The 87,330-nt window shown below is 35.0% G+C and carries 69 protein-coding genes and 3 tRNA genes (1 of these 72 cut by a window edge); 23 read left to right on the top strand and 49 right to left on the bottom strand.

The window, feature by feature from the left end; genetic code table 11:
* A partial coding sequence (locus ACFOUY_RS00745; RefSeq protein WP_378958525.1) for a transposase occupies nucleotides 1–243 on the top strand: 243 nt, incomplete at its 5' end.
* 224 nt (nucleotides 244–467) lie between these two features.
* Nucleotides 468–3,194 carry an Ig-like domain-containing protein gene (locus ACFOUY_RS00740; RefSeq protein WP_378958524.1) on the top strand — a complete coding sequence of 909 codons (2,727 nt, stop codon included), beginning with the start codon at nucleotides 468–470 and terminating at the stop codon, nucleotides 3,192–3,194.
* A gap of 228 nt (nucleotides 3,195–3,422) precedes the next feature.
* Here ACFOUY_RS00740 and ACFOUY_RS00735 read toward each other — a convergent pair whose 3' ends face one another.
* The 10 genes from ACFOUY_RS00735 to ACFOUY_RS00690 form a co-directional block, all read right to left on the bottom strand.
* Nucleotides 3,423–4,379 (bottom strand): 2-hydroxyacid dehydrogenase, encoded by a 957-nt coding sequence (locus tag ACFOUY_RS00735; RefSeq protein ID WP_378958523.1) that lies wholly within the window; start codon nucleotides 4,377–4,379, stop codon nucleotides 3,423–3,425.
* A 40-nt stretch (nucleotides 4,380–4,419) separates the two neighbouring features.
* Nucleotides 4,420–5,223 carry a DUF4249 domain-containing protein gene (locus ACFOUY_RS00730; protein ID WP_378958522.1) on the bottom strand — a complete coding sequence of 268 codons (804 nt, stop codon included), beginning with the start codon at nucleotides 5,221–5,223 and terminating at the stop codon, nucleotides 4,420–4,422.
* Between the two features lies 1 nt (nucleotide 5,224).
* Nucleotides 5,225–7,549, bottom strand: coding sequence for a TonB-dependent receptor (locus tag ACFOUY_RS00725; protein ID WP_378958521.1), 2,325 nt, complete (start codon nucleotides 7,547–7,549; stop codon nucleotides 5,225–5,227).
* Between the two features lie 73 nt (nucleotides 7,550–7,622).
* Nucleotides 7,623–8,741, bottom strand: coding sequence for a multiheme c-type cytochrome (locus ACFOUY_RS00720; protein ID WP_378958520.1), 1,119 nt, complete (start codon nucleotides 8,739–8,741; stop codon nucleotides 7,623–7,625).
* Nucleotides 8,742–8,832: 91 nt separating this feature from the next.
* A complete protein-coding gene (locus tag ACFOUY_RS00715) occupies nucleotides 8,833–10,614 on the bottom strand; it encodes a cellulase family glycosylhydrolase (protein WP_378958519.1) in 1,782 nt (593 codons plus the stop codon).
* A 77-nt stretch (nucleotides 10,615–10,691) separates the two neighbouring features.
* Nucleotides 10,692–12,095: a glycoside hydrolase family 30 protein gene (locus ACFOUY_RS00710; protein ID WP_378958518.1), complete on the bottom strand. Its 1,404-nt coding sequence runs from the start codon at nucleotides 12,093–12,095 to the stop codon at nucleotides 10,692–10,694.
* Between the two features lie 141 nt (nucleotides 12,096–12,236).
* A complete protein-coding gene (locus ACFOUY_RS00705) occupies nucleotides 12,237–13,769 on the bottom strand; it encodes a RagB/SusD family nutrient uptake outer membrane protein (RefSeq protein WP_378958517.1) in 1,533 nt (510 codons plus the stop codon).
* A 9-nt stretch (nucleotides 13,770–13,778) separates the two neighbouring features.
* Nucleotides 13,779–16,919, bottom strand: a complete 3,141-nt coding sequence (locus ACFOUY_RS00700; RefSeq protein WP_378958516.1) for a SusC/RagA family TonB-linked outer membrane protein — start codon at nucleotides 16,917–16,919, stop codon at nucleotides 13,779–13,781.
* A gap of 247 nt (nucleotides 16,920–17,166) precedes the next feature.
* Nucleotides 17,167–20,091: a ligand-binding sensor domain-containing protein gene (locus tag ACFOUY_RS00695; RefSeq protein WP_378958515.1), complete on the bottom strand. Its 2,925-nt coding sequence runs from the start codon at nucleotides 20,089–20,091 to the stop codon at nucleotides 17,167–17,169.
* Nucleotides 20,092–20,165: 74 nt separating this feature from the next.
* Complete coding sequence (locus tag ACFOUY_RS00690) at nucleotides 20,166–20,822, bottom strand: GDSL-type esterase/lipase family protein (protein ID WP_378958514.1); 657 nt, start codon at nucleotides 20,820–20,822, stop codon at nucleotides 20,166–20,168.
* A gap of 222 nt (nucleotides 20,823–21,044) precedes the next feature.
* Between ACFOUY_RS00690 and ACFOUY_RS00685 the strand changes: the two genes are divergently transcribed.
* A complete protein-coding gene (locus ACFOUY_RS00685; RefSeq protein WP_378958513.1) occupies nucleotides 21,045–21,254 on the top strand; it encodes a hypothetical protein in 210 nt (69 codons plus the stop codon).
* Between the two features lie 16 nt (nucleotides 21,255–21,270).
* Here ACFOUY_RS00685 and ACFOUY_RS00680 read toward each other — a convergent pair.
* From ACFOUY_RS00680 to ACFOUY_RS00660, 5 genes are all read right to left on the bottom strand, one after another.
* A tRNA-Lys gene (locus ACFOUY_RS00680) sits at nucleotides 21,271–21,343 on the bottom strand.
* 84 nt (nucleotides 21,344–21,427) lie between these two features.
* Entirely contained in the window at nucleotides 21,428–21,784 is a 357-nt protein-coding gene (locus tag ACFOUY_RS00675; RefSeq protein ID WP_378958512.1) for a hypothetical protein, read from the bottom strand.
* Between the two features lie 73 nt (nucleotides 21,785–21,857).
* Nucleotides 21,858–24,305 carry a TonB-dependent receptor domain-containing protein gene (locus tag ACFOUY_RS00670; protein ID WP_378958511.1) on the bottom strand — a complete coding sequence of 816 codons (2,448 nt, stop codon included), beginning with the start codon at nucleotides 24,303–24,305 and terminating at the stop codon, nucleotides 21,858–21,860.
* 93 nt (nucleotides 24,306–24,398) lie between these two features.
* On the bottom strand, nucleotides 24,399–26,153 hold the full coding sequence (locus ACFOUY_RS00665) for a PspC domain-containing protein (protein ID WP_378958510.1): 1,755 nt from the start codon (nucleotides 26,151–26,153) through the stop codon (nucleotides 24,399–24,401).
* A gap of 21 nt (nucleotides 26,154–26,174) precedes the next feature.
* Nucleotides 26,175–26,510 (bottom strand): PadR family transcriptional regulator, encoded by a 336-nt coding sequence (locus tag ACFOUY_RS00660; protein ID WP_316756162.1) that lies wholly within the window; start codon nucleotides 26,508–26,510, stop codon nucleotides 26,175–26,177.
* 546 nt (nucleotides 26,511–27,056) lie between these two features.
* On the opposite strand from ACFOUY_RS00660, the gene ACFOUY_RS00655 reads away from it, so the two are divergent.
* Entirely contained in the window at nucleotides 27,057–28,520 is a 1,464-nt protein-coding gene (locus ACFOUY_RS00655; protein ID WP_378958509.1) for an amino acid permease, read from the top strand.
* A gap of 195 nt (nucleotides 28,521–28,715) precedes the next feature.
* Nucleotides 28,716–28,880, top strand: a complete 165-nt coding sequence (locus ACFOUY_RS00650) for a hypothetical protein (RefSeq protein WP_378958508.1) — start codon at nucleotides 28,716–28,718, stop codon at nucleotides 28,878–28,880.
* A gap of 12 nt (nucleotides 28,881–28,892) precedes the next feature.
* Here the strand turns inward: ACFOUY_RS00650 and ACFOUY_RS00645 are convergent, their stop codons facing one another.
* The 6 genes from ACFOUY_RS00645 to recO all read right to left on the bottom strand — a co-directional run bounded on the left by ACFOUY_RS00645 (nucleotide 28,893) and on the right by recO (nucleotide 32,554).
* A complete protein-coding gene (locus ACFOUY_RS00645; RefSeq protein ID WP_378958507.1) occupies nucleotides 28,893–29,789 on the bottom strand; it encodes an NAD(P)/FAD-dependent oxidoreductase in 897 nt (298 codons plus the stop codon).
* A gap of 76 nt (nucleotides 29,790–29,865) precedes the next feature.
* Nucleotides 29,866–30,492: a class I SAM-dependent methyltransferase gene (locus ACFOUY_RS00640; RefSeq protein WP_378958506.1), complete on the bottom strand. Its 627-nt coding sequence runs from the start codon at nucleotides 30,490–30,492 to the stop codon at nucleotides 29,866–29,868.
* 33 nt (nucleotides 30,493–30,525) lie between these two features.
* Nucleotides 30,526–31,437: a UbiA prenyltransferase family protein gene (locus ACFOUY_RS00635; protein WP_378958505.1), complete on the bottom strand. Its 912-nt coding sequence runs from the start codon at nucleotides 31,435–31,437 to the stop codon at nucleotides 30,526–30,528.
* A gap of 121 nt (nucleotides 31,438–31,558) precedes the next feature.
* A tRNA-Val gene (locus ACFOUY_RS00630) sits at nucleotides 31,559–31,633 on the bottom strand.
* A 57-nt stretch (nucleotides 31,634–31,690) separates the two neighbouring features.
* A tRNA-Val gene (locus ACFOUY_RS00625) sits at nucleotides 31,691–31,765 on the bottom strand.
* A 63-nt stretch (nucleotides 31,766–31,828) separates the two neighbouring features.
* Entirely contained in the window at nucleotides 31,829–32,554 is a 726-nt protein-coding gene (gene recO, locus ACFOUY_RS00620) for a DNA repair protein RecO (protein WP_378958504.1), read from the bottom strand.
* A 122-nt stretch (nucleotides 32,555–32,676) separates the two neighbouring features.
* Here recO and ACFOUY_RS00615 point away from each other — a divergent pair, with 122 nt between their 5' ends.
* Nucleotides 32,677–35,028, top strand: coding sequence for an efflux RND transporter permease subunit (locus ACFOUY_RS00615; protein ID WP_378958503.1), 2,352 nt, complete (start codon nucleotides 32,677–32,679; stop codon nucleotides 35,026–35,028).
* Nucleotides 35,029–35,118: 90 nt separating this feature from the next.
* On the opposite strand, the gene ACFOUY_RS00610 is transcribed toward ACFOUY_RS00615, so the two are convergent.
* A complete protein-coding gene (locus ACFOUY_RS00610; protein WP_378958502.1) occupies nucleotides 35,119–35,391 on the bottom strand; it encodes an isoleucyl-tRNA synthetase in 273 nt (90 codons plus the stop codon).
* Between the two features lie 269 nt (nucleotides 35,392–35,660).
* On the opposite strand from ACFOUY_RS00610, the gene ileS reads away from it, so the two are divergent.
* The 4 genes from ileS to ACFOUY_RS00590 all read left to right on the top strand — a co-directional run bounded on the left by ileS (nucleotide 35,661) and on the right by ACFOUY_RS00590 (nucleotide 40,855).
* Complete coding sequence (gene ileS / locus ACFOUY_RS00605) at nucleotides 35,661–39,095, top strand: isoleucine--tRNA ligase (RefSeq protein ID WP_378958501.1); 3,435 nt, start codon at nucleotides 35,661–35,663, stop codon at nucleotides 39,093–39,095.
* A 30-nt stretch (nucleotides 39,096–39,125) separates the two neighbouring features.
* Complete coding sequence (locus tag ACFOUY_RS00600) at nucleotides 39,126–39,509, top strand: TraR/DksA family transcriptional regulator (protein WP_029286865.1); 384 nt, start codon at nucleotides 39,126–39,128, stop codon at nucleotides 39,507–39,509.
* A complete protein-coding gene (locus tag ACFOUY_RS00595; RefSeq protein WP_378958500.1) occupies nucleotides 39,509–40,111 on the top strand; it encodes a lipoprotein signal peptidase in 603 nt (200 codons plus the stop codon). The genes ACFOUY_RS00600 and ACFOUY_RS00595 overlap by 1 nt, the downstream gene beginning before the upstream one ends.
* 225 nt (nucleotides 40,112–40,336) lie before the next feature.
* Nucleotides 40,337–40,855, top strand: a complete 519-nt coding sequence (locus ACFOUY_RS00590; RefSeq protein ID WP_378958499.1) for a DUF4269 domain-containing protein — start codon at nucleotides 40,337–40,339, stop codon at nucleotides 40,853–40,855.
* A gap of 147 nt (nucleotides 40,856–41,002) precedes the next feature.
* On the opposite strand, the gene ACFOUY_RS00585 is transcribed toward ACFOUY_RS00590, so the two are convergent.
* The 4 genes from ACFOUY_RS00585 to ACFOUY_RS00570 all read right to left on the bottom strand — a co-directional run bounded on the left by ACFOUY_RS00585 (nucleotide 41,003) and on the right by ACFOUY_RS00570 (nucleotide 47,184).
* A complete protein-coding gene (locus tag ACFOUY_RS00585) occupies nucleotides 41,003–41,362 on the bottom strand; it encodes a ribosomal maturation YjgA family protein (protein ID WP_378958498.1) in 360 nt (119 codons plus the stop codon).
* 218 nt (nucleotides 41,363–41,580) lie between these two features.
* The gene (gene odhB / locus ACFOUY_RS00580) at nucleotides 41,581–42,804 is read right to left on the bottom strand and encodes a 2-oxoglutarate dehydrogenase complex dihydrolipoyllysine-residue succinyltransferase (protein ID WP_378958497.1); all 1,224 of its coding nucleotides are present in this window, start codon (nucleotides 42,802–42,804) and stop codon (nucleotides 41,581–41,583) included.
* Between the two features lie 108 nt (nucleotides 42,805–42,912).
* On the bottom strand, nucleotides 42,913–45,711 hold the full coding sequence (locus ACFOUY_RS00575; RefSeq protein WP_378958496.1) for a 2-oxoglutarate dehydrogenase E1 component: 2,799 nt from the start codon (nucleotides 45,709–45,711) through the stop codon (nucleotides 42,913–42,915).
* 198 nt (nucleotides 45,712–45,909) lie between these two features.
* Complete coding sequence (locus tag ACFOUY_RS00570) at nucleotides 45,910–47,184, bottom strand: DASH family cryptochrome (protein WP_378958495.1); 1,275 nt, start codon at nucleotides 47,182–47,184, stop codon at nucleotides 45,910–45,912.
* 177 nt (nucleotides 47,185–47,361) lie between these two features.
* Between ACFOUY_RS00570 and ACFOUY_RS00565 the strand changes: the two genes are divergently transcribed.
* From ACFOUY_RS00565 to ACFOUY_RS00555, 3 genes are all read left to right on the top strand, one after another.
* Nucleotides 47,362–48,972 (top strand): DUF4139 domain-containing protein, encoded by a 1,611-nt coding sequence (locus tag ACFOUY_RS00565; protein ID WP_378958494.1) that lies wholly within the window; start codon nucleotides 47,362–47,364, stop codon nucleotides 48,970–48,972.
* Between the two features lie 165 nt (nucleotides 48,973–49,137).
* Nucleotides 49,138–50,049, top strand: coding sequence for a TIGR01777 family oxidoreductase (locus ACFOUY_RS00560; protein ID WP_378958493.1), 912 nt, complete (start codon nucleotides 49,138–49,140; stop codon nucleotides 50,047–50,049).
* A gap of 118 nt (nucleotides 50,050–50,167) precedes the next feature.
* The gene (locus tag ACFOUY_RS00555; RefSeq protein ID WP_378958492.1) at nucleotides 50,168–51,541 is read left to right on the top strand and encodes a cryptochrome/photolyase family protein; all 1,374 of its coding nucleotides are present in this window, start codon (nucleotides 50,168–50,170) and stop codon (nucleotides 51,539–51,541) included.
* On the opposite strand, the gene ACFOUY_RS00550 is transcribed toward ACFOUY_RS00555, so the two are convergent.
* The 7 genes from ACFOUY_RS00550 to ACFOUY_RS00520 form a co-directional block, all read right to left on the bottom strand.
* Nucleotides 51,531–52,397, bottom strand: a complete 867-nt coding sequence (locus ACFOUY_RS00550; RefSeq protein WP_378958491.1) for an FKBP-type peptidyl-prolyl cis-trans isomerase — start codon at nucleotides 52,395–52,397, stop codon at nucleotides 51,531–51,533. The two genes, ACFOUY_RS00555 and ACFOUY_RS00550, sit on opposite strands and share 11 nt — an antisense overlap.
* 3 nt (nucleotides 52,398–52,400) lie before the next feature.
* Nucleotides 52,401–52,886 (bottom strand): FKBP-type peptidyl-prolyl cis-trans isomerase, encoded by a 486-nt coding sequence (locus ACFOUY_RS00545; protein WP_378958490.1) that lies wholly within the window; start codon nucleotides 52,884–52,886, stop codon nucleotides 52,401–52,403.
* A 187-nt stretch (nucleotides 52,887–53,073) separates the two neighbouring features.
* Entirely contained in the window at nucleotides 53,074–54,867 is a 1,794-nt protein-coding gene (locus ACFOUY_RS00540) for an acyl-CoA dehydrogenase family protein (RefSeq protein WP_378958489.1), read from the bottom strand.
* A 179-nt stretch (nucleotides 54,868–55,046) separates the two neighbouring features.
* Nucleotides 55,047–56,222, bottom strand: coding sequence for an acetyl-CoA C-acyltransferase (locus ACFOUY_RS00535; RefSeq protein ID WP_378958488.1), 1,176 nt, complete (start codon nucleotides 56,220–56,222; stop codon nucleotides 55,047–55,049).
* A 60-nt stretch (nucleotides 56,223–56,282) separates the two neighbouring features.
* Nucleotides 56,283–56,606: a four helix bundle protein gene (locus tag ACFOUY_RS00530; protein ID WP_378958487.1), complete on the bottom strand. Its 324-nt coding sequence runs from the start codon at nucleotides 56,604–56,606 to the stop codon at nucleotides 56,283–56,285.
* 82 nt (nucleotides 56,607–56,688) lie between these two features.
* Complete coding sequence (locus ACFOUY_RS00525; RefSeq protein ID WP_378958486.1) at nucleotides 56,689–59,094, bottom strand: 3-hydroxyacyl-CoA dehydrogenase/enoyl-CoA hydratase family protein; 2,406 nt, start codon at nucleotides 59,092–59,094, stop codon at nucleotides 56,689–56,691.
* A gap of 1 nt (nucleotide 59,095) precedes the next feature.
* Nucleotides 59,096–59,530, bottom strand: coding sequence for a MarR family winged helix-turn-helix transcriptional regulator (locus tag ACFOUY_RS00520; protein ID WP_378958485.1), 435 nt, complete (start codon nucleotides 59,528–59,530; stop codon nucleotides 59,096–59,098).
* A 125-nt stretch (nucleotides 59,531–59,655) separates the two neighbouring features.
* On the opposite strand from ACFOUY_RS00520, the gene ACFOUY_RS00515 reads away from it, so the two are divergent.
* Nucleotides 59,656–60,633: a hypothetical protein gene (locus ACFOUY_RS00515; RefSeq protein WP_378958484.1), complete on the top strand. Its 978-nt coding sequence runs from the start codon at nucleotides 59,656–59,658 to the stop codon at nucleotides 60,631–60,633.
* Between the two features lie 47 nt (nucleotides 60,634–60,680).
* Here the strand turns inward: ACFOUY_RS00515 and ACFOUY_RS00510 are convergent, their stop codons facing one another.
* The 3 genes from ACFOUY_RS00510 to ACFOUY_RS00500 form a co-directional block, all read right to left on the bottom strand.
* Entirely contained in the window at nucleotides 60,681–62,000 is a 1,320-nt protein-coding gene (locus ACFOUY_RS00510) for a DUF6089 family protein (RefSeq protein ID WP_378958526.1), read from the bottom strand.
* 96 nt (nucleotides 62,001–62,096) lie between these two features.
* Nucleotides 62,097–63,815, bottom strand: a complete 1,719-nt coding sequence (gene ggt / locus ACFOUY_RS00505) for a gamma-glutamyltransferase (RefSeq protein ID WP_378958483.1) — start codon at nucleotides 63,813–63,815, stop codon at nucleotides 62,097–62,099.
* A complete protein-coding gene (locus tag ACFOUY_RS00500) occupies nucleotides 63,787–65,562 on the bottom strand; it encodes an AMP-dependent synthetase/ligase (RefSeq protein WP_378958482.1) in 1,776 nt (591 codons plus the stop codon). Before ACFOUY_RS00500 ends, ggt begins: the two co-directional genes overlap by 29 nt.
* Nucleotides 65,563–65,827: 265 nt before the next feature.
* On the opposite strand from ACFOUY_RS00500, the gene ACFOUY_RS00495 reads away from it, so the two are divergent.
* Nucleotides 65,828–66,295 carry a hypothetical protein gene (locus tag ACFOUY_RS00495; RefSeq protein WP_378958481.1) on the top strand — a complete coding sequence of 156 codons (468 nt, stop codon included), beginning with the start codon at nucleotides 65,828–65,830 and terminating at the stop codon, nucleotides 66,293–66,295.
* 95 nt (nucleotides 66,296–66,390) lie between these two features.
* Here the strand turns inward: ACFOUY_RS00495 and ACFOUY_RS00490 are convergent, their stop codons facing one another.
* Complete coding sequence (locus ACFOUY_RS00490) at nucleotides 66,391–68,220, bottom strand: M61 family metallopeptidase (protein ID WP_378958480.1); 1,830 nt, start codon at nucleotides 68,218–68,220, stop codon at nucleotides 66,391–66,393.
* Nucleotides 68,221–68,754: 534 nt separating this feature from the next.
* On the opposite strand from ACFOUY_RS00490, the gene ACFOUY_RS00485 reads away from it, so the two are divergent.
* The 6 genes from ACFOUY_RS00485 to htpG all read left to right on the top strand — a co-directional run bounded on the left by ACFOUY_RS00485 (nucleotide 68,755) and on the right by htpG (nucleotide 77,692).
* Complete coding sequence (locus ACFOUY_RS00485) at nucleotides 68,755–69,846, top strand: efflux RND transporter periplasmic adaptor subunit (protein ID WP_378958479.1); 1,092 nt, start codon at nucleotides 68,755–68,757, stop codon at nucleotides 69,844–69,846.
* Between the two features lie 2 nt (nucleotides 69,847–69,848).
* On the top strand, nucleotides 69,849–72,962 hold the full coding sequence (locus ACFOUY_RS00480) for an efflux RND transporter permease subunit (protein ID WP_378958478.1): 3,114 nt from the start codon (nucleotides 69,849–69,851) through the stop codon (nucleotides 72,960–72,962).
* 1 nt (nucleotide 72,963) lies between these two features.
* On the top strand, nucleotides 72,964–74,277 hold the full coding sequence (locus ACFOUY_RS00475) for a TolC family protein (protein ID WP_378958477.1): 1,314 nt from the start codon (nucleotides 72,964–72,966) through the stop codon (nucleotides 74,275–74,277).
* Nucleotides 74,278–74,293: 16 nt separating this feature from the next.
* Nucleotides 74,294–75,157, top strand: coding sequence for an N-acetylglucosamine kinase (locus ACFOUY_RS00470; RefSeq protein ID WP_378958476.1), 864 nt, complete (start codon nucleotides 74,294–74,296; stop codon nucleotides 75,155–75,157).
* 104 nt (nucleotides 75,158–75,261) lie between these two features.
* Nucleotides 75,262–75,651, top strand: a complete 390-nt coding sequence (locus tag ACFOUY_RS00465) for a response regulator (RefSeq protein ID WP_378958475.1) — start codon at nucleotides 75,262–75,264, stop codon at nucleotides 75,649–75,651.
* 154 nt (nucleotides 75,652–75,805) lie between these two features.
* A complete protein-coding gene (gene htpG / locus ACFOUY_RS00460) occupies nucleotides 75,806–77,692 on the top strand; it encodes a molecular chaperone HtpG (RefSeq protein WP_378958474.1) in 1,887 nt (628 codons plus the stop codon).
* A 124-nt stretch (nucleotides 77,693–77,816) separates the two neighbouring features.
* Here htpG and ACFOUY_RS00455 read toward each other — a convergent pair whose 3' ends face one another.
* Nucleotides 77,817–78,311 (bottom strand): type I restriction endonuclease, encoded by a 495-nt coding sequence (locus ACFOUY_RS00455; RefSeq protein WP_378958473.1) that lies wholly within the window; start codon nucleotides 78,309–78,311, stop codon nucleotides 77,817–77,819.
* Between the two features lie 395 nt (nucleotides 78,312–78,706).
* Between ACFOUY_RS00455 and ACFOUY_RS00450 the strand changes: the two genes are divergently transcribed.
* The gene (locus ACFOUY_RS00450) at nucleotides 78,707–79,447 is read left to right on the top strand and encodes a LytR/AlgR family response regulator transcription factor (protein WP_269417051.1); all 741 of its coding nucleotides are present in this window, start codon (nucleotides 78,707–78,709) and stop codon (nucleotides 79,445–79,447) included.
* A gap of 200 nt (nucleotides 79,448–79,647) precedes the next feature.
* On the opposite strand, the gene ACFOUY_RS00445 is transcribed toward ACFOUY_RS00450, so the two are convergent.
* The 5 genes from ACFOUY_RS00445 to ACFOUY_RS00425 are packed head-to-tail and all read right to left on the bottom strand — an operon-like array spanning nucleotide 79,648 to nucleotide 80,402.
* Nucleotides 79,648–79,794, bottom strand: a complete 147-nt coding sequence (locus ACFOUY_RS00445) for a hypothetical protein (protein ID WP_378958472.1) — start codon at nucleotides 79,792–79,794, stop codon at nucleotides 79,648–79,650.
* Nucleotides 79,795–79,799: 5 nt separating this feature from the next.
* Entirely contained in the window at nucleotides 79,800–79,946 is a 147-nt protein-coding gene (locus ACFOUY_RS00440; protein ID WP_378958472.1) for a hypothetical protein, read from the bottom strand.
* Between the two features lie 5 nt (nucleotides 79,947–79,951).
* Nucleotides 79,952–80,098, bottom strand: a complete 147-nt coding sequence (locus ACFOUY_RS00435; RefSeq protein WP_378958472.1) for a hypothetical protein — start codon at nucleotides 80,096–80,098, stop codon at nucleotides 79,952–79,954.
* Nucleotides 80,099–80,103: 5 nt separating this feature from the next.
* Nucleotides 80,104–80,250 carry a hypothetical protein gene (locus tag ACFOUY_RS00430; protein WP_378958472.1) on the bottom strand — a complete coding sequence of 49 codons (147 nt, stop codon included), beginning with the start codon at nucleotides 80,248–80,250 and terminating at the stop codon, nucleotides 80,104–80,106.
* 5 nt (nucleotides 80,251–80,255) lie between these two features.
* Nucleotides 80,256–80,402, bottom strand: a complete 147-nt coding sequence (locus ACFOUY_RS00425; RefSeq protein WP_378958472.1) for a hypothetical protein — start codon at nucleotides 80,400–80,402, stop codon at nucleotides 80,256–80,258.
* A gap of 134 nt (nucleotides 80,403–80,536) precedes the next feature.
* On the opposite strand from ACFOUY_RS00425, the gene ACFOUY_RS00420 reads away from it, so the two are divergent.
* The gene (locus ACFOUY_RS00420; RefSeq protein ID WP_378958471.1) at nucleotides 80,537–81,649 is read left to right on the top strand and encodes a sensor histidine kinase; all 1,113 of its coding nucleotides are present in this window, start codon (nucleotides 80,537–80,539) and stop codon (nucleotides 81,647–81,649) included.
* A 22-nt stretch (nucleotides 81,650–81,671) separates the two neighbouring features.
* On the opposite strand, the gene ACFOUY_RS00415 is transcribed toward ACFOUY_RS00420, so the two are convergent.
* From ACFOUY_RS00415 to ACFOUY_RS00390, 6 genes are all read right to left on the bottom strand, one after another.
* Complete coding sequence (locus tag ACFOUY_RS00415) at nucleotides 81,672–84,464, bottom strand: lantibiotic dehydratase (RefSeq protein ID WP_378958470.1); 2,793 nt, start codon at nucleotides 84,462–84,464, stop codon at nucleotides 81,672–81,674.
* 144 nt (nucleotides 84,465–84,608) lie between these two features.
* The gene (locus ACFOUY_RS00410) at nucleotides 84,609–85,448 is read right to left on the bottom strand and encodes an OmpA/MotB family protein (RefSeq protein WP_378958469.1); all 840 of its coding nucleotides are present in this window, start codon (nucleotides 85,446–85,448) and stop codon (nucleotides 84,609–84,611) included.
* Between the two features lie 54 nt (nucleotides 85,449–85,502).
* The gene (locus ACFOUY_RS00405) at nucleotides 85,503–86,165 is read right to left on the bottom strand and encodes a DUF2461 domain-containing protein (RefSeq protein WP_378958468.1); all 663 of its coding nucleotides are present in this window, start codon (nucleotides 86,163–86,165) and stop codon (nucleotides 85,503–85,505) included.
* 46 nt (nucleotides 86,166–86,211) lie between these two features.
* Nucleotides 86,212–86,610: a DUF983 domain-containing protein gene (locus ACFOUY_RS00400; RefSeq protein WP_378958467.1), complete on the bottom strand. Its 399-nt coding sequence runs from the start codon at nucleotides 86,608–86,610 to the stop codon at nucleotides 86,212–86,214.
* Between the two features lie 4 nt (nucleotides 86,611–86,614).
* Nucleotides 86,615–86,887, bottom strand: coding sequence for a hypothetical protein (locus tag ACFOUY_RS00395; RefSeq protein ID WP_378958466.1), 273 nt, complete (start codon nucleotides 86,885–86,887; stop codon nucleotides 86,615–86,617).
* Nucleotides 86,888–86,976: 89 nt separating this feature from the next.
* Nucleotides 86,977–87,330: the 3' portion of a DUF420 domain-containing protein gene (locus tag ACFOUY_RS00390; protein WP_378958465.1), read on the bottom strand. 189 nt of this gene lie beyond the right edge of the window; the window shows 354 of its 543 coding nt (coding positions 190–543); its start codon lies off the right edge, out of view; it ends in the stop codon at nucleotides 86,977–86,979.

Below are 87,330 nucleotides of genomic sequence, written 5' to 3'. Positions count from 1 at the left end.
GGTAACCGGATTATAGAGGTAAATATGGAACTAAACCGGCTCAAGGCAAAAGCATATTCACTCTTGAACAGCGAGGAGGGAAAAATGAGGAGAAAAATACGCTGCAATGATGTGGAGACAGTCTTTGGAAATATTAAGCAGAACCACGGGTTCCGCCGCTTTATGCTCAGAGGTAAGGAAAAAGCAGCTATTGAATGGGGTTTATTGGCAATTGCACATAACATAAGGAAAAAAGTAGCCTAAAAAGGCCCTTTTCTTCATCTTTTAGAAAATATCGATTGCTGAAACCGAAATAGCCAAGGGACAAAGACGTAAAATACAAAGCAAAAAAAAAGGGGGCCGTATCATAAAATTAAATTATGATACGGCCCCCTTTTTTATGTAAAAAAATGTTAAAGATAAGCACAAGCTATGCGCTCTATTTATAATTAGATATATTTACAACCTTAGTAATTAATTTCCTTTTCATGAAGATTTTTAGATTTTTATTAATATTAGTTTCATTATTAGCCACGTTAAATTTCACGGCTTCAGCCCAAACTGATACAGTTAGTATTAATACTATAATTAGTAAAACAAATAAGGTTTTAACCGATTATCCTGCAGAGAAAATATACCTTCATTTTGATAAACCATATTATGCTGTTGCAGATACGATTTGGTTTAAGGCTTATGTTACTGAAAATCAGAATTTTCTTTCTGGCATTAGTAAAATCGTATATGTTGATGTAATCAATCAACGCGATTCTTTAATGCAAACACTTAAATTACAGTTAAATGGCGGTATGGCAGAAGGAAATATTCCTTTATCAATGGAACATTATAGCCAAGGGAATTATCATTTCAGGGCTTACACCATGTGGATGCTAAATTCGGATGATCCTGCATATTTTAATAAAACATTTTACATTGGCGAAGCTATTGATAAAGAATTAAAGACACATATCAGCTATAAAAACACATCAACTGATAAACAAGAAAAAATTGATGCAAGGGTACAGTTTAAAGATGCAAACAATAAACCTTACGCTAACAGAAATGTAAACTGGCAAGTAGTTACAAGTTATACGGTTATTGCAAAAGGGAGAGGCACAACAGATGCAAACGGTTTCCTAACTATTAGCATGACAGCCAATCAAAAAGCAGAATATCAATTACAAAAAGGCGAACTGATTACAAGTATAAATACAACTGATAAAGACATTATTAATAGCACTTTTCAGCTCAAAAATGCAATCATTAACAAAGATTTTCAATTCTTCCCCGAGGGCGGAAATCTTGTTGCTGGCTTGGCCAATAAGGTTGCATTTAAAGGGATTAAAAGCGATGGCTTGGGTATAAATGCCAAAGGAACTGTGAGCGATAGCGATGGAAAGCAAGTTGCAACATTTAGTGCCCAGCATTTAGGAATGGGTACTTTTACCATAACTCCTGAGGCTGGTAAAACCTATAAGGCTTCTATTACTTTTTCTGATGGTTCAACTCAATCTGTAAAGCTACCAGCTGTTGCAGATTCGGGTGTATCAATAGTTATTGATAACACAGATGCAGAAAATTTAGCAATAAAAATTGCTTCCAATGAGGCGTTTTTTCAAAAAAACCAAGGTAAAAAATTCTATCTCATTGCACAGAGTAAAGGGGTAATTTGCTATGGCGCTCAAACGGCATTAGCCAACAAAGAATATAGTACAACTGTACCTAAAAATAAATTCCCATTGGGTATTGCCCAGTTCACCTTATTTACCGAGAGCGGCAAACCATTAAGCGAGCGAATCGTTTTTGTTCAGCACAATAATAATTTGGCTTTAACTTTAACAAGTCCCGTGGCAAGTTACGGTGCAAAGAAAAAGGTTAAAATAAACCTAAGTGCTAAAAAGGATGGTGCCCCAGTTGAAGGTAATTTTTCGGTATCTGTTATAGATGAAACTAAAGTTCCTTTTAATGAGGACGGTGCCACAACAATATTAACTGGCCTACTTTTGAATAGTGATGTTAAAGGATATATAGAAAAACCAAATTATTATTTCAGTACTAATGATGCAAAAAAAGCATCAGATTTAGATGTCCTTTTACTAACGCAAGGATACAGACATTATGCTTACGATGACATTATTCACGATAAAAAGCCTGCAATAACTTTTCTACCAGAACAGGGCATTGAGTTTTCGGGTATTTTAAGGATGAGCAATGGCATACCAGTTAGAAAAGGCGCATTACTTTTAACTATTCCGGATAAAAGAATTAACATTGAAGGAACAACCGATCCGGTTGGGAATTTTAAATTTTCAAATTTAGTTTTTACTGATTCTTCAAAAGTAACCATAACAGCCAAGTACAATGTAAATTATAAAAACATGACATTGAGTTTAAATGGCTCTCCAGCGCCCATTGTAAGCAGAAATTTCAGTGCGGCAGATGAAGTATTAAATATCGACAGTACGTTAACAACCTACCTCGACAACAGCAAGAAACAATATTCGTACTTGCATACGCTTAAAGAAGTAACGGTTAAAGCCGCAGCCATTCCTAAAGTTAGCCATAAAGATTACCCTGCATTAACTGGATTAAGTCAAATGGCAGACCACGAGGTTTCTGGCGACAGGCTGACGGGCTGTTCTTTGTTAGTTAGTTGTTTACAAACAATGGCAATGGGAACTACTTTTGTCGACAATAATTTTTACGTAACCAGAGACTACAATCAAGGAAAAAAAATACCTATGGGTATTTTCATAAACGGGATGCTAATGGATGTGAACCAATTAAATACAATCGATCCATCTAATATTGAATCCGTAGAAATCTTCTTAAGAGATGAGCTTGGGATGGTTAATAGAAACAATAATATTAATGGAGTAATCGTAATTAATCAAAAGAAAGCACCTAAAGGAACTAAAATATCTAAAACCGAGTTAATGGATATGCTACCTAAATATTACGAACTCACATTTACACCCCAGGGCTACAGCAAAGCAAGACAATTTTATATGCCTAAATATGATGTACCGGCTAATTTGAACCGCAATGATTTACGTACAACAATTTATTGGAATCCTAAAGTTGTAACAGATAATACCGGATTAACTTCTTTCGATTTTTATAATGCCGATGGCAAGGGCCAGTATAAGGTAGTTGTAGAGGGTATTGATGCTAATGGTAATGTTGGAAGATCTGTTTTTAGATATACGGTTAAATAATAACAAAAAGAGGTATTACAATAAAAAATTCAGCTATTGTAAAAAGAATTTAATTTGGCGGCATCATCATGACCAGCTTGATTGGGTATTGTAATGCTTTAATATGCTTTTATTTCATAACCTTTCTATCGCTTTACGACTCCCGTTTTCACAGGAATGACGACCGCTCAAAATATTATTCCGCTAACAGCACTTCAAAATCAATTTTGTTACAGTCTCTTTTTGTTGTTAAATCTGATGTGGTAAGGTTTCACCATTTAAACCGGCAATAATATTTTTAGCGACAAGGTTTGCCATCGCACTTCGGGTTTCTTCAGTTGCCGAGCCAATATGTGGTAAAACGGCAACGCTTTCCATATTTAATAGCGGGTTATTTGCTTGCATAGGTTCCGGATTGGTAACATCTAACCCTGCACCCCAAATTATTTTTTCTTGTAAAGCTTTAATTAAATCAGCTTCGTTATGAATTCCGCCACGGGCTGTATTAATAAAAATAGCATCCGATTTCATTTGTTTGAAATTCTCCAGGTTAAATTTACCCTTTGTTTCGTTAGTTAAGGCGGCATGTACTGATATTACATCGCTTTGAGATAATAAATCTTCAAACGAAACATACCTTGCACCTATCTCTTTTTCTGCTTCTAAATTTTGCGATCTATTATGATAAATTACTGGCATTTGATAGGCGCCAATACATTTTTTAGCCATTTCCAAACCAATTTTACCCATTCCAAAAATCCCTAAAGTTTTTCCGTTTAGCTCAATACCTAATTCTGGTGTGGGTTCGTAATTTTGCCAAGCTCCTTTTATAATTTTTTTGTGTAAATAAAAAGCTTTTCTTGATACTACCAGCATTAGTAGAAAAGCAGTATCGGCAGTTGCACCACTTAAAACACCTGGCGTATTGCCTATCGGAATATTTAGTTTGTTTGCCTCTGTTATATCAACATTATCAAAACCAACAGAATGCAAAGCAATAACTTTTAAATGGCTGCAAGCATTTAAAAATGTAGCATCGATTTTATTTGGCCCAACACTTATCAAAGCATCGAAATCCTGACAAGCAGAAATTAACTCTTCTGCTGTAATTTGTCTTGATTCTGTCCATTTAGTAACAGATATGCCATTTTCTTCCAATAAATTGAGTCCGCTTTGGGCAATATTGCCGCTTATAAAAACTTTCATTTAGTTATAACAGCTAAGATTTTACTATGTTTAGTATTTATCAAGGAACTACAATATTTAATCTTTGAGTTGTGTGTGCACTGAAATATCCAAGAGCTCCGTTTGAAATATTTGAAGTTGGATTGGCAGGCGTAGTACCTTGATTTGGCCCTCTCCCGGCTTGTTGACTCAATGCGTACCAGTAATCGAAAATATTAGCATCAATACACTCCATGTCTATATCTACTTTATCGCCCGTAATTAAACCTTCATCATCGTCATCATTTTTCTCGTAGAATAACTGCAGGCGTAGTTTATTTCCATTAGTAAGTCTATCATCGTTTACATAAACCCGGTTAGACTGAAGGCCATTAACATACATATTAAAATGATAAAAATTAGCCTCTCCGGCAGGATCTGATACATACGCAGCAGCTGTTTTTCTTTCGCTGTTGAAAAAAGTATTAACTATAATTCCAATCGAATCTAATTTAACTGCTGATGGCATTTTTGAAACCGCCGTGTAAGTTTTACCTTCAACCTGAACGTTCATTGTGTAGGTAACTCCTGGTATTCCACGCAATCCAAAAGTATATAAACCCGGTTGACTTTCGGCAAAAGTGTAATTATTCCCTCTGGAGTCGCTTACCGTAACAACAGCCCCAGAAACAGCTGGAAAGTTATTTTGGCCATCGTAAGATACAGACTTACTTATTTTTATCTGCTGAGCAACAAATTGGTTTATTATATTTCCTTCTATTACCAATTGTGGTTCTGCGTTATTGGTATCAATTTCAATAATTTTCTTGCAAGATGTAAAAACCAAACATGCAAGCAAACAAAATATCATCAGTTTTTTCATCATTTTAAAATTTAAAATTCCAGGTTACCGATGGTATTAAACCAAATAAAGAGGTTTGTTCTGCAACGGTTTTACTTGGGTCGTTCGGATCGTTAATAAATTCAATTGAGTAAGGGTTTTTTCTGGCGAGCGCATTGTAAATCCCAAAGTTCCAGCTAGATTGGAACCGACCTGTTTTTTTTCCTTCTAAGGTTGCGCTCAAATCCAATCGCATATTATAAGGCATTCTACCTGCATTTCTCTCTGTATAGTAGTAAACCGTTTGGTTATTAATTCTATACTTGCCTGCCGGAAAAGTTACCGCATTACCCGTACTGTAAATAAAACTCGAAGAGAAAGTCCAGCGCTTATTTAAATTATAAATTCCCACTAGTGAAACATCGTGTGTTCTATCCTGTCTGGCGGGGAAATAATTCCCGTTATTTAATTCGGCAAATTTTCTTTCAGTACGAGATAAGGTATAACCAACCCAACCATTAAACTTGCCAAATTTCTTTTTAAAGAACAATTCCAAACCATACGCTCTTCCTGTACCATAAAGCAGTTCTGATTCTACGTTAGAATTTGCCAATAATTGAGCAGCATTTTTATAATCAATTTGATTTTGCATCCATTTGTAATAAACCTCTCCCGATAGCTCGTAATTATTATCCTGAAGGTTTTTAAAATAACCTAATGATACCTGATCAGCAATTTCTGGTTTAATATTATTACTGCTTAACACATATTGATCTGTTGGCGAGCTCGAGGTCGCATTTGTCAAAATATGGATATTTTGCGTGTTTCTATTATAGGATGCTTTTACAGAATTTTCATCATTAAAAAGATAGCTCAACGAAAAACGAGGTTCGAGGTTGAAATAGTTTTTATAAAAATTTCCGCTTTCAGCTTTATCCGTAGACGTTATGTTACCAGCTGCATCATAAGTACTAAAATTACCTGGCCCTAATAATGAAAAGGCAGCCAATCTTACTCCATAGAGAAAGTTAAGCTTCTCTGTTACAGCCCACTCATCAGAAACATAGGCAGCTGTTTCCAGGCCGTATCTTTTCTCTTGAGTTAAAGGATTAACCTGCGATTCTTGCGTTGTCGAAATATCGATAGGAGAAATTCGATGATGTGTGGCGTTTAAACCAAAACGTAAAGTATGCTTATTGCTAAAATACTGAAAATCTTGTTTCAAGTTAAAATCACGAACCAATGATGTGGCCTTGAAATTTGTAACATCATTTAATAATCGAACCGTGTAGTTGTAATTGTTATAAATCAATGAAGTATTTGAGAAAAGTCTATCGCTAAAAATATGATTTAGGCGTAAAGTGGTGGTAACATTTCCCCAGTTATTCTCAAACAAATCTTTAACTCCAATATTATCTTTTCCAAAATAGCCAGAAAGATAAATAGTATTTTTATCATCAATTTTATAATTGGCTTTTGCATTGATATCGTAGAAGTTGAGGGTACTTCCGTTAATTGATGAATCTGGCGAAAGTCTTAAAAACAAATCGATGTAAGTTCTACGAAAACTTACCATAAAAGAACCTCTATCTTTTACAATCGGTCCTTCTGCTTTAAATCTTGATGCAATTAAACCTATTCCGCCTTGAAATTTAAATTCTTTATTGTTTCCATCATCCATTTTAACATCTAAAACAGATGATAATCGGCCTCCATATTGCGCTGGCATTCCACCTTTGTATAAACTTACATCTTTAATGGCATCGGCATTGAAAGTAGAAAAGAAGCCAAGCAAATGCGAAGAATTGTAAACTACCGCTTCATCTAAAATAATTAGATTTTGATCTGCTGCTCCCCCTCTAACATAAAAACCTGTATTTCCTTCTCCTCCAGATTTAACTCCAGGCAATAACTGAATCGTTTTCAAAACGTCTTTTTCTCCTAAAAGCACTGGGATTGAGTTTAGAGATTTCATATCAACTCTTTCTAATCCCATTTGGGCACTTTTTACATTCTCGTTTTTCCTGTTGGTTGCACTTACGGTAACTTCAGCTAAATCGTTTGCTGATTTAAGTTCCTCGTTAAGTTTTGTATCCTTATTTAAACTGATGCTTTTTGCTACGGAAAGATAACCTGCGTAACTAATCACAAGGTTATAATCGCCCTCTGGCTGAGTTAAAGCATAATAACCATAAGCATTAGTTTGCGTTGCGGCAGATGTTTTACCAGATAGTTTAACGGTCGCACCGATTAGTGTTTCGCCAGTTGCTGCATCGCGAATAGTACCACTTAAATTAAATTTACTTTGGGCTAAAACAACTGTGCTGCAGAAAAATAAAAGCAATAGAGGAAAGTAAAATTTTACGGGCATACTGGCTAAATCTTTTAAATTATTGAAGCCAAATGTACGAAATACAAGTTAATTAGGTTTTTAATGAAATAATCTATTTTCCAGGATAAACACCAATGTGGTGAGAACGCAATAAATAAGGATTCACATTTTTATTACCCGCGGTTTGAAATGAAATTAATTTAGATGCTTGCATTGGCATGTGGCAATCTATACAATTTGTTTTTAAAACCCCTTTTGCTAATGTTAATTCGGTATGTTTTTGATTTTGATGACAGCTGATACAACGTTGTGAATATATCGCCATATTTCCTTTTACTGTTTCGTGCGAATTATGGCAAGACTGGCAGGTCATTTCGCTTTTCCGATAGCACATACTTCCTTTCAGCATAGCCGTTTGATTGCCATGAACATCTGGATTTGCCCCGCCAAACGAAACAAAATCCTGAGCGTAAAAACTATCCAAATCATCGCCAGGTTGAAAGTTAAAAACTGATTGAATAGTGGTTAGTGTGTTTCCTGAATGACAAACGCCACAAGCATCCATCTTTTGCTTTCGAGTAAGCGTTTCAAAAATAGTTATAAATTTAGCTGTTTTCTCTTCGGGGTTTTCCAAATGAAAAACAGCATGTTGTTTTCCGGGTCCATGGCAGCGTTCGCAGTCTATTCCATAAATTAAGGAACCTTTTTCCATTTCTTCATCCATGGCTAATGCTGCAACCTGCTTTTTCTCTGTTTTAACAAAAGAACTGTGACATTCTAAACATCTGCTGGTTATTGGTCTATCAAAATACATTACCTTAATAGGAAAACCCGGACTATTAGCCCAGGTTTTTATAGCAGAAAAATGAGATAAGGGCAATTGAAATAATTTTTTCCCCTTCCAATATGCATAGGTAAATGCTTTTTCGCCAGAGCCAAAAGCAACGTCGAAACGTTGCGCTCGGGTTTGCTTTCCATTTATATAGGCAACCTGATAAATACCGCTGTCTCTTTTCTCTATCTTCACTTTCATATTTGCATCAAAGGCAAATGAATTTGAGTCAGTTTCGAGACACTTCGATACATCTTTATTTGCAACCATGCTCGAACTTAAACCATGTGCATTATGGACAAATGACTTTCCAATATCTGTATGGCATTTTATGCAAGTTGCAGCGCCCGTATAATTTATCCCTCTTGCATCAGATGGTATTTTATCAGCAGTATTCATGCATCTGGAAAGAATTAATATTACTACAGCAATGCAGCAAAGAATTAAAAATATGCGTTTAGAGCCCTTTAACACAAGAAATTTTTGTTAGTTATTTTACGAATTGAATATAACTAAAATTATAACCACCTGTATCTGCAATAATTTTTAAAACCTGCTTACCAGCATTTAAAGCAATATTTTTCACTTCGAACGAAATAAACTTTTTAGCACCACCAGAATTAGGAACGCTGATACCTTTGGCTACAATTTTACCATTTATAGCGACTGATATTTTCCCTTCATGCTGTGCGGATGCGGTATTTAATTTTAAAGTATAAGTGCCCTTTTTTGCAACTTGCAAAGTATATTGCAGCCATTCCTTGTCTTCAATATTCGTTACAAAATACTTTTCATACTGAGTGGAATCCTTTTGAATATCTACACCGTCATTCCTATATGTACGCCCACGATTGCCTGCCGTTCTTTTATTGGTAACGGTATGATAATCGGCAGTATCTAAATCGAAATATGCATGATTATTTTTACCTAAATCGTAATCAACAGCATAAATTATAGAGCCATCTTTTACAGCATTTGCTTTGAAAGGTTTTGTTTCATTTGTATGTGGCTGGCGAATCATTGCATCAATCACATCTTTATGGATAATTGTATTTTCTAATTTTGTATAAATTGCGAGTTCCATTAAACCGCTGTAAACATTACTTTCTTTAGGTTTATTGCCGCCGTTATTCATATAATTTACCACACTGTTGTAATTTGGATTTGATTTTATCTCCATTGGATTATTAAATCCAATCTTTTTTAGTGGCCACCAAGCCCAACCAATGTTATTTTTCTCTAAAAGACTAATGGCATCGGTAAACCAAGTATTAGAATTCTCACCCGTTTCACCAAGCCAAATTGGCGCATTTTGTTCATCTCTTGCTTTAAGCATGTTCGCAATCGAAGCCTGATCGTTGTAGTTCCAATATTTATGAAAACTCAAAGCCATATTTTTGTCCCATAGTGGAAAAATACCATTGTAATTATTCCCCCAACCATTTCCTTCGATAATAATTAAGTGTTTTTGATCAACGTTTCGAATCGCTTTAGTTATATCAACCATTAATTTTCTTAATGGTGCATTTACTTTCTCTTGCGTTCCATTTTTATCTACAGATGGATTAGAGAAACCATAATTAGGCTCATTTATAATATCATAAGCGCCAATCCATTCTTCGTTTTTATAACGCTCGGCTAATTTTGCCCAAAGCGCTACTGTTTTTTGCTGATTACCTTCGCTTTCCCAAAGCATGGGTTTGGATGCATCTCTGTCAGAAATATTTGTATCATTTCCTTGTCCGCCGGGAGCCGCGTGCAAATCTAAAATTAAATACATTTTATTCGCCTTGCACCAGGAAAGCAAGCTATCGGTTAAAGCAAAACCTTTTTCTAGCCAGGTATTTTGTCCTGCAGCTGTTTCTTTTTCAATTGGTAAAGTGTACAAGTTATAATGCATTGGCAAACGAACAGAGTTAAAACCCCATGCTTTTAAAGAATCGATATCTATTTTTCGGGTATGGTTATTTAACCACGCATCATAAAATTCCTGTGTTTGCATTACGCCCATCAAATCCTCTAAACGCTCTCTAATTTTATATTGCTGGCCATCCTTATTAATCTTAAGCATATATCCTTCCTGCAACATCCAACCGCCTAAACCAAAGCCTCTAAGCAAAACATTCTCGCCTTTATCATTTACGATTTTCTTTCCATCGGCCTTTAAAAACCCTTGAGCAGAGGAATTTAAACTAAGCATCGCAAGGCTAAGAATGAACAATATTGATTTACATTTAATTAGAGATAATGGTTTCTGTATTCTTTTAGACATAATAAATAGGTTTTCTGTTAAAAAATTTACCCTTAAAAGCAATTTCAATAACGATTTTAAATTTTTAGATGAGATTATTACCAAACATAAGTACCAACAGACCCCTTTTCTAAAGTTGCAGCAAGTATTTTACCATTAAAGTTTATATTGAAATTTGCGGTTTCTTTACCCGTATTTGCCACAATAAGAACCTTTTTACCTTCGGGCGTTTTAAAAGCTACGTTAGACAAATCAGTTAACTCATTTGAAGCAATACGAACAGAACCAGGACGAACGAATTTAGAGGCATGGGCAACGGAGTAATAAGCTATATTTCTACTTACAGCATCTTTATTAATAGTAACAGCGCCTTGGCATGTTGGGCAACCACCTCTATCGGTAAAAGGTTTATTCTCAGGGTCGGCAGCTAAATTCCATTCTAAAACATTTCTACTCCAGTTACGTGTAGCGCCAATAATTAATCGCCTTACTGGGCCGGTAATATTAATTCCTGTAGAGTTTGGTCTTTCGACAACCATTTGTTCTGTGAAATAAATATTTTTATCAGGATGTGCATCATGTACATCAGTTAAAGCCTCTATTTTACCTCCATAAAGATGAAAAGCAGAACCGTCGATGTATTTTCTGGCCTCCTTATCATTTAATATTGTAATGGGGTAATCTGGCCGATCGGCATTATGATCGTAAATAATAATTTTAGTTTTAATGCCTGCCTTTTCGAATGAAGGCCCAAGATTTTGCTTAACAAACAGAGCTTGATCTGGAGCAACCATTAAAAGACTTGGGTTATTGCCTGGATGTAGTGGTTCGTTCTGAACGGTAATAGCATCAATTGTAATGCCTTGCTTTTTCATCTCTTGAACATATTTAACCAGATATTTTGCATAAGCATCGTAATATTCTAGCTTTAACATCCCTCCGCGAGCATTGTAAGTTGTTTTCATCCATAATGGAGGGGACCAGGGCGAACCCAAAACTTTAATTTTAGGATTTATAGCAAGAATCTCCTTCATTACCGGAATTACATCAACTTTATCAAGTCCCAAATCAAATTTATCTTGATTTAAATCTGTTTGACCTTCAGGTAAATCGTTATAAGAAAATACTTTTTCGTTCAAATCGGAAGCGCCAATACCTAAGCGTATGTAACTTACGCCGATATTATTAGCATCAGTTGCGAATAACTCTTTAAGCAAAGCAGCTCTTGCAGGTGCAGACATTTGGATAATATGTTGCGCACTTCCACCAGTTAGCGTATAACCAAATCCATCAATTGGCTGATAGGTATCTTTCTCGTTCACCCAAATCCTAGGATTAGTGTTTTGAACAGAAGAGAATTTCAGTAAATCATTTTGTCGAGCAAATAACACAGAACGATCTGCTTTGGTTAGCCAAAGTTCAGCACTATTTTGGGCAAGAGTTTGTAATGTTGAGGAGCTTAAAATAATAGCAAAACAATAGCTTATCGCCTTTAATTTCATATTGGCAAGTGGTTAGTGGTAGAAAATTTAAGATTATTTAAGAAGTTATGAGCCTTGCTTCTATGTTTTATGGAGATAACATTAATTGCTAAATCCAAAAAGTAATAAAGGGGGCAGATACAAACCACCCCCCGAAAATATTTATTTAGTACCGCCGTACTCTTTATTTTGAAGTATTTTAGTATTGTTTAACTCTGCCTGTGGAATTGGAAAGATTTCATTTTTATTAGCAGTGAAACCTTTATATGCTAATACAGTGGCTGCTTTACCCCAACGAACTAAATCTGGGAAACGATGACCTTCACCCGCAAGCTCCAATCTTCTCTCTTTCATGATATTATCCATAGTAACCGCTACAGGATTTAAGCCAACACGTGCCCTTACTGCGTTTAACAACTGATAAGCCCGACTGCCGGCTCCAACAGCACCGCCGCTTTGCAAAATAGATTCTGCCTCGAGCATATATGTATCTGCCAAGCGAATTTCGTATGCATTTTGAGGAAAATTAAGTTCAGTTTGCCCTGTAGGTGCTTTATCTGCAACTCTACCAATTGTTTTTTCTAAGAAATAACCACTGTTCTGATATCCTTTTTCATAAGTAGCAATTCCATTTTTCTCAAGACTATCTAGATTTGCAACCGTTGCTTTGTTTCTTGGATCAAAGTGAATAAAATCGAAGAATTCTTTAGTAAAAACTAAAAAGCTATAGCCTGAATAATAATCCGGAGCAGAAGCCAAAACTGGTTTGTAACCGCGAGGACCAACTATGATATTTAATAAATTACCTTCAGAAGCTCCTGCATCTCCCCAGCCACCATTTGAGGCATTAGAGTGAACAATTTCAAGAATCGATTCTGAATTAAACTTATTTTTCACTTTAAATAAATCTCCAAAGTTGGCCAGTAACTTATAGCCATAAGTAGTGTTTGCTTGGCCAGGAGTTGTTCCATTTACAATCGCAAATTGCTCTGCTGCTTGGGCATACTTTGCTTGTTGCAAATATACTTTGCCTAAAACAGCTTGCGCAGCACCTTTAGTTAAACGACCACCTTCCGTTGCACCAACCACTGTATTTGGAAGACTTGGGATCGCTTCTGTTAAATCTTTTTCGATAAGCGCATATACATCAGCAGGCGGAACTTGCAATACATCATAAATCTGTTTAGGATCTACTTCTGATGTTAACAATGGGATATTTTTAAAGAAACGAACCAAATCAAAATAAAATATCGCACGTAAAGCTTTAGCTTCACCTGTATATCTAGCTTTCAAAGTAGCATCCATGTTAATACCTCCTATCTTCGACAAAAACACATTAGCACGAAAAATTCCTGCGTAGCCTTTATTCCAAAGATAGCCTTGTGGGCCAGTTTGAGAGTTTAAAGTGAATGTATTTACCACTTGTAGATCATTAATATCTGATGGACCACCACCGCCAGCTACCTGATCATCCGAAGCTGCATCCATTATGGCAACTTTATCATATAAACCTCCAGACTGAAATCCAAATCTATCATAAACGGATACTAATGCAGCAAAAGCATCTTGAGGTGTTGTATAGTAATTATCCAAAAGAACACGTTCTTGAGGATTAATTTCCAAATATTTTTTACAACCTCCAATTAGTTGCAATCCCGCCAGGATTACAACCAAATAAGTAATTTTTCTTTTCATTTTATTTAATTAAAAACTAGCATTTACACCAAAAACAAACGAGCGAGCTTGTGGATATACTCCACGGTCGACCCCAAATACGTTACCACTGTTGTTAGAACCCAATTCAGGATCGTAACCACTATAACCAGTTATTGTAAATAAATTTTCTGATAAAGCATATACACGGAATTTTTGAAGACCAATTTTGCTTGTTATCGATTTAGGAATTGTATAACCAATTTGGAAAGTTCTCAATCTGAAATAATCTCCTTTTTCTAAATATAAGGAAGAGAATTTAGTTAAGTTTTTATTTGGATCTGCATCTGTTAACCTTGGTTGAGTTGTAGAAGGATTAGATGGTGTCCAACGATCTAATCTGGAAGTTAAATAATTTGCGTTAGGAATATCCAATCTTCTTAATCCTTGAAAAATCATATTACCAGCTACTCCACTACCAAAAGCAGTTAAATCCCAGCTTTTATAGGTTAATCCAATCGTTAATCCGTAGGTAAAATTGGGCAAGCCGTTTCCTATAAAATCTCTGTCATTCGCATCTATGTTATTATCGCCATTTAAATTGGCAAACTTAATATCACCTGGTTTTGCTAACGGCTGTAAAGGCAAGCCGTTAGGGCCGGTATAAGCATTTATTTCCGTCTGAGATTGGAATATACCTTGATTAATGTAACCAAAAAACTCATTATACGAATGCCCAATTTGTGTACGGGTAATTGTACCTAAGGTTTGGAAACTAGCCTGGCTATCATCAATAAAGTTAATACCTGGACTTAGTTTATCAATTGTATTTTTTATGAATGAACCATTACCACTAACATTTAAGCCAAATTGACCAATTTGTTTACGGTATGACAATTCGAATTCGAAACCTTTATTGGACATATCGGCAATATTTGCAGCTGGACTACCACTTCCAATATAACCAGGAACTGGTGGGTTTTGAAGGATACCAACTGTCTTCTTTTTGTATATATCAGCCGTTAAAGTGAAGTTCTTGAAAATAGTTGCATCGATACCAATGTTACTGGATCTCGTTTCTTCCCATTTCAAATCTGGGTTTGCAGAAGCATTCGGGCTGTAACCAATGTTTACAATATTTGCATCTCCGAAAGTATAGTTCCTACCACTGCCAACTGTAGGAACGTAAGCAAAATCACCAATACCATCATTACCTGTAACTCCATAACTACCACGAATTTTTAAGAAGTTAATAATGTCGTTTTGTGGGAAGAAATCTTCTTTAGTTGGTACCCATCCAATTTGTGCCGAAGGAAAATAACCATATTTATTGTTGGCGCCAAATCTTGATGAACCATCACGTCTGATTAGTGCAGAAAACAGATATTTCTCCTTGTAATCGTAGGTTAATCTAGAAAATAAAGAGAAGATTTTGTGATCTGTACCTTCACTACCATCAGAAGTTCTGTTAGCTGCAACAGGCTTAAACCTCATCGAGGCAGAATAAAAATCGGTTGCAGGCACATCAAAAAAGGTTGTGCTTACACTACGGCTAAATCCATCGCTATACGAACCCTGCCCTGCTAATAAAGTTAGGTTATGGTTTCCTAAAGATTTAGTATAAGACAAAGTATTTTCTAAATTGTAAGTAATGACGTAGTTAATATTTCTCGAAAACTGGGTTCTTGTATTCGTGGTTGATGAGTTTAAATAATAAATCGGGTTAAAACCATCACTGCCATAAAAAGCTAGTTTAGAACCAATTGATGAGCGGAAACGTAAACCTTTAATAGGCTCTGCTTCTACGAACGCGTTGCCTACAATATTGTGATCCCAGCTATAATTTCCAATTTGCCTTTTAATACTTGCTAAAGGATTGCTTATTTCTTGAGCAACTCTTGTAGAAATACCATAAGGAAAACCATTAGCATCTCTAAATACTGGTTGGTTGCTGTAAGGTGGAGCATTGTAAACTGTCGGGTCTGTAATAATTGCTGGCGTAATTGGGTCTAAGTTAATTGCCGAGCTTAATGGCCCTCCAAATTCACTGTTTGTGTTTCCAATTTGATAATTAACTGAATGACTATAACCTAGGTTTTCGCCAATGGTTAACCATTTATAAAGTTTGTGTGTAGAATTAATACGAATATTTGCACGATTGTACTTCGACACATCGGTAGAAACTATACCATCAATATCAAAATAACCAAATGAGAGGAAAAATGTTGATTTTTCATTACCACCACTTAAACTAAGTTCGTGGTTTTGGCGAGCTGCACTATTATTAAAGATTAATGATTGCCAATCCGTTCCTTCTCCAAGCGAAGCTGCATTTGGATAAGGTAAAACTGGAGTTGTACCTGTGAAATCGTTTAGATAAGATTCATTTCTTAAAGTTGCGTACTCACTTGCATTTAAAAGATCTAATTTCTTTGCTGCACGGGCAACACCATAATACCCATTGTAAGCTAAATTTAAATTTCCGACCTTACCTTTTTTTGTCGTAACTAAAATTACACCGGATGCAGCACGAGTTCCATAAATAGCTGCAGATGCACCATCTTTTAAAACTTCGATGGATTCGATATCTGATTGATTTAAATAGCCAATACCACCATTATCAACCACAACGCCATCAATAACCCAAAGTGGATCATTTTTTCCTCCGAAAGATGTAAAACCTCTTAACCTAACGGTAGATGCAGAACCCGGCTGACCCGATTGTGCTGCAATTGTTAAGCCCGAAGTTCTTCCTTGTAAAGCTTGTTCTAGACGGGTTGTAGTAGGTTGATTTTCCAAATCCGCTGCTTTGACGCTCGAAATTGCACCAGTTACCACACTTTTTTTCTGTGTGCCATATCCTACAACAACAACATCACTCAAATCTTTAGAATCTGTAGCTAATGAAACATTAATTTTTCCACCTGCCGGAACGGTAACTGTTTGAGAAACCATGCCCAATAAGCTAATGGTTAATTTTGCACCTACGCTTGCCTGAATAGAAAATACTCCGTTTGGATCTGTAGAGGCGGCTCGGGATGTGCCATCAACTCTGATTGTAACACCGGGAAGTGGAGTTCCATCTTTCTGGTCTGTTACTTTTCCTGTAACTGCAATGTCCTGCGCAAATAATGCAAGCGGAAATGCCACGATACAGTAAATGAAGAATACGAATGTAAATCTTCTTCTCATAGAAAATAATATTAAGTTAATATTTGGTTAGTTCGAGCGTGGTTTGGTACCACAACTCAATCCAAATCTATGTATGAGTTTTTCTATTGTGCAATTTTCTGATGCTACACAAACCCTACAAAGCTTATTTTCTCTTGATTTAACCCTACTCGAAGCACTACATACACACTACAGATAAAAATTAAAAAACTAATAATCAGCAATTTACAATACAACAGCACATTAGTCGATAAAATATTAAAAAAGGTTAATTTAAAGGCGTTTTTTGCCTGGAGATATCAATTAAAAACTCGTAAAGGTTAGTTTCAGGTTTTAATTGAAGTTTCTTTCTCAATCTATATCTTCCAACTTCTACAGCTTTTATCGTAACATTCATCAATTGTGCCATCTCTTTTGAAGATAAATTCATGCACAAGTATGCGCAGAACTTTAAATCGTTCTGACTTAGTTCTGGATATAAATCCTTAAGCTTATTAAAGAACTCGGTATTTACATGATTAAAGTGAACGCTTAAATGATCGAGCTCCTGATCTTTTTTCTCAACATCTTTAATCAAACGTATTAAATGCCTGAAACTCGGAGAGTTTTCGGTAATGGCATCATCATGATTTTTGATAACCGAAGAAATAACTTCCTTAATCTTCGCCAAAACCTTTCCACGTTGAACCAAATGCATTGTCATTGTAGACAGTTCCTTGTTTTTATAATTTACATCGGCCTCAAGCTTCTCGTTTTGTAAGCGTACAATCTCTTTCTCGCTTCTATCTATCTCTAATTGGTGTAAGTAACTCATTCGTTCCTGCTCCTTTTCATGCTTCTTTTTTTGCCAACGAATTAGTAGCCTTAAAAGCAAAACAAAAATAGCTAAGTAAGCGAGTTGCATCCAGATTGTACTATACCAAGCTGGCAGAATAACGAAGCTATAACTAACAATTTCAGACTCATTTCCATCATCTGTTTTAGCCTTAATATTGAAAATATATTTTCCGGCTGGCAAATTGGTGTAATCCTTTTCGCTCTTTGTACTCCAGGTAGACCATTCACTATCAAAATCGACCAGTTGATAGCTAAATTTTGTGTTTTTCTCGTGTTCAAATAATGTGGAGGAGAATTCGAAATGTATAGAGTTTAAAGATTTTTTGTATTCAGGAATCTTCGATAAATCTTGTTTTGGTGCAATTTGATTTTTTTTCACAAAATAGCCTCCGAAGACAATACTATCTTTCTGCCCCAGCAATTTTACAAGCCCTATTACAACTCTAGGTTTTGTTATATTATCTACATATTTATTGTAATTTATATGATAAGCACCTTTATTAGCGCCAATAAAAACATTTTCGCTATCGAGCGTGTAGATAGATTCAAAACCACCAACAACCTTTCCATCTAATTCTGGTAAATAAATTACTGTAAATGCATTCGAACCAGATGGTTTATGAAAATCGATAACGCCAACTTTTTTATTCGTTACAAACCATATATTTCCTTCATTATCTTCTTTTAAATATTGAATTGAAACACCATTCAAAACATTTCCAAGCATTTTAAATCGCAAGAATTTATTTTGTGTTGGATCGTATTCATATATTCCATTAACAGTTGCAATAACTACCCTGTTTTTTATGCGATAAACATAATTGTACAACTTATTTGGTAAACCGTTTTTATCAGAGAACAGCGTTATTTTTGTAACTTTTTTTCTATCGGGCGATAATTCTATTTTATAAACACCATGATATGGATGAGAACCCCAAATATTATCATTATTATCAACTACAATAAATCTTAAAGTTTCAGAAATCCCTTCAATTTTACCAGCACTAGAAAAAACACCATTTTCATAAGTTATTTTTTGAAGTCCAAGATAAGTTCCAGACAGAATATTTTTAGCTGGAAAAACATTTTCAAGAGGTTGAAACATCCAGGTACCAGGAAGCGAGTAAATTGGCGTGGCAACATTTCCATTAACTACAGATGCACCATCTTCGTGCGCCATAATTAATTGATTATTTACATCATCCAAACCCCAAACTTGCCCCTTAGTATTTTTTACTTCTTCGAAAGCTGAAGTAGATAGACTCAAATCCTGAGATGCGGTATTAATCTTTGAGTAATAAAGGCCATTAGATGTACCAATGTAAATATTCTGATTTATCTTTCTAAAGGCATAGCTGGTAATCTGTTTATTTCTATCGGGAGATATACTTTTAATAGCACTGTTAATGGCTACATAAGAAATTCCATCATCTAGAGCAAGCCACATGTTTTTATCTCGGTCTAATAAAATTCCGCGAACATTATTGTTTTGTAACCCTTCTCGGTAGTTGTATTTTTGAACTAAATCGCCATGTCTATTCATTAAATAAACACCACCCGAAGTAGTTCCAACTGCATAAATATTTTTATTTACCTGATTGGAAAAGAAAATTCTGTCGTTAAAAAATACATTATCAAGCTTGGTTTTTAATGTGCCCAACTGATTATTATGAAGTAGAAAGAAACCTTTTTTTAATGTAGATATCAATAATGTATCTCCGCTGTAGGTAGAGATAGAAGTTATAGAAGATAGTTTTAAAATAGGATCTGTACAAACAGGTTTCCAAACCTCCTTATCGTAAACCAATAAACCTATGCTTTTAGATTGGGCATAAATTTTATTGTTTGCCTTACCCAAAAACGACCAGTTGTCGGAAGGTTTATACGTTTTTATAACATCATCTTTAAAGTGAAGTATAATATTTGTTGAACGAAAAAAAACTTCATCATTAATAATTGAAATATCCCATATATCGGCGATTTTACGGAGTTTTTCCGGAACAAGACTAAGCAGAGAAGTATATTTTAAAATCCCATGATTATCAGGAAAGAAATACCCGAATTCATCTTGTGCGCCAATGTATATCCTGTTTTTAGAATCAATGCCAATTGAACGGACAGAAGTATAATTTGGCAGTCGATAAATGTTCCAAAAGCGACCGTTAAAAGTTAATAATCCTTCATTATTCCCGAAGTATAGAATTCCATTTTTATCCTGCTTAACGTCCCAATTTTGAACGCCTGCATTATATTCTTCATTATTGTAGTTTATAATCTGAGGAATTCCAAGTAAATCTTGGGCATAGGTTGTACAGGCATAACAATAAAATGCTATAAAAAGTAAAAAATACTTCATGGTTAGAGAGGAGGGATTTTATACAATAATAAATATATAAAATTTAATTCTCTAACCTTAAAAGTAGGTTATTGTTATTTTAGCAAATAAGGTTGTATAGCCTTTTTCCAAATTGCATAACCTTGCGCATTCATGTGTAACATATCGCTAACATAAAGTTCTCTTCTTCCTTTTCCATCTTTCAGCATCGAAGGGAAAACATCTACAAACGCTGTGTTTTTTTCGGTGGCAAGAAATTTTCTAATTAATGCGTTTGCACCAATTACTTTATCGCGAAACTTATCGCGACTAGGGCTTGGCTTAATAGATATATATAAAATTGGTGTTGTTGGTAGTTTTGCTCTTATTGCTTTGTAAAGTATTATTGTTCTGTTTAAAACGGTATCTGCAGTTACTTTATCATCAACTACATCATTTTCACCAACATAGAGTACAATTTGACGTGGGTTGTAAGGGAATACAATATCATTTAAATATCGCGTAATATCATTTACAACCGCACCACCAATGCCGCGATTTAGTGGGTTATATTTAGCAAAAACCTGAGTTAAGTCGTCCCATTTTCTAATCGATGAGCTACCAACAAATAAAACCGGATTAACTGGTGGCTTAAACATTTGGTCGTATTTTTTTATCGTTTGAACATCATCCCAAAAAGGGGGCTTGGTTTGAGCAAATGATATTGAAATAAAAAGAAGGGTTAATGCTGCTAAGGAAACGATTTTTTTCATTTGGGAATTATTTATTTATGGAAGATTACAAATTTGAAAAACAATTGCATTTATCTACTATTTTATCTGTAATTAATGTGTTGCTTCTCCGTTAATGCTTAGTTTAAAAAGCAACTCATAATTAATTTCATGAATTGGGTTTTTTAACCTGCCTAAAAAAGGTAAAAACACCTTCTTTTAGATGCATTAATTTGCTTAATTTTGACGCCACAATTTACCTAAATGAAAAGAATATTAATCGCATTAGCTCTTTGCAGTATTTTAGCTTCTGGTTGCAAGAAGAAAATATGCGGAGTGATTTCGGCAATAAGTACCGAAGCATCACCAGCTGATGGGCAACCACTTTACAAAGTTTACCTAGAATCTGGCGAAGTTGTGCCTATGAAATCTAAAGGCGGCTATCAAGTTGGTGAAGCTTACTGCAACGATTAAAATGTTTTTCTTTCAGTGACCCCTCAGGGGTTCGAACCCTGGACCCACAGATTAAGAGTCTGTTGCTCTACCAACTGAGCTAAGGAGTCGATGCTATAACTCAAATATAATGCAAAAAAGGGTGATATAATTAAATTACATCACCCTTTATAATCAATAGAAAATAAATTTTTCTATTTAAGTATCTCACTTATCCCATCTGTTAGTTTTTTAATTTTAACATAACCAGCAATCGAGCTGTTTTTCTTGTCGAATTTTATACTTAAAGTACCTTTTGAAGCTTTTAAATTAAATTTCTCTTCATTTACCAAAGTGACAAATGTATCTATATGCTCGTCAAGTGGTAATTCATTATTTAACTCGCGGTCTAAATAAGCCTCTAACTTATCTGTTTTACTTATTGGATAAACTGCAGTATAAGTATATTCTGAATCCGTATCGTTAACACTAATATTTAAATTTGCGTTGTTGTAACAGCCAAAAGCTAGCATAGCTGCTAAAAGTAGCGTGGCATAAATTATATTTTTCATTTCTTTAATGGTTTATTGGTTCATTAATCATTAGTTAAATAGTTCATTGAAAATTGGTAACTGAAAATTAAAACTATCCTCCCGCTCTTCCTTTAATATCATCAGTTGCAGTATTTCGAGAACGAGCTGATTTTACATTTTGATTTCCAAAACCATAGCTAATACTAAAGTTTGCTCTTCTACTTGTATAACGATTGGTAACCTGAAGATTTACATTTTGATACTCTAATGCACCTTTCCAATAGTTGGTTAATAGGATATCATCCATATTTAAACGCAACTTTAGCTTTTTATTCAACATACTTTTTTGAATGCCAGCGTTTAGCGCATATTGAGCAATTGTTGTTTGCTCTACACCAGAAACTCTTGGCGAATTGTACCAGAAGCTAACCTCGATTGTAAAGTTCTGAGGTAAAATAAAAGATTGATTGGTATTAAAATTATAAGCAACCTTTGAAGCTTTAAATGCTGCGCCTTCTAAATTGCCGTCTTCAAACTTGTTGTAATAAACACTTGCATTATTTTGCATATTCCACCATTTAGCAACCTTTACCGGAAAATAAACCCCAGCCGAATAGTTTTGTGCACGACCTAAATTCTGTCTGATTACGCTAACAATTCGGGTTACTTCATCTTGTTGACTTATTTGAGTAATCATATCACGCGTATCGGCATAGTTTAAAGAAAAAGACAGTTGTTTAAGTCCGTATGAAACCTCAAAATTATCAGTAAACTGTGGTTTCAAATATGGATTTCCCTGATCAACCGCATAAGGATCCATGTAAAATGCAAATGGATTAAGTTGCTGATAATTTGGTCTATCAACCCTGCGACTATATGAATAGCGAATGTTGTTATTTTCGTTTAATTTCTGATTAACAAAAACTGTTGGAAACAATGACAGGTAATTCCTATCAACTTCCTTATTGCTGGTTACCGAATTTCCGTTAGAATGTGTGTGCTCTGCTCTTAAACCTAACTGAATTTGCCATACTTTCCACTCTTTTGAAAAGTTACCATAAACTGCATTTATATTTTCCTTATAAACAAAATTGTTCGATTTACCCAAATCGTTTTGCCAGTTACCCAATAGAAATTGCTCTGAAATAAAATCGTTATTGGTTACCACATAACTACTTTTTAAACCAGCTTCAAACTTCATCGTTTTATTAATCGGGAAGGTTAAATCAGTTTTTGCTGCAAAAATATCGATGTTTGCATCCGTGTTGTTTCTAAGCAAAGTTGCATTAGTTTGTTGTCCGCCCTGGTTTAAATACCTTGCATTAAACTGCTCATCCTTTTTATTGTTAAAATTAGAATAATCTACATCGAAAGAAATGTTTTTACCCGTTTTATCAAAATCGTGTTTAATGTTAAAATTTGCAGTTAAATTATTTGCTGGCGATTTTGAATAAGCATCTTGTAGAACCGAATTTGAACTCGCTACATTCGATTGAATTTCATTTATTAATGTATTACTAAAATTAGTAAGCTTTGTATTTACTGTATTTGCATCTACCATAACACCAAAAACGGTTTTTTCTGATGCATAATAATCTGCACCCAATTTTCCTTGAAAACCAACTCCTTTATTTTTTCTATCAAAATCTTGTGTAAAAGCACTTGATAAACCATTAGCAAAAGTAGTACGGGTTAGAAATGTATTGTTAAAACTAGCTTTTCTAGCAACAGCACCGTTTCCAAAAATATTCCATTTTCCTTCTCTATGATTTAGATTTAGGTTTACACCCGCACGGGCCAAATCTGTTGGCGAATCTGGCATAATACCTTGTCCACCATTTAGAGATACTGTTCCATTTGTACCATAAGCCTTATTTCTTTTTAGCTTAATATTTATAATTCCGGCATTTCCGGCAGCATCATATTTAGATGATGGATTGGTGATTAACTCAATTGTTGCAATCTGATCGCTGCTCATATTGCTAAGTAAAGTCGTTATATCTGCACCAGATAAAAAATTAGTTTTACCATCAATCATTATCGTAACCCCAGATTTATTATTCAACTTAATCTGCTCACTTTGGCGATCTACCTGTACGCCCGGAGCTTTTTCTAAAACCTCTAAAGCTGTACTTCCAGATGATACAATACTGTTTTCTACATTTAAAACGGTTTTATCTATTTGATGTTCGATGTAAGGTTTTCTACCTTGAATACTTACTTCTTTAAGTTGCTTCGCTTCTCCTTCAAGTATAATTGAGGACATTTTCAAATCTGCTGTTAGAGCAAAACTTGCGGTTTTCTTTGGCTTGTGTCCCATCATTGAGATAGATAACTGGTAATTGCCATCTTTTAGTTGGTCGAAAATAAATTCTCCATCTACATTGGTAGAACCGCTTTTAACTATCGCTGTATCAGGAGAATTTAAAACTTTTACAATTGCAAACGGTAAAGCTTGGCCTTTTTCATCAATAACTTTCCCCGAGAGTTTATTGATTTTTTGGGCAAAGGAAGCCCCACATGCGATAAAGCATGCAATTAGCGTAAATAATGTTTTCATGGCTTCTTAATTAAATCATTCTGAAATTTCTACCTTAGGACTTACCCGCAGATAACTTTATCTGGTGGCAGAAATAACGAATACCAATTGTTATTAATTATTTTGATTTTCGTCGAGATTAATCCCCAACTGTTCTTTAACTTCTTTAATTTTATATGATACAGAATCCTGATAAAGCGAATCCGATGGACGGTTTTTCTTCAAAAATTCTAAATCAAGTAACTCTTGTTTCAGTTTTTTCTTTTTTAAATCCTCTGCTTTTAATTGCGCAATGCATCTCAAACCATCGTCAGTCATTATCCAGGTGGTGTAATCATTCGAATCATTTTCTGTATCTGCACAGTCCCACATTCCGTAGTTGTTTATGTAACGGTAAGAATCATTTTTAAGAACCAACTTCGTTCCAACAGGCACTTCTAAGTCTATCCGTACTTCCTGATTTCTCCAGATAGAGCCCTTTCTTAACTGAAAACGTGGATTGAATACCAAAGAAGATTCCTTTGCTACGAAATTGTAACTGATATTTTGGGCGTTTTGCAAAGCACTCGAAAATGTTTTTCCCTGCGATTCGAATTTTTGAATCAATCGCGTAACACCTGCCTCACTCTTATTAATATTTATACGAATATTGTTTGGCGCCACGAATGGTCCATCTTCAAAATCTTCTACAACAATTTGGTTTCTTTTGTTCCCATCTATATGATATGCAATGCTATCTTCTCTACTAAAATATTTACTTCTGTCGATATCGATAATATAAGTTGGCAAAGATTTTAACTCAGTTGTTTGTGTTAGCTCAGCATGCTGCTTAAATTCTGATGATATTTTTGCTGCCTGATAACCTACGGTTGCAACACCTGCCAACCAGATAATCAATAACGCAAAAGAAAGTGTTTTATTAATAGCTTGTTTGCTAAAAGCAACACGAATGGAGAAAAGTACAAGCGCTAAAACCGGGATAAAACAAACAACAAATGCACTTAACAAAATTACACCTCTATTGCCTTCATTAAGGATAGAAAAGGGGAAATATTCGTAAATACTCGAATCCCAGAAGCCTTGAAAAGCTGCTGTACCAATTATCAACGTCAGTAAAAAAAGAACGCCAAAAATCACGATTATAACTGCAATAACTTTAAAGATTACTTTTCCTGTTCCAGCAATAAACCTTCCTAACCATTCAACAAACTCACCTATAAAATTACCGAATCTTGTAATTAACGGTTGAGCATGTTTATTAACTTCCGTTAAACGCTCTTTTACTGCTTGCAATTCTTCATCTAAATTCTTTTGGAAACCCTGAAGATTCGCTGGTTCACCTTTCATCTCCATTTTCTCGATACGAGATTTTGCTTTTGGCATAATAATCCAAAGCAAAGCATAAACCAATATGCCAGAGCCGCCAATAAAAGCCGTTAAAACGGCAGCAATTCTAATCCATCTTGCCTCGAAATTTAAGTAATGGGCAATACCTGCACAAACACCCGCAATTACCCGTTCGTCCATATCACGGTATAATTTCTTTTCAGTAAATTGATTTTGAAAAGAAGCTTGAATTATCGGCTCTTCTTCACCTTCTTCTACACTATCAAAATCTTGCACTCTACCCATTTGGCCAATTACAAAATCAACATTTGCAGCATCTACCACTTGTTTTTTCTGTTCTTCCAATTGCTCAAAAAGCAATTCGGCAATGCGATTTTCTATGTCAGTTACAATTTCCAAATCATCTGCATGATTAGCAAAATGTTGTTTTACTTCGTTTAAATAAGCCTTCAAAAGCTCGTAAGCACTTTCTTCAATATGAATAATTGTGTTACCTATATTTATGATGATGGTCTTTTCCATTTCTTTGCGGTTATAAAAAATTTACGAATTGGCTCCTTTTTGTGAAATACCTACAGCATAAGCCAGCTCCTGCCAGGTTTGGTCTAATTGAGATAAAATGCCTCTACCATCTTCAGTTAAAGTATAATATTTGCGTGGAGGGCCCGAGGTAGATTCTACCCAGTTGTAGCTTAACAAACCATTGTTTTTAAGCCTGGTTAATAATGGGTACAAGGTTCCCTCAACCACCAAAAGCTTCGCCGACCTTAGTTCGGCAATAATATCCGAGGCGTAAATTTCTCCTCTTGCGATGATTGATAAAACACAGTATTCCAGAATTCCCTTCCGCATTTGTGTTTGCGTATTTTCTGCTATCATAAAACAAAGATATATGTTTTATATAATACTATGTATTACATAGTACTAAAATAATTCAAAATTAAATTATAAGTAGCTGATAAACAGCTAAATAATTTTAAACTCAAATTTTTATTTATTTGTAAAATGCAGGAAATTGGATATATTTTGATTTTTTTGGAAAGCAATTTCAGTAATTCTTCGGGTAATTCAGTCCCGCTATCGCCTATAGGCCCGAAGAAAATCGGGCACTATTTTGCTTTATCGGGTTTAGAAAACTTTGGTTTTTGCAAGAAATTTAAAGCCAAGCAAGAGGACATTAAGATTTATTAAGATTCCCGCATATGCGAGAATGATGAGGTGCTGAGTTAGGCGGCTAAACCAAAACGTGTTGTAATAGGCAATTCGTCCCTATTTTATAGGGAATCTTAAAGCATTTAGCTATCGTTATAGCCTTAAGATTCCCGCATACGAGAGAATGACGGGTGTAACAAAAAAACAAATCACTATTAACACCATAGATTTAATATATTTTTTGATAATTTTGCAACTCTTTAACTTATTTTAATGAAAAAATCTATAGCCAGCATTGTTGCAGAGGCTAACCAAAGTGGCGAAGGAACCCTAAAAAGAACCTTAGGGCCAATAAATTTAATTTTAATTGGTGTTGGTTTAACTCTGGGTGCTGGTTTATTTAGCATTACAGGCTTAGCGGCAGCTAATCATTCTGGTCCGGCGGTAACCTTATCTTTTGTTATTGCAGCATTGGGTTGTGGTTTTGCAGCGCTATGTTACGCAGAATTCGCCTCTATGATTCCCGTTGCAGGTAGTGCTTATACCTATTCATACGCTACAATGGGCGAACTTTTTGCATGGATAATCGGCTGGGATTTAGTTTTAGAATATTCAGTTGGCTGTGCAACTGTTGCCATCAGCTGGTCGCAATATTTAACCCGATTTTTAGGCAGTTTGGGTATTTACCTACCGCCACAATTAACCCTCTCCCCTTTCGAAACTGCAAAACTTGCCGATGGTTCCACAGTAAATGGAATTGTAAATATTCCAGCAGCACTAGTTGTGGTATTAATGACGGCAATTTTAATTCGTGGTACTAAAGGTTCTGCAATTGTAAATGGTATTATTGTTTTCTTAAAAGTTGGTGTTGTATTAGTTTTCATCGCTTTGGGCTGGCAATATATCGACCCAGCAAATTATCATCCTTACATTCCTGAAAACACAGGAACTTTCGGCCAATTTGGCTGGAGTGGCGTTTTACGTGGAGCGGGGTTAGTATTCTTTGTATTTATAGGTTTTGATGCGGTTGCAGCATCGGCACAGGAAACTAAAAACCCAGCTAGAGATTTACCAATAGGAATTATTGGCTCTCTTGTAGTTTGTACAGTTCTTTTTGGCTTATTCGGCCACGTGATGACAGGTTTAGCCAACTATAAAGAATTTGCAAACAGTGGAGCGCCTGTTGCCATTGCAATAGAAAAAACACCCTATGCCTGGTTAAGTCAGGCGATAATTTTAGCAATTTTAATTGGATATACTTCTGTTATCCTAATTGACTTAATGGCTCAATCGAGAATGTTTTATTCGATTAGCAAAGATGGTTTGTTACCAAAAATGTTTTCAGATGTTCATGCTAAATTTAAAACTCCTTATAAATCGAACATCATACTTTGCATATTTATAGGCCTGTTTGCCGCATTTGTACCCATGAATGTTGTGGGCGAAATGACGAGCATTGGAACTTTATTGGCATTCTTAATGGTTTGTGTGGGAATTTTAATTCTCAGGAAAACTGATCCTGATGCTAAACGTCCGTTCAGAGTTCCTTTGGTGCCATTAATCCCCATTTTGGGTATTTTCACCTGCGTTGCTATGATGGCTTTTTTACCTTGGGAAACTTGGTTACGACTTGCAGTTTGGCTAATTATCGGACTTGCAATTTATTTCTGGTACGGTAAAAAGAATAGTAAGTTAACTTTGAATGCAGAAGACAAAAATAACTCAACAAACTCATAATCAGACAGATGCAAAATCCGCCTGTTAGATTTCAAAGGCAACCTGATAATCAAACAGATAGCTTAAACGCATAATTATAACTGTATAAATGTCAATTATTTAACAAAAAATATAAGTTTTCCACAATTTAACATTTTACAACTTTTTTGGCTTGGGATTTGCCTTTGTTTTAATAACCTATTAAAAAAATCCCCAATGATCATTAAATTAGACACCTCCGTATTTAGATTAGTAAGACCAAGAGTACAAGCTGTTAAAAAAGTTGTAACACCTTTAACTAAAGCTCAGTGGATTGTAGCAGATAGAATTGTGATGGCTGTAATGTTTGCAGCTATAATTGTTGGCGCAATTTTATTTTAACAATTCATTCAATCAAAAGTCTTCCGAAATCATTTCCCTATTCATCATCACCGCTGCCATTGTACCCGATGCAGTGACCACAGAAAGCCCTCTTGCTGGTGTAACACAATCGCCTGTAGCATAAATTCCTTTTACTGTCGTTTCGTAATGCTCGTTAATTTTTATTAACCCCGTATCTGTAAGCTCATAATTTAGGTCTTTATATAATTCGGAATGCTGTTTCATTTCTGGCCTTGCATAAACTGCTTTAAACGCTAAACACTTTCCACTTTTAAAAACCACATTTTGCAATTGTCCGTTGAGGTGTCGAAATTCCAAAACCTCATCCTCAATTATCTTAATCGATTTCGACCGTAGTTTTTCACGTTGCTCATCGTTAATTTGCGAAATACCGTGAGTTAATATCGTTAAATCCTTATTCCAGTGATGAAGATTCTTTGCCATTTCAAAAGCAATATCGCCATTCATCATTAAGCCAATTCTCTCATCTCTAACTTCGTAACCATGACAATACGGACAATGAATAATAGAAATTGCCCAACAATCGGAAAATCCTTTTATATCCGGCATTACATCTTTTAGTCCCGTTGCTAAAAGTATTTTTCTGGCAGAAATTATTTTACCACCTTCTGTTTTAATTTCTACCCTGTTTTCTAAACTTTTTGCAGAAATAACCAAATCGCTCAAGAAACTAATTGTTGGATATTTTAAAACTTCGGCTTTAGCTTTTGCAGAAATAGAAGCTGGTTTATCTCCATCGTGAGTTAAAAAATTGTGGGCATGTGGCGTTTGCAAATTACACGGCTTGCCAGAATCGATAATTAATACCTTTCTCATCGAACGGCCAAGTGCTAACCCTGCTGATAAACCTGCGTAACTTCCTCCTATAATGATAACATCAAAATCCATAATAATATATTTTAATACAAAAGTATTAAATCAATTTTTAAACGCAACATTATTGCATTTGAAAATTGTCATATTATTATTTTTTAAAAATCGATGCTTTAATAAAGTTGCCGTAGTAAAATCGTTCTTCTATAATTTGATATTTCGCTGCCAAAAAGTAAGATTTCATATCTATCAGATTTGTCGCATCTACGATGTTTATTACCTTAAAAAATAGATACATTGATTTTAAGATAAGCCATTTCCACCATTTACCTCTTTCTGCATTTAAAGAAAAATCGACCAGAAACCATAAGCCTTTTTCTTTTAAAAGGAGATTGAGTTTAATAAAAACTTGTTCTGCTCTGCTTCTAACAAAGTTATCAAATAGAAAAGGTGTTAAAACTACATCGAAAGTTTGATTCGTTTTAAAGTTTTCAATACCAAGATTTATAAATTCAACCGTGTTTTCCAGATAGTTTCTTGCCTTTGAAAGCGTTACCATTTTTGCTGAAATTTCTACATAAACAATCTTCAATCCTGAAGAGAAAATCTTGGCAATTTCTTCCAAAATCCAACCCGTTCCACCACCAACAATTAAAATCGAACTATTTTCTCGAATATATTTCAGCTGATTAATTTGTGCATTAACCTGCGACTTGGAAAACACCAACCTGCTCAATGTATCGTAATGACTGGCTATTTTATCGTAGTTGTTTAGCACTTTTTAATTGTTAAATTATAAATCGATTAAACCTCAAGGAATAAATTGCATCCCTATTATTCCGCAAACGGCTTTGAACAAAATCAATCCATCAATTACCATTAAATAATAAAGGATATTTTTTCTTTTATGCATGGAATAAGCCACGTAAATGGTCAAGATAAATGGCAAAACGTTAAAGAAAACTTGTGGAAAGCCAAAACCTTTATAGTAAGCAAAAATACCAAGTGAGGTCAACCCAATAATCAACAATGGAATTAAAATATTAAAAATAGTCCGTCGCAAGCCATAGCGAACAACGAAGGTTCTGAGGTGTTTATTGGCATCTGTAGGATAATCTTTTATATCGAAAATGATTGCATTAACAGTGCAAAACATCCAGTTTTTAACGAAAAGCCAAGTCCATAAAACAGAATCGTGATAGCCAACACCGGTTTCGATTTTAAGCATAATTAGAGGCAAAACGTTTGCACAACAGGCCCAAACAAAACCGATTACAAATGCCTTGAACCAGCCTGTATTTCGAAGATTAAATTGTATAAAGGATTTTGGTAACAAACCATAATACAAACCTCCGGCAATGATAATGATGATAATTGCTAACCAATAACTAAGTGGAAGCCTTAAAATATTATGAAAGTTTTGATACAATAAATTTGTAGCGAGCACCATACAAATTGTAAACAGAATACCCTGACTCCAATTTATAAACTTTTTATGTTTATAATACCACTGATTTCGTGGATTGGTAGTTGATGGTACAGTTGAAACTTTATTGTAAGCGTAAGTATAGTAAATTGTTGGCGCAAGAAATAATAGCAGAAAATAGTTGATAGAGTTATAAGGTAAGCGCAACTGCTGAGTTGCTTCCAAAGTGAGGGCAACAGCTAAAATGCCTACAAAATAGTTTCCAAAGAAAATAAACCTGATGATTTTGTTTAACATTTAGGGCACAAAATTTTCTAATTGCCAATTTCGGATATAAAAATGAATAAACAGGTGAGAAGTTCAGTTTTCATAAGAATTTGAAACAAAAAAGCCTCTCAGTTTCCTAAAAGGCTTAGTGTGGGAAATGAGGGGTTCGAACCCCCGACCCCCTCGGTGTAAACGAGGTGCTCTGAACCAGCTGAGCTAATTTCCCCTTTTTTGTATAAAGGTTTTTATTATAATAATCTTCTCAAATCCTTGAAAAGTAATGTGGGAAATGAGGGGTTCGAACCCCCGACCCCCTCGGTGTAAACGAGGTGCTCTGAACCAGCTGAGCTAATTTCCCTTTCCTTTTGGGAATGCAAATATAGCGCTATAATCTTGTTTCGCAAATCTTTTTTATTTTTTTTCAACTAAGCAATGTTTCCAATATTTTATGCGATTGTACTTCTCCAAAAGAGGCTGTATGTAAGGTATAGAAAACCAATATCTTATCTAGCAAAAACCGTCTCTGTACGTTACTCATTTTTATTTCAGAAATTTTTTCAAGCGGCGTATTAAACAATAATATAAAATTTAATGCATCATTTAACTGAAGATAATTGGAATGAATTGGTGGACGGGAAACAAATTCACCTTCTTGTAAATCGAAGTAAATCTGGTCATTTCGCTTTTTCTCGTTCGGAGAAAAGCCTAAAAAGCGTGTCAATTTCAGTAAAAATGATAAATGAAAATTAGGATTGATCTCCTCACTTTCATCAAACCAGGCAATTGAATTGAAAATATAATCGAACAAACTATCATCAGCAGATTGTTGGCGAATGCTTTTGTATAAAACTTCATTCAAGAAAATAACAATACTGGTTTTAACAATATCGTAAGGAATACTTTTAAAAACAGGTGTTTGGCGAATTTCTGATACTCGCTGAATATTGGTATTTGCCTTATGATAAACCACCATATCTAAAAGATGTAGCGATTGTAACATATTCATTTTAATCTTTGCTTTGGGTTTTTTAACCCCGTTAATCAGGTAAGATTGCATGCCAAACTTATCGGTAAGCACCTGTACAATTACACTGCTTTCGCTGTAACTTGTGGTTTTTAAAACTATACCCCGAACCTTGTGCAACATGCGATTAAAACAATTTTTTCAAAAGTATGTTATTTGTGCAAATTTAATTGCGCAAAAAGTGATTCTGATTTATAAATAAGATTAGTTTTGCCGATATCATTATAATTTAAAACTGAACACACATGTGGGTAAAGCTATCAAGGTTTATTCTTCAGAACCGTATTGCGATAATCGTATTCTTCGTACTGGGCACTATTTTTATGGCTTACCAAGCCAAAAATGTAAAACTTTCTTATACTGGAAGTAAAATTTTACCCGTAACCGATAGCGCTTTTATTAAGTATAATGCTTTCAAAAAAACCTTTGGCGAAGATGGCAGCGTAATGGTTATCGGCATACAATCGCCAGATATTTTCAAAAAAGATGTTTACAACCAATGGATTCAACTTTCTAATGATATTCAAAAGTTAAAAGGTATTAAACAAGTTCTATCATCTGGAAGAATTTTTCAATTAGAAAAAGATACTGTTGAACAGAAATTTGTATTAAAAGCTTTACCAAATGGTTTGGTTAAATCGGATGTAGAAATGGATTCGATTAAAAATGCCATTTACAGCAACCCATTTTTTGAAGGTTTAGTTTATAATAGAAAGAATGCCACCCTAATGGCCATAACTTTCGATATTAAAATATTAAATACAGCAGCCAGAAATCCAATCCTAAAAGAGATTGAGGCGAAAGCGAAAGCTTTTCAGGAAAAAACCAAAATACAAGTTCACATTTCAGGCTTGCCATATATCCGTACGGCGGTAAGTAAATTGGTAAGCAACGAGTTTGTACTTTTCTTAGGCTTATCCATTTTAGTTTCGGCGTTAATTCTGTTGATTTTTTTCAAGAAGTTTTACGCCGTCTTCTTCCCCATTTTAGTGGTAATAATGGGCGTAATCTGGAGTATTGGTATTTTAGTTCTATTCGGATTTGAACTGACTATTTTAACAGGCTTAATTCCACCACTTATTGTAATCATAGGTATTCCAAATAGTATTTTATTGTTGAACAAATATCAAAACGAATTAAGAAAAGGCATTCGCAAAGAGCAGGCATTAAGTCTTACGATAGAAAGGATAGCAGTAACTACACTAATAGCGAACATTACCGCAGCTATTGGTTTTGGGGTTTTATATTTCACAGGAAGCGAATTATTAATGCAATTTGGTAGCGTGGCATCGATAAATGTGATGATTACCTGGTTAATGTGTTTATGTTTAATTCCGATTATTTTTAGCTATTTACCAGCGCCTAAACTTAAAGCACAAACTCATGTGGAAGAGGGATTTTTACACAAGCTTTTAGTTAAAACCGACAATCTTGTTCAGAAAAAAAGCAGCTTGATTTACATCGGCACAATTGTGATTTCCATCATTGCCTTTATTGGTGTTATGAAAATTAATGTAAATGGCTACGTGGTTGATGATTTACCGAAAAGCTCGACAATCCTAACAGATTTAAAATTCTTTGAGAAAAATTTTGAGGGCATTTTACCTTTAGAAGTTAGCGTAGATACCAAGAAAAAAAATGGTGTTTTCAATTTAACCAACCTGAAGAGGATGGAAAAAATGGAGAAAATGATTTCGGATTATCCCGAATTCTCCCGTTCGATTTCTGTTAATATGGGATTGAAGTATGCAACACAGGCTTTCTATAACAACGACTCGACTTTCTTTCGCTTGCCAGATAATCTGGAGAAAAACTTTATCCTCGCTTACATCGCCAATGGCGGAAAAGGAAATGCAAATTTATTAACCAGCTTTGTTAGCAAAGACAACCAGAGCACTCGTATTAGTTTCCAAATGGCAGATGTCGGTTCTAAACGTTTGGATGCAATTATGGCAGAATTAAAACCACGCATTGATAGCATTTTACCTCCAAATAAATTCGATGTAGAATTAACGGGCTCGAGCGTAATTTTTTCAAAAGGGACCGATTATATGCTGAAACACTTATTCGAAAGTATTGGTTTGGCAATTGTGTTGATTTCACTTTTACGGTTGGCTCAGTTTAAAAGTTTAGGCATTATGTTTATCTCCTTGTTACCAAACATAGTTCCATTGATCATTACGGCTGGAATTATGGGTTACTTTGGAATTTCGTTAAAACCCTCTACCATTTTAATTTTTACAATTGCTTTTGGTTTAGCATCCGATCAGACCATATATTTCTTAACTCGTTATCAGCAAGAATTGAATTTAACTAACTTTTCGGTTCCTAAAGTAGTTACTGATACCATAACCGAAACGGGTGTAAGCATGACGCATATCGCATTAATTTTGTTTTTCGGATTCGGAATTTTTACGGCATCAACCTTTGGCGGAACTGTTGTTTTAGGTTTATTGCTTTCGATTACACTCTTTGTAGCGTTGGTTTTTAACTTAACCTTGTTACCTGCCTTGGTTTTGTGGTTGGATAAAAAGAAAGTTAGAAAAGTTGTTTCTGATGAGGAATCGGCGAGAAATGCTGGAGAGTTTGACCATTAAGATATTTCAAACATGGGAGGTTTACAAACCTTATAGGTTTAAATCGAAAACCAACTTAAATGTTCTAACGTTTCTTATATCGTAATGGGTCTACTCAACAGCTGGTTTTTCTTGCGCCGCATCAACTGGCACTTCTACTGCTGGGTCGGTAATAATTTCAGCGTTGCCGTTTTCGTCTTTCTTTGCGAAAAGGATTGGATATAACATCCACAGAGCACCAATCATTACCAAAACGCCTGCAAGCATTTGCAGATAACGAGCACCCTTAACTTCTGATGCATCTAAAACTAGGTATAAAATGTACGAAAGCACGCCTGCTATGAGCACTAGAACAGCTTTTTGTAATTTGAGAAGCTTTATCATAAGGTTTTCCTTTTTAATTTGATGATATGAAGTAAAACAAATATAAGCCCAATTAGTTCTAAAAGGCCACAAAAATAAAAACTGAATAAAACGAAATCGCGATTGGCCGAATTAATTACCGTTACTATGGGTAAGGCGATTACGGCCAATATCATCAGCGTTAAACCTATATTAAATAATTTCACGTTAAAAGTATTTACATCTAAACTACCAAATTTGAACGAAAAACTTTAACTTTGCATCCTTTAATTTTTTGAGGTACTTGATTGATGTATAGCGAATTTAAGCAATTAGACCTTGCCAAAATAGGGCAAGAAATACTGGATTTTTGGAAAGAAGAAAACATCTTTGAAAAAAGCATTTCTTCGCGTCCGAAATCCAATCCGTTTACTTTTTACGAGGGACCGCCGTCGGCCAATGGTATGCCGGGGATTCACCATGTAATGGCTCGTGCTATTAAAGATATTTTTTGCCGCTATAAAACAATTAAAGGCTTTCAGGTTAAAAGAAAAGCAGGCTGGGATACGCACGGCCTACCTGTTGAACTCGGTACGGAAAAAGAATTAGGCATTACCAAAGAAGATATTGGTAGAACAATTTCTATAGAAGATTATAACGAAGCTTGTAAAAAAACAGTAATGCGCTACACTGATGTGTGGAACGATTTAACTGAAAAAATGGGCTATTGGGTAGATATGGACGACCCATATATTACCTACAAATCGAAATATATGGAATCGGTTTGGTGGCTTTTAAAGCAGATTTACGATAAAGGTTTAATCTATAAAGGGTACACAATACAACCGTATTCGCCAAAAGCTGGTACGGGTTTAAGTTCTCACGAAGTGAACCAACCGGGTGCTTACCGCGATGTTACGGATACCACGATTGTTGCGCAGTTTAAGAGCCTCACCCCAACCCTCTCCGAAGGAGAGGGAGCTAATAGCGTAGAAAAAGCATTTCAAATCGCCTCTGGTGAGGATTTCTATTTCCTAGCATGGACAACAACGCCATGGACTTTGCCATCAAATACAGCGTTAACCGTTGGTCCAAAAATCGACTATGTCTTAGTTAAAACTTTTAATCAATATACTTTTTTGCCAACGAATGTAATCCTGGCGAAAAATCTGGTTGGAAAACAGTTTAGCAAAGTTTTCTACGAAAGTAATGAAGCTGAAGATTTCGCTAATTTCAAATCTGGAGATAAGAAAATCCCTTACCAAATTCTGGCCGAATGCAAAGGAACAGACTTGGTTGGCATTAAATATGAGCAACTTTTAACTTACGCCCTACCATACAATAACCCAGAAAATGCTTTCAGAGTAATTGCCGGAGATTTTGTAACCACAGAAGACGGTACTGGTATTGTACACACCGCACCTACTTTTGGTGCTGATGATGCTAAAGTTGCTAAGGAAGCTATACCAGAAATACCACCAATGTTGGTATTAGATGATAATGATATTTTGGTCCCTTTGGTAGATTTACAGGGTAAATTCACTAAACATGTTGGTCCTTTTGCTGGCAAATATGTAAAGAACGAATATTACGAAGCTGGTGAAGCACCTGAAAAATCGGTTGATGTAGAAATCGCTATCTTATTAAAAGAAGAAAATAAAGCCTTTAAAGTAGAAAAATACGTCCACAGTTACCCGCACAGTTGGAGAACTGATGAACCACTTTTATATTATCCTCTGGATTCTTGGTTTATTAAAGTAACGGATGTTAAAGACAGAATGTTCGATCTTAATGAAACCATCAACTGGAAACCAAAATCAACAGGCGAAGGGCGTTTCGGAAACTGGTTAAAAAATGCCAACGACTGGAATTTATCACGCTCGAGATATTGGGGAATTCCTTTGCCAATCTGGAGAACAGAAGATAAAAAAGAAGAGGTATTAATTGGTTCGGTTGAAGAACTTTACAACGCCATTGAAAAATCTATCGCCGCGGGTTTCCAAAAAGAAAATCCTTTCAAAGGATTCGAAATTGGAAACATGTCTGAAGAGAACTACGATTTAATCGACTTACACAAAAATGTTGTGGATAAGATTGTTTTAGTATCTCCATCGGGCAAACCCATGAGCCGCGAAAGCGATTTGATTGATGTTTGGTTTGATTCTGGGGCTATGCCTTACGCACAGTGGCACTACCCTTTCGAAAACAAAGAAACCATTGATGCAAACGAAGATTTCCCGGCAGATTTTATCGCCGAAGGCGTGGATCAAACCCGTGGTTGGTTTTATACTTTACATGCTATTTCTACGCTTGTTTTCGATAAGATAGCGTACAAAAATGTGGTTTCAAATGGCTTGGTACTAGATAAAAACGGACAGAAAATGTCTAAACGTTTGGGCAATGCTGCAGATCCGTTCCAAACTATTAATGAATATGGCGCCGATGCAACACGTTGGTACATGATTTCGAATGCAAACCCTTGGGATAACTTAAAATTTGATATTGAAGGCATTGCAGAAGTTCGCCGTAAATTCTTCGGAACGCTTTACAATACCTACGCTTTCTTTGCTTTATACGCCAATATCGATAAATTCGAAATCGATAAAAACAATTTAAGCAAGGTTGAAGATAGAACAGAATTAGACCGTTGGATTTTATCGTTGCTGCAAAATTTGATCAACGAAGTTGATGAAAATTACAACACTTACGAACCAACAAAAGCTACCCGTGCTATCCAGGCATTTGTTGATGAACATTTAAGTAACTGGTACATACGTTTAAGTCGTCGCCGTTTCTGGAAGGGCGAAATGACCGATGATAAACGTGCGGCCTACGAAACACTTTACACCTGTTTAGAAACTCTAGCACAGTTAATGAGCCCTGTTGCACCTTTCTTTGCCGATTGGTTGTACAGAAACTTAACTGTTACAGATAAAACTGCTGAACAATCGGTTCATTTAACTTTGTGGAAAGAAGCTGACCAAAGCTTAATCGATAATGCCTTGAACGAAAGAATGCTTTACGCACAGCATATTTCTTCGATGGTTTTATCATTGCGTAAAAAATCAAGTATCAATGTTCGCCAGCCTTTAGAGAAAATTTTAATTCCATCTTTAAATGGCGATTTCGAGCAAAAAATATCAAAAGTTGCCGATTATATTCTTTCAGAAACCAATGTTAAACATATCGAGTTCATCACCGATACACATGGCATCGTGAAGAAAAAGCTGAAACCTAACTTTAAATCGTTGGGTAAAAAAGTGGGTAAAGATATGAGCATCGTAAAAGAGGCATTAGAAACCCTAAATCAAGATGATATCCAACGTTTAGAAAACGACGGACAAATTAATGTTTCGGGCAGCAATGGTGCAGAATATATTATCGATTTAAACGAAGACGTAGAAGTTTTCGCCGAAGATATTCCAGGATGGCAGGTTACCAACTTAGGCAGCCTAACTGTTGCTTTAGATGTAACCATAACCGAGGAATTAAAGCAAGAGGGAATTTCTCGCGAATTGGTAAACAGAGTTCAGAATCTACGTAAAGAATTAAACTTCGAAGTAACCGATAGGATTAAAGTTTCATTACAAAATGATAACTTGGTAGCTAGCGCCGTTGCTAAAAATAAGGCCTACATTTGCGCAGAAATTTTAGCAGATGAATTTGAATTAACGGATACTGAGATTAACGCAAACAAAATCACTATCGATGATGTTGAATTAAGCATTTCAGTAACTAAAATATAAATCCATATATTAGAAAACTAAATTAAAAACATGGAAAACAGTAACAAAACACGCTATTCAGACAGTGAACTTCAGGAATTTAAAGAATTAATTCAAGATAAATTACGCAGTTCTAAAGAAGAACTTAATGCCTTAACATCATCATTAAGTAACCCAAATGCAAACGGAACAGAAGATACTTCTGGTGCTTATAAAACATTAGAAGATGGTTCTGCAACAATGGAGAAAGAGCAAATCAATCAATTAGCTGCCCGTCAGAAAAAGTTTATTGATAACCTGGAGAATGCATTAGTTCGCATTGAAAACAAAACTTATGGTATTTGCCGCGAAACTGGTAAATTAATTCAGAAAGAACGTTTACGTGCAGTTCCACATGCAACATTAAGCATGGAAGCTAAATTAAAGCAGAGTTAATGAAAGGCTATACAAAACCTTTACTTGTTATCTTTTTGGTTTTACTTGCCGACCAAGCACTTAAAACCTGGATTAAAACCAACATGTACCTGGGTCAGGAATTTAATATTATTGGTAAATGGTTTATTATCCATTTTACCGAAAATAATGGGATGGCTTTCGGTATGGAGTTTGGCGGTGAGTTTGGAAAACTAGCTTTATCATTATTCCGTATTGCTGCAGTAGCAGGTATCGGTTATGGCTTGCACTATTTAATTAAACATAAATACCATCGTGGTTTAATCTTAAACGTAGCCTTGATTTTTTCAGGCGCTTTAGGAAACATCATCGATTCCGTATTTTACGGAAAAATTTACGGTTACGAAACCTGGTTTCACGGTCGTGTTGTAGACATGCTTTACTTCCCGATTGCTGAAGGACATTTCCCTAGCTGGATACCCATTTGGGGAGGTGATGAATTTGTTTTCTTTAGACCCGTTTTTAACCTTGCAGATGCTGCGATTTCAGTTGGGGTTATACTTATACTAATCTTCCAAAAGAATTACTTTAAAGAGGATGTTAAAGATGATGTAAGTATTAACAGCGAAATTGTAGAAGATTAAGGGATTTACGATTGTAGATTTAAGAACTACGATTTAAACAAAGTAGTTCTATATTTAAATATTATAGCCCATTTCTTAATTGGAAATGGGCTTTTTTCTTGACCCTCGGCATTGTTTCTTCCCGCTATACTTTCTGCCAACGAAGAAAAAATTGGCATAATATAATACGAGTTATTAACTTTTTACATCGCAAGAAACCAAAGTTACAAAGTGTAAAATCATCAAATGATAAACTTTCTCGATATAAGCTACCTAAAATCAGGAAACAAAAAGCAACAAAAGGCTTATCAGGTTTTGATTACCCATAAAATAATGGAAAAGTTATCAGCCTACACTCCAATTCTTGTCGGCACTATTCCAATTAACATAGATATAGAAAGCAGCGATTTAGATATTATTTGTTACGTAAAAGACAAAACTGAGTTCATCGAAACTTCAACCAATTGTTTTCAAAAAGAAAAAGGCTTTATTATTTGCCAAAACCTTAAGCTAAATTCCATCAAAGCTAATTTCTACATTGATGATTTTGAATTCGAAATCTTCGGGCAAGACAAAGAAACTATTCAGCAGAACGCATTTCGCCACATGATAATTGAGTATAAATTATTGCTTGAAAAAGGCGAAAATTTCAGACAAGAAATTATCAAACTAAAAAAGCAAGGTTTAAAAACAGAACCAGCATTTGCAAAGTTGTTAGGTTTGGAGGGAAATGCTTATGAAGAAATTTTGAAGTTGGAGTTTTAATCCTCAAATCCGATTCCGTCCTTTCGACTGGAGCGCACCGAAATGGAGACAATATAAAACAGACATGTCTGCTAAAACACAACTCAAAAAGTAGGATTACTGCTCGCCTGGCAATGATGGGGTGGAAAAGCATTATGCCTCTTAACCCTAATCCTTAAACAACAAACAAATCAGATAGCCTACAAAATAAGCAAGTAAATCGTAAACTGTAAAATAAGTTCCTAATACGGTACTCCAAAACTTATTATCCTGCAATCCAAACCAATTTACATAATGCAGAGCCTGAAGAAACTCAATAATAATAGAAAAAATCAATACACCCAAAGCAAGCTTCCTATTATTCGTTTTAAGAAACACCCTAAAGAAAGCATACATTAGCACAACAACCAAAATATCTCCACCAAAGGGCCGAATAATAGCATCATGTAAATACTTTGCAATTAATATTTCGATTACCAGAATTGCTACAAAAATGAAAAGGAACTTTAAGCTAAACGTTAATTTCATAAGGCTAAGATAATCATTGATAAGAATCAGGAATTTAGATCGTCATTGCGAGGTACGAAGCAATCTCAAAACAATCGCTATCTATCTTAGCGCATTAAGATTGCTTCGTACCTCGCAATGACGGATTGGGCTATAAAAAACTGCTAAAAATAAAAAAAGCCTCCGATGAAAAATCAGAAGCTTTGAATATATAAGTCCCTTTTAGGGGATTTAGGGGTTTAAACGCCTAATAATAATCTAGCTGGGTCTTCTAACAATTGTTTAACACGCACCAAGAAACCAACAGACTCACGTCCATCAATAATTCTGTGGTCGTAAGATAAAGCAACATACATCATTGGACGGATTACAACTTCACCTTTTTCAGCAATAGGACGTTCGATAATATTGTGCATACCTAAAATAGCCGATTGTGGTGCATTAATAATCGGAGTAGACATCATTGAACCAAAAACACCACCGTTAGTAATTGTAAACGTTCCACCAGTCATTTCATCAATAGTTAATTTACCATCACGAGCTTTTAAAGCTAAAGCTAAAACAGATTTTTCAATCTCCGCTAAACTCATGCTTTCTGCATTACGTATAACCGGAACTACTAATCCTTTAGGAGCAGAAACTGCAATAGAAACATCAGCAAAGTTATTATAAACAATCTCTTCACCATCAATGCGAGCATTTACAGCTGGGAAATCTTTTAAAGCCTCAGTTACCGCTTTAGTAAAGAAACTCATAAAGCCTAAACCAACACCGTATTTTTCTTTGAAAGAATCTTTATACTTCCCGCGTAAATCCATGATTGGCTTCATGTTTACCTCGTTGAAAGTAGTTAACATTGCCGTTTCGTTTTTAACAGTAACTAAACGTTTAGCAACCGTTTTGCGCAATGGCGACATTTTTTCGCGACGCTCTGAACGTGCACCTGCCGGAGCAGCCACTACTGAGGCAGCAGCTTTAGGGCTCTCCTCTTTTTTACCAGCTTCCGCTTTAACAGCATCATCTTTAGTAATACGTCCATCGATACCAGTACCTTTTACAGCACCTGCATCAATACCTTTCTCTGCAAGAATTTTTCCAGCAGCTGGAGACGGAGTTCCTGTAGCATAGCTATCACCAGATTTTTCTGCAACCGGAGCCGCAGTTTTATCTTCAGCAACAACTGCTTTTTCTTCAGCTTCAGGCGCATCAGCCTTTGCAGGCGCTGCACCACCGTCTTCAATTTTACAAACTACTGCGCCAATAGCTAAAGTATCGCCTTCGGCAGCTATGGTTCTTAAAGTTCCAGCTTGTTCTGCAGTTAATTCGAACGTAGCCTTGTCTGATTCTAATTCAGCAATAACTTCATCCATTTCAACAACATCACCATCTTTTTTTAACCATTGTGATAAAACAACTTCGGTAATTGACTCACCAACTTGTGGAACTTTTATCTCTAAACTCATATTCTTAAAATTGTAATTTCTTATTGTTATATGTTTTGAAGATTACAAGAATTAATCGTTCAGGATGTTAAACCCTAAGCCCTAAACCTTGAAACCCTTTACCTCAAATTAATCGGCTTCTGCCATATTTTTACTTGCTTTTTTAGTTGCCTCTTTTAGCTCCTCTTTTTTTACAGAAACTTCTAATGCTTTAGCTAAAATATACGCTTGTTGGTTGGCGTGTTGTTTTGCAAAACCTGTTGCAGTACTGCTGCTTTCTCTTCTCGAAATTACATCAATTCCTTTCAATCCGGTTTTGTATAACTTGCGGAATAAATATGGCCATGCTCCCATGTTTTCTGGTTCTTCCTGTACCCATAAAACCTCGTCAGCATTTTTATATTTTTTCTTAATGGCTTCCATTTGGTCAACAGGTGTTGGGTATAATTGCTCAACACGAACAATTGCCACATGTTTAACTTTATCTGTTTGTTGTTTCTCAAGCAATTCGTAATAAATTTTACCGCTACAAAAAACAACTCTAGTTACATCTGCAACTTTAACATTTACATCGTCTATTACTTCTTTGAAACCACCTTCTGTAAACTCTTCTAGTTTAGATACACAAGCAGGATGACGTAATAAACTTTTCGGTGTAAATACCACTAAAGGCTTACGGAAATCGCGTTTAAACTGACGACGTAAAACGTGGAAGAAGTTGGCAGGTGTAGTACAGTTTGCAATTTGCATGTTGTAATCTGCACAAAGTTCCATAAAACGCTCAATACGTGCTGATGAGTGTTCAGGCCCCTGGCCTTCGTAGCCGTGAGGCAGTAACAAAACCAAACCGTTTTCACGTTGCCATTTTGTTTCGGCACTCGCAATGTATTGGTCAACAACAATTTGTGCTCCGTTGAAGAAATCACCAAATTGAGCTTCCCAAATGGTTAAAGCATTCGGATTAGCCATTGCATAGCCATATTCGAAACCTAAAACACCATATTCTGATAAGTGAGAATTGTAAATATCAAATGGAGCTTGTTGATCTGAAATGTTTGCTAATGGTACATATTCTTCCTCACTATCTTCTAAAGTTAAAACCGCATGACGGTGAGAGAAAGTGCCACGTTCTACATCCTGACCACTTAAACGAACACGCTTACCTTCTGACAATAAAGTACCGTAAGCCAATTGTTCGCCCATTGCCCAATCGAAAACGTTAGTTTCGTTAACCATTTTACTACGTTCAGTAAATAGTTTTTCAATCTTTTTGAAGAACTTTTTATTAGATGGTAAAGCGGTAATGCGTTTACCAATCTCCAATAAAGTAGATTTTTTTACTGCCGTAACCGGAGAAGTTTCGAAATCTTTTGGCGTAGCCATACGTAAATCTGCCCATGCGCCACCAAATTTAACTTCAGCATTACCAGCTACAAATTCTTTAGCTTCGTTTAAGCGTTCTTGTAAAATTACCCGGAAATCTTTTTCCAGTTCTTTTGCCAACCCTGCCTCCAATTTACCTTCTTTGGTTAATTGTTCTATATAAATCTCCCTTGGGTTAGGGTGTTTTTCAATTGTTTTGTATAATAAAGGCTGCGTGAATTTTGGTTCATCAGACTCATTGTGCCCGAAACGGCGGTAGCATAAAATATCAATGAAAACATCATTTTTATATTTCTGACGATACTCCATTGCTAAGTTAATCGCATAAACCAAAGCTTCAGGATCATCGCCATTTACGTGAAAAACAGGAGATAAAGTTACTTTGGCAATATCTGTACAGTAAGTACTTGTACGAGCATCTTTATAATTTGTGGTGAAACCAATTTGGTTATTAATTACCAAGTGGATGGTTCCACCGGTTTTATACCCCTCAAGTCCTGCCATTTGAATTACTTCATAAACAATGCCTTGACCAGCAACTGATGCATCACCGTGAATCAAAATTGGAGCTAAACGACTGTTATCGCCACCATATTTAAAATCAATTTTTGAACGACTCATTCCTTCAACCACACCATCAACAGTTTCTAAGTGCGATGGATTTGGACAAAGACTTAAGTGAACGCTTTTGCCTGTAACCGTGGTTACATCAGTAGAGTAACCCAAGTGATATTTAACATCACCACCAAATGGTGTTTCTGGATTATAACTTTTACCTTCAAATTCAGCAAAAATATCTTTATAAGTTTTTTGCATGATATTTGCCAACACGTTCAAACGACCACGGTGAGCCATACCAATTACAAATTCTTCAATTCCTAATTCAGCACCTTTTTCGATAACGGAATCTAATGCCGGAATTAAAGCTTCTGCACCCTCTAATGAGAAACGTTTTTGACCTAAGAATTTTGTACCCAAGAAATTTTCGAAACTTACAGCCTCATTTAATTTTCTAAGGATACGCTTTTTCTCGTCGATAGAGAAATTGGGCGTATTACGTGCACTTTCCATTTTGCCCTGAATCCAGTTTAAAACTTCTGGTGTACGCAAAAATTTAAATTCTGCACCAATAGAGTGTGCGTAGGTTTGCTTTAAAAAAGCAACAATATCTTTCAATTTTGCCGCACCTATACCAATTTCGACACCAGAGTTAAAAACTGTTTCTAAATCTGCATCAGATAAACCGAAATTTGCTAAATCTAAAGTTGGCAAATGTTTACGTCTTTCGCGTACCGGATTGGTATGCGTAAACAAGTGACCGCGACTACGATAGCCATCGATCAAGTTTAAAACATTAACCTCTTTTAAAAATTGTTCCGGAGTTTCTACGGTTACTGAGGTGGTTTCAGATCCTCTTCCAAAATCGAAACCTTCAAAAAACTTTTGCCAACCAAACTCAACTGATTCAGGATCCTGCTGATAAGACTGATATAAAGAATCTATATATTCGGCGTTTTCGCCATTAAGATAAGATAAACTACCCATTATTAACTGTTTACTATAAGCATTACAAAATTAGAATTTTACCTTATATTATCAGTAAAAAACTACATTAAAATCAGATTTTTCGAATTATAGAAATATTATTAATAAATGACTGATTTTTGAGTGAATAAATTATTGAACTATAATTTAGAAAACCAATCAAACCTATCACTCAAAGTCTTATCAATCAATAATTTACTAGGAAGCCCAGGTGATGGCGTAATTTCCTTTTGGATCAAGATTTTTGATGTTTTTATCTAAATCAAAAACACCCTTAGTTTTTTGATCATTACCTACACCAGCCATATTTGCCCAATTGCCCCAGTTACTTGCAGGATTGTAGTCTATCAATTTTTCTTCAAAGTAAGCGGCACCTAAAATCCAGCTAACTTCTAAATTATTAATTAAATATAAAGCTGCAGTTTGGCGGGCAATATTCGAAATATATCCGGTTTGATTAAGTTCATTCATAACTGCATCAACAACAGCAAAACCAGTTTGCCCGTTTTTCCAGTTATTGAAATTTTCTGGTGTATTATCCTTATCTACAATCCCTTGGCTACCAAAACCGTTCGGTTTAAAAAATGTATTACCATATTTTTTAAACATAAAACGGAAATAATCTCTCCATAATAAACCTAACAACACATGGTTAAACATTGCCTTAGTGTTTGGCATGCTTTCCATCTTCTTAATTTCCCAGTAAACTTTTCTAGGCGACAAAGAGCCTATTGCCAACCAAGCAGATAGTTTAGAAGCTAAAATTAAATTTTTGCTTGTAGCTGCCTGTTGCATTGCAATGGTAACTTTTTGTAAGGTATTTATCCCTTCAGTTTCGCCACCAATAAACTCAAAGTCAGAACGTATATCTTTTTCTTGCGTAGTAAGTCCTAAATCAGTTATTGATGGAATATTTCCCCAATCGATTACCTCTGCAACATTAATTCTATCTGGCGCTAAAAAGCAAGGCTTAATAATTGCATCTCGTTCAATTTTCTTTTTAAATTGATTAAATGCATCTGGAATATCTTTAATAGGAAAAGGTAAATCCTCTTTGTTATAAAGCGTATGACCAATAAAATGTTTAAGATTGATACGCAGTTTCCAAAGTCCATTCTCTACTAATGTAGAAACCTGCGTCTCTTCGTCGGCAACTTCACGATGGTGATAAACTTCGTTAATTTCATATTCCTGAACTAAAGCAGGGATAATTTCTTCGGACTTACCTTCAGCAACTAAAAGATTACCACCGATTTGTTTTAAAGAGTTTCTTAATGCGGCAACGCTTTCTAGAATAAACTGTGCTCTAATACTTCCAGTCTTTAACGTGTTGTATTTAGTCTGCTCAAAAGCACGTGGTTCAACAATATAAACAGGTAAAATTGAATCTGACTTAGCAATTGCCTCCACTAACATTTCATTATCGTGTAAGCGAAGATCATTTCTAAACCAAACTAGAATTTTTTTAGACATCTTTTATCAAAAAGGGGGTGTTAAGAACGCAAATACAAATTTATCTTATTTTTCCTTCAGCAGCAAAAGCAGAGCTAATATTTACAAATACCCAACAATTTAATATTCTGTTATGGAAAAACATTAATTGAAACATCTTTCAATCAATCTAATGAACATACATAATAAGAAAAATATATGAAACGACTACTAATTACTTTGCTATTTCCGCTAAGTGTATCTGCACAGCAGCAAATTAAAACAAAAGCTAATCTTGAAAGTGTAACAATTTACAACAATGGTGCACAAATGAATCATAAAGGAAAAGTTAACCTTCCTGCAGGAACATCAGAAGTTGTAATTAATAATATTTCGGGTAAGGTAAACGAAAATTCCATTCAGGTTGGTGTATCTGCAGGGGTAACAATTTTAGCTGTTCAGTTTAATCGCGATTTTTTAAATACTGACACTGCTAACCCTGAAATTAAACGTCTAACAGATAGCCTTAAAATAATAAACACAGAATTAACAAAAACCAAAAATGCTAAAACTATCGAAGAACAAACATTAGTTTTATTAGATGAAAACCGAAAATCGGGTGGTACTAACACCGGAACTAACGTTGCCGAATTGATTAAACTGACAGAATACTACCGCACAAAAAGCACGGAAGTAAGAAATTCTATAACTGCCCTTGCAGCAACAGAAGAGAAACAAAATCAAAAACTTAGCGCATTGCAGCAGCAAATAGCAGAATTAAGAAATAACCCAAACCAACAATTAGGGCAACTGGTTTTACAACTTATGGCAAAAGAGAACACAGATGCCAGTTATAATGTTTCGTATGTTACGCCTAATGCAAACTGGCTAGCTAGTTATGATATTAAAGCTATTAACACTGCAGATCCATTAGCGGTTGTTTACAAAGCCGCAATCACGCAAAACACAGGTTTAGATTGGAAAAAAGTAAAGCTTTCCCTATCAACCGGAAACCCAAATTATAATATTACTGCCCCAACTTTAAATCCTTGGTTTGTCTCATACAATCAACCACAAATTAGAATTAGAGGATTTGCATCTCCAGTTGCAGAAGAAAAAATGCTAAATGAGATAGTTACAACAGGATATGGAAAAGCAAAGAAAGATGATATAACATCATCTGTTTCTACCATAAACAATTATACCTCAGTTAATGAAACACAACTCGGTGTAACTTTCGATATTGATATTCCTTATGATGTAAATAGCGATAATAAGCCTCATACTGTTGCATTTAAAGAATATGATGTTCCGGCAAAATATAAATATTATGCAGTACCTAGGTTAGGTAGCGATGCTTATTTATTGGCTGATGTAACCAATTGGGAAAGACTGAATTTACAGGCAGGCAATGCGAATATAATTTTTGAAGGTACCTATACCGGAAAGTCTTTTATCAACCCGGCAAATATTTTAGATACATTAAGTTTAAGTATGGGTAAAGACAAAAAAATCATCATCACCAGAGAAAAACAAGAAGATTTTAGTAGCACTAAGTTTATTGGCAGTAATAAGAAACAAGCCTTTACCTACCTGATTAAAATTAGAAATACAAAAAAAGAAGCTATCGAATTATCGCTAAAAGACCAATATCCTTTATCTACACAAAGTGATATCGAAACAGAATTACTAGAAAGTAGTGGAGCCGAAATAAATAAGGAAACAGGCATGCTTTCCTGGAACTTAAAAATTGCGCCAAATGAAACGAAAACAATCAAGTTAAGCTATTCTGTTAAGGCGCCTAAAGGTAGGGTTATAGCAGGATTGTAAATTTAGGCGGCTTTCGGCTAGACAGAAACGACTAAAATATACCTCGGTCTGTGTTTTCACAGACCGAAAATAGCATTTACGATTTTCATAGATTTCTTACCTAGAATTAGGGCTCAAAATAAGTACTCAACTAAAACCCTTTCTTATCTTTGGTGTTTTAAAAAGATGGGTAAAAAAATTCTTATTACAGGAGCTACCGGGCTTGTTGGTACCGAACTTAAAAAGCATTTGCTTGCCAAAGGCTACGAAGTAAACACACTTTCTCGCAAAAAAACTAGCGACCCTAATAATTACGTGTGGGATATTTTTAAAAAAGAGATTGATATAAATGCATTAAACAATGTTGATGCAATTGTTCATTTAGCTGGCGAGCCAGTTGCCGACAAAAAATGGACTGAAGAGCAGAAAAAATTAATCATAGATAGTCGTGTAAAATCGACGGAATTAATTTACGATGCTATCAAAACATCTAAAAACCATAATATAAAATCTTTTATTTCGGCTTCAGCAGTTGGTTACTATGGCGATTGTGGCGATGAAATTTTGACAGAAGAGAGTCCGAATGGTTTTGGCTTTTTAGCCGAATGTTGTAAGCTTTGGGAAAACGCTGTTGATGAAGGCAAGAAACTAAGTTTAAGAATTGTGAAACTTCGTACAGGAATTGTATTGAGTAAAAATGGAGGAGCTTTACCGCAATTGGATTTACCTGTTCGATTATTTGCAGGTTCAGCAATAGGAACCGGAAAACAATGGACTCCCTGGTTGCACAACGATGATATGGTTGAAATGTACATCGAAGCAATTGAAAATATAAAGATGGAAGGCAGCTACAATGCCTGCGCACCATTTCCAGTAACCAATAAAGCACTAACAAAGGCAATTGCTAAACAGTTGCATCGCCCTTTCTGGCCAATTAAAGTTCCAAGAAGTGTTATAAAATTACTATTAGGCGAAAGAGTTGAGGCCGTTTTAATGAGCAACAACACATCTGCACAAAAGCTGTTAAATGCAGGTTTTAAATTTAAATTTACCAGAGTTGAAGAAGCGCTAAAAAATATTTACTCCCCAACCCCCTGAAGGGGAGCTGAAAAGCATGATGGAAATAGCAATAAATAAATAAAGATATAAAACTTTAAATGAACGATAAAAAGGAAAAGTCCCCTTTAGTAGATTTAGGGGTTATTAATCAACATACATGAACACTAGAAATTCAAGTTCCCCTTTAGGGGCGGAGGGGCTAAACAATAGAAAGACAAAGTCTTCTTTAGGAGATTTAGGGGTTAATATTTTATGGCTCCGCCGCGATTTACGTTTAGAAGATAATGCAGCGCTTTATCATGCATTAAAAAGCGAATATCCTGTTTTACCGTTATTTATATTTGATAAAAACATCCTCGATAAATTACCTGTAAATGATGCTCGTGTAACCTTTATTTATCAAACGCTTGGGGATATTAAAGAAGAGTTGCAAGCTAAAGGTTCGGATTTGCTGATTAAATATGGTACGCCCGAAAAAATTTGGCCAGAAATTTTAAAAGAGTATCAAGTTAAAGAAGTTTACACGAATCACGACTATGAGCCTTATGCCCGGGAGCGCGATGATAATATGTTTGAGTTTTTAACCAGCGAAAAAATTGCTTTTAAAACTTACAAGGATCAGGTGATTTTTGAAAAGGGCGAAATATTAAAGGCAGATAAGACACCATATACTGTATTTACCCCTTTCTACAAACAATGGAATGCTAAGCTGAATGATTTTTACATTAAACCTTACCCAACAAAGAATTATTTCAAAAATTTATTACCGACAAAACATTTATCACTACCGAGTTTAAAAGAAATGGGGTTTGAAAAAAGCAAGTTGGATTTCCCCAAAATGAGCTATAAAACTAAGCTCAATAATTACGCAAAAGAAAGAGATTTCCCTGCTTTGGAAGGAACTACTCACGTTGGTTTACATTTAAGATTTGGCACACTAAGCATTCGAAAGGCGGTTAGTGATGCAATTGAAGCTAAATCGAATGTTTGGCTTTCTGAGTTAGCCTGGAGAGAATTTTACATGATGATTCTTTGGCATTTTCCTTATGCGGCTTTCGATTCATTTAAAAAACAATACGATAAAATTAAATGGCGAAATAACGAAGCTGAATTTAAAGCATGGTGCGAAGGTAACACTGGCTATCCACTAGTTGATGCCGGGATGAGGCAACTGAACGAAACAGGCTGGATGCATAATCGCGTTCGTATGGTTGTTGCAAGCTTCCTTTCTAAACACTTATTAATCGACTGGCGCTGGGGAGAGGCTTATTTTGCTGATAAACTGCTTGATTATGAAATGGCCAGTAATGTTGGCGGCTGGCAATGGGCAGCAGGTTCTGGTAATGATGCTGCACCATATTTCAGGGTTTTTAATCCGGAATTACAAGCCAAAAGATTCGACTCGAAGTTTGAATATATTAAAAAATGGGTGCCAGAATTTGGGACAAAAAAATATGCCCAACCAATAGTTGAGCATACATTTGCACGAGAAAGAGTGCTTAAAGTTTTTAAGGAAGCGCTTAATTCGTAACGCTTACAATTTCTATATCAAAATCTAACGCTACTCCATTAGCCAAATCAGAAGGAATAATTAAACGTAGTTTGCCTCCTGCTGTTACTTTTCCGGGTAAAATTAATTGCCAGCCTTTGTACAAACCGCTTAGAGCAGAACTAAATGTTCCATCAGTCGAAGAATCTACAACAGTACCATCAAGATTCCGGACAGTGTAATTTGCCACAATTGTAGAATTAACATTAATTGCATCGGTTCCAGTTCCAGGGGTTGTAATACTATAACGAGCTCTTGACGCATCCTTTGTCATCGTTAATCCTTTATCTGCGATAAACTTGTTAATCTCATACTCATCCACTTCATATTTTTTCGTGAAATTGTATATACCTAAATCTATAAGAATATTTTCATTTGACCCAACATTGATTGCGCTTAAGCCATTTTTACCAAAAGCCTGATTCGAAGGCAAAATTAATGTAGCTTTCCCGCCCCTTTTAAGCATCGCTAAAACCTCTCTAATCGGTGTAAAAACATAAGGAGTCCCACCAATTGTAAAGCGATCAGTATAACCTAAAAAAGTACCTGGAATCATCAAATCTGAAGTTTGATTTAACACCGTGCCACCTAAGGTTTTGAAAGTATAAGAATAATAAATTGAATCGGAGTTTTTAACTGCATCTCCTGTACCTGTCGTATTTATTTTATAATAATAACCAGTGGAAGATTTATCCATCGATATATTATTTGATTTTAAGTAAGACTGAATTGCTGCATCATCTACCGTTTGGGCAGATTCATACTCTTTTTTACAAGATGTAAATAGTATTGTAGCGAGTATAAATGTAAGCAGGCTAAATTTTGTAAAGTTCTTCATTAATTATTGTACGTCGGTAAGTGTTATATCAAAATCAAGAATTGAATTTGCCGGAATTAAAGATGATGGAGATTGCGTTCCGTAAGCAAAATATGAAGGGATAATTAGCCTTATTTTTCCTCCCTTTTGAATTTTTGGAATACCAATTTGCCAGCCAACTATTACTCCACCTAAAGCAAATGATATTGGTGTTCCCTTGGAGCTATCGAAAACCGTACCGCTTAATAATCTACCTTCGTAGTTCGCGGTTATTCTTGTGCTGGTAGTATAGCTAATGTTTCCTGAACCTGGCTCTAAAATCTGATAAAATACGCCAGACGGATCTTTGATTGCAGGTATGTTATTCGTTTTTATAAAAGCCCTAATAGCACTAGTATCAGCTTTAAACTGTGGCACGGGATCGTAATCCTCAAAAGCGTCGTTCTTATTACAAGCAGCCAAGCAACCCACCAGACAAATTAATAGTATTATATATTTGATTTTAAACATAGACCGCAAAAATAAGCTTTTAATACGGATGCTACAATTTTTAACCAATTTTAACAAATAGATAAGCAAAAAGACCAAAGCAGAAACACTAAAGCAACTTACTTAAAAGAGATTAGAGTGATCTTACTCCTTTACAGTTTACTTAAAGTTTGATTATGTTGGCTTTGGTCTTTGAGCTTTAGTCTTTTTAAAAAATATATTTATTCGCCTCAATTAATTGCTGCGCAACTCTTTGGCGGGCATCTTTAACATTAAATGGTTCTACTTTTGTAAATCTGCGTAAACCGACTAACATCATGCGTTGCTCATCGCCTTCAGCGAAAGCCCAAAGTGCTTCTTTACCTGCTTTGGCAATTCCATCAACTGCTTCAACCAAATAAATTTTAAGTAAATCCAGTTGACCGGAACAAGCTGCTTCACCTTTCATACTTACTAATTTTTCCGTTCTAAGCAAAGCTGATTCCAATACGTAAACGTAACTTGCCATATCGGCAATGTTCATTAAAATTTCCTGTTCTTTACTCAGTGTCATCATCAGTTTCTGAACCGCAGCACCTGCAACCATTAATGTTGCTTTTTTAAGGTTCGCCAAAACTTTTTTCTCCGCGGCAAATAAAGTTGTGTCTTCTTCGCCAAAATCAGGAATACTCATTAACTCGGCTGCTACCGCAGTTGCTGGCCCCATTAAATCCAATTCACCTTTCATAGCACGCTTCAGCATCATATCAACGGTTAACAAACGGTTAATCTCGTTCGTGCCTTCGAAAATTCTGTTGATACGGGCATCGCGATAAGCTCTATCCATTGGTGCATCGGCACTAAAACCCATACCACCATAAATTTGAACGCCTTCATCAACCGTGTAATCTAATGCTTCTGAACCCCAAACTTTTAAAATGGCGCACTCAACTGCAAACTGCTCAACAGATTTTAATCTTGCTTTACCAGATTCCATTCCATCGGCAACCAATTGGTCGTAAGTATCATCAATATTTTGTCCGGCACGATAATTTGCAGCATCAACAGCATACAGTTTCGAAGCTATTTCTGCTATTTTGAAACGAATTGCACCATATTTTGAAATCGGGCGACCAAACTGACTACGCTCATTAGAATAGTTAATTGCAGTGTTTAAAGTCGCTTTTGAAGCACCAATTGCCGCTGCAGATAATTTTATACGACCAATATTTAAAATGTTCACCGCGATTTTAAAACCATTTTCTCTTTCGCTCAACATATTCTCAACAGGGACTTCGCAATCATTAAAGAAAACCTGGCGGGTTGATGAACCTTTAATTCCCATTTTATGTTCTTCGGGATTCATGGTAATTCCACCAAAATTTTTCTCTACGATAAAAGCCGTCAAATTTTTATCGTCATCAATTTTTGCAAAAACGATAAAGATATCGGCGAAGCCTCCATTGGTAATCCACATTTTTTGTCCGTTGATGATGTAATGTTTACCATCATCGCTCAACTTTGCTTTGGTTTTACCAGAGTTTGCATCCGAACCAGAATTTGGTTCAGTTAAACAATAAGCTGCTTTCCATTCACCTGAACCTAATTTCGGGATGTATTTAGCCTTTTGTTCTTCGTTTCCATAATAAAGGATGGGTAAAGTGCCAATTCCGGTATGTGCAGAAAGTGCAACTGCAAAAGAATGCCCAGCACCAACCACATCTGCAACCAACATCGAAGTATTAAAATTTTTCCCAAAACCTCCGTATTCTTCCGGAACAGAAACGCCTAAAATACCCAATTCGCCAGCTTTGGTTAAAAGTGTTGGCATTAATTCTGGGTCTTCCTGCTTATCTATTTTATCTAAATTGGGATAAACTTCAGAAGCTAAAAAATCGCGACAAGTTTGCGCAATCATTTGTTGCTCTTCATCAAATTCTTCAGGGATAAACACATCCTGATAAACGGTTTCTTTAATTAAGAATTCGCCGCCTTTAATTGTTTTTTTTTCAGTTGTTTCCATTTTTATGAGATTTGAGAAATGAGATTTGAGACCTGCTCAAATTCAAATCATAATAATTTTATTCTTAATACAGCCGTCATTGCGAGGTACAAAGCAACCCTACAAATATCGCTTATACTAACCCAAAGCATTAAGATTGCTTCGTACCTCGCAATGACGATGCGCCTAAGCAAAATATTCTACAAAAGCTCAAATATCCCCGCTGCACCTTGCCCGGTACCTACACACATTGTAACCATGCCGTATTTTTTATCTTGTCTTTTTAATTCATTCATCATTTGCACGGTTAATTTTGCACCAGTACAACCCAGGGGATGACCTAGAGCAATTGCGCCACCGTTAACATTGATTATATCAGGATTTAAGTCCAAAGTTCTGATGATGGCTAAAGATTGAGAAGCAAAAGCTTCGTTCAATTCAATTAAATCCATGTCAGATTGTTTTAATCCTGCCTGCTTTAAAGCTTTCGGAATGGCCTCAATTGGACCAATACCCATAATTCTTGGCGGAACTCCTGCTACACCATAACTCACTAATCTTGCAATGGGTTCGGCATTTAGTTCTTTCATTTTCCTTTCAGAAACCACCAAAACAAATGCAGCACCGTCAGATGTTTGTGAAGAGTTTCCAGCAGTAACACTTCCAACCGCATCAAAAACAGGTTTCAATTTTGCCAATTTTTCCAATGTGGTATCTGCACGAGGACCTTCATCCGTATCAACGATATAAGAACGCGTTTTCTTTTTCAAGTTCGCATCTAAGTAATTTTCGTTTACTGTAATTGGCAAAACACCATCTTTTAGATGTCCATTTTTTATGGCGTGAATCGCTTTTTCGTGAGATTTTAGAGCAAATGCATCTTGGTCTTCACGATTAACATTGTATTCTTTAGCAACAGCTTCGGCAGTTAAACCCATTCCCCAATACCAATCCGGATTGTTTTTAGCTACTTCAGCATTTGGCACCAATTTCCATCCACCAAAAGGCATTCCGCTCATCACCTCTACGCCGCCAGCGATTATACAATCGGCCATTCCGGCTTTAATTTTTGCAACTGCAGTCGCAATTGTGTCCAAACCCGATGCACAATATCGGTTCACCGTAACGCCAGGAACTTTATCCGTGTCCAGGCCCATCAACGAAATCATACGGGCAATATTCAAACCCTGTTCTGCTTCTGGGGTAGCATTACCCACAATTACATCATCAATTTGTTCATTATCCAAATTCGGAACCGACGCCACCAAAGCTCTAATTACTTCTGCGGCCAAATCATCAGCTCTTGTAAAACGGAATACGCCACGGGGCGCTTTGCCCACTGCTGTACGATATCCGGCTATAATATATGCTTCCATTTTATTATGATTAAAGATTAAGGAACAAAGAATAATGACATGGTTCCCTAACCAATTTCGTTATATAAGTGTTTTTTTAAACGTTGCTATTTTCTTTTGTAATTGAATTATTTCGCTTAACAATAACTCAACATTTTCCGAGGTAAGGAAACCTAAATCAACCGAAAGCAATATCTGTGTCTCAAGTTCAAATAATGACCCAAGTGCAATTGACAAAAAGTGTGCAAATTCTTTATTCGAGGATCTTGATGAGCCTTCTGCAATATTTGATGGAACAGAAACAGCACATCGAGAAATCTGAGATACTAATCCGAATTTTTCTACTGAAGGTAAATTATAAGCAGTAAATAAGTTGCTTTTGCTATTACCATACCTTCTTTCCATATCTGTAACTGCCTAAAATTATTGCACCCTATTTTGCCGTTTGTCTTTATTCTTTGCTCCTTTTTCCTTACTCCCTCACTAATTAGTTCCTCAACGTTTTCCCTTTTGTAATTATCGATTGAATTCTTTCTAACGATTTTCTTTCTCCGGCAAGCGACAAAAATGCTTCTCTTTCCAAATCCAATAAATATTGTTCGCTTACTTCTGTAGGGGAAGATAAATCGCCACCACACATTACGTAACCTAATTTTTCAGATATTTTTTTATCGTGTTCAGAAATGTAATGACCAGCATACATACTATTTGCACCTGCATACACAATTCCTAAACCCTGCTTGCCAAGAACCTTAATATCAGTTCTTTGAACAGGTTTGGTATAACCCGCATCGGCCAATTCAATTGCTTTTGCTTTTGCATCAGCCAATAGGCGATTACGGTTCATCGAAATAGAGAATTTATCTTTTTGTAGATAACCCAATTCATAAGCTTCGTAACCCGAAGTAGAAACTTTTGCCATTCCAATCGTTAAGAAGCGGTCTTTTAACGCATTTTGAACAATTTGGTCGTCTTTAAACTCATCCGAAGCACGCAAAGCGAATTCTTTTGTTCCGCCACCACCAGGAATTACACCAACTCCAAACTCTACTAACCCCATATAAGTTTCTGCCGATAGTTGAACATGGTCGGCATGTAAACTAAACTCGCAACCGCCTCCTAAAGTTAAATTATGCGGCGCAACTACCACCGGAATTGATGAGTAACGAATGCGCATCGAAGTATTCTGAAACATTCGAATCGCCATGTTTAATTCATCCCATTCCTGCTCTACGGCCATCATGAAAATCATACCCACGTTTGCACCGGCAGAGAAATTTGCACCATCGTTACCGATAACCAAACCGCGGTAATCTTTTTCAGCCATATCAATAGCCTTATTAATTCCAGAGATTACATCGCCACCAATGGTATTCATCTTGGTATGGAATTCCACATTCAAAATACCATCGCCTAAATCAATAATGGAAACACCAGAGTTTTTCCAAAGCGTTTTGTTTTCGCGGATGTTATCTAAAATGATAAAATCATCTGTACCTTGTAAGGCTTTATATGATTTTGATGGAATATCATAATACTTTTTAATACCACCTTCTACTTTATAGAAAGAAGTGTTTCCTGCATCAAGCATTTCGTGAACCCAAGCCGCAGCTTTGTTTCCGTATTGCTCCATTCCTTCAATTGCTTCTTTAACACCAACGGCATCCCAAAGTTCAAAAGGACCTAGTTCCCAGCCGAAGCCTGCACGCATGGCATCATCAATGCGGTACAATTCATCTGAAATTTCTGGAATCCGATCCGAAACATATTCGAACAAACCGAAAGAAGAATGGCGGAACAATTCGCCTGCTTTATCTTTTCCTTTCGCAAAAATCTTCATGCGTTCGCGAAGATTTTCAATTGGCTTGGTCATTTCTAATGTCGCCGATTTTACTTTTTGCTGAGGTTTATATTCTAATGTTTTTAAATCTAAAGCGAGGATTTCAGTTTTGCCATCAGCCGTTTTAGTTTTTTTATAGAAACCCTGATTTGTTTTATCGCCCAACCATTTATTTTCTTCCATTTTTTGCACGTATGCAGGAAGTTTAAACAATTCGTGTGCTTTATCGTCAGGACAGTTATCATAAAGGCCTTTTGCAACCTTAATCATGGTATCTAAACCCACCACATCCGAAGTACGGAAAGTAGCCGATTTTGGTCGGCCTAAAGCCGGACCAGTAAATTTATCAACCTCTTCTACGGTTAAATCTAATTTATCAACCAAATGAAGCAAGGCCATGATAGAATAAACGCCAACCCGATTTGCTATAAAAGCTGGCGTATCTTTACATAAAACAGTGGTTTTGCCTAAAAATTTATCACCATAATGCATTAAGAAATCTACAATTTCTGGTTTGGTATGCGGTGTTGGAATTACCTCCAATAATTTTAAATAACGAGGAGGATTAAAAAAGTGTGTTCCGCAGAAATGCGCTTTAAAATCTTCGCTTCTACCCTCGGCCATCAAATGAATTGGAATACCCGAAGTATTTGAAGTAATTAAAGTTCCCGCTTTGCGGAACTGCTCTACCTGCTCGAAAACTTTCTTTTTGATATCCAGATTTTCGACAACCACTTCAATTACCCAATCAAAGCCAGCAATTTTCGACATATCATCATCGAAATTTCCTGTTTTAATTTTATTTAATACTTTTTTAGAATATACCGGAGATGGATTGGTTTTTACAGCCGTTTGCAAAGCTGTATTTACAATTCGGTTTTTAACCGCCGGGTTATCTAATGCGAGTCCTTTTGCTTGTTCTTCGGGCAACAGTTCTTTCGGGGCAATATCTAAAAGCAAAACCTCTACACCAATATTGGCGAAATGGCATGCAATACGCGAACCCATAATTCCTGAACCTAAAACAGCAACTTTATTAATGCTTCGTTTCATATTAATCAACAGTATATGCTACAGTTATATCATTTAGTTTTATTAATAAATTGATGAAGGTTTCTTTTTCCTTTTTAGTAAAATGTTCATCAAGATATTCATTAAATTTTCGGACAACACCCTTTGCTAAATGTTTCTTTTCTTTACCAAAGTCTGTTAAAAAAACCTTTACAGAGCGTTTATCTCCAGCTGAAGTTTCGCGATATATAAGATTAGCGTCTTCCATATTATTCAACATGCGAGAAAGACTCGTTGCCTTTACGCCAAGCAACGCGGCGAGGTTCGAAACAGCTGTACCTTCAACATCATCAATATTAATAAGCATGTAACCAATTGCCTGTGTTATCCCAAAGCTCGAAGCCATTTGGTTGTACTTATTAAACATGTTTTGCCAGGCAAACTTAACATGGTAATCTATTGTTTGTTGTTGCTTCATTTGGTTAAATTTATTATGCTTGCATAACAAAGCTAACAAATGTATTTTGTTAATGCAATAGTAAAATGAAGAATTTTTGTCAAAAGATTCTTATAATTGATTAACACAATTGAAAACAAATAAATATGTTACAAATAAAAAAAATCCCTCTCCTATTTACCTTAATTCTTCTTTCGGTAATTTGCAAGGCTCAAGTATCTTATTTCGGAAGCGAGGTATCAAGCAATGGAAAGCTAGATAGCCTTAAAAATACTACAACACTTTTTACCTTTCAATATAATGATTACAAGGAGCTAGAAAAATTTGATGAGGCAATAAAAAAAGTTTGGACAATTACGCCTTATAAAATCATTAAACCAAATGAGCTTGCTAACTATGACGCGAATTCATCTAGCTATTCGTTATTTTATCTTGATGCATACAGCGAGGCTGTAGATACCACTACCAAAGTAAATATTGTTTACACACTGAAGCTGATTACACCTTCAAAAAAACCTAAACAAAAGGAGGAAAGTGTATTAGCCACTATAAATCTTTATTCTGATGTTTATACCAACATGATTGTTAAAGAAATGGGTGGAAAATTAAGTGCGAGAAGAGGCCCGAAATCGAATATCCTTAGTGTACTTTATAACAATTCCACACTCTACAATTGGTCGCCAGGTTTTTTGGCTGGATACTTAAAACAAGTTAATGATGGTTTAATTTCTGGTAAAAGCCGGTATTTAGATTTTCAATTTTACAACAAAGTAAGATTACCACAGCTTGTTAATGAAACACTATATGTTCCTGAATACATAAGAAGGTTATTCAGTGAAAACAAAAAGGCTGGTGCAGATAAGATTTACAATGTAGAAACTGCGCCAGAAATGTATAATTACAAATTAAAATTCCCTTTGTATGCTGAACTAGATAGTTTGATTTTAAATAAAGAGAAACCTGTTAAATACCTTGTATATACTCAACGCAGTAATGATAAAATTATAAGCATATACGATAGCAAGGACAACCAAATTATTTATCAGAAATTTATTCCTCAATCCATAAGTTTTGAGATGAGTGATTTGATAGATATCAAGAAACTTATAAAATCTATTCAATAAAAAAGCCCCCGATTTTCATCGGAGGCTTAATCAAATTTTATTATCGACTAGTAAAGTGTAAACTCTACGCGACGGTTTTTCTGACGACCAGCTGCAGTTTTGTTAGTTGCAATTGGTTGACCCATTCCGTAACCTGTAGCCTCGATACGAGATGCATTAGCACCTTGAGAAACTAAGTAAGCTTTTACAGATTCTGCTCTTTCTTTAGATAAACGTAAGTTTAATGCTTTAGACCCAGTATTATCTGTGTGACCAGCTAATTTTAAGCTAAAGTTTTTCTGAACTAATAAAGCAGCAACTCTGTTTAATGATGCGTAAGATTTAGAACGGATAGTAGCTTTACCTAAATCGAATTCTAAATTTTTAATTGCTTCATTAACAACTTTACGATCTTCTTCAGTTACAACTACTTTTTCTACAACTTTTTCTGGAGTTTTTAAAGGACAACCTGAACCGTCAACAACAGTACCTGAAGGTGTACCTGGGCATTTATCTAATTTATCAGCAACGCCATCGCCATCTGTATCAGTTAACAAGTTATTTAAATCAGAACGTAATTTAGCATTTTCTGCTTTTTGAGCATCTAAATCACCTTTCAATGCATTTGCTGTGTTTTTAGCCGCCAACGCTTCATCGTAAGTTGCAGCAACTGGATTATGGAAAGCCAATTGTTTTCCTTTACCTAAAGCAAACTCTAAACCTGCGTAAGCATAGTTATATTTATCATTATTTCCGTTTTTGTATAAACCATCTAAATTATCACCATCTACAAAGTTGATAGTCCAACCTAAGTCGATATTAACACCATCAGATACTTTGAACTTAGCGCCTAAACCAACTGGAATAATTAATTCGCTAATCGTTTTATCACCAGCATAAGCTGAAGTTCCAGCGGCTGTAGTAATAGTTGGTTTATAACCTGCTAAACCAGCACCAACAGATGTGTAAAGTTGAACAGCATTCTCTTTTCTGAACATATCGATATTAAACATATTAACAACAGCGTTTAAGCTAGCTGAATAATTTAATTTTGTATCGAACGCAGAAACAGTGCTCGTATTAGTGAAACCACTATCGTAAGCTTCTGTATTATCTCCTTTTAATTTACCTGCAACTCCATCTAAACGAAGAGAGAAATAATTAGTAATTTGTTTTTTAATGTACAATCCGTAACCAAAACTAGTTTTGTTGTTACTAAAATCATTTCTTCCACCTAAAGGAGAAAGTGGTGTTAATGCACCTGCATTTACCCCAATAGACCAAGTTCTAAATTGAGAAGATGTTGCTGGTTCCTGCGCCATCGCAGCAGTACCTACAAATAATCCGGCTAATGCTACCGGTAGGGATTTAAATAAATTTAATTTCATGTCTTTTCTAATTAACGTTAACAAGCGTCTTCGACCTATTACAACTGTCATACCAAAAAGATTTTTATTGCAAAATAATTTTCAACTTACCAACAATTAGTATCCGATAGCCTTATCATCCCCTCTTGGATCTGCCCCTCCTTGATAAGTCCCCCACTTTGTTTTTAAGATTGCATCAACTCTCCCAATTCCTCCACGTAGCACAATTTTATATCCTTTAGCCTTTAATTTTTCGGTTGTTAAACTATCCAAAGCGTCTTTTTCTGCATACACTTCATCAGGCAACCATTGGTGATGGAATTTCTTTGCTGCTACAGCCGATTGCATCGGCATTTCAAAATCTATAACATTTATAATCGTTTGAAAAACAGAAGTAATAATTGTAGAACCTCCTGGCGTACCAACTACCATAAATAATTTATTGTCTTTCTCTACAATACTTGGTGTCATCGAACTTAACATCCTTTTATTTGGAGCAATAGAATTTGCCTCACCGCCAACTAAACCATACATATTAGGTGCTCCAGGCTTAACAGAAAAATCGTCCATTTCGTTATTCATTAAAAAACCAGCACCTTTAACAACTACGAAAGAACCGTAAGAGCCATTTAAAGTCGTTGTAATCGAAACTGCATTTCCTTCCCTATCAACAATTGAGAAATGTGTGGTTTCCTCATGCTCTTTACCATTTACATTACCTGCCAAAACAGAACTGCTTGGAGTTGCTGCCGACCAATTAAAAGTTGACATTCGATTTTTATTGTAATCTGGATTTAATAGTTCATTTACGGGAACAGCATAAAAATCCGGATCACCTAAATGTGTTGCTCTATCAGCATAAACCCTTCTTTCTGCTTCAACAATTAACTGAACTGTGGAATCTGAATTGTGACCCCACTTTTTTAGGGGATAAGGTTCTACAGATTGCAACAGTTGTACCAATGCAACTCCTCCGCTTGAGGTTGGCGGCATAGTAATAATTTTATATCCACGATAAGTTCCGGTAATTGGTTTACGCCAAACAGAATGGTAGTTTTTTAAATCTTCTTTAGTAATTAAGCCTTTTCCTTTTTGCATTTCTAATACAATAGAATCTGCAACCGCTCCTTCATAAAAACCTGCTCTTCCTTTTTCTTGAATTAATTTTAAAGTAGTTGCAAGTTCATTTTGCACTAATAAGTCGTTTTCTTTCCAGGGACGCTCCAAATTAATGAAAGCCGTTCCTTCAGGATTGAATTTCATAAAATTTCTATGCATATTATTTAATTCACTGGCTTGCTGCTTTGTAATCTGAAATCCGTTCTGAGCCAAATCAATTGCTGGTTGAATAACCTCTTTCCAACTTAATTTACCATATTTTTTATGCGCTTCAACCATTCCATCAACAGAACCAGGAACGCCCGAGGCAAGCTGACCGTATAAACTTTTAGCAACAATAGGATTACCTGTAGAATCCAGATACATATCTCTACTTGCAGAAGAAGGACCTTTTTCTCTAAAATCGAGCGCATTTATTTCACCTTTCGATGAACGATAGACCATAAATCCACCACCGCCAATATTGCCCGCATTGGGATAAACCACAGCTAAAGCAAATTGAACTGCAACCGCGGCATCAACCGCATTCCCACCCTTTTTTAAAATTTCTATACCAACTTCTGAAGCTTTAGGGTGAGCAGAAACCACCATCCCATTTTTATATTCGCCACTGTTGTTTTTACCCAACTGACCACTAACGCAGCCAGACATTAAAATTATAGCTAAAAAATAAATTAAAAAGGAAACACTAGTTTGGTGCTTTGTAGTCTTCTGCATCTTTGTATATTTTTTCAATTATACTATTGTTTTTTTCAGTAATTACTTTTCTCTTTAAACTTAGTTTTGGGGTTAATTCTCCTCCATCAATACTCCATTCTTTTGGTAATAAAGCAAAACGCTTAACTTGCTCCCACTTACCAAAGTCGGCACCAGCAGCTTCTATTACTTCGTTATACTTCCTTAAAACTTGCTCATTTTTAATAATCTCCTCGTTAGATGTAAATGTAATTCCTTTTCTGCCAGCCCAGGTTTTCAGTGTTTCGAAATTAGGTACAATTAAAGCTGAAGGGAATTTCTTGTTTTCCCCTAAAACCATTATTTGCTCAATAAAAATAGATTCTTTATATTTATTTTCAAGCATTTGTGGGGCAATATACTTACCTCCCGCTGTTTTAAACATTTCCTTTTTACGGTCGGTTATTCTCAAAAAACGACCATCTACTAGTTCACCGATATCTCCAGTATGAAACCATCCATCTTTATCAATAGCTTCAGCGGTTAAATCAGGACGATTATAATAACCTTTCATAACCTGATGTCCTCGTGTTAGAACTTCCCCATCTTGGGCAATTTTAACTTCAACACCTTTAATAACTTCGCCAACTGAGCCGAACATTGTTCCTCCGAAATGATTAACCGTTATAACAGGAGATGTTTCTGTTAGTCCGTAACCTTCGAAAACCGGCATCCCTGCAGCCCAAAAAATTCTTGCTAACCTTGGATTTAGAGCCGCTCCTCCAGAAACGATAACTACAATTTCTCCTCCAAGAGCTTCCTGCCACTTTTTGAAAACAAGTTTACGTGCAATATTTAATTTAAAATTGTACCAGGCGCTTGCATTAGTTGTGTATTTCTCCGCCAAAGCAACTGACCAAAAGAAAATTCCTTTCTTAATTCCTGTAAGTGCTTTACCTTTTTCCATAATTTTATCGTAAACCTTTTCCAGTAAACGCGGAACGGTAGAAAACGAGTTAGGTTTTACATGCTGAATATCAGCTACTATTGTTTCCATACTTTCTGCATAATAAATAGAAGTACGGTTATACAGATATAAATAGATAATCATCCGCTCAAAGATGTGCGATAATGGAAGAAAACTAAGTGCTTTATTTACACCCTCAGGCATTACGACAGAGGAATTTATAAAGTTTGCAACTAAATTATCGTGTGTAAGCATTACACCTTTTGGGGTCCCTGTTGTACCAGATGTATATATTAAGGTTAGAATATCTTCTGGTTCAATTTTATCCCGATACTCATCCAGATTAATTTCGGTTCTAGCTTTGCCTTCATCAGTTAATAATTTCCAGTTATCAGCTCCCGAAACATCATTAAATGTGTATATTTTAATATTCGGATTTACTGCTTCTACATTTGGTTTAACCTTTTTATATAAATCTTCATCGGCTACAAAAATGATGGATATTTCTGCATCCTTTAATATAAATTGAATATCGTTGTCGGCAAGTGTTGGATAGAGTGGAATTTGATATGCTCCGATTTGGTTGGCTGCAAAATCTGCGATATTCCATTCCGGTCTGTTATGAGACATTACTGCAACACGACCACCTTTGCCAATTCCTTTGTTTATTAAACCCCGGCTTAAATTATCTGCAACTTCACAAAACTCTGCTGTACTATAATTTATCCATTTGCCGTTTATTTTACCGCTAATGAACTCTTGCTGAGGTTGCTCAAGGCTATATTTTAAGAGATCGAAAACTCGTTTAATTGCTGCAGCCATATGATTTGTAATATTTGGTTAAGTTAAAAAAATCAAACAATAAAAGAGATAAATCTCTTGCATCCATTTCATCAAAAAAAGTTTTTAGCTGCATTTTAATATCAATTGTAAAAGCAGCTAAAAATATTTTAATAAACTTAGTAATTACAAAATTGCTATGCAAGCATTGTTTTTATCTAATTAGATTTTTACTTAAAAAACATAATCGGCATTAAAGTTGTTAGGCTGATAATACTTTAAAAAAAACATTATAAAATTTTAGATTATGAAAAAATTACTTTTTACTATTTTTGGATGCGCAGCCTTATTTGCATTAACTACAACTGAAGTTAAAGCTCAAAATTATAAAACAGGCGTAGGTTTAGGACTTGATTTTGGTGATGGTGCTACTTTAGTCGGCCCATCGTTAAGACATCACTTTGGAAGAAAAGGTGCAGTACAAGCTGAGGTTCTTTTCGGTGGAAATTCTACTTTCCTACAAGCTTTTCTTCAATATAATACTGCAATTAAAGGCGCTGACGGGTTAGACTTTTTCGCTGGTGGTGGTCCATCATTACAACTATACGATGGAGGCTCGAGCTTTTACTTAGTACCAATGGCTGGAGTTGATTACAAAATTAAAGGAGCGCCATTAGCCGTTGCTTTAGACTGGAGACCACGTATTTATTTAGGTGATAATGGCAGCAATTTCAGTGCTGGCAGATTTGGATTAGGTTTTAGATACACTTTTTAATCTCAAGCTAAGTAATAAAAGTCTAGTGCTTGAAACAAAAAACACCTTTCAGAAATCCTGAAAGGTGTTTTTTGTTTAAGACTTTTGTAAATGAATTAAATACCCATCCATTTTTTAAGTACAGTTTTTTGCGCTGCTGATGCATTTTCATCAATAGTAGCTTTTAAACGTACACTTGGATTTTCTTTTAAGGTTAAAGAAATTTCCTTTTGAATCCCATCACGTTTTACTTTAAGTTTCAAAACATCGCCAATTTGTTTTTTAGCCACAACAGGTAAAGATTCTAAAGAAACCTGTGGTGCACGCAATCTTAAAGTACTTATTGCATCTCCAACGGTGATATCATCTAATGAAATAATTATATCATTTACGTTTAAACCTGCCTCCCAAGCAGCAGAACCTCTTGTTGTAGATGTTATAGCTAAACCATCGTTAGCTAATTGTGCCGCTGCGCCTGTGACAGGTTTACCTGGAGTTGCATTTTCCGTTGAAACATTAACACCCGCATAACTGAAGTATTTAACGTATTCAGCATCAACCACGCCATTAACATATTTTACCCAGAAGTTTGTAAAACTGATACCTGATATTTTTTCGACCATTGCTTTAAATTCAGCATCGGTATAACCACGTTTTAAAGTTTTGCACTGTAAGTACATCGCTTTCATTACATCATCTAAGCTTTTTGCGCCTTTTGTTGCATTGATGATTTCTAAATCCATCAAAATACCAATTACCTCGCCTTTATTGTAATAAGAAATCGCAATGTTTTTAGAGTTTTCATTTGGGCGATAACCAATAATCCATGCATCGTAACTAGAAGCAGAAGCAGATTGTAATTTAGAACCCGGTGTATTTAAAACTGTAGCAATACCGCCAGCTAAGCCATTAACAAAGCCATTTGGATCATCAAAACCTGCTCTTAAAATATATTTGTTTTCATAATAAGAAGTAAAACCTTCAGCCACCCAAAGGTTTGTCGTGTAGTTTTCGTTATCATAATCAAACGGACCTAAAGCTACCGGGCGTAAGCGCTTAACGTTCCAAAGGTGATGATATTCGTGGGCAACCAAGCTTAAAAATCCTTTGTAACCTTTTTCTGTATTATAAGCATCTCTTGTTGCACCCAAAGTTGTAGAGTTTAAATGCTCTAAACCACCTCCGCCGCGAGCAAAATTATGAACAATGAACAAATAATATTTATTCGGATTTTCGCCATAAACTGCAGTTTCCTGTTCTACAATTTTAGCCATATCTACTTTTAACTTTTCTTTATCATAGTTACCACCACCGTACATTGCAACTTCGTGGCGAACACCAGAAGCCATAAATTCAAAAGTATCTTGATTACCAACTTCTATAGGGCTATCGAACAGAATATCAAAGTCACTCGCTTTATAAGTAAAAGTTTCGCCTGCTACCATTGGTAGGCCTGTGGAAACTTTACTCCAGGTTTTAAAAGGAATAATTTTTACTGTACTTGGCGATTTAATCATTCCTTCTGGGTACATAAAAATACCTGTTGGCGATAAGAAAGCGTGAGATTCATCAATAAAAGCTGTACGAACTGAAATTTCGAAAGCATAAACTCGATAATTAATTTTGATATCCTTTGCTTTCGAAGAATAAACTCGCCAAATATTTTTTCTTACTTTTTCTACTTTTAATGCTTTTCCAGAAGCTGAAGCCTTAAATCCTTCAACGCTTTTTTCAAACTCGCGGATTAAATAAGAACCTGGAGTCCAAACTGGCATTTTAACATCAACATAATCTTTCGCCAAGCCAGAAATATTCATTTGCACTTCAGCATAATGTGCCTGAGGTTCTTTAAAGGAAACCTCGAAACCTATTTTAACTTGCGCCTTCGCTGCCATAATAGATGTTAGTAATACAACTAAACTTAAAATCGATTTTTTAATAAACATATATATGTGTTTTGCCACAAATTTATATTTTATCGCCTTGCTTTAAAATTTAATTCTAAAAAGGGTTGTAAAATAGTTGTGAGGGTGCTCATTTATTGGTCAATAGTTAATTTTATCACCAAAATTTAAGAAACTGTTTAAATTTCAATTCCAATTACTTTATAGAACGTGGAGACACGTTCATAAAATCTAAAAATCATTTTTAAACTGTTTCTAAGTTTAAAAAATTAGAATGTAAAATAGTTGTGAACTTTTAAACTAAAGCTGCATATTTTCGTCACTATAATAGTCTAAGCTGTTATTGTAATCGGAAACAATAGTTTTTTTTTAATCATTGTTTGATAAATTGTTAAAATTTAGCCCAAATGAGCTAAACTGTTAACGAAGATTATTGAACTAATGACTACCTAATTAAATGGAGCAATCGGTAACATCCTTAATACAACAAATTTATGCATGAACTTTTGAATATTTTTACGAGCCATTTTGGAATATTTATAATTTAACACCCGCAAGAAGGCGATATAAACACAAATGAAGAAAAGATATATAATTTACATTGTTTTGGCTTTAGGCCTGGCTTACTTGGTTTACTACCGAATTAATGCAAACAAAAAGATAGAAGGTAAAGGTGGTGCACCTGCCTCAAAAGGTAAGGGTGGAAAAGATGGAAAATCATCTCCGGCAATTGCAGTTGATGGTATGGTCGTTAAATTATCAAAATTCGATACTGATTTAGAAGTTACTGGCGCAATAGAAGCAAATGAATCTATTGTACTTAAAAGTGAAGTTTCTGGTTTAGTTACCGGAATCTTTTTTAAAGAAGGCACAACGGTTTCTAAAGGAACTGTCTTAGTAAAAATTAACGACAGAGATATTCAAGCGCAACTACAAGACGCATTAACCAAGCAAAAACTTTCTGGAACAAACGAAAGCAGAGCAAAGCAACTTTTGGAAAAAGGAGCTATCAGCCAGGAAGAATATGACACCTCTTTAGCCGATTTAAGATCATTCCAATCGCAAACTAATTTAGTAAGGGCACAATTGGCAAAAACTACAATTCGTGCACCATTTAGTGGCCGCATTGGTTTGCGCAGCATTTCATCTGGCACCTATTTAACCCCGGCAACAGTTATTGCCAACTTAGTAAGTACTAATCCTGTTAAAATTACCTTCTCTATTCCAGAAAAATATGCTGGACAAATAAAAATCGGTACTGAAATAAATTTCACAACCGATGGTTCATCAAAACAAAACATAGGCAAAGTTTACGCTATCGAACCTGGCATAAATACAGCCACACGTACTTTACAAATTAGAGCGTTGGCTTCAAATGCAGATAACGCTTTACTTCCTGGCTCTTTTGCGAAAATTAAACTGGCGCTTAGTACATTACAAAATGCCATTTTAATTCCTAATGAGGCTGTGATTCCTGTTTTAAAAGGAAAGATTGTATACATCCAAAAAAATGGTAAAGCTCAGGAAGTTCCTATCGAAGCCGGAACAAGAACAGATGAAAATATTGTAATTACTTCAGGGCTAAAAGCAGGCGATACCGTTTTAACAACAGGCTCAATGGCGTTAAAAAAAGATGCTCCTGTTAAAGTTAATCTGGTTAAAGAATAATTATGAGTATTTCAACCACGAGTATAAAAAGGCCGGTTCTTGCCATAGTTATGAACCTTTTGATTGTCCTTTTTGGGGTAATTGGTTACAACTTTTTAGGCGTAAGAGAATATCCCTCTATCGACCCAACAGTTGTTTCGGTAAGAACATCTTATCCAGGTGCAAACTCAGATATCATCGAGTCGCAAATTACCGAGCCATTAGAAAAATCGATTAACTCTATTGATGGTATTCGTAATATTTCATCATCAAGTAATCAGGGAACAAGTAATATCACCGTAGAATTTAACCTCGATAAAAATATTGAAGAAGCCACAAATGATGTGCGTGATAAGGTTTCTCAGGCAGCCAGAACTTTACCCAAAGATATTGATGGCTTACCAACAGTAAGTAAGGCAGATGCAAACTCCGATGCGATTTTATCAATGACAATTCAAAGTGATAAAAGAAACACGCTTGAATTAAGTGATTTTGCAGAAAACGTAATTGCCGACCGAATTCAGACCATTCCGGGTGTTAGTAGTGTTCAAATTCAAGGACAACGAAAATATTCGATGCGTATTTGGATGGACCCAAATAAGCTAAGTGCTTATGGTTTAACATCTCAAGATATTGTTACAGCACTTGATAATGAGAATGTGGAACTTCCATCGGGCAAAATAACCGGTGCAACAACCGAACTTACGGTTAAAACACTTGGAAAATTAACTAACGAAGACCAGTTTAATAACCTAATTCTAAAATCGGATAGCAATCAAGTTGTTAAATTAAAAGATATTGGTTATGCTGTACTAGGTTCAGAAAACGAAGAAACTGTTTTAAGAGAATCCGGTCGACCAATGGTTGCTGTGGCAATTATTCCGCAGCCAGGTGCAAATTATTTGGATATTACCAATGAGTTTTACAAGCGTTTTGATAAACTAAAAGCAGATATGCCTAAAGATATCAAATTAAATGTTTCTCTGGATAATACCCTGTTCATCAAACGTTCGGTAACAGAAGTTGCAGAAACGATTGGTTTATCTTTAGTTCTGGTAATTCTGATAATCTACCTTTTCTTTAGAGATTGGGGAATCGCCTTCAGACCATTAATCGATATTCCGGTTTCACTGATTTTTACATTTTTTATCATGTACGCTTTCGGCTTTTCGATAAATGTACTTAGCTTACTGGCCATTGTTTTGGCTACCGGTTTAGTGGTTGATGATGGTATTGTAGTTACCGAAAATATATTTAAGAAAGTCGAAGAAGGGATGTCGCCATTCGAGGCCGCAATTAAAGGTTCAAACGAGATTTTCTTTGCCGTAATTTCTATTTCAATCACATTAGCAGCCGTGTTTTTACCAGTAATATTTCTACAGGGTTTTGTTGGTCGATTATTTAGAGAGTTTGGAGTCGTAATTGGCGCTGCCGTTTTGGTTTCGGCCTTTGTATCGCTAACACTTACGCCAATGCTTAATGCTTATTTAATGAAAAAAGGCGGTCATAAGCCATCGAAATTTTACAACTGGACTGAGCCCTATTTCGTTAAATTAAATGATGCTTACGAATCGAACCTAAATAAGTTTTTAGATAAAAGGTGGTTATCCATTCCAATTATTGTGATTTGTATGGGATTGATTTTCTTATTCTGGAAAGTTCTACCAAAAGAAACCGCCCCTTACGATGATAGAAGTGCCATTAATATGAATGTAACCCTGCCCGAAGGTGCATCTTTTACGGCAACTGATAAATTTATCATGAAGATAAACGACATGGTTATCGACTCAGTTCCTGAAAAAAATGTAAATATTACCATCACATCTCCAGGATTTGGAGGTGCAGGTTCTACAAACTCGGGTTTTGTTCGAATGGGTTTGGTAAATCCCGAAGAGAGAGAACGCTCGCAGAAGGAAATTGCTGATATGCTTACCCGAATTACCAAAAAGTATAGCGAAGGTAAAGTTATTGTAAATCAACAGCCAACCATTTCTGTTGGTCGCCGTGGCGGATTACCGATAAGCTACATTATTCAGGCACAAAATTTCGAAAAACTTCGTGAAAAAGTACCTTTGTTTATGGATGAAGTTGCAAAAGATCCAACTTTTACCGTTTCTGATGTTAACCTAAAATTTAATAAGCCAGAAATTAACTTAACAATAGATAGAGATAAAGCAAAAAACTTAGGCGTTTCAATTTCGGCAATTGCACAAACCTTAAACCTGGGTTTGAGTGGGCAACGCTTTTCTTATTTCTTTATGAATGGAAAGCAATATCAGGTTATTGGCCAATTTGATAGAGTAGATAGGAAAGATCCTTTAGATTTAAGTTCTGTATATGTTAGAAGTGATAAAGGCGAATTGGTTCAGCTCGACAACTTAGTTACTGCAAAAGAACAAAGTAGTCCGCCTCAATTGTATAGAAACAATCGTTTTATTTCGGCAACGGTTTCTGCAGGCTTAGCCCCTGGCAAAAGTATTGGTGAAGGTATTGATGCAATGGATGCGATTTCTAAAAAAGTTTTGGATGAAAGTTTTTCAACTGATTTAAGTGGAGAATCGCGAGATTTTAAAGAGAGTTCATCAAATACATTTTTTGCGTTTGGACTAGCATTACTATTAGTTTATTTAATCCTATCGGCACAATTCGAAAGTTTTAAAGACCCAATTATTATTATTTTAACTGTACCAATGGCCGTTGCAGGTGCATTTTTATCCTTGTGGCTGTGCGGGCAAAGCTGGAATATTTTCAGCCAAATCGGTACGATTATGTTAATCGGTTTGGTAACCAAAAATGGTATTTTGATTGTAGAATTTGCAAATCAGCTTAAAGAAAAAGGGATTCCAATTCCAGAGGCAATTCGAGAAGCTTCTGTTTCTCGTTTAAGACCAATTTTAATGACGAGTTTGGCCATTGCTATTGGTGCTTTACCAATTGCGCTCGCTTTAGGTGCAGCGGCAAAAAGTAGAATGAGTATGGGTACGGTTATCGTAGGTGGAACTATGTTTTCACTAATTTTAACGCTATTTGTTATCCCGGCGATTTATTCCTACTGGGCAAAACCATATAAACCTAATAAAGATTTAAAAGAAGCCGAACGTTTTGAAAAAGAAGCCTTAGAGCATCAACACAACTAAAATGATTAAAAGAATAAATCTGTTTATATTATTATTAAGCACTTTTTCTTTCGCTGTGAAAGCCCAAGAAAAGTTGACTTTGCAAGATGCAATCTCAATTGCAATGCAGAATAACTATGATATTAAAATAAGTCAAAACGGGGTTAAAATCGCCAAAAACAATGCAAATATTGGTAATGCAGGTATGCTACCAAATTTAACCGGAACCTATTCAAATGGAGGAAGTATTCAAAATACTCGCCAAACACCTGCAACTGGAGCCGATAGAGTAATAACTGGAGCAAGAAGTACAAACAATGATATAGGCGCAGATTTAAACTGGACTGTTTTTGATGGCTTTAGCATGTTTGCCAATTATGACCGTTTAAAAGAATTGCAAAAACAAGGCGAATTAAATTCTCGCTTAGCCATATTAACTACAATTGCTGATGTGATTTCGGCATACTATGATGTTGTTAGGCAACAAAAGCTAGTTATTGCAGCAGATAGCGCCATTGATATTTCTGTTTTCAGAGAAAAAATTGCGAAAACAAAGTTGCAATTAGGCCGTGGGTCTAAGCTCGATGTCTTAACTGCTCAAGTTGATTACAATACGGATACTTCAAACTATCTGCAACAAAAAAACAATTTGCAAGTAGCAAAAGTGCGATTAAATCAGCTAATGGTTCGAAATGTAAATCTTACTTTTTCAGTAGATAATGATATTAATATAGATCAGGCATTAATTTATAGCCAATTGGCTGAATTATCTCAAAAGCAAAATCCAAATGTTCAAAATGCTTTTATAAATCAAAGAGTTGCAGCATTAAATTTAAAATCTATTAAAGGCGCAAGGTACCCTGTTGTGAGTTTAAATTCTGGTTACAGCCGTACAAATAGCACAAGTCCTACTGGGTTTAACCAAAAATTTGCCGCAAATGGCTTTACTTATGGCGTTACTGCAAGTTTGAATATTTTTAATGGCTTTCTACAAAGACAGCAAGAGCGGAATGCGAAACTTGATATCGAAAATTCTTCATTAAACTTAGATAAAACAAAACTTGATATAAGTTCTCAATTGCTAACCGCGTATCAAAATTACAGTACCTACTTAGATTTGGTAAAGTTAGAACAAAGGAATGTAGATATAGCAAAAGAAAATCTCGATATCACCTTAGCAAAGTATCGTTTAGGAAGTATTGCTCCCCTCGAATTAAGAGAGGCCCAAAGAAACTCAATTGACGCACAAAATCGATTTATTGAGATGCAATACCAAGCTAAGCTATCAGAAATCACTCTAAAAGAAATCAGTGGAAATATAAATTTGTCTAATTAATTTTTATATTTATTGCATGATACTCGTTGCAGATAGTGGCTCTTCCAAAACAGATTGGATGGGTTATTTTAATGGTGAAACTATTAAGTTTAACACTCAAGGTATAAATCCTTACTTTTTAAATGAGCAAGAGATTAGCCGTATAATATCCAAAAATGAAATTATAGCACCACTTGCTAAAGAGGTTAAAGAAATTTATTTTTTTGGGGCGGGCTGCTCCTCTCCTGATAAGCATGAAGTTGTTTCAAATGGATTATCTACCGTTTTTACAAACGCTTTTATTTCTGTAGAACACGACCTTTTAGGATCAGTTTATGCCACTTGCGGCGATTCAGAAGGCTTAAATTGTATTTTAGGAACTGGTTCCAACATTTGTTATTTCGACGGAAAAAAAATACACGATGGACACCATGGTCTGGGTTACGTTTTAGGCGATGAAGGATCAGGAACCTTTTTCGGTAAAAAGGTTTTGCTTAGTTATTTGTATAAAAAAATGCCTTCAGATTTGGAGTCAGAATTTAAAAAGACTTTTCCGGTAGAGAAAGAACAGATAATAACAAATATTTACCAAAAGCCTTTCCCAAATATTTACCTTGCCAGTTTTAGCAGGTTTTTAGCAAACAATCATGAACATCCTTTTATTTATGATATTCTTAAAAAGGGCTTTCAAGAATTTGTAGATACGAATATAAAAGACTATCCAAATCACAAAACAGTTCCTTGCCATTTTGTTGGCTCCATTGCATACTATTATCAAGATGTTTTAAAAAGTGTGTTAGCTGAAAATGGAATTACTTCAGGGAAAATTCTGCAAAAGCCAATTGAAGATCTTTTTAATTTTATCTTACAAAAGGAAGGTGTAGTAAAACAGGCCATCTAGCAAAAAATGCTTACTTCAGAATATTAAGAAAATCTTAAAAGAATATTAAACATAACATCAATCATTTTGTTATAATTACAAAGCATATAAAATGCTCGAAGAATATGAAGAGAATACTAGTTGTGGATGATGATATTGAGGTTTTAGAAACCATACAATTAATACTTGAAATAGGTGGCTTTAAAGTTTCAGCTCTAAATAATGGAGAAGAAATTTTCGATAGAATTGAAAGTTTTAAACCTGATTTAATACTACTTGACATTTCTTTGGGACATATAGATGGTCGTGTATTATGTGAGCAATTAAAATCAATAGATGCAACATCTAAAATTCCAATCTTACTAATCTCGGGTTTATACGACCCCAAAGATTTCACTACGCTTAACTATGGTCAAGATGATTTCTTATCGAAACCTTTCCAAATGGATGTTTTGCTTAAAAAAATAAGCAAAATTCTATCATTGGAAGAGGATACTAGCTTTCATTTAAATTAAATAAAGTATTATAAAATTATATTCTAGAGCCAGAAGTTTATCTCTGGCTTTTGTTTTGATAAATAGTGCAGTTTTGCAACTGTCATTTTGTCAAACAAATCGGTTTGGAACAAGCCTTGTTATGCAAGTTGTAGATTAAAATAATTATTTACATATGAGCATACAAGAAAAAGGAAATATATCGATACATACCGAAAATATTTTCCCGATAATTAAGAAGTTTTTATACTCTGATAACGAAATTTTTCTTCGTGAGTTAGTTTCTAACGCAGTAGATGCAGTTCAGAAAATCAAAAGACTAGGTTCATTAGGTCAGTTTAATGGCGAAGTTGGTCAACCTTTAGTTCAAGTTGCTGTTGATAAAGAAGCAAAAACCATTACCATTAGCGATAATGGTTTGGGTATGACTGCTGAAGAGATTAAAAAATACATCAACCAGGTTGCATTTTCTGGCGCAAGTGAGTTTGTAGAGAAATTTAAAGATGCAAAAGATGCAAACGAAATCATCGGTAAATTCGGTTTAGGTTTTTACTCTGCGTTTATGGTTGCAGATTTAGTAGAAATTCAAACTTTATCTTACCAGGATGGTTCGGAACCTGCTCGTTGGGTTTGCGATGGAAGTACAGAATTCGAAATTACAGAAGGTACAAAAACAACTCGCGGTACTGATATTATTCTTCATGTTAATAAAGATTCTGAAGAGTTTTTAGAAGAATCTAAATTGCAGGAGATTCTTGATAAATATGCCAAATTCTTGCCTGTGCCTATTAAATTCGGCACTAAAACACAATCTATTGAAGATGGTGTTGATGAAGAAGGTAAGGCAAAATATAACGATGTAGAAGTTGACAATATCATCAATACAACTAATCCAATCTGGACAAAAGCTCCTGCTGATTTGTCAGATGAGGATTATTTAAACTTTTACCGCGAATTATATCCGTTTAGCGAAGAACCTTTATTTTGGATTCATTTAAATGTAGATTATCCATTTAATTTAACTGGTGTATTGTATTTCCCGAAATTGAAAAACGATTTCGAAATGCAACGCAACAAAATCAAATTATACTCTCGCCAGGTATTTATTACGGACGAAGTTAAAGATATTGTTCCAGAGTTTTTAATGTTATTACATGGGGTAATCGATTCGCCAGATATTCCATTAAATGTTTCGCGTAGTTTCTTACAAGCAGACAGTAATGTCAAAAAAATCAACAACTATATTACTAAAAAGGTTGCTGATAAATTAGCCGAATTATTTGCTAAAGACCGTAAAGCTTACGAAGATAAATGGAAAGACATCGGTATTTTTGTTAAATACGGAATGATTAGCGAAGAAAAATTCTACGATAAAGCTAAAGATTTCGCCTTACTTGGAAATACTAAAAACGAACTTTTCACTTTACCAGAATACAAAGAGAAAGTTGCTCCATTACAAACTGATAAGAACGGTAGTGTAGTTTATTTATACACTAACGATGCGTCGAAACAAGATGCTTTTATCCAGTCTGCAAATAAAAAAGATTATGATGTTTTGGTTTTAGATTCGCCAATTGATAACCATTTCATCAATCAATTAGAGCAAAAACTAGAAAAAACATCAATCAAACGTGTTGATTCGAGCGTAGCGGATAAGTTAATTGAAAAAGACGAGGTTAATGAGCACGTTTTAAGCGAAGATCAGGTAAAAGAAGTGACTGAAATTTTCCAAAAAGCAATTACCAAACCTGGTATGCAGGTAGAAATTGTGGCATTAAACCCTGATGAGTTACCAGTTACAATTACTATGGATGAATTTATGCGCCGGATGAAAGATATGGCTGCCATGGGTGGCGGAATGGGTTTCTACGGACAAATGCCTGATAGCTACAAAGTTGCTATTAATGGCAATCATAAACTAGTTAGTAAAATACTAAAAGCCGAAGGTGAAGAGCAAAGTAATTTAGCTAAGCAAGCTGTTGATTTGGCTTTACTAGCTCAGGGTATGTTAACTGGTGCTGAGCTTACTGCTTTTGTAAGCAGAAGTGTTGAATTGATTTAAATAATGTTCATAATTTCAAAAAGAGAACTTAAATGTTCTCTTTTTTGAAAAATCTAAGGATAAATACAAAAAAAGTTCTTGACTTTAATCAAGAACTTTTTTTGTTATAAAGAGTTGGCAGAATTTAACTTGCAACATTTTGTTTAACGTTAAAATAATCTTTATGTTCTTCTAAAAGCTTAGCAATAGTTGCCGCTTTAGTATCCTTTATGTTAAATTCAAATAATGGCTCTTGATTTTTTTTGCTTCTAACCATTTTTTCTGTGTAAAAACGGTATTCTAAACCATTGGTTAATAAACCATATTTAGCTTTGGTTTTACGGAAATATTTAGATAAACGTGAATCGTGAATATCTAGGCTATCCTCATGGTGCTTACACTCTACTAAAATGGCTGGCTCGCCATCTTTCATAATTGTATAATCAACTTTCTTACTTTTTTTAACACCAAAATCTAAAACAGCTTCCGATTGTACCTCTGATGGATTGAAAACGTCGTAGCCTAATATCTGGATAAAAGGCATAACCAATGCATTTCTAGTTAAGTCCTCTGACTGAACTTGGGGAAGCATTTTCTTAATTCTTACGGCAAATTGTCCGATTTCGTCTTTAAGGTCCATGGTAAATATATTTTTAGGTATTTGTGTATGGGTAAATTTTTGCTAAAACTAATTTATCTTACTAAATTTATCTCGAAATCCAATGTTTGCATGGTCTGCTAATTCGCTTTCACAGACTATACAAACAGCGGATAGATAGATGTTTTTTTAACCGATAAGAAGTCATAAAAAAAAATGTAATTCCTTTGCAGTTATTCGTTTTTGGCAAACAGTAATAAAGATTAGAAAAGGATTAAAACTCAGTTAATTTTTTACATGAACCTTTCAAAATATTACACCAAACCTTAAGATTTCGATGCCAAAACCTAAAAAAGATTTTTTATGCATATAGATGAACGAATTCTTTTTTTAGCTAACTTGCATGCGAATCATTCCAAACACTCTTAGTAAAAATCATGAATTTAAAATGCGTTGTTATTGACGATGAACAACATGCTATTGAGGTATTAACTGACCACATAGCGGAGATGCCAGGTTTAACTGTGTTTAAAACTTTCACAAGCCCGGTGCAAGCCCTTACTGAAATTAGCGTAGGTGACGAGATTGATTTATTGTTCATGGATATTGACATGCCAGGAATAAATGGATTGGAATTGGCAAAAAATATCAGGGAAAAAGCTAAATACCTTATTTTCACTACTGCCCACCCAGATTATGCTTTACAAGCATTTGATGTTCAGTCAGATCAGTATCTGCTCAAACCAATTTCATTCGCGAAATTTGCGTTAGGTATTGATAGAATTTTGAAGAAAGAGGCGAATAATGCTAAAAATGCAGCTAAAGAAGCTGATCAGGTTGCGGCACTTTACATTAAAGGCGACCACAAATATGCTTTCTCGAATATTTTGATTGATGATATCTTATATATCAGGGCTTTGCAGAATTACATTCAAATAATTACAAAAACCGAAACCAACACAACATATCTTACATTAAAGGAAATTGAAAAGGCTTTAGAGAATCACGCTTTTATTCGTGTTAACAAATCAAATATCGTTGCTAAAGCAGCCATTAAAAAGGTTGATGGCAATATTATTAGACTGGTAAATAACGAAATGATTCAGATTGGAGAAGGCTATAAAGAAGCTTTTTTCGCCTATATACAAAGTAGCTTATTAAAATCGGGTAGAAGTTAGTACTACTTGTTGAAGATATTTGACATTGAAGACTGAGTCATCAAGATTGTATTTGCAGTTGGATCTGTGCTGAAAAAATTCTGTCCTTTAACGTTTTTGTAAACAAAAACAGTATTCTTTTTTAAATTACTAAGATATTGGATTTTCATAGTGCTATTTATCAAAAATTATTGATTTTTAATAATCAATGATTTAAAAAATTATTTGTTGAAGATATTAGACATTGAAGACTGGGTCATTAAAATTGTATTTGCAGTTGGGTCAGTGCTGAAGTTATTTTGAGCCTTAACGTTTTTATAAACAAATGCAGTGTTCTTTTTTAATTTGATGTTATTTTGAGTTTTCATAATGATTACTTGTTAAAGATGTTTGACATTGAAGACTGAGTCATTAAAATTGTATTTGCAGTTGGGTCAGTGCTGAAGTTATTTTGAGCCTTAACGTTTTTGTAAACAAATGCAGTGTTCTTTTTTAATTTGATGTTATTTTGAGTTTTCATAATGATTACTTGTTAAAGATGTTCGACATTGAAGACTGAGTCATTAAAATTGTATTTGCAGTTGGGTCAGTGCTGAAGTTATTTTGAGCCTTAACGTTTTTGTAAACAAATGCAGTGTTCTTTTTTAATTTGATATTATTTTGAGTTTTCATAATGATTACTTGTTAAAGATGTTTGACATTGAAGACTGAGTCATTAAAATTGTATTTGCAGTTGGGTCAGTGCTGAAGTTATTTTGAGCCTTAACGTTTTTATAAACAAATGCAGTGTTCTTTTTTAATTTGATGTTATTTTGAGTTTTCATAATGATTATTTATTGAAGATGTTAGACATTGAAGACTGAGTCATTAAAATAGTATTTGCAGTTGGGTCGGTGCTGAAGTTATTTTGAGCCTTAACGTTTTTATAAACAAATGCAGTGTTCTTTTTTAATTTGATATTATTTTGAGTTTTCATATTATTAATATTTTATTTTTGTTTCGATTAACTGATGTAAAGGTGCGGCGAAAAATAAGCCAAGTCGAAATTTTTACACAAACCCACTATTTTCACAGATAAAACCCCTGTTTCAGTAGATAAAACCCATTTAAATGAACATTCTTAAATTAAAAGCCTGGTATAACAGAAATCACATTCACATAAAAGCATGGATTTTTTTCATTATTTATGAGGTATTTATTACAGGTATCGCAACTGGTAGATGGGGGTATTTGGGAGGCTATCTTTTTCATTATGCACTAAACATTGGGTTATTTTATTTTCATGCCTATGGAAGTAAAAAAATATTATATGGGAATTTTAGATTTAAAAACTGGTTATTTATTCCTCTTTTGGTTTTCGAATTATTATCCTATATGCTAATTGCTTTCCCCGTGGAGTTTTTAATGTTCAAAACAATATACTTCGATCCAAAATCAGATCCAATGGTATTCAATGAAGTTTACATATTAAGAACTGTGTGGAGGGCCCTATATTTCATTGGCTTTAGTACGGGTTACGTATTCTTATTAAACTCATTACAGGAAAGAAAAAGAGTTCAACAGTTAGAGAAACAAAACCTTGTTAACACAATCGAGAAGCAAGCGTTAGAGAACGATTTGGTTCAGTCTCAGAATAATTTCTTACGTAGTCAGATTAATCCTCACTTCTTGTTTAACACGCTTAATTTCATATATAATGACGCAAGAAAGAAAGCGCCATTGGCAGCTGATGCGATCATGAACCTATCGGAGATGATGCGCTATGCATTAAAGCGTCCAGAAGCCTCAGAATTAGTTCCTTTAAGTGAGGAAGTAGAACAGATTGAACATTTAATTAATCTTCATAAGCTTCGTACTGCAAATACCATTAATTTTGACTTATCCGTAAATGGAGATTTATTTGGGCTTCGTTTCCCTCCACTAATATTGCTAACATTGGTAGAAAACATGTTTAAACATGGAAATATTGCACATTCTACACAACCATCTATCGTAGAAATTAATTACGACAAAACTAGCTTAAGTATAACCACTATTAACATGGTTAATGAGGTCAAAAAAAGAGAAGCAGACAGCCATCACGTTGGTATAGAAAATATAGATAAACGTTTAAACAACTTCTATAAAGATAAATACTCGTTTAAATTCTATAAAGACCCGCTTAACAGATACTTCACAGAAATAAAAGTAGATATAGATAATCCAATGGCTGGCTTAAATTAAGTGTAGCCTATTGATGAACTTACTATTTTTGCATTGCATTTCGGCGTTGCACATCCTTTAATAGAAAATAGTAAATAACCATCTCATGTGTACGTTGATCTTTATTAAATAAGCGATTAACGTGCATATGAAATAAATCACTAAAAAGCTGCACTTTTTTTTCAGTATCACCAACGTTCAAAATATTTACAAATGAGCTGGAAAACGAATTAAAAGCACTTTGTTGTATAAGGTTTAATTCCGCATAATCAGATTTTTTGTAGACCTGGTACTGCGTATTTAACTTTTTAAAATCGCTTGCTTCTAGATTGTGTTCTAAATTGAATGAATCAGACATCATTCTAACGAGATCAACAAAGCTTTTGCTATCCAATAACCCGCTGTTTTGTATTAATTCAACAAAATCTGCACAAAACTTATATTTACTAATTGCATCAGGATAAGTTTCGAGAAGTGATAAAACATATTCACTATCTGTTGAAAAATGCTCTTCAACGGCCTCAATTAAATCATTTCCATAACGCTGAGTTTCTCGTTTGTAAGTTTTTAGTTGTAAATCAGAAACCAAACCTGCAGCCATATCTTGATCCAAATATGCTGAAAAAGCTTCTGTAAGTGCTTGCCCATCTTTTTTATCGATTAACAAAACTCTAAATCTTAAATGATACCCATTTTCATTGTAACGAATAAAAAACCATGATTTAATCTGGCTGGCATGGGCATTTAAAAAATATGCTATCGGTCCCGCAAGTAAAGAATCAGACCGTTGTTGATGGGAATAGATCTCAAAATACAGCCATTCATCACCAGGCAAAAAATATTGTTTTACTAAAGATTCGTTACTTGCCGATTTATTAAATCTATTGTAAATTTTTTCTTTATGGTAAATATTCAGAATAAATTGTGCTAAATATGGCCTTTCTTCATCATCTACAACAGCACTTTTTTCCGGGATAAGAACTTCCTCTAAATAAATTTTAGTCTGCTTTTGCATATAAAGAAGAAATGCCTTCAGATCCGAATCATTTTCAGTTTCAAAACATAAAGTTTGATCTGAAAGGCCCGCTTTAAAATATTTCCCAATGCCAATCTCTTTTAAATATTTTCTGCAATCAGCAACATCTAATAAGACGATATCTTCTTTCTTTATTTGCCATTTACGTTGAGATAAAACAATATTCTGATATTGAATTCTAGGGTAATAAGGTAGTTTAGGGTATAATGTTTCTATAAATAGCGAAAGATTTGTTTGAATATTTTGATGTTGTAAATCGCAAAGCAACCTGAATACGGATAAATCAGATCTTGAATAATTATAAGCGGAGGCCATTCTGGGAACAATTCTTTTATTCAATTTTTTCGACCGCAGAATTACCTCACTTCCTTGCACAGAAAGCATAATATCATCCAAAGTAAGTGGATGCTCAGAAGTATCGAAATTTAGTATAGATAATTGATTATCGTATACGAGTTTTCTTCGGTTGATATTATCGACATTGGTTTCTACCATGTAAGCAACATCAACAAACAAAACATCAGGATTTGCTTCCTGTTCAATCATTGATATACTTTTACAATGTTGGTAAACGCCATCACTTGCCATGGTAAAGCGTCCGCTTAATGCATTTGCAGTGCTTCCACCAGTTTGATCAACACATATTAAATCATCAGAAACAGACATTAACATGCTAAAAGAATTTGGAATTACTGCTGGTTTATTTTCTAATTGAATACCAAGCTTATCTAAACGAATTACATCCTTTGAAATAAAAGAACCATTATTAACAATATTTTTAAAATTGTCTTTTAATTTATCGCTAAGGCTTTCAGCCTTTTTATTTTGTTTCCCGTAAAATTGAGCTATAAAATCATCGCCTTGTCCTGCCTGTTCTAATTCATCATAACCAATTCCCATTTCAGGATCTAAAGCCATTGATAAAGGAATTTCCTTTTGCTCAAATTTTTTCCTGAATTTATTGATGAATTCTTTAAGCGCATCCCGACTATCAACTGGCAAAATATGCTGCATTAAATTTATTAATCCCGGCACAGCCTGGAACAATTTTTCATCAATACCGCCTGATATAGCTTTTCTTTCGGCAATTAAATATTCATTAACCCCAAGAGCAGGCTGAATATTGATGCGTTTAAAATAATCCTCACCTATAATATTTGGATCGTGGTCGCTTAATAGAAGTTGTAGCGACAACATATCTTCTATTAAAGAAATAACTGCGTTTTTGCTTTCTTCGGATACATCAAGCTTCTCAATTAAACTATTAAAACTAATCGGTTGTACACAACTTTCAAGAATTTGAAGCACAAAATCATCCTTGTCAATTTCGGCAAGTTCAAACAAACCATCCGTACAGGCAATATATCTTATGCTAGTTGTAGTGAAATAATAACTACTGTTTGTAAAAAGTAAACAGTTATTATTGAGTAATTCTGGCAAAGAAAAATCGAGTTTGTTTTTATATGGCCAATCAATAAAATGATGTACTATTTGCTCTTGTTCTACTTTAATTTCAGTTTCATTATTACTTAAAGCATCTTTTAGGATACTAAAACCAGCAAAAGTACCGTAAGGTGTAGACCGAAATTTCGCTCTGTTATAATATTTCCAAATAGTAAAAAATACTTTTGGAGGCAGTAAATTCAATTCATCTGCTTTTGCGTCCTTAATTGTTTGATAAAAAGCATCAGATGATATCGCAATTGCAGCTTTAAGCTCCTCCCAACAATCATAAAGTTCAGACTGATATGAAAATTTAGGCGTTCTAAAAATTAAGCTCGGGTATATGTTTACTTTCATGCAAGAAATTGAAGGCGAAAATTACAAAGATTTAATTTAATACTTAGAAATAACCATACTAAAGTTAAAGTAAAATCAGGACTCCACAATAACAAAAAAAGCCTTGCAAATTTCTTCACAAGGCTTAGAATAAACTTAAATATTTTATTTTATCAAATTATATAATTCATCCAATTTCGGTGAAAGTACAATTTCAATTCTTCTGTTTTTACTTCTTCCTTCTGCACTAGAATTTGCGCCTAAAGGTTGAAATTCTCCTTTGCCAGTTGCCGTCATTCTAACACTTTCTACTTTTTCAATTTCGGTAAGGTAACGCACAACAGAAGTAGAACGCAAAACACTTAAATCCCAGTTATCTTTAATTTGGCCAAGATTATTTACTTTTTGATTATCTGTGTGTCCTTCTACCGCAATGTTAATTTCTGGCTGCTCTTTTAAAACCTTTGCTAATTGAGCAAGTGCCTTTTTACCATTTTCATCAATAATTATACTGCCTGATGGAAACAAAAGTTTATCCATAAGTGAAACGTAAACTTTACCGTTTTTAATTTCGACAGTTAAGCCACTCTTAGTGAAACCTAACAATGCTTGCTGAAGCTTTTCCTTTAATTGATTAGTCGCTTCATCTCTTTTACGTAGTACTTCTTCAACTTCTTTCAATCTTTTCTCGCGAGCAGCTAAATCTCCAGAAAGTTTTGAAATTTCTGTAGAACTATTGTTTTTAAGTTTATTATAATTTGCATTTACATCACTAAAGCGACTTTGCATATCACGAAGATCTTCGCCTAATAGCGTTGTATCTTTTTTCAGTTTCTTAACTTCATCTTCTAAGTTTTCTATTTTAATTAAACCTTCGTTAAAAGCCGTATACAAAGAATCCTTTGTACCCAATAAGGCTTTATATTTCTTAGGCGACAGAACTACGCAAGATGTGAGGGATGTAGCAAATAGGAAGATTGCAAAGGCTAAAAAGATATTTTTCATTTTATGTTATAAAGTATTTGTATCAAAATAAAATTTGATGTGGTGAAATAAGTGTTATTGCTCAATAGCATTTCGTAAAAATGCAACTAATGGACTAACCGTTTTAAAAGAACTTACTAACTTATTAACGATAGTTGGCTTAAAAAACTCTTCATCTTGTAATTCCATTACCGCCTCAAAACTTTTAAGCTTTAAGTATTCAATATTCGGATCGGCAGGATCATAACCTTTTGGTGCATTTTTTAAGGTAGCGCCACTTCCAAAATTGAAATCTTTTTTAAAATCCTTATTATTAATGATTTCTTTAAAATCGCCGATATTGTAATCTATTTCCTGGCGTATAAGCTTTAAATGTGAAGCCTCTGGCATCCAATACCCACCGGCAATAAAACTTTTCCCTGGTTGAATATGCAGATAATAACCTGGTTCATTTCCTCCCTTACTTTTAGATGAAAACCATATACCAAAATTATTTTTATATGGATCTTTGTTTTTACTGAAACGTACATCCCGATATATTCGCAGCAAACATTTTTTAGGATCTAATTCAGCAGAAATAAGTGGGTCAATTTTAGAAAGTTCAGGAATAATTGAAGTTAGTAATTCTAAAACATTTGCTTTTGTATCTTCATACTTCTGCTTATTTTCGGCAAACCATTCTCTATTATTGTTTTCGGCAACTTCTTTAATAAAACCGAGGGTATCTCTTTTTAACATGCTTTAATCTTGATTAAATAATATAAAGCTTTTAGCTTAATAAGAATTAAGGATTATCGTAGTATGGCTTATATTTTATATTTGGAGATAAAACATGAAGTAAAATCATTCTGGAATATCGATAGTTAAAAGGGTACAGGATGAAGCAACCAGCAAAAATCGAGATGAGGTAAGTCCAGAATGTATTATCATCTAGAGAACCAACAAATAAGTAGGTTATAAAACTAACCGTTAGCATTTCAATTACATTCATTGCGTAGCTAACATACATTGCAGCATAAAAATAACCTGGCTCTATTTCGATTCTCTGGGCACAGTGACTACAAATTTCTTTAGTATGTTGGATATTAAAACCATACATGCTACCTGTAAAAATATTTCCCCTTCTACAATGCGCACATTTACCATGCACTATTGCATAAAGCTTCGAAGTTTTTTCAGACATGATTTTAATTCATATTAATAGAATCTGATTTCATATTCAGATGAATATTTTTCTTGCGATATTTTTTATACCAAATTATACCAACAACTGTAGCTAATAAATAAGGAATAACCAATAAATATATAACGCCTGTATTTAAACCTGCAGCTTGAGTATTGCCATTTTTCACACCCTGCTCAGCGTTAATTGTACACATTGCACATTGGGCCTTGACTTTTGGCGAAATCACAAAAATTAATGCGAACATTAATAGGATAAAAAATGCTTTTTTCTTCATCACAACAAATATACGGATAAACGGATTGAAGGGTTTAAAAATTGTGTCATAAAAAAAGCTCGATTTTAAAATTGAGCTTTCCTATAATTCTAATATTGATAATAAGGTGAAATCATTAAATAAACCACAACTCCAGTAATGGCTACGTAAAGCCATAATGGAAAGGTTATTCGGGCAATTTTTCTATGCCTATCAAATCGTTCGGCCAATGCCCTTACATAAGTAATTAACACCAAAGGTATTATTGCAATTGAAAGAAGAATATGAGTAAGTAAAATAAAAAAGTAAACATATTTTATCGTTCCATCTCCTCCAAATTTAGTAGAAGGTGTAGTCATGTGATAAGCTATATACATTACTAAAAACAACAAAGAGCAACCAATGGCCGTTTTCATTAAATTTTGATGCAACTGAACTTTTCCATTTTTAATTGCCCAAACTGC

Origin of the sequence: Pedobacter jamesrossensis (assembly GCF_042650905.1) — a bacterium.
Taxonomy (GTDB): Bacteria; Bacteroidota; Bacteroidia; order Sphingobacteriales; family Sphingobacteriaceae; genus Pedobacter; species Pedobacter jamesrossensis.
This window is presented reverse-complemented; position numbering and strand designations above follow the sequence as displayed.

Coding starts and splice junctions, on each gene's coding strand:
- recO (WP_378958504.1), bottom strand. CDS start 32,554: ATGTTGCACAAGGTTCGGGGTATAGTTTTAAAAACCACAAGTTACAGC.
- ACFOUY_RS00455 (WP_378958473.1), bottom strand. CDS start 78,311: ATGGACCTTAAAGACGAAATCGGACAATTTGCCGTAAGAATTAAGAAA.
- ACFOUY_RS00710 (WP_378958518.1), bottom strand. CDS start 12,095: ATGAAATTAAAGGCGATAAGCTATTGTTTTGCTATTATTTTAAGCTCC.
- ACFOUY_RS00585 (WP_378958498.1), bottom strand. CDS start 41,362: ATGAAATTAACGTTTAGCTTAAAGTTCCTTTTCATTTTTGTAGCAATT.
- ACFOUY_RS00705 (WP_378958517.1), bottom strand. CDS start 13,769: ATGAAAAGAAAAATTACTTATTTGGTTGTAATCCTGGCGGGATTGCAA.
- ACFOUY_RS00635 (WP_378958505.1), bottom strand. CDS start 31,437: ATGTTAAACAAAATCATCAGGTTTATTTTCTTTGGAAACTATTTTGTA.
- ACFOUY_RS00395 (WP_378958466.1), bottom strand. CDS start 86,887: ATGAAGAAAAAAGCATTTTTTATCCTATTAATGTTCGCATTAATTTTT.
- ACFOUY_RS00685 (WP_378958513.1), top strand. CDS start 21,045: ATGAAAAGAATATTAATCGCATTAGCTCTTTGCAGTATTTTAGCTTCT.
- ACFOUY_RS00550 (WP_378958491.1), bottom strand. CDS start 52,397: ATGAAGAACTTTACAAAATTTAGCCTGCTTACATTTATACTCGCTACA.
- htpG (WP_378958474.1), top strand. CDS start 75,806: ATGAGCATACAAGAAAAAGGAAATATATCGATACATACCGAAAATATT.
- ACFOUY_RS00495 (WP_378958481.1), top strand. CDS start 65,828: ATGAAAAAATTACTTTTTACTATTTTTGGATGCGCAGCCTTATTTGCA.
- ACFOUY_RS00535 (WP_378958488.1), bottom strand. CDS start 56,222: ATGGAAGCATATATTATAGCCGGATATCGTACAGCAGTGGGCAAAGCG.
- ACFOUY_RS00420 (WP_378958471.1), top strand. CDS start 80,537: ATGAACATTCTTAAATTAAAAGCCTGGTATAACAGAAATCACATTCAC.
- ACFOUY_RS00575 (WP_378958496.1), bottom strand. CDS start 45,711: ATGGGTAGTTTATCTTATCTTAATGGCGAAAACGCCGAATATATAGAT.
- ACFOUY_RS00645 (WP_378958507.1), bottom strand. CDS start 29,789: ATGGATTTTGATGTTATCATTATAGGAGGAAGTTACGCAGGTTTATCA.
- ACFOUY_RS00660 (WP_316756162.1), bottom strand. CDS start 26,510: ATGATAGCAGAAAATACGCAAACACAAATGCGGAAGGGAATTCTGGAA.
- ACFOUY_RS00525 (WP_378958486.1), bottom strand. CDS start 59,094: ATGAAACGAAGCATTAATAAAGTTGCTGTTTTAGGTTCAGGAATTATG.
- ggt (WP_378958483.1), bottom strand. CDS start 63,815: ATGCAGAAGACTACAAAGCACCAAACTAGTGTTTCCTTTTTAATTTAT.
- ACFOUY_RS00485 (WP_378958479.1), top strand. CDS start 68,755: ATGAAGAAAAGATATATAATTTACATTGTTTTGGCTTTAGGCCTGGCT.
- ACFOUY_RS00400 (WP_378958467.1), bottom strand. CDS start 86,610: ATGTCTGAAAAAACTTCGAAGCTTTATGCAATAGTGCATGGTAAATGT.
- ACFOUY_RS00500 (WP_378958482.1), bottom strand. CDS start 65,562: ATGGCTGCAGCAATTAAACGAGTTTTCGATCTCTTAAAATATAGCCTT.
- ACFOUY_RS00650 (WP_378958508.1), top strand. CDS start 28,716: ATGATCATTAAATTAGACACCTCCGTATTTAGATTAGTAAGACCAAGA.
- ACFOUY_RS00570 (WP_378958495.1), bottom strand. CDS start 47,184: ATGTCTAAAAAAATTCTAGTTTGGTTTAGAAATGATCTTCGCTTACAC.
- ACFOUY_RS00675 (WP_378958512.1), bottom strand. CDS start 21,784: ATGAAAAATATAATTTATGCCACGCTACTTTTAGCAGCTATGCTAGCT.
- ACFOUY_RS00725 (WP_378958521.1), bottom strand. CDS start 7,549: ATGCCCGTAAAATTTTACTTTCCTCTATTGCTTTTATTTTTCTGCAGC.
- ACFOUY_RS00670 (WP_378958511.1), bottom strand. CDS start 24,305: ATGAAAACATTATTTACGCTAATTGCATGCTTTATCGCATGTGGGGCT.
- odhB (WP_378958497.1), bottom strand. CDS start 42,804: ATGAGTTTAGAGATAAAAGTTCCACAAGTTGGTGAGTCAATTACCGAA.
- ACFOUY_RS00435 (WP_378958472.1), bottom strand. CDS start 80,098: ATGAAAACTCAAAATAATATCAAATTAAAAAAGAACACTGCATTTGTT.
- ACFOUY_RS00425 (WP_378958472.1), bottom strand. CDS start 80,402: ATGAAAACTCAAAATAATATCAAATTAAAAAAGAACACTGCATTTGTT.
- ACFOUY_RS00590 (WP_378958499.1), top strand. CDS start 40,337: ATGATAAACTTTCTCGATATAAGCTACCTAAAATCAGGAAACAAAAAG.
- ACFOUY_RS00440 (WP_378958472.1), bottom strand. CDS start 79,946: ATGAAAACTCAAAATAACATCAAATTAAAAAAGAACACTGCATTTGTT.
- ACFOUY_RS00415 (WP_378958470.1), bottom strand. CDS start 84,464: ATGAAAGTAAACATATACCCGAGCTTAATTTTTAGAACGCCTAAATTT.
- ACFOUY_RS00665 (WP_378958510.1), bottom strand. CDS start 26,153: ATGGAAAAGACCATCATCATAAATATAGGTAACACAATTATTCATATT.
- ACFOUY_RS00700 (WP_378958516.1), bottom strand. CDS start 16,919: ATGAGAAGAAGATTTACATTCGTATTCTTCATTTACTGTATCGTGGCA.
- ACFOUY_RS00470 (WP_378958476.1), top strand. CDS start 74,294: ATGATACTCGTTGCAGATAGTGGCTCTTCCAAAACAGATTGGATGGGT.
- ACFOUY_RS00450 (WP_269417051.1), top strand. CDS start 78,707: ATGAATTTAAAATGCGTTGTTATTGACGATGAACAACATGCTATTGAG.
- ACFOUY_RS00490 (WP_378958480.1), bottom strand. CDS start 68,220: ATGTTTATTAAAAAATCGATTTTAAGTTTAGTTGTATTACTAACATCT.
- ileS (WP_378958501.1), top strand. CDS start 35,661: ATGTATAGCGAATTTAAGCAATTAGACCTTGCCAAAATAGGGCAAGAA.
- ACFOUY_RS00510 (WP_378958526.1), bottom strand. CDS start 62,000: ATGAAATTAAATTTATTTAAATCCCTACCGGTAGCATTAGCCGGATTA.
- ACFOUY_RS00695 (WP_378958515.1), bottom strand. CDS start 20,091: ATGAAGTATTTTTTACTTTTTATAGCATTTTATTGTTATGCCTGTACA.
- ACFOUY_RS00475 (WP_378958477.1), top strand. CDS start 72,964: ATGATTAAAAGAATAAATCTGTTTATATTATTATTAAGCACTTTTTCT.
- ACFOUY_RS00690 (WP_378958514.1), bottom strand. CDS start 20,822: ATGAAAAAAATCGTTTCCTTAGCAGCATTAACCCTTCTTTTTATTTCA.
- ACFOUY_RS00445 (WP_378958472.1), bottom strand. CDS start 79,794: ATGAAAACTCAAAATAACATCAAATTAAAAAAGAACACTGCATTTGTT.
- ACFOUY_RS00405 (WP_378958468.1), bottom strand. CDS start 86,165: ATGTTAAAAAGAGATACCCTCGGTTTTATTAAAGAAGTTGCCGAAAAC.
- ACFOUY_RS00545 (WP_378958490.1), bottom strand. CDS start 52,886: ATGTTTAAAATCAAATATATAATACTATTAATTTGTCTGGTGGGTTGC.
- ACFOUY_RS00720 (WP_378958520.1), bottom strand. CDS start 8,741: ATGAATACTGCTGATAAAATACCATCTGATGCAAGAGGGATAAATTAT.
- ACFOUY_RS00610 (WP_378958502.1), bottom strand. CDS start 35,391: ATGATAAAGCTTCTCAAATTACAAAAAGCTGTTCTAGTGCTCATAGCA.
- ACFOUY_RS00730 (WP_378958522.1), bottom strand. CDS start 5,223: ATGATGAAAAAACTGATGATATTTTGTTTGCTTGCATGTTTGGTTTTT.
- ACFOUY_RS00740 (WP_378958524.1), top strand. CDS start 468: ATGAAGATTTTTAGATTTTTATTAATATTAGTTTCATTATTAGCCACG.
- ACFOUY_RS00565 (WP_378958494.1), top strand. CDS start 47,362: ATGAAACGACTACTAATTACTTTGCTATTTCCGCTAAGTGTATCTGCA.
- ACFOUY_RS00595 (WP_378958500.1), top strand. CDS start 39,509: ATGAAAGGCTATACAAAACCTTTACTTGTTATCTTTTTGGTTTTACTT.
- ACFOUY_RS00655 (WP_378958509.1), top strand. CDS start 27,057: ATGAAAAAATCTATAGCCAGCATTGTTGCAGAGGCTAACCAAAGTGGC.
- ACFOUY_RS00555 (WP_378958492.1), top strand. CDS start 50,168: ATGAACACTAGAAATTCAAGTTCCCCTTTAGGGGCGGAGGGGCTAAAC.
- ACFOUY_RS00480 (WP_378958478.1), top strand. CDS start 69,849: ATGAGTATTTCAACCACGAGTATAAAAAGGCCGGTTCTTGCCATAGTT.
- ACFOUY_RS00410 (WP_378958469.1), bottom strand. CDS start 85,448: ATGAAAAATATCTTTTTAGCCTTTGCAATCTTCCTATTTGCTACATCC.
- ACFOUY_RS00430 (WP_378958472.1), bottom strand. CDS start 80,250: ATGAAAACTCAAAATAACATCAAATTAAAAAAGAACACTGCATTTGTT.
- ACFOUY_RS00465 (WP_378958475.1), top strand. CDS start 75,262: ATGAAGAGAATACTAGTTGTGGATGATGATATTGAGGTTTTAGAAACC.
- ACFOUY_RS00615 (WP_378958503.1), top strand. CDS start 32,677: ATGTGGGTAAAGCTATCAAGGTTTATTCTTCAGAACCGTATTGCGATA.
- ACFOUY_RS00715 (WP_378958519.1), bottom strand. CDS start 10,614: ATGTCTAAAAGAATACAGAAACCATTATCTCTAATTAAATGTAAATCA.
- ACFOUY_RS00520 (WP_378958485.1), bottom strand. CDS start 59,530: ATGAAGCAACAACAAACAATAGATTACCATGTTAAGTTTGCCTGGCAA.
- ACFOUY_RS00560 (WP_378958493.1), top strand. CDS start 49,138: ATGGGTAAAAAAATTCTTATTACAGGAGCTACCGGGCTTGTTGGTACC.
- ACFOUY_RS00515 (WP_378958484.1), top strand. CDS start 59,656: ATGTTACAAATAAAAAAAATCCCTCTCCTATTTACCTTAATTCTTCTT.
- ACFOUY_RS00530 (WP_378958487.1), bottom strand. CDS start 56,606: ATGGAAAGAAGGTATGGTAATAGCAAAAGCAACTTATTTACTGCTTAT.
- ACFOUY_RS00735 (WP_378958523.1), bottom strand. CDS start 4,379: ATGAAAGTTTTTATAAGCGGCAATATTGCCCAAAGCGGACTCAATTTA.
- ACFOUY_RS00600 (WP_029286865.1), top strand. CDS start 39,126: ATGGAAAACAGTAACAAAACACGCTATTCAGACAGTGAACTTCAGGAA.
- ACFOUY_RS00540 (WP_378958489.1), bottom strand. CDS start 54,867: ATGGAAACAACTGAAAAAAAAACAATTAAAGGCGGCGAATTCTTAATT.